This window comes from Streptomyces sp. NPDC101776, assembly GCF_044766845.1.
Lineage (GTDB): Bacteria > Actinomycetota > Actinomycetes > Streptomycetales > Streptomycetaceae > Streptomyces.
Map to the genome: position 1 here is coordinate 227,583 of NZ_JBIWMV010000010.1, position 113,216 is coordinate 340,798.

The following is a 113,216-nucleotide window of genomic DNA, read 5'->3' on the forward strand; positions in this document are numbered from 1 at the left end:
AGAACGCCGACGGTTTCGACCAGACCTTCTCCCCGGCCTACGACTACGACGGCGACGGCTGCTACGCCACGGCCGCCATCGGTCTGGACGGCACCATCAACCCCGGGCTCAAGCTCGGCGGCGACGTCAACGGGCACTGCCACGACATGGCCCAGCTGAACAACGCCAACACGTACTCCCGCACCAAGTGCAACAACGACTGGTGCGCGATCATGTACGCCAGCTACTTCGAGAAGGACCAGGTCACGCTGGGTCCGGCGGCGATCGGTCACACCCACGACTGGGAGCACGTCGTGGTGTGGGTCAAGGACAACACGGCCCAGTACGTGTCGGTGTCGCAGCACTCCGCGTACCAGGTGTCGGCGGCCTCGGGGGTGCGCTTCGACGGCACACACCCCAAGATCGTCTACCACAAGGACGGCATCGGCTCGCACGACTTCCGCTTCGCCAACACCAACGACGAGCCCGCCGAGAACGCCACCGGCAACTGGTTCTACCCGCGTCTGGTGGGCTGGAACGGCTACCCGGCCGGTCTCAAGGACAAGCTCCTGGCCGCGGACTTCGGCTCGGCGACACTGAAGATCCGGGACAGCGACTTCAACTACGCCCTGTCCATCGCGGAGCCGTCCGGCATCTCGTTCGACCCGAACGCGTGATGCCGGCCCGGCCTCTGAACCTTCGTCACGGGCGGGTCTCGTAGCGCGGTTTCGGGGTCGGGTGGATGTTCTGGTTGAGGTGGAAAACGTTGTCCGGGTCACGGTCCGCCTTGATGCGGGCCAGCCGGTCGTAGTTGCCCCGGTAGCTGGCCCGGACACGTTCCTGTCCCTCGTCCATCATCATGTTCACGTAGGCGCCGCCCGCCGAGTACGGGTGCAGGGCCTCCTGGTAGTCGACGGCCCACCTCTTGATGAGTCCGGCGTTGGCGGGGTCCCCGTCGACGCCGGCGAAGACGGACGCCCAGCGTGCGTCGCGATACGCCCACGGGGTCTCGTCGTCGCCGACGTCGTGGGCGGCGCCGTCGATCGGGTAGAGGTGCATCGTGGACTGCGGGGTGGGGACCTCGGCGCCGAACTTGGCGTGGAGTTCCACGGCCTCGTCGGGGATGTCGTTGACGAAGTCGGCGCGCCAGTACCACTGGTCGCCGGGCGGGTAGAGCCCGTCGAACATGCGCTGCATGTCCGGGTGTTGCATCGGTCCGGCCGCGTGCAGCAGCGGTGCGGGCAGCGCGTCGAGCAGGGGCGCCATCTCGCGTGCGGCGGCCTCGGTGTCGGCGCCGGTCCAGCACCACACCACGCCGGCCGTCTTGCGCAGCCGGATCTCCTCGGGGAACGGCGGGGCGGGCGGGACGCTGCCGTGGAGGAAGAAGGCGTTCAGTTCGCGGGGTGCGTTCGGCAGGAACTCCCGGTAGGCGGTCAGGACTTCGGCGCTGATCTCGACCGGCCAGAAGGTGGGTCCCGCGACGACCGTGCTGATCTCGTGCAGGCGAAACAGGAACGAGGTGACGACTCCGAAGTTGCCGCCGCCGCCCCGGACCGCCCAGAACAGGTCGCTGTTCTCGTCGGCGCTCGCCCGCACCCGGCTGCCGTCGGCGAGGACGAGGTCCGCCTCCAGCAGGTTGTCGATGGTCAGCCCGCACTTGCGGGTGAGGTGGCCGAGCCCGCCGCCGGTGGCGATGCCGCCGACTCCGGTGGTGGAGATGATGCCGCTGGGGGTGGCGAGGCCGTGCGCGTTGGTGGCGCGGTCCACCTCGCCCCAGACACAGCCGCCGCCGACCCGGACCGTACGGGCCTCGGGGTCCACCTGGATGTCCTTCAGCGGGGAGAGATCGGCGACCACTCCCCCGTCGACGGTGCCGAGTCCGGCCCCGTGGTGGCCCCCGCCGCGCACCGCGAGGGGCAGGTCGTGGGCGCGGGCGAAGGCGATCACGCGGGCCACGGCGTCCACGTCGGCGCAGCGCGCGATAAGCGCCGGCCGTTTGTCGATCATCGCGTTGTAGACGGCGCGGGCCTCCGGGTAGGCGGTGTCGTCCGGGCCGATCAACTCCCCGGTGAAGCCGATCAGTTCACGGCGAGCGGTCTGTGCGGGTGTGCTGGACATGCGGTCCCCGTTTCGTGGTGCGCTGGATGACCTGCTTGTTGTATTTCGCCCGGAACGGCACGGTCATCCGTGCGGGTCACCCAGCTCGGGGCCGTCGGGTACCTACGTTTCGCCGTCCGGGAGCAGCCCGAGCTCCGTGGCGCGGGCCGCGGCCTGCCGCCTGGTGGGTGCGTCCAGCTTCTCCAGTACGGCCCGTACGTGGTTGTCGACGGTCCGCACGGACACCACGAGCCGGTCGGCGATCTCCGGGTTGGTCAGACCGTCCACGAGCAGCCTTACGACCTGGAGTTGGCGTTCCGTGAGACCGGCCGGGTTGTGCCGGGTCGCCGCGTGCGGGCCGCGCGGGACGCGGCGGACGCCGAGGTCGCGCAGCTCGGCGCGGACCAGGTGGGCGAGCGGGTCGGCGCCGAGCGCGTCGAGCCGGGCGAGCGCGGCGAGTTTGTCGGCCGGGTCGGGGCTCTCCGCGAGCGCGGCGGCGTGTTCGTAGGGGCAACCCGCCCTCTCCCACAGGTCCGCGGCCCGCTTCCAGTCGCCGGCGGCCTGGAGCGCGTACGGATGATCGCTGTCGTCGACGGCCGCGGGGTGCCCGGACTTGCCGAGCCAGTAGCCGAGTTCGGCCCGGTACGGCCCGTAGTCCAGCCGCCCCGCCTGCGCGTGCACCGGCCCGGCCGCGGCGACCGCCGCCGCGTGGTCGCCGCGCAGCCAGGCCGCCTCCGCCCGTACGGCCGCCACCGGTCCGGTGCGCTGCAACTCCCCGGCCCGTACGGCGATCTCCCAGGCCTGGACGAGGAGTTCGTCGGCGCCCGGCCTGCCGCGCCGGACCCGTACCCGTGCCAGGACGGTCAGCGCGGGACAGCGTGCCGGTACGAAGTCGTGCATCCCGTACTCGGCGTGCCGCTCGGCGCCGTCCCAGTCGGCGGCGGCGAGCCGGCGCATGGCCTGCTCGACGTGCAGGTAGTTGAGGAACCCCAAGTGCTCGGCGCGGTCGGCGAGTTCCATGGCCGGGGGCAGATAGCGGTCGGCCTCGGCGTACCGGAGGTTGTCGAGGAGGGACCAGATGATGTTGGCGTAGGACCGGCAGGCGTGTTCGACCTCGCCCGCGGCGAGCGCCACGGCGAGGCTCTCCTCCAACTGCCGTCGCCCGTCCGGGTCTCCGCTGCGCCAGCGGGCGGCGCCCACGTTGTTGAGGGCGTGGGCGAGGATCGCGGCGTCGTCCGCGCGGCGGGCCAGGGCGATGGCGCGCTCGCCGTGCGCGACGGCCTCGGCGTACCGGTCGGACAGCATGCGCAGTTGGGCGGTGTTGCTGAGCGCGAGCGCCAACAGCCGGTCGTCACCGGCGTGTTCGAGGACGGCGATGGCTTCCCGTGCCGCGTCCTGGGCCTCCTCGGCGTGGCCCGCCCACCAGTGGATGCGGGACAGCCAGCGCAGGTCGGCGCCGAGCGCGAGGGTGTCGCCCAGCGAGCGGCGCAGGGCCACGGCGTCCCGTTGGGCGGCGACGGCCTCGACGGAGTCGGCGATGGTGTAGCACTCCACGGCGTAGCGTTCGAGCAGGTCGGCGAGTTCGGCGGGGGTGTAGCGGTGGCGTTGCCGCAGCACGAGCCGGAGATGGGCGGCGGCCTCGCGATGGGCGCCCGCCTCGGTGGCGTCCCGGGCCGCGCGGTGGCCGTAGCGGGCGATGGCGTCGTGGTCGCCTGCCTGCGCGGCGTGGTGGACGATACGGGCCGGGTCGGAGCCCGGCCGGGCCACGAGCGCGGTGAGGGCGTCCCGGTTGAGGTCGATACGGCGGGCCGCGGGCAGGAAGTCGGCGATGGCTCGGCGGATCAACTCGTGCCGGAACGCGACCCGTTCGGGGCTCACGGCGAGCAGTCCGCGCTGTTCGGCCGCGGCCAGCCCGGCGACGCCGTCCGGCAACAGCGCGTCGACCAGGGGCCGTTCGACGGCCGAGGGCAGGACGGCGAGCTGCTCCAGCGCGTCCACGCTCCGGCCGTCGAGTCCGCGCAGCCGGGCGAGCACCGCGTCGACGACGGTCGGCGGCACGCCCCCGGTGCCGCCGGCGGCCAGGACCTCGGTGACGAAGAAGGGATTGCCCGAGGTCACCTCGTAGACCTGTGCCGGGTCGAGCCGGCTGGCCGAACTGAGCGTGCGTACCGCGGACTTGGAGAGGCGGGCCAGCGGCAGCCGGTGCACGCGGTCGGCGCGGGACGCCTGGCCCAGCAGGTGGCGCAGCGGATGCTCACGGCTGAGTTCGTCGTCCCGGTAGGTGAGGACGAGTACGGCGGGGAGCTGTGCCATCCGCCGCACCAGGAAGCGTAGGGCGTCCAGTGAGGCCTCGTCGGCCCAGTGGACGTCCTCCACGACGAGTACCGTCGGACGCGGTATCCCGGCCAGTTCCTCCCGCAGTGCTTCGTAGACGCGCTGACGGTCGCCGCCCTCCACGACGGCGTGGGCGAGTTCGGCGCCGACGCTGCCGACGAGGTCACGGAACGGGCCGAGGGGGCGGCGGGTGGCGAGATCGTCGCACTGCCCGAGGAGGATGCGTGAGCGAGGGGGCAGCCGGTCCGGCATGGCCCTCACCAGGCTCGACTTGCCGATGCCGGCCTCGCCGAAGACGAGCGCCACGGATCCGGCCCCGTCCGCCGCCTCACGTGCGGCCGTTGCCAGTAGCGCCAATTGGGGCTCGCGCTCCAGGATCCCCCGATCCACGCCGTCGATTCTGCCATCCGCCGGGAGATCCCGTCCGGGTGTCGCGGGCCGGACCACCGACGGCCACCCGCAGCTCCCGCTGGACCGGACTGCCGAACTCGCCCGGGCTAACGGCCGGTTCGCGGGACCTGTTTCGCCACCCGCACCGGCTTGATCTGGTGTCTGCGGCGCGGCTTGGGGGCGTCGAGCATGCTGACGCCGTTGTAGTTGCGGCCGCGGATGTAGAACACGGGCGTGGCCACGAAGGTGACGAAGACGGCGACGACGCTGACGGAGAAGAGGAGCGGCAGCGACTGCCCCTCGGGGAGGGTCTTGCCGCCCTCGTGGACGGCGTAGGCGAACGCGGTGACGAAGGCGATCAGACACAGCGCCCCGACGACGCGCAGGATGGTCGCGAGCGTGCGCGTGGTGGACTGGTCGCGAACCTCGGCCAGCAGGGACGCCGAGCACTCGGTGCAGGTCAGCTCCACCGTGTGCTTGCCCGACGGGGGCCGCTTGACCACGTAGTGCGCGTCGGTCCAGGTGATCGTGCGCGTCTTCGGTGTCAGGAATCCGCCCGTGACCTTGTCACTGAGGATGTGCCGCACCGCGACCTCCGTGGTCCCCGTTGTGTTCATGGCTCCTCCGACATGCGCACCCTGACGATCATCACAAAGCTTGCACAGTGTGACCTGTGAGAACCGACCACTCAATGGTCCTGGTGATTTCTTTTCCTTCGCCTACAACTTCTCAACTCAGCCATGGCGTGCGGGACTTCTCTGGTCGCACCTCTTGACGCCTTTGGTGCAGACCTTTAGGTTCACCAGCCAACAGACCTCCCATGAATGCATTCCCCGCTCACATATGTGAACACCCGTGTTCACATCTCACCGCCCTCCAGCCGGCGGCGTCCACCCCCCACCCCAGGACGAAAGGGCCCTCGTCATGCAACGCCTCGCCCTGCGCTGCGCCCTCGCGCTCTCCCTCGGCCTCACCGCCGTCGGCACCCTCGGCGCCCCCTCCGCCTCGGCCGCGACCGGCACCATCACCGGCCTCGGCGGCAAGTGTCTCGACGTCGCCGGCGCCGGTTCCGCCGACGGCACGGCCGTACAGATCTACGACTGCAACGGCACCGCCGCCCAGCAGTGGACGGTCGGCACCGACGGGACCATCCGTGCCCTCGGCAAGTGCCTTGACATCACCGGCAATTCGACGGCCAACGGAGCCCAGCTCCAACTGTGGACCTGCGGTGGCGGCACCAACCAGAAGTGGACGGTCACCGCCGCGCGCGACATCGTCAACCCGACCGCGAACAAGTGCCTTGACGTCACGGGGAGTTCCTCGGCCAACGGCACCCGCACCCAGATCTGGACCTGCTCCGGCGCCACCAACCAGAAGTGGACCGCGCCCGCCGCCGGCGGCACGACCCCGCCCACGACCGCCCCGATGGCCGTCGCGCCGTACCTCTACAACGGCTGGGGCAACCCGCCCAGCCCCACGACTGTCATGAACGCAACCGGCGTGAAGTGGTTCACGCTCGCGTTCGTCCTGAGCAACGGCTACTGCAACCCGCAGTGGGACGGCGGCCGGGCGCTGACCGGCGGAGTCGACCAGTCGACCATCAACACCGTCCGCGCAGGCGGCGGCGACGTCGTCCCGTCCTTCGGCGGCTACAGCGGCAACAAGCTGGAGAGCTCCTGCTCCAGCGCGGGCGAACTGGCGGCGGCCTACCAGAAGGTCATCAGCGCCTACTCGCTGAAGGCCATCGACATCGACATCGAGGCCGACGCGTACAGCAACGGGACCGTGCAGCAGCGGACCGTGGACGCGCTGAAGACCGTCAAGGCCAACAACCCGGGCATCAAGGTGTACGTCACCATCGGCACCGGCCAGAGCGGTCCCGACACGAGTCTCATCAACCGGGCCGCCTCGTCCGGACTGACCGTGGACGCCTGGACGATCATGCCGTTCGACTTCGGCGGCGCGGGCCAGAACATGGGCACGCTCACCCAGCGGGCGGCCGAGGGCCTGAAGACCGCGCTGAAGAACGCGTACGGCTACAGCGACGACGCGGCCTACCGGGACATGGGCATCTCGTCGATGAACGGCATCACCGACAACAGCGAGACCGTCACCACAGCCGACTTCCAGACCATCCTGAGCTACGCGCAGGCGCACCACCTCGCGCGGCTGACGTTCTGGTCGGCCAACCGTGACCGGCCCTGCCCCGGCGCCTACCCGAACGACGACACCTGCTCGGGCGTGAGCCAGAGCAACTGGCAGTTCACCAGCATCTTCGCCCAGTACACCGGCTGACGTACGCCCCCCGCGACCTTCCTCCCCAACCCCCCATCACCACAGGAGAATCCGTGCTCAGACGGAAAAGACTGTCCGGCCGCCACGTCATACCGAGAGCGCTCACGGCCGTCGCGCTCGTGGCGACCACCGTGACCGGCATCGAGTTCGCCACGCAGGGCTCGGCGAGCGCGGCGGGCACGGCAGCCGCCGCGATACCGACCGGCTACACCACCGTGGTCAACAAGGGCAGCGGCAAGTGTGTCGACGCCCGCTCCGCCGCGAGTGCCGACGGCACCGCCGTCCAGCAGTACACGTGCAACGGAAGCACCGCGCAGAACTGGCAGTTGGTCGCCACCGACGGCGGCTACTTCCGCGTGAACAGCAACCTGAACGCCGCCTCGGCCTGGGACGTCACCGGCGTCTCGACCGCCGACTCCGCGCTCATCCAGCTGTGGACGTACTCCGGCGGCAACAACCAGCAGTGGCTGCCGGTCGTCGAGTCCGACGGCGCCTACCACTTCGTCAACCGCAACAGCGGCAAGTGCCTCGACGTGCCGAGCGCGTCGACCGCCGACAGCGTGCAGTTGGCGCAGTACACCTGCAACGGCACGGCCGCGCAGTCCTTCACCCTGGGCGGTGCCACGACGAACCCGCCCGGCACCCCGGACTTCGGTCCCAACGTGACGGTGTTCGACCCGTCGATGTCGGCGGCCGGCATCCAGTCCAAGCTGGACTCGGTCTTCTCCCAGCAGCAGACCAACCAGTTCGGTTCGGCCCGCCAGGCCCTGCTGTTCAAGCCGGGCACGTACAGCGCGAACGCCAACGTCGGCTTCTACACACAGGTCGCGGGTCTCGGCTTCTCGCCGGACGACGTGACGATCAACGGTTCCGTGCACGCGGAGGCCGACTGGTTCCAGGGCAACGCGACGCAGAACTTCTGGCGCGACGCCGAGAACCTGTCGGTCAACCCCACGGGTGGCACCGACCGTTGGGCCGTCTCGCAGGCCGCGCCGTACCGGCGCATGCATGTGCGCGGCAACCTGGCGTTGGACGACGGCGGTTGGTCCAGCGGCGGCTTCATCTCCGACACCAAGGTCGACGGCCAGATCCAGTCCGGGACCCAGCAGCAGTTCCTCACCAGGAACTCCACGATGGGCAGTTGGTCCGGCTCCAACTGGAACATGGTCTTCGTCGGCGACCAGGGCGCACCCGCCCAGTCCTTCCCGACGTACACCAACGTCGCCAGCTCCCCGACGATCCGCGAGAAGCCCTTCCTCTACGTCGACAGCGCGGGCGCCTACCAGGTGTTCGTGCCCGGACTTCAGTCCAACGCCGTCGGTACGACGTGGAGCGGGAAGACCCCGGCGGGCAAGTCCCTGCCGATCGACCAGTTCTACATCGTCAAGCCCGGCGCCACCGCGGCCGACATGAACACCGCGCTCGCGGCCGGCAAGAACCTGCTGGTCACCCCGGGCGTGTACCACCTCAACCAGACGATCAACATCACCCGCCCCGACACGGTCGTGCTGGGCATGGGCCTGGCCACCTTCGTGCCGGACGGCGGGATCACCGCGATCTCCACGGCCGACGTGGACGGCATCGAGCTGGCGGGTCTGCTGGTCGACGCGGGCACCACCAACTCCGCGACGCTGGTGCAGATCGGCCCGTCCGGTTCGACCGCCTCGCACGCCTCCGACCCGACGCAGTTGTCCGATGTCTTCGTCCGCATCGGCGGCGCCACCGTCGGCAAGGCCACCAACTCCGTGGTGATCAACAGCGCCAACACGATCATCGACCACACCTGGATCTGGCGGGCCGACCACGGCAACTCCGGCACGGTCGGCTGGACCACCAACACGGCGGACACCGGACTGATCGTCAACGCCGCCAACGTGACGGCGTACGGCCTGTTCGTCGAGCACTTCCAGAAGACCCAGGTCGTCTGGAACGGCAACGGCGGCAGAACGTACTTCTTCCAGAACGAGATGCCCTACGACCCGCCGAACCAGGCCTCGTGGATGAACGGCACCGGCAAGGGCTATCCCGCCTACAAGGTCGCCGCCTCGGTAACCACCCATGAGGCGTGGGGACTTGGCAGCTACTGCTACTTCAGCAGCAATTCGAGCGTGGTCGCCGATCGCGCCTTCGAGGTGCCGAGCGTGTCCGGGGTCAAGTTCCACGACATGGTGACCGTCTCACTGGGCGGGGTCGGCACGATCAGCCACATCATCAACAGCACCGGCGGACCGTCCAACTCCAGTAGCAACGTCGCCTACTTGACCAACTACCCGTAGACCGAGACCGCACGGAAAGGATCGATCACTCCATGAACTCCATCAGATCCGGTTCCACCCGCGCGCTCCTGCGGGTCCTCCTCCTGCTGGCGACGCTGCTCGGCGTCGCGGCCGTACCGCCCGCCGCCCAGGCGAGCACGGCGGCGACGCCGTTCAAGATCCTCGCGCTCTACAGCGGGACCTACGACGCGGCGCACATCGACTTCGACAAGGAGGCGAACGTCTGGTTCCCGCAGCAGGCGGCGGCCAACGGCTACACCTACACGGCCAGCACCAACTGGGACCTGCTCGCCAACGGCGGGGTCAACGCGTACCAAGTCGTCCTGTTCCTCGACGACCTGCCGCAGACCTCCGCCCAACGCACCGGTTTCGAGGCGTACATGAGGGGCGGCGGCGGCTTCATGGGCTTCCACGTCTCGGCCTTCACGACCGACGCGGCGAGCTGGTCCTGGTACCACAACACGTTCCTCGGCTCGGGGAACTTCGTGTCCAACACCTGGGGTCCGACCGCGGTGACCCTGAAGGTGGAGGACCACTCGATCCCGCCCACAGCGGCCCTGCCGGCCACGTTCACCTCGTCGGTCAGCGAGTGGTACAGCTGGTCCAACGATCTGCGGCAGAACCCGGACATCAAGATCCTGGCGTCGATCGAACCGAGCAGCTTCCCGGTCGGCACGGATCCCAACCAGTCCTGGTACAGCGGGTACTACCCGATCCTGTGGACCAACACGAAGTACAAGATGCTGTACGCGAACTTCGGCCACAACGCGATGAACTACACGACCAACACGCGGCTGTCGTCGACGTTCGCGAGCGCCACCCAGAACCAGTTCCTGCTGAACGGACTCAAGTGGCTCGGCGGGGGCGACACTTCGACGCCGCCGACGGACACCCCGATCTCCGAGACCTCCTGGTACTCCGTGCAGAACGGCGGCAACGGCACGTGTGTGGACGCCCGTTCGGCGGCCACCACCAACGGGACGGCGATCCAGCAGTACGCCTGCAACGGCACGACGGCGCAGCAGTACCAGTTCCGCTCCACCGACAGCGGGTACATGGAGATCACCGCGCGCGGCAACCCGGCGCAGGTCATCGACGTGACCGACCGCTCGACGGCGGACAACGCGCCGTTGCAGCTGTGGGCCTACTCCGGCGGCACGAACCAGCAGTGGCAGCCCGTGCGTGAGACCAGCGGGCGCTACCACTTCGCCGCCCGGCACAGCGGCAAGTGCCTGACCGCCGCCGCGGCGGCGACCAACAGTGTCCAGCTCACCCAACGGACCTGTGACGGCTCCGCCGCGCAGTCCTTCCAACTCACCGTGCAGTCCTGAGCCACCGCACGGCGGAACAAGGGCGCCTCCCACCGCACGGACGCGGTGGGAGGCGCCCTTGTTCCGCCCCGCGTTTTCATCACTAACGGATGACTGTTGTCAGCGATACCCAACCACTGTTATCGTCGATTACATGAACACGAGATCGCTGATAATCGAGGCGGCGGCGGAGCTGATCGCCCAGTCGCCCAGCGGCGACGTCTCGACACGGGCCGTGTGCGACGCGGCGGGTGTCCAACAGCCTGTGCTGTACCGGCTGTTCGGCGACAAGGACGGGCTGCTGGCCGCGACGGTCGACCACGTCTGGGACCAGTACCTGGAGACGAAGCGCGCCGCCGAGAAGTCGGCGGACCCGCTGCAGGACCTGCTCGCCGGGTGGGACAGCCATGTGGCGTTCGCGCTGGCGCATCCCAACGCCTACAAGTTGATGTTCGCCCCGGCGCTGCGCTCCACGCCGGAAGCGGCGCGGGAGGCGCTGCGCATCCTCCGCGCGGTCCTGGAGCGGCTCGCCGCGCAGGGCCGGATGCGGATCGCACCGGGGATCGCGGCACAGATGGTCATGACGGCCACCACCGGTGTGGCGCTGGCGCTGATCACCCGCCCCGAGCTGTACCCGGACGCCGTGCTGTCGACGCTGGTCCGGGACGCGATGGTCCAGGCGATCCTGCTCGACCCGGCGGCGGACACGACCGTCCACGACGCCCGCGCGGCGGCGGCCACCACGCTGCTCTCGTCCCTCGACGACCTCACCCCCGAACCGTTCACCCCCGCGGAGTCGGCCCTGCTCGGCCAGTGGCTCACGCAGATCCCCACCACACAGAAGGACTCTCACCATGACTGACACCGACACCCCCACCCGCGTCGCCCTGATCACCGGCGGTTCCGGCGGCATCGGTCGCGCTGTCGCCGAGCGGCTGGCCCAGGACGGCATCGCGGTCGGCGTGCACTACGCGGGCAACAAGGCCAGGGCCGACGAGACGGTCGCCGCGATCGTCGCGGCCGGCGGCAGGGCGATCCCGGTCGGCGGTGACGTCGCCGACGAGGAGGCGATGTCCGCCGCGTTCGACGCGGTCGAGGCGGAGTTCGGCGGCATCGACGTGGTCGTGAACACCGCCGGGATCATGGCCCTGTCCCCCATCGCCACCCTGGACCTCGACGACCTCGACCGTATGCACCGCACCAACATCCGCGGCACGTTCGTCGTCTCCCAGCAGGCGGCCCGCCGGGTGCGCGGCGGCGGCGCGATCATCAACTTCTCCACCACCGTCACCCGCACCAAGTTCCCGACGTACGGCGGCTACGTGGCGAGCAAGGCCGCGGTCGAGGCGATGACCCTCGTCCTGGCCCGCGAACTCCGCGGCAAGGACATCACCGTCAACGCCGTCGCCCCCGGCCCCACCGCGACTCCCCTGTTCCTGAACGGCAAGGACGGCACGACGATCGAGAACCTCGCCAAGGCCTCCCCCTTGGAACGCCTGGGCACCCCGGACGACATCGCCGAGTCGGTCGCCTTCCTGGCCGGCCCGGCCCGCTGGATCAACGGTCAAGTACTGTTCGCCAACGGCGGGTTGGCGTGACGGGGAGAAGAATCCAGAGATGACCTACGTTCTGCAGGCAGTGATCGCCGGAGACGACCTGCTCCGTTCCGCCGCACAGAAGGTGCCGGGCGCCCGAGTGGCCTCTCTCGGCCAGGGCCTGTCGCTGCTGCCGATGACGAGCGAGGTGCTCGACGCCGTCTCGGCCGGCGACACCGCTCGGTCCCTGGGGTTCTGGCGGCTGCCGGCCGGCTTCGAGCGCAGGCTCGCCGAGTGGTCCACCGCGGGACCGGTCGCCTATGTGGAGGCCGAGTACTTCGGTGGGGCCGGCGAGCAACGGGTCGTCGTCTGGGCCGACGGGGCACTCGCGTGGGGGCCGTCGGACCAGCGGGCGATGGGGATCAGCCCGATCTCGCAGGCCCTGCGCCGACTGGGCGCCACCAGCGGTCCGGGCCAGGACGAGTTCACCGCCGTGGGCCTGGACCGCCACCGGCACAACGACGACTGGATCCCCTCTTCCCCGTGACGGCCCACCCGCCCCAACTACCCCACCGCGTCCGCCACTTCCCGCCGGTACGACTCCCCGCCCCCGAACAGCTCCTCGGACACGGCCCGTACGGCGTTGACGACCAGCGGCGCGACCAACTCCAGCGGGGCGCGCCCGTCGCCGACGACCGAGATCGCGCCGATCGGGCCGTCCGGTCCGCGCAGCGCGAGGCCGACGCAGCCGAGGTCGGGGAAACACTCGCCCCGGTCGATCGCCAGCCCGTTGCGCCGGCGCACCGTGCTCAACTCCCGGTGCAGGAGGTCGAGTCGGCCGATGCTGTGCGAGGTGCGGCACTCCATCGACTGCTGGTACCGGGCGTCGATCTCCTCCGGGCTCAGCCAGGCGAGCATCGCCTTCCCCAGCCCGGTGCAGTGGGCGACCGCACGCCCGCCGACCCGCGACGGGATGTCGACCGCGGCCCGGCCGCCGACCTTGTCGAGGTAGTAGATCTCCGGGCCGTCGAGCACGGCGAGATGGACGACCATCTTCGTCCGGACGGCCAGGTCCAGGAGTTGGGGCGCGGCCGCCGCGCGCAGGGTGCTGTGCCCGATCTCCCGCCCGCCGAGACCGAGCGCACGCGGTCCCAGCGCGTACCCGGCGACCGTGTGGTGCAACCAGTCCAGGCGCACCAGTTGATCGAGGATCCGATGGGTGGTGGAACGCGGGAGGTGGGTCCGGCGGGACACCACTTCCAGGGTGAGATGTGTCTGGGGCCGCTCGAAGAGGTCCATGATCAGCGTGACGCGCTCCATCATCGACGGTGGCAGCGCATGCCGGTCGGCCTCGTATCGCGGTTCCAGGCGAAGGGCAGACGTCATCGTCAATGCCTCTCTGCTCAAACTGAAATCAATTCTAGTTCGGCGCCGTTCGTCAACGTATCAACGGCGTCGGACGCGGGCCAAGAGGCGTGCACGAGTTTATTGGTACGCCCGGTCTAATCAACGCGTCAAGAGCCGCTCCCCGGTGCGTGGTCCGGGGAGCGGCTCTGCGGAGAGGCGCGGTCAGCAGCCGCGCGTCAGGTCGAGCGCGATGTCCACGATCATGTCCTCCTGACCGCCGACCAGCCCGCGCCTGCCCACCTCCTGGAGGATGGTGCGCGCGTCCAGGCCGTACTGCGCGGCCGCCGTCTCGGCGTGCCGCAGGAAGCTGGAGTAGGCGCCCGCGTAGCCGAGGGTGAGGGTCTCCCGGTCGACGCGCACCGGCCGGTCCTGGAGCGGTCGTACCAGGTCGTCGGCGGCGTCCTGGAGCGCGAACAGATCGCAACCGTGCTTCCAGCCGAGGAGGTTGGCGACGGCGACGAACGGTTCGATCGGGCAGTTGCCCGCACCCGCGCCCTGTCCGGCGAGGGACGCGTCGACCCGGGTCACACCCTCCTCCACCGCCGTCACGGAGTTGGCGACCGACAGGGAGAGGTTCTCGTGCGCGTGGATGCCGATCTGGGTCTCCGGATCGAGCACGTCCCGGTAGGCGCGGATACGGTCGCGCACGCCGTCCATGGTCAGCCGGCCGCCGGAGTCCGTGACGTACACGCAGTGCGCGCCGTAGGACTCCATCAGCCGTGCCTGGCGGGCGAGTTCGGCGGGGTCGGTCATGTGGGCCATCATCAGGAACCCGGAGACGTCCATGCCGAGTTCGCGCGCGGTGGCGATGTGCTGCGCGGCCACGTCGGCCTCGGTGCAGTGGGTGGCGATCCGCACCGAGCGGACCCCGAGGGAGTACGCCTGCTTGAGTTCGGCGATGGTGCCGATGCCGGGCAGCAGCAGGGACGTCAGCGTCGCCCGGTGGATGGCGCCGGCCGCGGCCTCGATCCATTCCCAGTCGGTGTTGCTGCCGGGGCCGTAGTTGAGACTGCCGCCGGAGATGCCGTCGCCGTGGGCGACCTCGATGGCGTCCACGCCCGCCTGGTCCAGGGCCGCGCTGATCGCGGCCACCTTCGCGGGCGTGATCCGGTGTCGGATGGCGTGCATACCGTCCCGGAGGGTGACGTCCTGCACATAGAGCCTGGGGGTCACCGGGTCACCTCGCTGGAGAAGCGCTGGGCGATGCGCTCGGCGACCCGCAGGGCGGCCGAGGTCATGATGTCGAGGTTGCCCGCGTAGGCGGGCAAGTAGTGGGCGGCACCCTCGACTTCGAGGAACACGGACACCTTGGTGGTGACCTCGGAGGCGTCGCCGGTGAAGAGCGTGTGCACCGGATCGCCGGCCGGGATCGGCGTGAACTGCACCTGCTGCTTGAGCCGGTAGCCGGGCACGTACTCGGCGACCGCGTCGACCATGCCCTCCACGGAGGCCCGCACCTGCTCCTGGTCCGCGTCGCCGATCAGGCAGTACACGGTGTCCCGCATGATCAGCGGCGGCTCGGCAGGATTCAGCACGATGATCGCCTTGCCCCGCTGAGCGCCGCCCACCTTCTCGATCGCGGCGGAGGTGGTCTCGGTGAACTCGTCGATGTTGGCCCGGGTTCCGGGTCCGGCCGACTTCGAGGCGATCGACGCGACGATCTCGGCGTACGGCACCGGTGTGATCCGGCTGACCGCGTGCACGATCGGGATGGTGGCCTGGCCGCCGCAGGTGACCATGTTGAGGTTGTCGGCATCGCCCGCGAGGTGCTCGTCAAGGTTCACCGGCGGCACGACGTACGGTCCGATGGCGGCCGGGGTGAGGTCGACGAGCCGTTTGCCGTACGGGGCGAGGCGCTTGGCGTTCTCGACGTGCGCCTTCGCGGAAGTGGCGTCGAAGACGATCCCGATGTCGTCGAAGCCGTCCATCCGGATCAGCCCGTCCACGCCCTCGTGCGTGGTCGGCACCTTCAGGCGCGCGGCGCGGGCGAGGCCGTCCGAGTCCGGGTCGATGCCCACCATCGCGGCCATCTCCAGGGTCTCGGACAGCCGCAGCACCTTGATCATCAGGTCGGTCCCGATGTTGCCGGAACCGATGATGGCCACCTTGGTCTTCGTCATCCCTGTTCCTTCGAAGAGTCCGATGAGTCCGGTTCGTTGGCCGAGAACGTCGCGGTCACCGTGCCGAGGCCCGACATCTCGGCCCGTACGGTGACTCCCGGCGGGGTGGGGACGAGCGGACCCAGCGCTCCGGAGAGCACGACCTGACCGGCCCGCAGCGGGTCGCCGAACTCCCGGGCGGTGCGCGCCAGCCACAGCAGCGCGGCGAGGGGGTCGCCGAGGCAGGCCGTGCCGTCCCCCTCCGAGGCGAGCTTCCCGTCGGCGTAGAGCCGCATGGTCACGTCCCGGGGTTCGAACGCCTTCAACTCGACCCGCTCGGCGCCGAGTACGAACAACCCGCTGGACGCGTTGTCGGCGACGGTGTCGGTGATCGCGATGTCCCAGTCGGCGACCCGGCTGTCCACGATCTCCAGCGCGGCGACGGCGTACGCCACGGCGGACCGCACCCGCTCGATGTCCAGTTCGCCGTCGTCGAGGTCGGCGGCGAGGACGAACGCGATCTCCGCCTCGACCCTCGGTTGCAGCAGCCGTTCGCTCGGTACGGCCGGCAGTGCGCTGACGTCCATGTCGGCGAGGAGCACCCCGAAGTCGGGCCGGTCGACGCCGACTTGGCGCTGCACCGACTCGGAGGTCAGCCCGATCTTGCGGCCGACGACCCGTGCGCCGGCGGCGATCCGGTCGGCCACAATGCGTTGTTGGACGGCGTAGGCGAGGCTGATGTCGGTGGCGCCGAGCAAGTCCCGTACGGGGGCGCACGGTTGACGGTCACGGGCCGCGCGTGTCAGTCGTACGACCGCCTCGGCCACCCCCGCCGCACGGTCCGCCGCCGCCCTCGGTTCCCAAACGTCTGTCATTCGCATCCTCAACTCGTGATGGTCTCCAGCCTGGGCATCGGTGCCCGATCACGGTCACGCGCGTTCCGCTCACCGGGACTCGATCCGGGGCGGAATCGGGCCTGGACGAACCGTCTCGCTCAGCGAGATACCGGGGCGGAGCCGCGCAGTTGGCTCGATACCGTCGCCCGCACATTGCGAGAGGTTGTGGCGTTGAGCCGCGCTCGGCCGTCGAGAAGCGTCAGCACACCTGAGGAGGTCAGGATGACCAGCAACGAGGACGTCTACGACGTGATCGTGGTCGGGTCGGGCGGAGGACTGGTCGGTGCCTATCTGGCAGCGGCACGCGGCCTGCGGACGCTCGTCATCGAGAAGACCGACCGGGTCGGCGGTACGACCGCCTACTCCGGTTCCGGTCTGTGGTACCCCGGTTCCGCGCCCATGCGGCGGGCCGGTCTTGACGAGAGTGTCGAGGACGCGCGGACCTATCTGCGCGAGTCCGTCGACGACGAGTCGCGCGAGCCGCTCCAGGAGGCCTATCTGCGGGCCGGCGTGCAGCTGATCGACGAGTTGGAGCAGAACCCGTGGTTCCAGTCGTTCGTGCATCTCCCGGTGCCGGACTACTATCCGTCGGTCACCGGCTCGTCCCCCACCGGGCACACCGTGTTCCCGCCGCAGGTCACCGTCGCCGAACTCGGAGCACACGCCGAACTGGTCCGCGCCTGCCTGCCCACCCAGCGGTGGGGCCACGACGAGGGGCCGGTCCTCAGCGGTGGCCGCGCGTTGATCGGCAGGACGCTGGCGGCGTTCCTGGAGACGGGCCACGGCTCGCTCCGCCTCAACACCGCGTTGGAGGGCCTCGTTGTCGAGGACGGCAGGGTCGTCGGCGTGGAGGCCGTGAGCGACGGCGAACAGGTCACGTTCCGCGCCACGGGTGGCGTGATCCTCGCGGCCGGCGGCTTCGAGCGCAACCGCGACCTGCGCGCGAAGTACCAGCCGGTTCCGGAGCACGGCAGCGAGTGGACGCACGGCGCCCCGGGCAACACGGGCGACGCGCTCCAGGCCGGCATCGCGATCGGTGCCGCCACCGACCTGCTCGACGCGGCCTGGTTCACGCCAGGACTCGTGTGGCCGGACGGCCTGCCGCTCTTCCACACGGGCACCCGGGGCGGAATCTGGGTCAACGCGGCCGGCGAACGCTTCGTCAACGAGACCCGCCCCTACGACCAGGCGGGCCGCGAGATAGTCCACCTGCATGCCACCACCGGCGTCTCGCACATCCCCGCCCACTGGATCATCGACCAGCGCCAGCTCGACCGGGACAGCTTCGGCGGCCCCCACGACCAGCCGGTCCGGCCCGAGTGGTTCGAGTCCGGAGCACTCAAGAAGGCTGATTCCCTTGAGGAGTTGGCGAAGCTGATCGACGTACCCCTCGATGCCCTGCGCGCGACCGTCGAGGAGTTCAACGGCTACGCGCGGACCGGGGTCGACGAGAAGTTCCATCGTGGCGAGACGCCCTGGGACCAGATGGCTCAGTACGTCCTGGGCTTCCCCGCCCTGCCCGAACTGAACTACCCGGCACCGCCCGCCACGAACGAGTGGCCCAATCCGCTGCTGCCCCCGCTGGACACCCCGCCGTACTACGTCGCGACCATCCTCCCCGCCGACATCGGCACCAAGGGCGGCCTCAAGATCGACGAGCACGCCCGGGTGCTGCGCCCGGACGGACAGCCCATCGAGGGGCTGTACGCGTCCGGGAACACGGCCGGCGCGATGACGGGACGCGTGTACCCGGGCGCGGGGGCTCCCATCGGTTCGAGTGTCGCGTTCTCGTACCTCGCCGTGCTCGACATCGAGAGCGGCACGGACTGACCGGTCAGAGCCAGCGCCGGAACGGCTCCCGGAACACCACCACGTCCGGACGCCTTCGCCCCACCGCCTTCTCCGCGAGAGCCGTCGCGGAGAAGTGCGATGCGGCCACAGGCCAGGCGATGACCACCGCCGAGAGGGCGACCATGATCGGATACTCGGTGATGAGCTGGTCCGCGCTCCAGTACGTCAGCAGGGTGAAAGCCGACATGAAAGACGCGGGAAGCGAGAACACCCCCAGCACAAGGGCGACTCCCAGTGCTGTCTCCAGAAGGGGCATCGCGAATCCGAAGAAATGCGGCCGGCCCGCGAGCGCGAAATCCGCGAAACTCTTGAAGTAACCCGGAACCCTGCTGTTCGACTTGGCACTGTTCGCCACCAGCAGGATGTCCGCGGCCCCGAAATGCGCCCGGTATTTGAGCGTTCCTTCATGGAGCCACAGAACACCGAGGGTGACTCTGACCGCGCCGGCGAGGACCGCCGCGATCGGAGTCGGCCGCGAACGAGACGACTTCATGACAGTTTCGCGGCGCCGAATACCGCCTTCGCCTTGTCGCAGTGGATGACCACGGTGGTGTACCCGGCCGCGTCGACTCCACTGAGCGCGAACATCTGGGACGCCTTGTCGAACTTGACGGCACCGAGCTGCTTGCCCGCCGACACTGCGGCTTCGTCCGTGCCGTTCGTGAGGTAGACATGCAGGTCCGGACCCTCGTCGGACGTGAATCCGGAGAGCGTGACGTCCGAACCGCTCACCTGCGCGGAGCCGGTCACCTTCTTGCCGTTGAGCCCCGCGAACATTCCCGTCCTGTCGGCCGACTTCATCGCCGCCTTCGAGGCCGACATGGAGGGTGCCGCTTTCGCGCTGGAGTCGCTGTTGTCGGACCCACCACACGCCGTGAGCGTGAAGGAAAGGGCAACGAGAGCCACGCCGACGAACCCGATTTTCCGCATGCCGAACATCCTGTTCTTGATTCCGCTGGGAATCGGCGGCAAGAGGAACGGGCTGCCGCCGACGGGAACCAAGCTACCCACGGAATACGGGAAATGACGCCGTGGCCCGGGGGACGTAAGAATTGCTTCACATTTACGCGGCGCCCACGACGACCCCGGCGAGCTGCGACTACGGCGTGAGGAGCAGCCGTGCGGCCAGGCGCATGTTGGTCTCCGCCTCCGCCGTGGAGAGCTCCTCGGTGAGCAGGGCCACGAACAGCCCCCACCAGCCGTAGATGAGCAGGCGCGCCCTGCTGCGGTCGGTCGCCGAGGCCTCGCGGACGCCGCCGCAGAGGAGCCGCAGGATGGCCTGTCCCAGGGCGCTGTCGACGAGGTCCGTGCGGGCCGGGACGACACTCGTGTACTCGGTGAACGACGACAGTGCCACCGCCGAGGCGAGCAGGGGGCTGTCCAGCAGCTTCACGCTGAGCGTGATGAGCAGCTCCGCGATCTCGGCGGCGGCGTCCGTGCCCCCGTCGGCTACGCGCTCGCGACCGTCCTCGTGACCGCCGACGAACTGCTCGATGTGCCACTCCAGGACCGCCATGAACAGGTACGGCTTGGAGGGGAAGTAGCGGTACAGGGTGGCGATGGCGACGCCGGCCTCCTTGGCCACGTCGTGCATCTGCACGCTGGCCAGCCCCTCGCGGGCGCCGAGTTCGGAGGCGGCGCGGAGTATGCGGACCCGGCGGGCGGCCTGGCCGCTCGACATCGGGGCCGCCGGTTGCCGTCCCTCAGCGGGTCTCGCCACGTCGCCCCCCACGTCGTCCGGTGCTCCCGCCGACGCTCAGGACGCCTCGGGGCGGGTCAGGAAGGCCAGGACCGTGCTCTCCCAGGCCTCCTTCTGCTCGATCATGGCCCAGTGGCCGCAGTCGGGCAGCACATGCAGTTCCGCTTTGGGAATCGTACGCATCGGGATCAGCGCGCTCTCCAACGGTGTGACCCGGTCGTCGCGGCCCCAGGTCAGCAGCGTGGGCGCGGTGATCTTGTGGAGGGCGGCCCAGATGGGCTGGTCGGAGTGGGCCTGCGCGGCCTGCATGGCGGCCATGGCCTGCCGGCCGTAGATCCGCCGGGAGGCCTCCAGGGTCGCGGGCTCGGTGGCGGTCACCCACCGCTCCTCGATGAGTTGCTCGGTGAGGAGGGCCGGGTCGTGGACCATCGACCGGAGCCACTGGACGAGGTTCTCGCGGGTCGGGTTCTCGGCGAACTCGACCAGCAGGTTGAGGCCTTCGCTGGGGCCCGGCGAGAGGATGTTGCGGCCCACGCCGCCAATGGTGACGACCCGGCGGAACAAGTCCTTGTGGGCTACGGCGAGTCCGGCGGCCACGAAGCCGCCCATGGAGTTCCCGATGACGTCGACGCGCTCCAGGCCGAGGCCGTCGAGGAAACGCAGCACAGCCTTCGGGGCCGCCATCATCGGGTTCTCGTCGGTGGGGTCACTGACCCCGAACCCGGGGAATTCCAGGGCGAGACAGCGGAAGTGCTTCGCGAACACCGGGAGATTTCCCCGGTAGTTGCGCCAGCCGGTCACGCCGGGACCGGAACCGTGCAACAGGAGCAGGGGCGGCCCGTCGCCCACCTCGTGGTAGCGCAACGTGCCCTCATCGGTGTGCAGTTCGCGCAGGGTGTCCTCAGCGGTGAGTGTCATGGCGGTGCGTGGCCTCCGGTCGCGGGGTGACAGGCGACAGTCACCGTGTCACCGCGTCCCGACCGGGTGTCGCGCTCCTCCCGATCAGTGGGACGTGTACGGCTCCTGGTCCGGCCGCCTGATTAGCGTCGGACCGCAAGGACTTGACGACGGTGATGGGAGAACCCTGATGGGTGTGCGCTCACTCGGGTATGTCCGGCTGGAATCCAGTGACATCGAGAAATGGAAGGTGTTCGGGGCGGATTTCCTCGGCCTGATGCCAGTTGAGGGCGGCGACCCGGAATCCCTCTACTACCGGATGGACGACTATCCGGCCCGTATCGTCGTCTCCCCCGGTTCGCAGAGCGGGATGACCGCCCTGGGCTTCGAGGTCATCGACGAGCGGGAGCTGGCCCGCCTGGTCGCCGACGTCGAGAAGACCGGCATCAAGGTGACCGCCGGCACCGAGGACGAGGCCGCGGAACGCCGGGTCACCGGCTTCGTCAAGTTCAACGACCCGGGCGGCAACCCGGTCGAGCTGTTCTACGGCGCGATCCTCGACCACGTTCCGGTGCAGACTCCCCTGGTCTCGGGGTTCCTGACCGGTGACATGGGCTTCGGGCACGCCATCCTCTCCGCCGAGGACGCGCGCGGGACCTTCGACTTCTACGTGAACGTCCTCGGCTTCATCGAGCGCAACACGATGCGCTCGCCGGGCGGTACGACCTGGTTCATGGGCTGCAACCCCCGCCACCACACCCTGGGCGTCACTCCGGCGCCGGGTCCCGGGCGGCTACTGCACTTCATGGTCGAGGGCAAGACGCTGGACGACGTGGGGCGTGCCCTCGACCGGGCCGCGAAGCTGAACGTCCCGATGATGCACTCGCTGGGCAAGCACACCAACGACCGCATGGTGTCGTTCTATGTGTGGTCGCCGGAGAACTACGCCGTCGAGTTCGGCTGGGACGGCCTCAAGGTGCCGGAGCCGGTCCCCGTCTACGAGATCACCGACGGCGCCTTCTGGGGGCACCACTTCACCCCGCCGCCGCAGCCCGCCGGCTGACCCGAGCGGCACGACAGGAGCCCCACGGTCCACGGCCGTGGGGCTCCTCCGTGTCAGCGCTCGACGGTGATGGCCCGCTCCGGGCAGGCCAACTCCCCGTCCCTGGCGGCCTGTTCGTGTTCCGGCGGCACCTCGCCGTCGTAGGGCAGCGCATAGCCGTCGTCGTCGAGCCGGAACACCTCCGGCGCCGCCGCCGCACACCTCGCGTGCCCGGAGCACAGCGAGGAGTCGATCGTGATCTTCATGCACAACTCCGTTCTACGGCTTGTTCGTCGAGCCGGCGTCCACGGTGAACTGGAGACCGGTGACGTAGCGCGACTCGTCCGACGCGAGGAACAGGACGGCGTTCGACACATCGCGCGGCTCGACGTACGGGGCGAGGGGGTTCATCGCGGCGAGCGCGAACAGCGGTTCCCGCGCGGCGAGTTCCTCGATCGGGACGCCGACGGTGATCCCGGTGTCACTGACGCCGGTGGGGTGCACGGTGTTCACCCGGATACGGTGCTGGGCGAGTTCGTTGGACAGCGCCTTCATCAGGCCGACCACACCGTGCTTGCTGGCCGTGTAGTGGGCGTACGGCACATGGCCGCGGATGCCGGCGGCCGAACTGGTGATGATGACGGAGCCGCCCTGTCCGGCCTCGATCATCCAGGGGATCGCGGCCCGCACCGCGTTCCAGGGGCCCTTGAGGTTGACGTCCATGACGACGTCCCAGGCCTCCTCGGACAGTTCCCAGGCGGCGCCGATGCTCATCACACCCGCGTTCGCCACAAGCGTGTCGAGCCGCCCGAACTCCTCGCGCGCCGCGTCGACCGCGACCCGCATCTCGGCGACCGAGCGCACATCGGCCTGGACGGCGACACACCGGCGGCCGGTCGCCCGCACCAACTCCACGGTCTCTTCGAGCTGTTCCTTCGACGCCAGCGGATAGGGCAGCTCGTCGCTGATGTCGTGGCACACGTCGGTGACGACGACATCGGCTCCTTCCTCCGCCAACCGCACGGCGTGCGAACGCCCTTGACCACGGGCCGCGCCCGTCACGAGCGCGACCTTGCCCTCCACACGCCCCACGCCGACTCCCTTTCGTTCAGCGGACATTCAGATCCTCGGCGGCCTCGCGCAGGGCACGCAGCCGGGTGTCGAGGAGTTCGCGCTCGGCCTCGTCGCCCGCACCGAGTTCGGCGAGCCGGCGGGCGGTGAGGCCGATCTCCTCCTGGAGACGGCCGTACGCCTCGTCGCGGGTCAGCAGGTCGAGGTCGGTCCAGTCGGAGCGCTCGGACTCCGGGCGCCTGCTCATGCGGGGATGTTGTAGAGGCGGCGGGCGTTCAGCTCCACGATCTTGTGCACCTCGTCGTCCGGTACGTCGGCGAGCATCTCGGCCGCGTAGGCACGGCTCTTGGGCCAATAGGAGTCCGAGTGCGGGTAGTCGCACTCCCAGGTGATCTTGTCGACGCCGACGTGGTGGCGTACCTCCACACCGAACCGGTCGTCGATGAAGCAGCCGTGGAAGTGCTTGTGGAACAGCTCCGAGGGCCGCACGGTCTGGTTGACGTTCTGGTAGAAGCGGTGCCGCTCCCAGGTGCCGTCGGCGCGCTCCAGCAGATACGGGATCCAGCCGATCCCGCCCTCGGACAGGCCGATCTTCAGCCGCGGGTGGTTGTGGAGCACCGGGGAGAACAGCAGGTCGGCGGCCGCGTACATCGAGTTCGTGGCGAACAGGGTGATCGTCACCGCGAAGGGTGCCTCCGGGGCGGTCTTGGGGGCCGCGCCCGAGGTGCCGAAGTGCAGGCACAGCGGCATGTCGGTCTCCACGGCCGCCGTGAACACCGGGTCCCAGTGGTCGGTGTGGAACGACGGCAGGCCCAGCGGCACCGGGTTCTCCGGGAACGAGATCGCCTTGGCGCCCTTGGCCGCCGTACGCCGGATCTCGGCCGCGCAGGCGTCCACGTCCCACAGCGGCAGGATGACCAGCGGGATGAGGCGGCCGGGCGCGGTGGCGCACCACTCGTCGATCACGAAGTCGTTCCACGCCTGGACGCAGAGGAGGGCGAGTCGGCGGTCCTGGCCGTCCAGGAAGATCGTGCCCGCGAAGCGCGGGAACGACGGGAAGCACAGCGCGCCCCACACGCCGTCCAGGTCCATGTCGCGCAGCCGGGCCTTCGGGTCGTAACAGCCCGGGATCATCTCGTCGTAGCGGGTGGGTTCGAGGCCGAACTCCTCGGGCGACTTGCCCGCTACGGCGTTCAGGCCGATGTAGGGGTAGATGCGGCCCTCGTAGTTCCAGACCTCGGCCGGGGCCTGGCCCTCTCCGCGTGCCTGTTCCACGATCCGCGGCCCGACGTCGCGGTACTTCGCCGGCAGGCGGTCCGTCCACAGGCGCGGCGGCTCGATCAGGTGGTCGTCGGTCGACAGCAACTTCATCCACGGCTGCAATGGCATCGATGTGCTCCCTCGAATCTCATGGACTCTCTAGCACCGGCCGAATTGTGTGCACTGTTCGGGTCCCACTGAACGGAAACCGGTGAGCAGTCAGGGGACTTGACACCGATCATGGATCACGAACAGCCCCATCGGACAGTATTCAGGCTACTCTTTTATCTCCGGCGGAAGGAGCCCCACGATGGGCCGAGTACAGGACAAGGTCGTCTTCATCACCGGGGCCGCACGCGGACAGGGCCGCGCCCACGCGCTCCGGCTGGCCGCGGAGGGCGCCGACATCATCGCGGTCGACCTGTGCGAGGACATCGCCACCAACGCGTATGCGCTGGCCACCCAGGACGACCTGGACGAGACCGTGCGCCAGGTGGAGAAGCTCGGTCGGCGCATCGTGGCACGCAAGGCGGACGTGCGCGATCCGGCGGCGCTGAAGGCGGCCGTGGCCGATGGGGTGGCCGAGTTGGGACGACTCGACGCCGTGGTGGCGCAGGCCGGTATCGCCCCGCTCGGCCCCAAGCAGGGCGTCCAGGCCTTCATCGACGCGGTCACCGTCGACTTCAACGGTGTCGTGCACGCGGTCGAGGCAGCCCTGCCGCATCTGCCCGACGGCGCCTCGATCGTGGCGACCGGCTCCATCGCGGCCCTGACCCCGGCGACCGTCGACAGCCCGTCCAACGGCCCCGGCGGCCTCGGCTACTCCTTCGCGAAGCGCCAAGTGGCCGCGTTCGTGCACGACTTGGCGACGGTGCTGCTGTCGCGGCGGATCCGCATCAACGGCCTGCACCCCACCAACGTCAACACGGACATGCTCAACAGCGACATCATGTACCGCTCGTTTAGGCCCGACCTCGAGAACCCGACCCGTGAGGACGCGCTGGTCTCGTTCCCGGCGACGACCGGTATGGACATTCCCTATGTCGAGCCGGAGGACGTCGCCGACATGGTGCTCTTCCTGGTCTCCGACGAGTCCCGCTACGTCACCGGCATGCAGATGCGGGTGGACGCCGGCGGCTATGTCCGCAAGCGCCCCCAACTCCCCACGTTCTAGCAGTTGTTGCTACGAGGTCAGGTCCAGGACCACCTTGCCGGTGGTCCTGCGCTCGGCGACATCGGTCAGGGCGCTCGCGACCTCGCCGAGGGCATGGACGCGGGAGACCAGCGGGCGCATCCCGTCCCGGACCATCCCGGCGAGGGCGCGGTCGGCGGCGGCCACGGCGTCCGGGGAGTACTGCCGCACCGTGCGGATCTCGAAGCCCCGGACGACCAGGTCCTTGAGCAGTACCAGGTTCAGCGGGATGCGCGGGATCTTGCCGTCGGCGTACCCGACCGTGACGAACCGGCCGCCCCGCCGCAGCGCCCGCAGGGCGACCTCCGCGTGGTCGCCGCCCACCGGGTCGATCACCAGGTGGGCGCCCTCGCCGCCGGTCAACTCCCTTGTGCGGAGCTTGAGATCCTCGTGGACGTAGTCGACACCGGCCTCGGCGCCGAGCTTGCGGGCAACCGTCAGCCGCTCCTGGCTGGACGCGGCGGCGACCACCCGCAGACCGAGCCGGGCCGCGATGTCGACCGCCGCCGAGCCGACCCCGCCGGCGGCGCCGAGGACCACCACCCACTCCCCCGCGATGCCCTGTCCGACGGTGACGAGGGAGTGGTAGGCGGTGGCGTACGTGACGTGGAACGCGGCGGCGTGCACCATGTCGAGTCCCTCGGGCACCTGCCGCAGGCTCGCGACGGGCACCACGACCTGTTCGGCGAACGCGCCGGTGAGCACCGCCCCGGCGACGGGTGAGCCGACGGGCGGGCCGGACACGCCAGGCCCCAACTCGGCCACGACACCCGCGAATTCACTGCCCGGCGTGAACGGCAGTGGCGCGGGCACCTGGTAGCGGTTCGCCACGATCAGCACGTCCGGGAAGTTCACCGCCGCCGCGTGCACGCGGACCAGTACCTCGCCCGGTCCTGGCCGTAGGTCGTCGAGTTCGACGACCGAGAGGCCACCGGGCGGCCCGTACTCCGTGCAGTGTGCGGCCTTCATCGGGTCCTCTCCACGGTCGGCATCGCCGGGTCACGGGGCAGCCCCAGTACCTGCTCGGCGATGGTGTTGCGCTGGATCTCGGCCGTGCCCGCGCCGATCGACGAGGCACGCGTGCGCAGGAACCCCCATACCCAGCGCCCCCGTTGGACGGCGTGCGGGTCGCGTCGGTCGAGGATGCCGTAGGGTCCGAGCAGGTCGAGCGCGAACTCGTGCAGCTCCTGCTCGAAGGTCACGATGGACAGCCGTGCCGTCGAAGAAGCGGGCCCGGGCTCGCCCTTGGCCATGATGTCGGCGATGGTGCGCATGCCGGTGAGCCGCATGACGCGGACCCGGATCTCGAAGTCGGCGAGCCGGTCGCGGACGATCGGGTCGGCCGTGGCCCCGCGCTCGCGGGCAAGCTCGATCAACTCGTCCAACACCCGGCGGTACAGGGCGGCTTGGTTCATCGCCCCGGCCGCCCGCTCGTGCCCGAGGCTCGTCCGCACCAGCGGCCAGCCGCCGTTCTCCTCGCCGATGCGGTCGGCGACCGGTACGCGAACGTCGTCGAAGAAGATCTCGCAGAAGTGTGCGTCACCGGTCAGGTCGCGCAGTGGCCGAACGGTGACTCCGGGGGCATGCGCGTCGATCAGGAGGTAACTGATGCCGTCCTGGCGGGAGTCGGGCGGTCCGGTGCGGACGAGGGTGAAGACGATGTCGGCGATGTCGGCCGAACTGTTCCACACCTTCTGCCCGTTGACGACGTACTCCGCGCCCTCGCGCCGTGCCGTCGTGCGCAGCGCGGGGAGGTCCGAGCCCGCCTCCGGCTCGGAGTAGCCCTGGGCCCACACCATGTCGCCGCGCAGCATGGGGCGCAGATGGCGCTCCTTCTGCTCGGGCGTGCCGTACTTGATGAGGGTGGGGGCGGCGATGCCCAGTCCGGTGCCGAGGGGTCCGGGGACGCGGGCGCGCGCGTACTCCTCCTGGTAGCTGACCTGGCGTGCGAAGGACAGGTCCATGCCGCCGTACTCGCGCGGCCAACTCGGGCCTGCGTAGCCGGCGTCGAAGAGCGTGGCCAGCCATTTCTTCTGCCAACTGACGCGCTCGGCGGAGTCTTTGGGGCGGCGCCCAGGGTGCTGCTCCGTCAGGAAGGCCCGCAGGCGTGCACGGAACTGCTCGTCGGTCTCCTCGGTCTCGTCGGTCTGGTCGATGTCGCCGGTCTCGCCCGCCGTCATCGCGGGGCCATGCGGATGCCACCGTCGAGCCGGACGGTCTGGCCGTTGAGGTACGGGTTCTCCAGCATCTCCACGGCGAGGCGGGCGAAGTCGTCCGGGTCGCCGAGGCGCTTGGGGTGCGGGACGGAGGCGGCGAGGCCGTCGCGGATGTCGGCACGCAGGCGGCCGAGCATCGGGGTGTCCATGATGCCGGGGGCGATGGTGTTCACCCGGATCTGCCAACTGGCCAGGTCGCGGGCGGCGACGAGGGTGATGCCGTGGACTCCGGCCTTGGCCGCGGTGTAGGAGGTCTGCCCGATCTGGCCGTCGAACGCGGCGACCGACGCGGTGAGCACCACGGCCCCGCGGTCGCCGTCGACGATCTCGTTGCCGGCGAGGCGGGCGGCGGAGAGGCGCAGCACGTTGTAGGTGCCGATCAAGTTGACGCGTATGACCTCGGCGAAGGTGTCGAGTTCGCCGGGCTTGCGGTCGCGGTCGATGATCCGGGTACGGTCGCCGCCGCGTCCGGCGCAGTGCACCACGGCGCGCAGGGTGCCGAGTTGCTCCGCCGCGTCGAGGGCGGCGGTGACCTCGGTCGGGTCGGTGACGTCGGTGCGGACGAAGCGTGCGGCCTCGCCGAGGTCGGCGACCGCCTTGACGCCCTGTTCCTCGGAGATGTCGGCGAGGACGACACGTCCCCCGCGTTCGATGACGCGCCGCGCGGTGGCGAGGCCGAGCCCGGAGGCGCCGCCGGTGACGAGTGCCGCTGAACCGTCGATGTTCACACCCAACTCCTCATGGAATGCACGGTTTTGAAGGCGAGTACTTCAGGGTTCTAAAGGCCCAGGGACTTGCTGATGATGAGCTTCATGACCTCGCTGGTGCCGCCGTAGATACGGGTCACACGGGCGTCCGCGTACAGGCGGGCGATCGGGGATTCGAGGATGTAGCCGTAGCCGCCGTGCAGTTGGAGACAGCGGTCGACCACGCGCCCCTGCGTCTCGGTGCAGAACAGCTTGGTGCGTGCCGCGTCCACAGGGTCCAGTCCGCCCGCGACGAGCGCGGCGATCGCCGCGTCCAGCAAGGCCTGCGCGGCCGTCAACTCGGCGTCCAGGGCGGCGAGTTCGAACTTCGTGTTCTGGAACTGGGCCAGCGGTTTTCCGAACACGTTCCGGTCGCGGACGTAGGAGACGGTCAGGTCGATCGCCGTACGGGCCTGGGCGACCGCGCCGACCGCGATGGCCAGGCGTTCCTGGGCGAGGTTGCGGCCGAGGAGGGTGAACGCCGCGCCTTCCTCGCCGAGGAGGTTGGCGGCGGGCACGCGGACGTCGTCGAAGGCGAGTTCCACGGTGTCCTGGACGGCCAGGCCGATCTTCTCCAGCTTGCGCCCGACGGTGAAGCCGGGCATGTCCTTCTCCACCACCAGGAGGGAGAGACCGGCGCGCCGGTTGCCGGGGTCCACGGTGGTGCGGGCGACGACGATCACCAGGTCGGCGTGGTGGCCGCCGGTGATGAAGGTCTTGGCACCGTTGAGGACGAAGTGGTCGCCGGCGCGGACCGCCCTGGTCGTGATGCCGGCGAGGTCGGAGCCGGTCGCGGGCTCGCTCATCGCGATCGCGGTGTACAGCTCGCCGGAGGCCAACCCCGGTAGCCAGCGCGCCCGTTGCTCGGCATCGGCCAGGCCCGTGAAGTACGGGACGACGATGTCCAGATGGGTGCGCAGGCCGCCGAGTGTGACGCAGGCCCGCGCGCACTCCTCCTGGATCACGGCGTTGTAGCGGTAGTCGTCCTGGCCGCCCCCGCCGTACTCCTCCGGGATCGCCGTGCCGATGATGCCGAGCTTGCCCAGCGCGGTGAACAGGTCGCGGGGGACGAGTCCGGCGCGCCGCCAGTCCTCGTACGACGGGACCACCTCGCGGGCGATGAAGTCACGGACCAGCAGACGGAAGTCCTCATGGGTCTCTTCGAACAGGGTCCGGCGCATCGGATCTCCTTCGGCTCGACCTATTCAGTATACCTAATTAGCCTCGCCCGACACAGCCCGGTTCAGCAGAACGCCCCCATGAGCCCGAAGGCCGCACAGGGGCGTTGCCGGTTGGCTGTCAGGGAATCAGTGCCACCAGGGGATCAGCGCGTCCAGGTGGCGGCGCATCCGGTGCCGGGCCACCCCGGCGTCGCCCTCGACGATGGCGTCGAGAATCCGCTGGTGGACGTGCTGGACCTCGTCCGCCGCCGTGTCGCCGGGCAGCGGGCGGTCATGGCCCGAGGCGTGGCGGCGGAACAGCTCGGTGATGATCGACAGGAACAGCGACAGCACCGGGTTGTCGGAGAGCGCGGCCAGTTCGGTGTGGAAGAGGTCGGCCTTGCGCGGGTCGTCGGCGGGGCCCTCCGTGCTCCAGCGGACAGCCTTGCCGAGCCGTTCGGTCACCTCTTTGTCGCCTTCCGCGACTCGGGCGGTGACCCGGGCGACGATGCCGAGTTCGATGGCGTTGCGGACGATCCGCAGGTCGTCGGCGGTGACGCCCTGGTACTCCAGGAACAGCGCCATGGTGTCGATGCTGGCCTGCGGCTCGGGCTCGGTGACGATCAGTCCACCGCCGGGGCCGCGGCGCATCCGGGCGACCGAGTGGTACTCCAACAGCCGTACGGCTTCCCGCAGTACGGCCCGACTGATCGAGTAGCGGGCGAGCAGGTCGGCCTCCGAGCCGAGCACCAAGCCGGTCTGCCAGCCGCGCGCGGCGATGTCGTCGTGGATGCGGGCCGCGACCACCTCGGCGAGCTTGGCCCGCGGGCCCTCAACCAGTTCGGGCTCGACGACATTGCCCGCGATCCGCTGCCCGCGCCGCACCCGGTGCTTCTCGATCCAGCCGGCCACCGACTCCAGATGCGCGGTCAACTCCGTCTGGGCGCGGGCTCCGTCGTCGGCGATGACGGCATCGATGACGGCTTTGTGCGCACGGTGCGAGATGTCCTTGGCCGCGTGCATCTCGGCCTTGGAGATACGGCGGGAGGTGTGCGCGTAACGGGCGGTGAGCCGGGTGAGCACATCGACGAACAGGTGCAGTACCGGGTTGCCGGACAACCGGCCGAGCACGGGGTGGAGGGGGTCCTGCGAGTGGACGCCGGGTTCGTCCCAGTGGTCGAGTTCGGCGTCGAGCGTGGTCCGGAGGGTGTCGATGCCCTCCTCGGTGATGCGGTCGGCGGCCAGCCCGGCGGCGATCGGCTCCAGCAGGAGGCGGGCCTGGAGCAGGTCGGTGACGCTCGTGCCGACGTATTCGAGGTAGATCACCATGGCGCGGGTGGCCGGTCCGGCGTCGGGCGCGCAGACGATCAGGCCACCGTTCGGGCCGCGCCGCATCCTGGCCACCTGGTGGTGCTCGACGAGCCGCACCGCCTCACGGAGCACCGCACGGCTCACGCCGAGCCGCTCCCGCAGGTCCACCTCGGAGCCCAACGACTCGCCCACCGGCCAGCCTTGGCGGATCACGGTCGCCTCGATACGGCGGGCGGTCTGCGCGGCCAGCTTGCCGACCGGGACACCGGTCTCGCCGTCGGCGGGCTCGCGGTCGACGGCAGTCGCCATGGCCAACTCCTCTGGGGCGGATATTGCGGATCCCCAGTCTATTCGTCACCTGGGCCGGAGGCGTGCCGTTCGGGCACCTGGAACCAAGTTGAGGCCACTTTTTAGGGTCTCGGACTCTGGCAACCGGGTGATCTGCCCGGTTAGAGTAACCTCATTTCTGGGCCGCGGCACGAGAACAGGGAGCCGACAGCGATGCGACTGGAGTCCATGCCCGAGCTCGAAGCGTTCCGGAGGAAGGTGCGCGCCTTCGTCGCGGAGCACGCCCCGGGCATCAAGACCCATGCGGGAGTACGCGCACCGGAGCCGGAGTTGATGCCGGCGATCCGGGAGTGGACCGCCAAGCTGTACGAGGCGGGCTTCCTCGGGATCGACTGGCCGGCCGAGTACGGCGGCCGTCCCGACGCGCATCCGCTGGAGCCGTCCGTCGTGGCCGAGGAGATCGCCCGCGCCCGGACCTGGCAGCCGATCGGCGCCGCCTCGCTGGCCTCGGCCGCGCTGCTGGAGTTCGGCACCGACGAGCAGCGGGCGCGTTTTCTGCCCCGCATCCGCTCCTGCGAGGACGTGTGGTGCCAGCTCTTCAGCGAGCCCGAGGCGGGCAGCGACCTGGCGGCCCTGCGGACACGGGCGGTCCGCGAGGGCGAGGGCGACGACGCGGTGTTCGTCGTGGACGGTCAGAAGGTGTGGACGACCAACGGCCAGCACGCCGACATGGGTTACCTGCTCGCGCGTACCGACCGCGAGGCCCCGAAGCACAAGGGCATCACGGCGTTCGCCCTCGATCTGCGCAGCCCGGGCGTCGACATCCGCCCGCTGCGGGAGATCACCGGGACCACCGACTTCAACGAGGTGTTCCTGGACGGCGTCCGCATCCCGGCCGCGAACGTGATCGGCCGGGTGAACGACGGTTGGCGGGTGGCGATGAGCAGCCTCGGCCACGAACGTTCCGGTGTGGCAGCGCGCGGGGTCGAACTGGTCGCCGTACTCGACGACTTGCTGCGTCTCGCCGCCCGTACGACGGTGGCCGGCGGGCCCGCGCTCGACGACTCCGCGACCCGGCAGGCGATCGGCGAGTTGGCCACCCGGGTGCAGGTGAACGCCGCACTGATCGGTCTCGCGCAGTCACGCATGCTGCACGACACGGAAGGGCCCACCGACGCCCTGCTCGGCAAGATCTTCTTCAGCGAGCTGAATCACGACCTGGTCGACTTCGGCGTGGGCCTCCAGGGCACGGACGGGCTGCTGGTCGAGGGCGACGAGGACGCCGTGGCGGATGGCTGGTGGCAGGACGCGCATCTGTACTCGCGGGCGTACACGATCGCGGGCGGGGCGAACGAGGTGCTGCGGACGCAGGTGGCCGAGCGGGGGCTCGGGATGCCGCGGGAGCCTCGCTGATCCGCCCGGACGGGCAAATGGACCACTCGGTCAATATATGCCACACACATTTCGCCACCGGCCCCTTAAAGGTTTCCGGGAGATTGATTGTACCGATCGGTCGACGTATGGTTCCGTCAGGTGTGGGGCCGACGAGAGGACGACAGAACCATGACCGAGAGCGTGGCCGGAACCGACGTCTCCGAGGAACTGCCGGAGTACCCGTCGCCCCGATCGGGCCAGTGCCCGTTCGCGCCGCCGCCGGGTCTGCTGAAGCTGCACGACTCGGACAAGGCCCTCGTGCGGGCGAAGACCTGGGACGGTACGACCCCGTGGGTCGTCACGACCCACGCGGCCCAGCGGCAGTTGCTGACCGATCCCCGGCTCAGCGCGAATATCGGCGCGCCCGGATATCCGCACACGACCGAGGCGATGAAGGCGCACGCGGCAGATGTACGGCTGTCGATCAACAATACCGACGGGGCCGAACACGCCCGGTGGCGCCGGATGCTGACGAGTTCCTTCACCCGGCACCGGATGGAGAAGATCCGCCCGGAGATCCAGCGGATCACCGACGACCTGATCGACAGGATGCTGGCCGGTCCCCAGCCGGTCGACCTCAACCAGGTTCTGTCACTGCCCCTGCCGTCACTGATGATCTGCGCGCTCCTCGGGGTGCCGTACGACGACCACGAGTTCTTCCAGGAGCACGCGGGAGTCACCAACGCGCGGTTCAAGACCCCGGAGCGGGCGGCGGAGAGCACGGCGACCCTGGTCGCCTACATCTCCGAGCTCATCGAGGGCAAGATGGACGACCCCGGGGAGGACGTCCTCTCCGACCTCGCCACGCGCGTCAAGGCGGGCGACCTCTCCCTGAAGGAAGCCGCCCCCCTGGGGCACATCCTGCTCGTCGCCGGCCACGACACCAGCGCCAACATGATCACGCTGGGCACCGCACTGCTGCTCCAGCACCCGGACCAACTGGCGGACCTGCGCGAGCACTCCGACGATCCGAAGTACGTGGCGAGCACGACCGAGGAGCTGCTGCGCTACCTCACCATCCCGCATCTGCTGGCACGCAGGGCCGTCCTCGACGACATCGAGATCGACGGCGAGATCATCCGTGCGGGCGAGGGCGTCATCGCGTCGCTGCCGGCCGCCAACTGGGACCCGCAGGCGTTCCCCGACCCCGAGAAGCTCGACCTCACGCGCAGCGCGGCCCACCATCACGCGTTCGGCTGGGGCCCGCACCAGTGCGTGGGCCAGCAGCTCGCGCGCATCGAACTCCACGTCGTCTTCAGTACGTTGTTCCGCCGGATCCCGACGCTCCGACTCGCCGTCGACGTCTCGGAGTTGAAGTTCAAGGAGGACTCCCAGGCGTACGGCATCTACGAGTTGCCGGTCGCCTGGTGAATCCCTCGTAGGAGTGCAGGGGGCGTCCGGCAGGTCACGGGAGCAGTTCGATGATCGTGGCGTTGGCCGTGCCGCCCCCTTCGCACATCGTCTGGAGGCCGTAGCGCAGGTTGCGTTGGCGCATCCGGGCGAGCAGCCGGGTCATCAGGATGGCGCCGGAGCCGCCGAGCGGATGGCCGACCGCGATCGCTCCGCCGAGCGGGTTGAGCCGCTCGGGGTCGGCGCCGGTCTCGGCCAGCCAAGCCAACGGCACTGGTGCGAAGGCCTCGTTGACCTCGAAGGCGCCGATGTCCTCGATGGACAGGCCGGACCTGCGCAGCACCTTCTCCGTCGCCGGGATCGGACCCGTCAGCATCATGATCGGGTCCGCGCCGCTGACCGCGCCCGAGTGGTAGCGGGCGATCGGCTTGAGGCCCAACTCCCTCGCCCGTTCGGGAGTGGTGATGAGAAGCGCGGCGGCGCCGTCGGAGATCTGGGAGGCGTTTCCGGCGTGGATCACGCCGTCCTCCTTGAACGACGGCTTGAGTCCGGCGAGGGTGTCGACCGAAGTGCCGCGCCGCAGGCCCTCGTCGACGGTGAACTTGGTGCCGTCGACCTCGATGGGCACGATGTGGTCGTCGAAGATCCCCGAGTCGATCGCGGCGGCGGCCTTGGCGTGCGACTCGGAGGCGAACTCGTCGAGCCGGGTGCGGCTGAGGCCCCACCGCTCGGAGATCAGCTCGGCGCCGACGCCCTGGCTGAACTGGAAGCCGTCGTAGCGGGCCAGGACGGCGGGTCCGTACGGCTGGCCGGTGGTCCGGTGCGAGCCGAGCGGGACCCTGGTCATGGTCTCCACGCCGCCGGCCACGACCAGGTCGTACTGGCCCGCCATGACGGCGTGCGCGGCGGAGTCGACTGCCTGTTGGCTGGAGCCGCAGGCCCGGTTGATGGTCACGCCGGGCACATGTTCGGGCCAGCCCGCGGCGAGGGCGGCGAACCGGGCGATGTTGCTGGACTGGTCGCCGACCTGGGTCACGCAGCCCCACATCACGTCGTCGATGGTGCCGGGGTCCACGCCGGTGCGTTCCACCAGCGCGGTGAGCACATGTGCCGACAGATCGGCCGCGTGTACGGCGGCCAGGGAGCCGTTGCGCTTGCCGATGGGCGTGCGGACGGCGTCGACGATGACGGCCTCGGGCATGGCAGGGTCCTCTCGGTCGCTGAGGGAATCAGAGGGCATCGGTGGGGATCAGCGGGAATCAGTGGGGGAACTGGACGGCGGCGCCGCTGTCGACGAGTGCGTCGGCGTCGGCGATCTCCCAGTCCCGGAGCACGGCGCGGGTGTCCGCGCCTACGGGTGGCGCGGCCGGTCCCGGGCTCGACGGTGTTGCCGAGAATCGGGGTGCCGCGGCGGGTTGGACGACACCATCACGCGTGAACAGGCTCCCGCGCGCCGCCAGTTGAGGGTGTGCCGCCGCCTCGGTGAGGCCGAGGACGGGTGCGACGCAGGCGTCGGTGCCCTCGAACAGGGCCGCCCATTCGTCGCGGGTGTGTTCCGCGAAGCGTTCGGTCAGGCGGCGGCGCAACTCCGGCCAGGTCGAGCGGTCGTGCTGTAGCTCCGGGTCGATGTCGAGCTTGAGCAGCTCGATCAGGCGCCGGTAGAACTTGGCCTCCAGTGCGCCGACCGCCACATGCCGACGGTCCTTGGTCTCGTAGACGGCGTAGAAGGGCCAGCCGCCGTCGAGTTGGTTGGTGCCGCGCTCGTCGGTCCACACCCCGCGCCCGAGTTTGCCGAAGGTGCTGGCGAGGAGATGGGCCGTCCCGTCGACGATGGCCGCGTCGACGACCTGGCCAACTCCCGTGCGCCCGACGGCATGCAGGGCGGCCAGCACGCCGATCACGAGGTAGCAGCCGCCGCCCCCGAAGTCACCGACCAGGTTCAGCGGTATCTGCGGGGGGCCCGCCGCGTCTCCGATCGCGCCGAGCGCGCCGGTGAGGGCGATGTAGGTGAGGTCGTGTCCGGCGGCTGCGGCGAGGGGGCCGGTCTGGCCCCAGCCGGTCATCCGGCCGTAGACGAGCCGTGGGTTGCGGGCGAGGCACTCGTGCGGTCCGATGCCCAGGCGTTCGGTGACGCCCGGGCGGAAGCCCTCGATCAACACGTCCGCGCGCGCGGCGAGTTGGAGGAGGGCGGCGGGTCCGGCCGGGTGTTTCAGGTCGAGTACGACCGAGCGCTTCCCTCTGTTGAGCACGTCCCCGGCGCCGCCCGCGTCGGGCTCGTCCGCCCGCTCGGGCCGGTCCACCCGCACCACCTCCGCGCCGAGATCGGCGAGCAGCATGCCGGCGAACGGGCCCGGTCCGATGCCACCGAGCTCTACCACTCGGCAGCCGGACAGCGGTCCTGTGGTCGTAACAGTCACAACACCCTCCCTGGCAGCCTGAGTTGAGGATCCTGACGGGCCTACGACGCGGTCAGCGTCCCTTCCAGACCGGTGGCCGCTTCTCGGCGAAGGCGGCGGCGCCTTCCCGCGCGTCCTCGGACGAGAACACCGGCGACGCGATCTCGGCCTGTCGGGTCCAGCCCTCCTCCAGCGTCCACTCGGCGGCGGACTGCGCGATCTGCTTGGTCGCGGCGACGGCGAGGGGGCCGTTCGCCGCGATGGTCGTGGCGAGTTCCAGCGCGCCGGCGAGCGCGCCGCCCTCGTCCGTGAGCCGGTTGACCAGTCCGACCTCGGCCGCGCGTACGGCGGTGATGGGCTCGCCGGTCAGCAGCAGCTCCAACGCGATGGCGTACGGGATCCGCTGCGGCAGGCGCAGTGCCGCACCCGCCCGGGCGACCAGGGAGCGCGTCACCTCCGGTACCCCGACCCGTGCCGTGCGGGACGCCACGACAAGATCGCAGGCGAGCAGCAGCTCGAAGCCGCCGGCCAGCGCCCAGCCCTCGACCGCGGCGATCAGCGGTTTGCGCGGCGGGGTGATGGTGATCCCGCACAGACCCCGGCCCTCGATCGCGGGACTCTCGCCGCGCAGCCAGGCCTTGAGGTCCATCCCCGCCGAGAACGTGTCCCCCGCGCCGGTGAGTACACCGACCCGCAGCTCGTCCGACTCGTCCAACTCGTCTACGGCGGCGGCGACTCCGGCGGCCACGCCTGCGTCGAGCGCGTTCTTCTTCGCGGGACGGTTGATCGTGATGACCTGGACCGCGCCCCGGCGCTCCACCAGCACCTCGTCCGACATCCTGCCTCCTGATGCTCGTTCTCGATTGCCGATCACTTGACCGCGAACCGCTCCAGTCCGTGGGCGACCATGCCGTCCAGGTCCGGTGCGGGCGGCGAGGGAAGTCCGACGGCCCGCTCCCTGGTCGGCAGGAGCACAACTGCCCTGCCTGGGGTGGTGACTTCACCGCGCTGGTTCTCGCAGCGCACCTCGATGTGCACCTCGTTCCGGCCGTCGACCTGTTGCTTGTCGACGACCGTGCCGCGCACCCAGGTGGTGTCGCCGAGGTAGTTGAACTTGCGGTGTTCGCAGCGGAGTTTCCACAGCCAGCCGTCGTCGCCGATCCAGTCGGTGAGGAGGTGGCAGAGCCAGGTCTCGCGCATACCGCCGTAGTCGTAGGAGTTGGGCAGGCCCAGTTCCCGGGCCCGTTCGGGCTCCCAGTGCAGGCGTTGCACGGTGTCGGGGACGCCCAGGCGGTTGGGCGGGTAGAGGCCGGGAGCCTTGCGGCGTACGGCCGCCGCGATCCCGAAGGCGCCGGGCGGGGTGAGCTGCATGCCCCAGCCGAGGTGCCAGACGACCACGTCCGTGGTGGTCAGCGGACCTTTCACCCGGGGTTGCAGTTCCTCGCCGATCTCGACGTCCTCCCAGTGGCGGGGTTCGGCGCCGCGCCTGGTCTCGGCGGCGTACGCGGCGTCGATCTCCGCCAACTGCTCGGGCGGGTACGGCTGTTGTTCGAGTGCCTCCTTGGCCCGCTTCTTCGACGTGTGCCGCTCGGCGTTGATCCAGGTGCCGCGTCGCAGGGCGTGCATCTCGCCGCGCCCGTTGGCGTAGAGGTAGTCGCGGACGACGTGCGCGGTACGTCCGCCGAAGCTGCTCTGCTTGAGCTGGACGCCGACCTGGGTCTGCAACACCCGGCAGCGGTCGGCCAGTTGAAGGGGACGCCACCACTCGAACTCCATCACCGCCTGGTAGGAACCGAGCCCCGCGAAGGGGTCCCCCTTGAGCAGGGCCCTGGTCTCCGGGTCCGGTGTCGGGGCCGCGTCCTCCCCCATCGTGTAGAGGAAGGTGGGCGGTGCGACGAGCGAGCCCCAGCGGGTCTTCGCCGCGTACTCGGGGTCGCAGTAGAGCGGGTTGGCGTCGCCGTAGCCGTAGGCGAAGTGGCGTGAACCGTCCCACGTGACCTCGTAGTTGTGCGGGGGGTTGCGCTGCGGCTGGGGGACGCCCAGGCGGCGCCGGGAGCGTTCGACCGCCTCGTCCGTCAGCACGCCGAACCGCTCGGCCGCCTTCTCCTCGGTATCGCTCACCGGTCAACCTCCTTGCTGGACACCGCAGTTACTCCTTCGGGTGCTTACGCTTTGGTGTGCTCGGCGAGCCGGGCCCGGACGAGGTCGAGCAGTTCGACGCGGCTCACCTTGCTCGACGGGGTGCGGGGCAGTTCGTCGAGGACGACGATGTGGGCCGGCACCTCGTACGGGGTGAGGTGGGTACGGCACAGGGCGATGAGTTCGGACGCGTCCGGCGCGGGCTGCCCCGGCTCCAACTCGACCGCCGCGACCGGCACTTCACCGAGCCGCGGGTCCGACAGTCCGGCGACGGCGGCCTCGCGTACCGCCGGGTGGGTCTCCAGGACGCGTTTGACGGTCTCCGGCTGCACCTTGAAACCGCCCCGGATGATGGCGTCGTCGGCGCGGCCCTCGATCCACACGAACCGGTCGGCGTCGATCCGCGCGAGATCACTCGTCTTCACCCAGGTCCGGCCGCCGTGCGTGCTCTGCTCGGTGCGGACTTCGAGCCGACCGGTCCGGCCGACCGGCAGTTCGCCGCCGTCCTCGCCGGTCACCCTCAACTCGACGCCCGCGAAGGCCCGTCCGGCGCTGCCCGCCTTCCGCTGCCACCAGTGGTCGTGCAGTGCGAGGGTCCAGCCGGCGACGGCTCCGGCGAACTCGGTTGCGCCGTAGGTCATGAGGACGGGGATGCCGTATGTGCGGAAGAAGGCGTCGGCGAGTTCAGGCGGGCAGGGGGCCGTGCCGGAGGTGACCACCTGGAGGGTGGCGAGGCGTTCCTTCGGGACGCTCGCGTCGAGTACGGCGCGGATCGCGGCCGGGACGAGGCTCGCCGCGCGGAGCCGGTGGCGTTCGACCGCGCTCACCCAGGGGCCGACGGCGAATCTCGGCATGAGGAGCATGCGGCGGCCGGTGGCGAGGCAGGCCAACGCCCGCCACAGGCCGCCGATATGGACGAGCGGGGTGGCCACGAGGGACGCCGATTCCGACAGGAGCCGGTCGTCCTTCCGGGTCTGGCCGCCGGAGACGAGGGCCTGGTCGAGTTGGCCGATGCGCAGGTGGACGCGTTTCGGGGGGCCGGTGGTGCCGGAGGTGAGCATCTCCACGGCGATGCCCGGGCGGGTCGGTGCGTCGGCGGGTGCCGTGCCGCCCGCGGGTCGTAGCGACCCGTCGGTGTCCAGCTCAAGGGCCGCGCCGTGTGCGGTCACCGCGTCCAACACGCCGTCACGGGCAAGGACTTCGGCTCCGGACACGACGACGGGCGGTGCGCAGCGGGCGATGTCGGCGGCGAGCCGGGCGGCGGGCTGGAGCGGGCTGAGCATGACCAGACAGCGCCCGGAGGCGATCACGGCGGCGACGACGGCGACGTGTTCGGGGCGGTTCTCCAGGACGACCCCGACGCGGGCGCCGACGGGCAGGCCCAGCGCGTCGAGTGCCTCGCCCAGTCCCCGCGCGGTCCGCTGGACCTGCCCCCAGGTCCACCAGTTCCGGTCGTACTCGATCGCCTCGGCAGCCGTCGGCGCTTCGGCCAGCAGACGGGACAGGCGGTCGCGAATTCCCACGTGATCAGCCTTTCGACAGGACGTCGGTCTCAGATTCCGACCAGGTCGGCCAACCGGGTCCGGTGCGTCGCCGGGCCCCCGAACAACTGCTCCGACGACTTCGCGCGCTTCAGATACAGATGCGCGTCGTGCTCCCACGTGTAGCCGATGCCACCGTGGATCTGGATGTTCTCCTTGGCCGCGTGCGTGAAGGCGTCCGCGCAGCAGGCCGCGGCCAGCGCGGCGGACACCGGCAGTTCGGCGGACGGCGGCTCTTCGCGCGAGGCGTCGGCGGCCACGGCTGTCGCGTGGTAGGCCGCCGACCGGGCGCCCTCGATCTGCACCAGGAGGTCGGCGCACTTGTGCTTGACCGCCTGGAACGAGCCGATGGGGCGCCCGAATTGCACGCGTACCTTGGCGTACGCCACGGCCGCGTCGAGACAGGCCTGCGCCCCGCCGACCTGCTCGGCGGCGAGTGCCACCGCCACGAGGTCGAGCACGGTGCGCAGATACGGCGACGCGTCCCCGTCCGGGCCCACCCGTCGCGCGGGCGCGCCGTCGAGGTCGACGCGGGCCAGCCGCCGGGTCGGGTCGAGTGTCTCCAGCCGGGTCCGGGTCACTCCGGGGGCGTCACCGTCGACGGCGAAGAGCCCAAGTCCCGTGCCGGTACAGGCCGTTACGAGGATCAGGTCGGCGGTGTGGCCGTCGACGACGAACATCTTGGTGCCGGACACCGTTCCGTCGTTCGTGGCCGACGCCTCGATGTCCGCCAACTCCCATGAACCGCCTGCCTCGGCGAGCGCCAGCGTGGCCGTCAGCGAGCCGTCGGCGATCGCGGGCAGCCAACGCGCCTTCGCCGTCTCGTCGCCGGAGGCCGCGAGGGCCTGGCCGGCGAGGGCGACGGTCGCGAAGTACGGCGACGGCAGCAGTGCCCGTCCCATCTCCTCCAGTACGATCCCCAACTCGACGGGCCCGCCGCCGGACCCGCCGTACGCCTCCGGCAACGCGAGCCCGTGCAGGCCGAGTTGGTCGGCCATCTGCCGCCACAGCCGGGGATCGTGGCCTTCGTCGGAGTCCATCGCACGACGTACGGCGGCGCTCGGCGCCTTGTCGGTGAGGAACCGCCGTAGCGTCGTACGGAGTTCCTCCTGCTCCTCGGTGAACGTCAGTGCCACGTCGGTGCCTTGGAGCGGAGGTAGTCACCGAAGTCCGGCATGCGGGTGCGGTCGACGATCTCGATGCGTATGCCGTGCGGGTCGAAGTGGTAGGCGAAGATCGACGGGGAGCCGTCGACGATCGCGCAGGCCTCCAGCGGGAAGCCCGCCTCCTCCAGCCGTTTGGAGGTCGTGGGCAAGTCGTCGCAGAAGTAGCCGAGGTGATGGGTGGCCAGGCTCCCGGACGGGGTCCATGGCGTTCCCGGGATCTCCTGCACGAGTTCGAGGTGCGGGGCGTCCAGCGAGTAGGCGAAGCGCAGCGGAAGGACGCGCTCGCCGTCGGCCAGGCGCACGGTGAGGTCGTAGGCCTGGGTCTCGGTCCAGCGGTGACCCGCGATCCGGGTCAACCAGGCCTTTCCCGCCTCGACGTCCGGGACCACAATTCCCGTGTGGTACAGGTCTGTTGGGTGGAGAGGTGAGGTCATGGAGTCGCTCACCACTCCAGCCGGAGCTGCTTGATGCCGTACATGTTGCCGTGCTGTTCGAGGTCCTGGCCGGGCGTGATCCCGTAGTCGGGAATGCGCCGGTGCCATTCCTCGACGGCCACGTTGAGTTCGAGGCGGGCGAGGTGGGAGCCCAGGCAGCGGTGCGGGCCCGATCCGAACGCGATGTGGTTCGTCGCCTTGCGCCGCAGGTCCACTTCGAGGGGCCGGTCGAAGCGCTCGGGGTCGCGGTTGCTGACCGCGAGCGGGAGCATCACCATCTCCCCCGCACTGACCGGGCAGCCGCCGATCTCGACGTCCCGGGTCGCCTTGCGGGCGGGCACGACGAACGAGTAGACGCGGAGGATCTCCTCGACCGCAGTCGGGATCAGCGAGGGGTCGTCGACGACGGCCCTGCGCTGTTCCGGATGCGTGGCGAAGTGGTAGAGGGCCCAGCCGATGGAGATCGGGACCGTGTCGAAGCCGGCCTGGAACAGCAGGATGCAGAACGCGTGCATGTCCCGGTCGTTGATCGGCTCGTCGTCGATCGTCCAGGTCATGGCGCGGGACAGCAGGTCGTCGCGGGGTGCCTCGCGGCGCAGCGCGATCTGCTGCTCGAAGTAGTCCGACACGGCGTTCATCGCGCTCAACTGCCGTTCGCCGTGCGGGTCTTCGCCGTGGGACAGGTGCAGCAGGTCGTGGATCCAGTCGAGGAACTGCGGGAGATCCTCCTCGGGCAGTCCCATCAGACGCATGAAGATCAGGGTCGGGAAGCGGCGGGCGAACGTGTCGAGGACGTCGGCGGAGCCGCTGTCCTTCAGCCCGTCGATCAGTCCGGACGCGACCTCGCGGATCTCCGGTTCACGGGCGGCGACGGTCTTGGGCGAGAAGGCGCTGCCCAACAGGCGTCGCCACGCGGTGTGTTGGGGCGGGTCGAGCATCTCCGGGATCCACAGGAACCTGGGGTCCGGATCCAGCGCCGTCACGGACTGGTTGGAGAAGGTCCGCCAGTCCTGCAACGCCTCCTGCACGGCCGCGCCCTGGGTGACGACCCAGTACCCGCGTGCGATGGTGCTCCTGAATCCGGAGTGGGTGCGGGCGATCTCGTCCCAGCGTTCCTGGTGGCTGAGGACCGGTCCGCCGAGCCGGTTGTCGAAGTGGTAGGCGGGGACGCCCTGGTGGGTCCCGTCGGGTTCGAGTGTCGCGCTCATCACGGCTCCTTTCGTACGGCCTGCGCGTCGGGTACGGCGCTCATGTCGCCGCGCCGTCGATCTTCAGCGCGATCAGCTCCTCGTCGGAGAGGCCGAGTGAGCGCAGTACCTCGTCGGTGTGTTCCGCGAACAGCGGTGCCCGAGTGATGTCGGCCGGGGTCTCGTCGAACTGGACGGGGTTGGCGACGAGTTCACGGTTCACGCCGTCGGCGTCCACGACCTGGGCGATCATGCCGTTGGCACGCAGTGAGGGGTCCTGGCCGACCTCCCAGGCGTTCTGCACCGCCGACCACTGGCCCTCTCCTCGGGAGAGGATCTCGACCCACTCCTCGAAGGGGCGGGACGCGATGAGTTCGGCGACGATGTCGGCCGCCGGTGCCGCGTTGGCCATCAGCTTCTCGGTGCTGTCGAAGCGTTCGTCGGTGGCGAGTTCGCCGCGGCCGGCGTGCTTGCAGAACTCGGCCCAGTACCGGCCGGGTTGGAGCATCGACAGTTCGATCCACCGTCCGTCCGAGGTCAGATACGCCCCGATCAGCGGGTTGGTGCGCGAGCCGTGCCGGGGCTGGACGTTCACCGGCAGCGGGCCGCCGTTCATCAGCGCCATGTTGACCGTGAACTGGGTCGCCCACGCGCCCACGCCGATCAACGACACGTCCACCACGGACGGTTCGCCGGTCGTCGCACGGGAGTAGAGGGCGGCGGCGATACCGCCGGCGATCGTCATGCCGCCCATCGAGTCGCCGTAGGCACCGGCGGGCATCCGGATCATCCGGTCCGCGCCCGGCGGTGTGACACCGGCGGCGCTGCCGCCGCGCGCCCAGAAGGCCGTGCTGTCGTAGCCGCCCTTCGTGGCCTCGTCGCCGCGCGGGCCGAAGCCGCTGCCCCGTACGTAGATGATGTCCGGGTTGATCGCCCGGATGTCCTCGACGTCGATGCGCAGTTTGGCGCGCGCCCCGGGCAGGAAGTTCGTGAGAAACACGTCGCTGCCGCGGACCAGCTCCTCGAACGCCTTGCGGGCCGACGGCTTCTCCAGGGCGAGGCCGACGCTGCGTTTGCCCCGGTTGGGTCCCTCCACGATCGGGAAGAACGACGACCCCTCGCTGGTGGCGTCGTAACCGAGGACCCGGACCAACCCCCTCTGTCCGTCGCCGCGTTCGGCGTGCTCGATCTTGATCACATCGGCGCCCCAGTCGGCGAGCACGGCACCCGCCGCCGGGACGAAGGTGAACTGGGCTACTTCGAGAACGCGTACGCCCTCCATCGGCCTGCGCATCGACCAACTCCTCATACTCAATCTGCCGTCACGCACTCCGAGTATGGACCGAACCTCGCTAAAAAGTATACTGTTTTGCTGTCACCGACCGACCCGCACCTTCCGGAGGGCCGATGCTGGACTTCTCTGTCGAACCCGAATTCCAGGCCAAACTGGACTGGGCGGCGGCCTTCGTACGGGAGGAGGTCGAACCGCTCGACCTCCTGTTCCCGCACGGCGGCGACCCGTACGACACGCGCAACGAGAAGGCGCGCGCGATCCTCAAGCCGCTCCAGGACCAGGTCCGCGCCCAGGGTCTGTGGGCCTGCCATCTCGGCGCCGAACTCGGCGGAGCGGGCTACGGCCAGGTGAAGCTCGCCTATCTCAACGAGATCCTCGGCCGCTCCTACTGGGCCCCGACGGTCTTCGGCACCGCTGCCCCGGACACCGGAAACGCCGAGATCCTGGCCATGTTCGGCACCGAGGAGCAGAAGGCGCGCTACCTTCAGCCCCTCCTCGACGGCGACATCGTCTCCACCTTCTCGATGACGGAACCGCAGGCCGGAGCCGATCCCAAGGAGTTCGTGTGCCGGGCCCGGCGCGACGGGGACGAGTGGGTGATCGACGGCGAGAAGTGGTTCTCCTCCAACGCCCGGTACGCGGCCTTCCTCATCGTCATGGCCGTCACCGATCCCGAGGCCGCGCCGCACGCCCGTATGTCGATGTTCATCGTCCCGGCCGAGACCCCCGGCATCGAGATCAAGCGCAACGTCGGCACGATGGACGAGCGCGACTCCCTCGACGAGGGCATCCACGCCTATATCCGCTACGACCAGGTGCGGGTCCCGCTCGACGCCATGCTCGGCGGCCCCGGTGAGGGCTTCAAGGTCGCCCAGGCCCGGCTCGGCGGGGGCCGGGTGCATCACGCGATGCGTACCGTCGGCAAGTGCACGCGGGCCTTCGACATGATGTGCGAGCGTGCGGTGTCCCGGCGTACTCAGGGCACTCTTCTCGCCGAGAAGCAGGCCGTGCAGCAGTTCATCGCGGACTCCTGGGTGGAGCTCCAGCAGTTCCGGTTGCTGGTGCTGCACACCGCCTGGATCATCGACACCCAGCCGCACGGCGCGGCCCGGACCCAGATCGCGATGTGCAAGGTGCAGACCTCGAAGGTGCTGCACGACGTCATCCAGCGAGCCCTGCACGTCCACGGCTCGCTCGGCACCACCAATGAACTCCCGCTCGCCAAATGGTGGATGGCGGCACCGAACCTCGCGCTCGCCGACGGCCCCACCGAGGTGCACCGCACCACGATCGCCAAGCAGCTCCTGAAGAACCGCCGCCCGGCGGAGGGCCTGTTCCCCAGCGAGCACATCCCGCCGAAGCTGGAGGCCGCCCGCAAGCGGTACGCCCACGTCATCGAGGACGACAGCCTCACCGGCCGGGTCGACGCATGAGCGCCGAGCGCGACACCAAGTCCCTTGCTCCGGCCGACCTGTTCGACCTCTCCGGCAAGGTCGCGCTCGTCACCGGCGGCAGCCGCGGCCTGGGCCTCGCGATGGTGCGCGCCTTCGCGACAGCGGGCGCCGACATCGTCATCGCCAGCCGCAAACTCGCCGCGTGTCAGGCCGTGGCGGACGAGGTTCGTGACCTGGGTCGCCGGGCCCTGCCGGTCGCCGCGCACGTCGGGCACTGGGACGACCTGGCCCGGCTCGCCGACGCGGCCTACGAGGAGTTCGGGAAGGTCGACGTCCTCGTCAACAACGCCGGCATGTCCCCGTTGGCCCCCTCCTCCGCCGAGACGAGCGAGGAGTTGTTCGACAAGGTGATCGGCGTCAACTTCAAAGGCCCGTTCCGGCTCGCCTCGTTGATCGGGCAGCGGATGGCCGACTCGGGCACCGGGGGCTCGATCATCAACGTCTCGTCCTCCGGTGCTCTCATGCCCCAGCCCCGCTTCGGCCCGTACGCCGGTGCCAAGGCCGCACTCAACGCACTCACTACGGTCTTCGCCTTGGAGTACGGCCCGAAGGTGCGCGTCAACACGATCTCGGCCGGGCCGTTCCTCACCGACATCTCCAAGTCGTGGGCCGAGGAGAAGCGCGAGACGACGCGCAGCGCGATCGGGCGTCCGGGGCAGCCCGAGGAGATCGTCAGTACCGCGTTGTATCTGGCGAGCGACGCGTCGAGCTATACGACGGGGGCACTCATCAGGGTGGACGGCGGGCTGTACTGACCACCTACACCGCTGTGAATCCGCCGTCGACGGTGAGGGTGGCGCCGTGGATCTGGGACGCCTCGTCGCTCGCGAGGAACACGACGGCGGAGGCCACCTCGGCCGGAGTGCCGGCGCGGCCCGAGGGCATGCGCGCGATGATCGGGACCAGCCGCTCCTCCTTCGACGCCACCTTCTCGGTCGAAGTGGGGCCGGGAGCAACCGTGTTGACCCGGACGCCGTGCGGTCCGTACTCCGCGGCCCATGACGCGGTGAGCGAGTGCACGGCGGCTTTGGTCATGCTGTAGAGCGCCGAATGTCCCATGCCCCGCATGCCGTTGATGGATCCGAGGTTGACCACGGCGCCCTGGCCGCGCTCGACCATGGGCGGCACCAGCAGGCCGGTGAGCAGGAACACCGACCGCACGCTCACGGCCAGCGCCTCGTCGATGGTCTCCTGCGTGACCTCGGCGGTGGGGGTGGGCGAGAGCAGGAGTGCCGCGTTGTTGACGAGCACGTCGATGCGGCCGCCGGCCGCGGTGATCGCCTCGGTGGCGAAGCGGTCGATCACCTCGGCACCCGCGGACAGATCCGCCGTGACGAAAGTCGCCGCACCGCCGTCCTTCTCGATACGGGCCACCACCTCGGCGCCACGCCGCTCGTCGCGTCCGCTGACGACGACGAGGGCTCCCTCGGCGGCAAGGGCCACCGCGATGGCGACGCCGATCCCGTTGGTGGAACCGGTGACCAGGGCTTTCCGCCCGGCAAGACGCTTGGTCATGAGCTGTGCCTTCCGAATCCGACCCGCCGGAAGCTGATCCCACCGGCTGGGAACGGCAAAGCTGCCACTCAGAAAATGGACCCGCAAGTCCAGAAAGTGGCACAGTGAGGGCATGGCACCACGACTGACACCGAAGGGCGCCGCCACCCGGCAACGCATCGTCGAAGGAGCCGCGGCGGAGCTCCGCGCACGCGGCGTGACGGAGACGACCCTGGACGACATCCGCGCCCGTACGGCCAGCAGCAAGAGCCAGCTCTTCCACTACTTCCCGGGCGGCAAGGAGGAGCTGCTGCTCGCCGTGGCCCAGCACGAGGCGGACCGCGTCCTGTCCGACCAGCAGCCCCACCTCGGCGCGCTCACCTCGTGGCGGGCCTGGCACGACTGGCGGGACGCGGTCGTCGACCGCTATCGCCGGCAGGGGCAGCAGTGCCCGCTCAACGCGCTCATGTCCCAGCTGACCCCGGCCACACCCGGCGCGCAGGCCGTCACCCGGCAGCTCGTCGCCGCGTGGCAGGACAAGATCGCCGTCGGCATCCGGGCCATGCAGGACCAGCACGAGATTCCCGCCGACCTCGACGCCGACCGCACCGCGGCCGCCCTGCTGGCCGGTATCCAGGGTGGCGTCCTGATCATGATGTCCACCGGCTCGGTCGCCCACCTCGAAGCGGCCCTCGATCTGGGGATCCGTCAACTCCAGGCGCCGACCGCGTCTGTACCGACCCGCTGACCGGCCCGGAGCATCACGCCGCGCCCAGCAGCTCCATCGCCTCGTCCAGCAACACCGGCAGCGCGGGCAGCATCCGCTGATGCATGGCGTTCAACTGCCCTGATTTACGGCCCCGTTTGATCAACAGCGCGGTCGCGGCGGACTCCTTGTACTTGGTGAGCGCCTCGAACCACGGCAGGTCCCGCAGCGGTTCGCCGCGCAACTCCTCGTAGGCGTCGACCAGTTCGGCCTTGGCGGGCATGCCGGTGGGCTCGTCCGACACGGAGGCCGGATGGCGGGCCTCGTCGGTGAAGAAGGTCAGCCAGGTCATGTCGACGCGGGGATCGCCGAGCGACCAGATCTCCCAGTCGATGATGGCCGTGACCGCGCCGTCCGCGCACAGCGTGTTGCCGAGCCGGTAGTCGCCGTGGGTGAACACCGGTGTCATCGCGGCCGGTACGGTCGCGTGCAGCCGCTCGGCGACCACCTCGTAGCCGGTGCGCAGGTCGTCGGAGACGGTGCCGAACGCCCGGGTCCACCGGTCGATCTCCCCGGTGAGCGTCACCACGGGCTCGGCCGCGAGCGCCGTACGCGCCGGCGTCACCCGGTGCAGGGCGGCCAGCATGCGGGCCGCGTCCAGGGCACGACTCCGCACCTCCCCCGCGGCGAGTGTGCCGCGCGGCAGCAGCACCGGTTCGACACACTCCCCCGGCACCAACTCCATGGCCACGAAAGGCTGGACGGCCGGAGGCGCGCCCGCGTCGGAGAACAGCACCTTCGGTACGCGTACGCCGGGCTGTCCGGCCAGGGCGGCCATGAGCCGTGCCTGGCGCAGCACGTCCCGGTTGCGGACCGGGGGCAGGCCGGGCGGTGCCACCTTGAGGACGACACGTTCGTACCCGGCGGGGACACCCGACAGAGCGGCGACGTACGTCAGGCTCGACGTGCCGCCGGTGAGGGGTTCGACGCCGTCGACGGTGACGCCGGGTGTCCAGTCGCCGACGACGGCTGCCGTGCGGTCGGTCAACTCCCGTAGCAGCGCCGGGCTGTTGGTGGCGACGCTCATGGCTGCCCCTTCGTCCCGTTCTCGGGTGCGGTCAGTGCCGCCACGATGTCGCGGCGCACCAGTTTGCCGGTCACCGTGCGCGGGAGTTCGGTCCAGTACGTGATGCGGTCCGGGGTCTTCGAGCCCCGCAGGGTGCCGCGTACGGCCGCGCGCAGTGCCCCGGCGTCGACCTCCGCGCCGTCGCGGGGTACGACGACGGCCTCGATGCGCTGGCCCCACTCCTCGTCGGGGACGCCGACGACGACGGCGTCGAGCACGTCCGGGTGCCGCAGCAGAACATCCTCTATCTCGGCGGGGGCGATGTTCTCCGCGCCGCGGATGATCGTGTCGTCGGCCCTGCCCTCGATGTGGAGATAGCCGTCGGCGTCGAGGCGGCCCCGGTCGCGGGTGTGGAAGAAGCCCTCCTCATCGACGGCGGAGCCCTGTCCGGCGTACTCCCCCGAGACCTGCTCGCCGCGCACCCAGATCTGCCCGGTCTCCCCCGCGCCGAGAGGTTCCCCGGTGACGTCCCGGACCTCTATCTGGATGCCCGGCACCGGCAGTCCGGCCGAGCCGAGCCGGGCCCTTGTCGCCGGGTCCTCGCTCGCGATCGCCGCCCGGTGTTCGGCCGGGCCCAGCACCGAGACGGTGGACGAAGTCTCGGTCAGGCCATAGGCGTTGACGAAGTCCACCTCCGGCCAGGCGCGCAGTGCCGTCTCGATCACCCGCACCGGCATCCTGGCGCCCCCGTAGGCGAGCGACCGCATGGAGGGCACGGAACGGTCCAGCCCTGCCGTGTCCATGATCCGGGCGAGCATCGTCGGCACGACCATCGCGTGCGTGATCCGCTGCTCCCGGACGAGGCCGAGCCAGCTCTCCGGGGTGAACTGGTCGAGGGTGAGGGTGCGTCGCCCGGCATAGAGGTTCGTCAGCACATTGGAGACGGCGGCTATGTGGTAGGGCGGCACACTCATCAGCGCGGCTTCGGTGGGGTCCGCCGCGGCGAACTCCACTGTGCCGAGCACATACGACACCAGGTTGTGGTGGCGCAGGAGCACGCCCTTGGGGGCCGAGGTGGTTCCGCTGGTGTAGATCAGGACGGCGGGGGTGTCGGGCGCCGGTGCCGGTTCGGTGGCGGCGCCGGTGTTCGCGGTCGCCTCCGTGAGCCACTCGGCCGGGCTGCGGACCTGGAGCCCGGCCCGGCGCGGTGCCTCGTCCTGGCCGGGGGCGGCGATGGCCAGGGCGTGCGGGTGGTTCGCGAGGAGGGCGGCCAACTGCTCTTCGCCCAGGCGGTAGTTGACCGGAACCAGCGGCACCCCGGCGTGGGCCGCGGCGAACTGGGCGACGGCGAAGGCGGGTCCGTTCGTGGCCAGGTACACGATCGCGTCGGCGCCGGCCTTGGAGATCAACTCAGCTCCACCGGCGGCGAGTTCGCGCAGTCGTACGGGGGTGAGCCCGTCCTGTGCGCGGCCGATCACGACCCGGTCGCCGAAGCCCTCGGCCGCCATGTCCAGGATCATCGACACGTTCATCGGCGCACCACCCGCCTTCTCAGTCCGAGGCCGGTAGCGGCTTGGCGCTCTTCACCGGCAGGGGCACGCCGTTCACGGCGAGGGTGCCCTGTCCCTGTTTCGTGCAGAGGAGTTCGAGGCCGAGGTCCTCGTCGGCGTAGCGCTTGCCGAGCAGTGAACCGCCCATCCGGTCCGGGTCGGGGGTGCCGGTGACGGCACCCGGTGCGGTGCCCTCGATCATGGCGGCGCCGCCGCAGGTGATGTCCACCTCGCTGTCGGGGCTGCGGACGACGATCACCGCCGTGGTGTCCACCGTGCTGGCGAACATCTGTCCCACTCGTGGCCTCATCGCAGGTTCCTCCGCGGATCTTGTTCCCGTTCCGGGCGCTCAAAGACCAGAAAAAAGTATACTACTTACCTCGATCACGTCGAGATGAGGAACGGAGTCGACGGATGGAACTCAAGACCGTCCTGTTCGAGGTGACCGACCATGTCGCCACGATCACGCTGAACCGGCCGCAGGCCATGAACAGCTTCAACCAACAGATGCTGGACGACTTCTCCGCGATCTGGGACCGGGTCAAGACCGACGACGACGTGCACGTCATGGTGTTGCGCGGCTCGGGCGAGCGCGCCTTCAGCACCGGCATGGACGTCAAGGAGGGCATCGACCGGCAGCCCAATGTCTGGTCGCAGACCGATCCCGGGGAGTTCCTGTCGCCGAAGCTGAACCAGGTGTGGAAACCCCTGGTCTGCGCGGTGCACGGGATGGCCGCCGGTGGCGCGTTCTACTGGCTCAACGAGGCCGACATCCTGATCTGTTCGGACGACGCGACCTTCTTCGACCCGCACGTCAGCTACGGACTCACCGCGGCGCTCGAACCGATCGGGCTGGCCCGCCGCATCCCGCTCGGCGAGACCCTGCGGATCGCCCTGCTCGGCCTGGACGAGCGCCTTTCGGCGGCGCGCGCTCTTCAAATCGGCCTGGTCAGCGAGGTGTTGCCGGGTGACCGACTCTGGGACCGGGCGGACGAGATCGCGCGCATCATCGCCGCCAAACCGCCGGCCGCGATCCAGGGCACGGTCCGCGCGATCTGGGAGTCCCTGGACGCGACCCGCACCCAGGCCCTGCGTACCGGACTGTCGTACACCCAGATCGGCAACCCGATCGGAAAAGCGGAGGTGGACCGCTCGGCGGTACCCCGAGGACGGTGGACACTGCGTTGACACTCCCCTACCCTCCCTAAAACAGTATCCTTTTTTACGAGCTTCTACGGAGGGCTGGCTCTGATGCAGTTCGGCATGCCCTGGCCGGGCCGTGAGGTGGCGCACGAGGCCGAGGAGGCCGGTGCGGGTGCCTTCTGCGCCGGCGAGTTCGTCGACCATGACGCCTACCTCACCCTCGCCGAGATCGTCGCGAACTCCGAGCGCGCCCTGGCTGGGCCCGCCATCGCCTACGCCTTCGCCCGCACCCCGTACGCGCACGCCACCGCGCTGCGCCAACTCCATGCCCAGGCACCGGGACGGCTCTTCCTGGGTCTGGGCAGCGCCGCGTTCCGTATCAACCGCGACTGGCTCGACGTACCCGCCGACCGCCCGGTGGACCGGATCGCGGACACCGTCGGCGCCGTCCGCGCCTGGCTGCACGCGGAGAACGGCGAGAAGGTCCACTACTCCGGCGAGTTCCACTCGATCGACGCCGACGTCCGCGCGCCCGTGCTCGGCCGGCTCGACATCCCCGTCCTGCTCGCCGCGTTCAACACGCGGATGGCCGCGACGGCGGGCCGGGTCGCCGACGGCGTCATCGGGCACGGGCTGTTCACCCGCTCCTGGTGGACCGACGTCGTACGCCCGTCGGTGGAGCGCGGCACGGTCGCGGCGGGCCGCACCGAGCCGCCCCTGGAGCACGGCTGGGTCATCACGGCGGTGGACGACTCCGCTCCCGAACGTGCCGTGGCCGACGCCCGGCGCATGATCGCCTTCTATCTGACGGTGAAGACGTACGACCCGTTCGTCGCCCACCACGGCTGGGAGGGCCCGGTGGCAGAGCTCCGCAAGGCGTTCCGCACCGGGGACACCGACGCGATGGCCGCCGCCGTCACCGACGAGATGCTGACCGAGATCGCCGTGTGCGGGACGACGGCCGACGCGAAGGGCATGCTCGCCCGTCGCGCCGGTTCGCTGCCTCGTGACGTCGGCTATTTCGCACCGCCGAGCTTCCTGGTGAGCCATCGGCGCCGGGCCGCGTACGCCCGGGCCGCGCTCGCCCTGATCGGCGAACTGCCCACGCCGTGAGAGGAGAAGCGGCGGGCGGCACCCTCGGACCGCCCGCCGCTGTCGTCGCGTTCCAGTGCCCTGAAACGCCGTTTTGATGGTCAGGCGCTCTCGGTGACCGGGGCGAGTTTCCTGCTCTTGTCGAAGTGCACGACGTCGGCCAGGGTGCCGCCCAGGATGGCCGCGCGGTCCTCGTCGTTCACGCCCTCGAAGTTCTCGGCGATGCACTCGGCGCTGCTGCGGAAGGTGCCCTCCGCGTGCGGGTAGTCGTTGCCCCACATGACCGTCGAAAGACCGGTGATGTGGCGTGCCTTGACCGCCGTGGGGTCGTCCGCGAACTGCACATGGATCTGGCGCCGGACGTACTCGGTGGGCTTGAGCGGGTAGGGCCACTTGTCGTTGATCGCGAACAGCCGCCCCATGGAGGGCTGTTCGGTCGCCGGACGGTTGTCGTCCCAGAAGCCGAGCCACCAGTCGGGGTCCTGCCCGGTGCCCGTCTTCCAGGCCTTGTCCATGTAGCCCATGAAGGACACCAGCCAGCCGGCGGTGTACTCGATCAGGTTGAAGTGCAGGTCGGGGAAGCGCTCGCACACCCCGCCGCCGACGAGGCTGGCGATGATGCCCTGCGGGCCGGCCACACCGGCGCCGGCCGCGAAACCCATGGTCCGGCCCGCCACCATGTCGTCGGTCAGGTTGCCCTTGCCCATGTTCATGGACGTCATCAGACCCCGGACGGTCTGCGCCGTCCCGGAGACCTGCTCCTTGACCTTCACACCGCCGGTGGCCACGTGGATGAAGACCGGCAGGCCGTGCGCCTGGGCGGCGGCCCAGATCGGGTCGTACTCGCGGGCGTAGTACGGCAGCGGCGGGATCTCGGGGAGCAGGATCGCGCCGAGGCCGAGGCCCGCGATCCGCTCGATCTCGGCCACGGCAGCGGGGACGTCCGTGATCGGGATCGCGGCCGTGGGGCGCAGCCGGTCCTTGTAGGGGAGGTACCTCTCGACGAGGTAGTCGTTCCACACGCGCGCGTGGGCCATCGACAGCTCGTGGTCGTCCGTGAACAGGACGAACAGCGAGAGGTTGGGGAACATGACCGAGGCGTCGACGCCGTCGAAGTTCATGTCCCGGATGATGTGCTCGGGATCGCCGTCCGGAGTCTCCCCGCCGGTCTGGCGGTACTTGGAGATGGTCCAACCGTCGAAGCCGATGGTGTGGAGCTTCTTGAACTCCGTGTGACCACCCGGAACGATCGGCTCGTCCAGGGTGAACTCTTCTTCCCAGAGGGCGCGTTCGCGGAGCTCCTTGGGCAGGCGGGTCTTGAACAGATCGACCGGCTCGATGATGTGCGAATCGCCGGACACGACAAATTCCTTGAACACAGGCGGTACCTCTCTTCGAACTCCGTCGTTCGTAGCCAGAAGGCCGACCCCCAGATATCTGCGAAGTTAGCTGTACCGACCGGTCGAGTCAATAAAAGTCGCACACTCCTGACCCGTCCCTTGTAATTCAGTACACTCATCCCGGGACACACTTGATGAGGAGACGGCTCATGACGACGACGTACTCGTTCTCTTCTCGGCTCTACATCGACGGACGGCACACCGACGGCACGTCGGACGCGCGGATCGTCGTACGCAATCCGGCGACGGAACAGACCATCGCGGAGGTACCGGACTCCTCGCTCGCGGATGTACGGCGGGCGGTCGAGGCGGCGCGGCGGGCCTTCGACGAGGGGCCGTGGCCGCGGATGCGGCCCGCCGAGCGGGGCGCGGTCCTGCTGCACCTGGCGGAGGAGCTGGAGCGGCGGCTGCCTGAGCTGGTCGCCGTGAACATGGCCGAGGCGGGTTCGGTGCGCGCGCTGGCGGAGAGCCTGCAGACCCGGGTGCCGGTGGCCCATCTGCGGGACATGGCGGAGCGGGTGATTCCCGGCTTCGCGTGGGAGCGTCCGCTGGATCCGACGGTCGCGCCGGGCGTCGGCATCTTCCAAGGGGTGCTGCGCCGCGAGGCGTTCGGGGTGTGCGCGCTGATCTCGGCGTACAACTTCCCCTTCTTCCTCAGCATGATGAAGGTGATCCCGGCGCTCGCCGCGGGTTGCACCGTCGTACTCAAACCGGCGCCCCAGACCCCCCTCGACTCGCTGCTGCTGGGTGACTTCGCGGACGCGGCCGGGCTGCCGCCGGGGGTGCTGAACATCGTGACCGGCGACGTCGAGGCCGGCCGGGAGCTGACCACGCACCCGATGGTGGACCTCGTCAGCTTCACCGGGTCGGACACGGTGGGCCGCATGGTGTACGCCCAGGCAGCGGCCTCCATGAAGAAGGTCGTCCTGGAGCTGGGCGGCAAGTCGGCCAACATCGTGCGGGCCGACGGCGATCTCGTCGGCGCCGTGCGTTCCGCGCTGTCGGGGATGACCACCCATGCGGGACAGGGCTGTTCACTGCTGACCCGTACGCTCGTGCACGAGTCCGTCCACGACGAGTTCGTCGACCGGCTGAGCGCGGCTCTCGCCGGGGTCCGGGTGGGCGATCCCGCCGACGCGGCCACCACAATGGGGCCACTCATCAGCGAGGCGCAGCGGGCGAAGGTCGAGAAGCTGATCCGGGTCGGCGAGGAGGAGGGCGCGCGCATCGTCTGCGGCGGCAAGCGCCCGGCCGGTCTCGACAAGGGCTACTTCCTGGAGCCGACGCTCTTCGCCGCCGTGGACAACGCGATGACCGTCGCCCGGACGGAGTTCTTCGGGCCGGTCGGTGTCGTCATCCCGTTCCGCAGCGACGAGGAGGCGGTACACATCGCCAACGACAGCCAGTACGGTCTCGGCGGCGCGGTCTGGAGCGCGGACACGGTGGCCGCGTACGAGATGGCGACCCGGCTGCGGACCGGTGGTGTCACGATCAACGGTGGCAGTGCCGGGGTGAGCCCGCGGTCCGCGTTCGGCGGCTACAAGCAGAGCGGACTCGGCCGGGAGTGGGGCGAGTTCGGGCTCGACGAGTATCTGCAGACGAAGACGGTGAGCTGGGCGGCCCGCTGACCGGTGGGCCGCGCGTCAGACGGTGCGCACCGTCGCCGCGTCACACGGTGAGCACCATCGCCGATCCCATGCCGCCGCCCGCGCACATGGCCGCGACCGCCGTGCCCCCGCCACGGCGGCGCAGCTCGTGCGCGAGGGTGACGACCATGCGCGCGCCGGTGGCCGCGATCGGGTGCCCGAGGCTGCACCCGCTGCCGAAGGGGTTGACCCGCTCGGGGTCGAGGCCCAGTTCACGGGTGGTGGCGACGGCGACCGCGGCGAAGGCCTCGTTGACCTCGAACAGGTCGACGTCCTCGATCCGCAGTCCGGCCCGGTCAAGTGCCTTGCGGATGGCGGCGATCGGGGCCAGTCCGGTCTCGACGGGATCGACGCCGACGCTCGCCCAGGACCGTACGGTGGCGAGCGGGGTGAGCCCGTGCCGGGCGGCGATCTCGGAGGAGGCGACCACGACCGCGGCCGAACCGTCGTTCACCCCACTGGAGTTGCCCGCGGTGATGGAGTAGCCCTCGATGTCGGGGCGCAGCACCTTCAGTGCCGCGAGCTTCTCGATGCTGGTGTCGCGGCGCGGGTGTTCGTCGGTGTCGAACACGAGCTTGACCCCGTCGCGGTCGACGACCTCCACCGGGACGATCTCGTCGGCGAACCGTCCCTCGTCGATCGCCCGCACGGCCCGCCGGTGCGAGCGCAGCGACCAACTGTCCATCTCCGCACGGGAGATGCCGGTCAGCCGGGCCGTGTTCCAGCCGACGAGGGTCGCCATGTCGTCGTTGGGTGCCTCGCGGGTCGGGACGTGCGAGGGCGACCGCCAGCCGTCCTGCCAGTCGTCGGTGCCCGGAATCCGGCGCCGTTCCACTGGAGCGGTCGACGTGGACTGCGTCCCGCCGGCGACGACCGCGCGGTCCATGCCGGCGAGCACGCCAGCGGCGGCGGTCGCCACACTGGCCAGCCCCGAGGCGCAGTGCCGGTTGTGCGCGAGTCCCGGCACATGGGTCAGCCCCGCTTCGATCGCGGCGTAGCGGGCGATGTCCCCGCCTCCGGCCAGGGTCTCGCCGAGCACGACGTCGTCGATCAGGTCGAGCGGCAGCCCGGAGCGCCGCACCGCCTCGCGTACGACGACGGTGGCGAGGTCGAAGGCGCTGGTGTCCCGCAGCGTGCCCCGGCGAGCGGTACCGATCGCGGTGCGGCAGGCGGCGAGCAGAACGGCATCAGTCATGCAATTGATGATACTCAACTCTGCGATAAGGGCGGAAGAACGCCTTGAAGTGACCCTGGATCTCGACCAGCACCCGAAAAGAGGATACCTTCTTCACCGTATCGATCTGCTCTGGACCGGGTGGTGGCTGGTGAACTTCGAGCTCAGCGAGGAGCAGGCCATGCTGCGCGAGGCCTCGCGCGCCCTGCTGTCCGACCGGGCCCCGATCGCCCTCGTACGGGCGTCGATGGACCGCTCCGAGGACGTCGACCCCGAGCTGTGGCGGCTGACGTCCGACCTCGGCTGGCCCGGCCTGGCTCTGCCCGAGGAGTACGGCGGATCCGGCCAGGGACTGGTCGAACTAGCCCTGGTAGCCGAGGAGATCGGGCGCGCACTCGGCCGGGGCCCCTTCCTGCCGACAGCACTCGTCGGCCGTGCGATCGCCTACGGCGGTTCCGAGCGGCTGCGCTCCGAGGTGCTGCCCGCGCTCGCCGCCGGAGACGGCTGGGCGACCTGGGCGTTCGCCGAACCGCACTCCCCTTGGACGCTGGACGGAATCCACGCCTCCGCGCGCACCGACGGGGACGAGGTCGTCCTGGACGGGGTCAAGACCGTGGTGCAGGATGCGGGGGGCGCCAGCCGGCTGCTGGTCACCGCGCTCCACGACGGCGTACCGGCGTTCTTCCTCGTCGACCGCGCGGCGCCCGGAGTCACCGTCCGGCGGCAGCGCGTCCTGGATCCGACCCGCGCCTTCCACGAGGTCCGCCTGGCCGCCGTACGCGTCCCGCTCGACGCGCGGCTCGACGGTGGGCCGGCCGACATCCAGGCCCTGCTCGACGAGGCGTCCGTCCTGCGGTGCGCCGACGCGCTCGGTGTGATGGAGCGGATGCTGGAGCTGACCGTCGAACACACCAAGAGCCGGGTGCAGTTCGGGCGGCCGATCGGCGGTTTCCAGGCCGTCAAGCACGCCTGCGCGGACATGGCGCTGATCGTGCACGGCACCCGCGCCGCGACGTACTACGCGGCGATGGCCGCCGACGCGGGCGTCGACGACACCGCCCGGGCCGCCTGTGCCGCCGCCTCCTACGCCACGGCCGGCACCGGTGAAGTCGGCGCGCGCGCACTGCAGTTGCACGGTGGCATCGGCTTCACCTGGGAGCACGACCTGCACCTCCACCTGCGCCGGGCCAGGGCCGACCGGGTGCTGTACGGGGACACGGCCGTCCACCGGGACCGGCTCTGCACCCTCCTTCAGCGGTCGATCAAGTCCGCCTGAGCGAAAGGGAATCGACCGATGGAGATCAAGGGCAGGAAGGCCGTGGTGTTCGGCGGCGCCTCCGGAATGGGCCGGGCCAGCGCCGAGTTGCTCGCGGCGCGCGGTGCCGACGTCGTCGTACTCGACCGTCCCGCGTCGGCCGGTGCGGAGGTCGCCGCGGCGCTGGGCGGGCGGTTCGAGCCGGTGGACGTCACGGACTTCGAGGCGACGGAGAGTGCGCTGGCGGCGGCCGTCGAGTCGCTCGGCGGGCTGCATGTCTCGATCACGACTGCCGGTGGCGGTACGGCGAAACGGACGCTCGGCCGGGGCGGGCCGCACGACCTCGACACCTTCCGCCGCGTCCTCGACCTCAACGCCGTCGCGACCTTCAACATCAGCCGGCTCGTTGCCGCGCACATGAGCCGCAACGAGCCCGAGGAGCCCGACGGCGAACGCGGTGTCATCATCAACACCTCGTCGATCGCCGCCTTCGAGGGGCAGATCGGCCAGGTCGCCTACGGCGCCGCCAAGGCCGCCATCGCCGCGATGAGCCTCACCATGGCGCGGGACCTCGGTTCGCTCGGCATCCGGGTGCTGGCCATCGCGCCCAGCCTGTTCGACACGGGTGCCGTCGAGAAGATCCCGGACGAGGCGCGGGCGGTCCTGGTCAAGGACGCGGCGTTCCCCAAACGGCTCGGCCGCCCGGAGGAGTACGCCAAGCTCGCGCTCGCCATCGTGGACAACCCCATGTTGAACGGCCAGTGCCTGCGGCTCGACGCGGGACAGCGGTTCGGTCCCAAGTGACCGGTTCCGGGGGCCGGTTGAAGCCAGGACGACGACGGGAGCAGCCGTAATGCCGGAGCACGACGAGCACCAGGGCAAGGTCGCGTTCATCACCGGGGGCGGGCGCGGGTTCGGGAAGGCCTTCGGCGCCGCGTTGTCGGCGCGGGGCGCGCATGCCGTGCTCGCGGACATCGACGGGGACGCGGCGCGGGCCGCCGCCGCCGAACTCACCGCCGCGGGCGGCAGCGTGACGGGCGTGGCCTGTGACGTCGCCGACGAGAGCGCGGTCGAGGCGGTCATCGGCGAGGTCGTCGAACGACACGGTGGTCTCGACATCCTGGTCAACAACGCGGGCCTGCACGCCGCTTACAACCGACCGTTCACCGAACTCGGCCTCGCCAACGTGCGGCGCGTGCTCGACGTGAACGTCATGGGCGTCGTCATCTGCTCACTCGCCGCACAGCAGGCCATGCGGGGGCGCGCCGGTGCCGCCATCGTCAACATCTCCTCGTCGGCGGCCTACGCGAACCGCAGCATCTACGGCGTCTCCAAACTCGCCGTGCGCGGACTGACCGTGTCCTTCGCTCGCGAGTTCGCCGCCGACGGCATCCGCGTCAACGCGATCGCCCCGGGACTGATCTTCACGGACACCGTCCGCGCGGAGCTGTCCGAGGCCGAGGCGAAGCGGGTGTTGGGCGAGCAGATCCTCCAACGGGAGGGCGAGGAACGGGACATCGTCGAGGCGCTGTTGTATCTGGTCTCGTCGAAGGCGTCGTTCATCACGGGTGAGACGTTGCGGGTGACGGGCGGGTTCGCGCTCTCCGTCTAGAGTCACCGTCGGCGACACCGGCCGGCTTCAGGGTCGGATCGGGCTCTTCGCCGCGGGGAACATGCCCGGTCCGAAACCGCGGAACTCCGTGCGCGGGGGCAGGAGTTCGGCTCCCTGCGGCTGGGTGCGCATGCCGTCCAGCAGCAGGCGCAGGTAGCGCCGCCACAGGTCGGGCACCCCGGTCCGGTCGGCGATCGCCGCGACCATGAGCTGGATCATCGGAAGGTCCAGGGGCTCGACGTCGGCCCGCAGCGCGCCCTGTTCCTTGGCGCGGGCGATCAGCGGATCGACCAGGGGCCTGATCCGCCGGTCGACGAGGGCGTGTCGCTGGGCGGCCTTGCCGGTGCCGAGCATGACCTCGCGCAACCCCCGGTCGTGCGCCTGGAGTTCGCACACCTTCTCCAGGCTGGACGCCAGCCCGTGCCACGGGTCGGGGTCGGCGGCGGCTTCCCGGGCGGACGCCTCGACCTGGTCGATCATGTCCTCGAAGACCGCGTCGACCAGCTCTTCCTTGTTGGCGAAGTGCCGGTAGGCCGTCCCCACACCGAGCCCCGCGTGACGGGCGACGTCGTCGAGGGTCGCGGCGAGGCCCCGGTCGCGGAACACCTCGCGGGCGGCGACCATGAGACGGCGGCGATTCAGCTCGGCATCGCGCCGCAGTGGCGGCCTGCCGGGTTCAGCGGGCTCCGCCATGTCAGTCGTCCCGCCTTCCGGATGGTGTCGAACCGTCCGGCTCATCGTACTGCCGCGAGCTGCGCGCCCCTTGATCAGGTTCGGTCCCGGCGCGCACCCCCACCCCCAAACGGAGATTAGATCTCCGTTTCGTGTTACCGTGACGGAACGAAACGGAGATTAGATCTCCGTTTACCGATCCGACATCGGCGGGAGTCGCAGACATGCGCGAAGAGAAGGCACGGCAAGCTCGACGGAGGGGCAGCGCCGCCGTCACGGTCGCCATCGCAGCGGGGCTGGCCTTGACCGCCTGCTCCTCCGGCGGCAACAGCCCGTCCAGCGGAGCGTCCACCACCAGCGCCCGCGCCAAGACGGCCGCCTGCCCCACGGGCTCGGCCGCCGCCGGTGCCGGGACGCCCACCGCGATGCCGTCGGGCAACGCGGGAGGCGTCCCCATGGCCAAGACCATCAAGAAGTCGGACACCGGCACCAGCATCGTGATCGACCCCAAGGGTCCGCAGATCCAGTGCGCCACTTCGGGGATCACCACCACGCACGACATCACGTACTCCTCGCCGACCACCAACGGCAGGAAGAGCGATCTGAAGCTGGACATCCAGGTGCCCACATCCACATCGGGCAAGAAGCCGCTGGTCGTCTACCTGACCGGAGGCGGGTTCGTCATGGCCGACCGCACCGCCAACCTGAATCAGCGCACCTATGTCGCCGACCAGGGCTATGTCGTGGCCAGCCTCCAGTACCGCACTACCAAGGACGGCGCCACCTACAAGGACGCGGTCGCCGATGTGAAGTCCGCGATCCGGTACCTCCGGGCCAACGCGGACAAGTACTCCGTCGACGCCGACCAGGTCGCCGTGTGGGGCCAGTCCGCGGGCGGTTACCTGGCCGCGATGACCGGCGCGACCAATGGGGAGAAGTCCTTCGACGTCGGCGACAATCTGGACCAGAGCAGTCAAGTGCAGGGCGTGGTCGACGAGTTCGGCCCGGCCGATCTGTCCGAGCTCGCCGCCGACTACGACACGGCGGCACAGAAGGCCAACTACGCGGCGGGCAACAGCGCCGCCCAGTGGGTCTACGGCCCCGGCACCAAGAAGTCGGTCGCGGACCGCACCAGTGAGGTCGCGGCGGCCGACCCGGCGACACACATCAGTTCCAAGACGGCACCGTTCGTCCTCTTCCACGGCAGCGCCGACAACCTGGTCTCACCGAGCGAGACCCTTAACCTGCACACGGCACTGCGCGCCAAGGGGATCGAGAGCACCCGCTACGTCCTCGCCGGCGCGGGCCACGGCGACCTGTCGTTCACCGGCGACACCTCGGCCACGCTGCCCTGGTCCACGCAGGAGACGATGGGGCACATCGTCGACTTCCTGGGGCAGCACCTCAAGTAGGCGCGGCCTGCGGTCAGTTGGACCCGGCCCCGAATCCCGCCACGGTTCGTCACTCAATGTGCGGACGGGTGGGTACATCTGACACAGTGTCCCTTCATCCACACATCGGGGGCGTACCGTGTCCAATTCCGCATTTACACCGCCACCGAGGAAGCGCGACTGGAGACTCCTCGGCGCGGTCGCCGCGGGCGTCCTCGTCATCGGCGGCAGCGCAGCCGCCTGCCGCACCGACACCGGCACCGCCGGCGGCGGAAGTACGACGACCACGACCGCAGGCGCGAGCAGCAACGCCAAGACCGGTGGCGAGGCCAAGACCGTCCCCGAATTCGTCGGCATGGGCCTCCAATCCGCCCAGGACGCCGCCCAGAAGCAGGGTTTCCACAGCCTCACCTCCCACGACTCGCTCGGCCGCGAACGCCATCAGATCCTCGACCGGGACTGGAAGGTCTGCTCCCAGAACGTGAAGGCCGGCACCACCACGTCCACGGACACCCGACTCGACTTCGGCGCGGTGAAACTCGACGAGACCTGCCCGGCGAAGGACCAGTCGGCACCCGCGCAAGCGGCCGATAAAATGCCGGACTTCAAGGGAAAGTCGGTGAACACGGCGCGCGACGCACTCGCCTCCAGTACATCGATCACGGTCAAGGACGCGTCCGGGAAAGGCCGTTACGTGCTGGTGGAGTCGAACTGGCAGGTGTGCGCGCAGAAACCACCGGCCGGGACGACGCTGAGCGGACAGCCGGTGGAGTTCTCCGTGGTGAAGTTCGGGGAGTCCTGCCCGTAACTCCCGTTACGGCAGGTGCCGTTCAGGCCTCCTCGTCATGCCCCGCGGCCCGGACGCCGTAGTCGGCAAGGCCGTACGGCGAGGGCGGTGGTGGCGTCGGCGATGGCCTCTTGCTTGCGGGCAAAGACGGTGGCCTCGGAGACGCGTGCCCCGCGGGCGATCTCGGGGACCCGCACGGCGTCGGACCCGATCACGAGGGCGAGCGGTACCTCATCGCTCCCCGCGGCAACACCGAGTGGCCGTAACCAGCGTGCCGCGAGGAACGACTTTCGTCAACTTCCCGATCCCGCCGACCGTCCCACGTTCCGCGTCGTCGGCTCTCCCGGGCCGGGTTGATGGTGTGCGGCCAGTTCTCCAGCGGTAGCGGGCGGGGTCGGCCCGCGACCTCCCTGCCCAGCGAGAACACGAACGACAGCCCGGGCGCTATGCGGTGTCGCGGAGTCGCTCCCGCAGCAGCGCAGCGCCGGATTCGGCGAGCCAGTCCGTGAGCGTGCGCAGTCCGGGATGGATGACGCGCAGCGCCTCGATGTCGGCGTGCCAGCGTGATCCGGCTGCCCAGCGATCGCGGGCCTGTGCGATCTCGGGGTTCAGCGCGGCGGCCTCGGCGCTGGTGATCTGCTCGTAGCGCACCGTGACTCCGGTGGCCGCGCTGATCGCGGCGACCGCCTCGGTCGGGGTGGGGGCGTCCCCGGCCAGTTCCAGAGTCCGCCCCGCGAAGCGGTCCGGCTGGTCGAAGGCGAGCGCGGCGAACTCGGCGATGTCCTCCACCGCGATGATCTGGGCAGGTTCGTCCGGCGGGAAGACGTGCCGGTGCACGCCGCCGGCGATGCCGTCGAGGCCGATGGGCGCGGAACCGAGGTAGTTCGACATGAACCGCACCGGGCGCAGCACGGTCACCGACCGGATCCGCTCACGCAGATAGTCCTCGATGCGCTTCTTTGCTTCGGAGCCACCGGGGCGACCCGGCGTGGATGCCACGCCCGTGAACACGACGTGCTCGACGCCTACGGCGGCCGCGGCATCGGTCAGTGCCCGGCCTCGGGCGAACTCCCGCTCCATGTCGGGCCCGGCCGGTCCGAAGGCCGCGGGCGGCACGGCGAACAGCGCCGTTGCACCCTTCAGCGCCGCGGGCAGGCTCGACGGGTCGTCGAAGTCGCCACGGGCGAGCTCGGCCCCGGCGTTTCCAAGTGCCTTGGCAGCGGGAGCCGTTGTGTCCCGTACGAGTACGCGCACCGGTCTGCCGGCCGCCAGGAGCCGGCGTGCGGTGGCGCCGCCCTGCCGGCCGGTCGCACCGGTCACGACGACCAAGCGGTCAGTGGTCATGTTGTCCTCCACCCCGGGATTGTCGGTGGGCACGGTGGGGTTCGGCCCGGGGTCGATGTGGAATGCTGCACCCGGTTGAGTCAGACGGACAAGGGATTACGTGACATGACCGCACCTCCCCGTGACGTCGGTCGGGCCGATGCCCGCCGCAACCGTACGAAGGTGCTCGCCGCCGCCTCGCGGGCGTTCGACGAACAGGGCCTGGACGTCTCGCTCGGCTCGATCGCACAGCAGGCGGGAGTCGGCGCCGGCACGGTCTACCGGCACTTCCCCAGCAAGGAAATCCTGCTGGAGGCCGTACTTGTCCAGCAGATCGACAACAGGGTGGAGGCCGCTCGGCGATGGGCTGCCCGGACCGACCCTGTCACCGCGTTCTTCGGCTTCCTCCTGGAGGTGGTCGTCGCATCCCACGGGCGCAAGCGCGCCTGCGACGCCTTGACGACGGAGACGAGCTGGCCGCGCCCCGGCCTGGCCGCCTCGGCGCGACGGTTCCGCCAGGCACTCGACGAACTGCTCCGCGCGGCCCAGCGGGCCGGCGGGGTCCGCGCCGACGTCAGTGCGGACGATGTCGCCGCGCTCACCGTCGGGTGCGCGACGATATGGGCCGCACACCGCGACCGGAACGGCGGCTCCCGCATGGTGCGGCTGGCACTGGAGAGCCTGCGGAGTCCCGTGTCCGTCACGGAAGGGCAGGTTTTTCGTGACGGACATGGCGCTCTTCGCTCCGCGCCGCTGTGCGAGGAGTGCGGGACCCAGCTGGAGTCCCGGACCACCGGCCGCCCGGCCCGCTACTGCGGAGCAACGTGCCGACAGCGAGCACGTCGCCGCCGCCTCGGACAGGCAACGGCTTCCTGATGCAGGGCAGTGACTACAGGCTGGTACGCGTTCGATAGAGCCGTACGGCCAGCGGTGCGAAGACGGCGATCAACGCGAGCGAGTAGACGGTCGTCGCGAGGACGGGATGCTGCAGGGGCCAGGCGTGCACCTCACTCGCCGGATTCGGATTCCCGAACAGTTCCCTGATGGCGGCGGAGAGTGAGCTGAGCGGATTCCAGTTCGCCACCAACCGCAGCCAGGACGGCATGCCCGAGGTGGGGACGAACGCACTCGACACGAAGGTGAGGCCGAGCATCAGCAGGACGCCGAACTGCTGCACTCCCTCGGCGCTGCGGAACACCATGCCGAGACAGGCCATGCCCCAGTTGAGGGCGTAGGCGAACAGCAGGACGAGGACGAAGGCCTCCGCGGCATGTCCGGCATCGGTGTGGATGCGCCAGCCGATCGCCAGTCCGGTCACGGCGAGGACGATCACCGCGATGACGGTGGTGAGCAGGTCCGCCAGGCTCTGCCCGGCCAGAACGCCGGCCCGGGACATCGGGAGGGACCGGAAACGGTCGATGATCCCGTTCGCCATGTCGTGGTTGACGGCGCTCGCGGTACCGGTCGACGCCGACGTCATGGTCATCGCGAACATGCCCGGAATCAGGTAGTCGTGGTAACTCACGCCGTTCGGCAGCGCGATGGCTCCGCCCACCACGTAGGCGAAGAGCAGGGTGAACACCACGGGTGTGAGTGTCACGTCGATCAGCGACTCCGGCTCGCTCAGCGTCCGGGCCAGGTTCCGGCGGGTCAGCACCAGCGTGTCGTTGATCAGTCTGCGGAACCGGCCGACCGAACCGAGTCCCGAGTCGAGGTCGGGGGCGGCGGTCAGGGTGGTCATGTGGTGGTCTCCAAACGGCATGGGGAAGATGGGGTGCGGAGGGGGAAGAGGTGTGGAGGGCGCCTTCAACCGGCCGTGGCCACGACGTCGTTGTCGTCCACCGCCCGGCTCTCGACCGTCACGTGACCGGTCAGCGCGAGGAACACGTCGTCGAGGGAGGGCCGTCGGACGGAGCAGTCGTCCAGGCTGACGCCCTGCGCGATCAGCGCCTCGACCACCTCGGTGGCCAGCCGGGGCCGCGCGGTCACGGGCACCCTCACATGGCGCGTCGCCGAGTCCGTGGTGGCGGGTCCGGTGCCGAAGCCGTCCAGGATCAGGGCCGCCGTGTCGAGATCGTCGCCGGGTGAGACCGCGATCTCCAACTGGGCCCCGCCCAGAACGGACTTGAGTTGGCTCGGGGTGCCCTTGGCGATGGTCTCGCCCCGGTCGATCACCACGATCTGGCCGGCCAGTTGATCGGCCTCCTCCAGATACTGGGTGGTGAGGAAGATGGTCGCTCCGCCGGCCACCAGTTCGCGGATGACCTCCCACATCACGTTCCGGCTGCGTGGGTCGAGTCCGGTCGTGGGCTCGTCGAGGAAGAGGATGCGCGGGCGTGACACCAGGCTGGCGGCGAGGTCGAGACGGCGGCGCATACCGCCGGAGTAACCCTTCACCGGCCGCCCGGCAGCCGCCAAGAGGTCGAACTCGTCCAGCAGTTCCTCGGCCCGCTCGTGCGCCGCCCGGCGGCGCAGTCCGGCCAGCCGACCGATCATGACGAGGTTGTCGCGGCCGCCCTGGAACTCGTCCAGCGCCGCGTACTGGCCCGTCAGGCCGACGGTCCGGCGGACGGCGGCGGGATCCCCGCGTACGTCGTGACCACCCACCCGCACTTCCCCGCCGTCGGGTTTGAGGAGTGTCGTGAGCACCCGGACGGTCGTGGTCTTGCCTGCGCCGTTGGGCCCGAGGACCCCGACGACCGTGCCGGCCGGAACCTCCAGGTCGACGCCCTTGAGGGCTTCGTGATCGCCGAAACGTTTGACGAGGCCTTTGACGCTGATGGCGATGTCGTTTCGCACAGAGACAGCCACGGACTTCTCCTCACCGGACAAGGGACTGGGCCGAGTGACCGACCGACGGTCCGGGCGACCGGATCCGGCCCCCGACTTGCTACTGTGCAGGTGAAAAACCGGGCTCACCGTAAAGCATTTCCTGGACGCCTCACTGAGCCCTTACTTGCCAAACGCTAGGGCGTGCACTTGCCGATCGTCAAGGAGAGTTCTGTCGTCATGGCCAGTCGGACAACGAATGACCAGGTCAGCAAGAGGGAATCCGGTTCCGGCGGTACCCGCGACCGGCTCCTCTCCGTGGCCATAGAGCTGTTCACCACGCAGGGATACGGCGGGACGTCCCTGCGCGAGATCGCCGAGCGCCTGAGCGTGAGCAAGGCGGCGATCTACTACCACTTCCGCACCAAGGAGGACATCGCGCGGGTCATCGTGGAGCAGATCATGGAGGTGAACGGCGGCATCGCGGACCGTCTCACCGTGGCGGGCAAGGACACGGGGGCGTGGCAGCGCGCGTTCGACCAGATCATCGAGATCGCCCTGACGAACCGCCGGCTGTTCATGGTCTGGGACCGCAACGACGACGCCTTCCAGAAGCTGTTCGCCGACGACCCGGTCCTCGGGCCACGGATCGAGGCCCAGGGCGCGCCCCTCGCCGCACTGTTCGCCGACCCGTCCCTGCCCCCCGCCGACCGGATCCGGCTCGGCTGCGCCTTCGGCGCCATGATGGGACCACTGGTGATGTACACGTCCTTCTACGAGGACCTGAACACGGACCTGCTGCGGGAACACATCCGCACCGCGGTCGCCACTCTGCTGCGGGACTGACAGCCGTTTCCACGGCGGCGGAAGCGCGGCGGGCCGGACGGGCACAGCGGCGCCGGGACGCCCGGCGCCGCTGTGCCCGGCGGACAATCGTCCCCAACACCTCATGGCGAAGGGGTGGGGGGGGGGGGGGGGGGGCGGGGCCCCCCCCCCCCCCCGGGGGGGGGGGGGGGGGCGCCCCCCCCCCCCCCCCCCCCCCCCGCTCAAGATCTTCATCGATCGTGCAGACCTGACCCGGGCCCGAAGATCACGATCTACGGCTGGAGTGCTACGTGCTCGCCAGTTCGGCTGGTTCCACCGCCGTCGCTGCGGCCTCTTCCTCTTCTGATTTCACGGCGCGCAACAGCACGATCGGTGTGGCGATTTTCCAGATGAAGTACACCACCGTGGGAAGGACGTTCGCGAGGAGCCCGTTCCAGGCGAAGGGGCCGGTCTTGGTGAGGAAGACAAAGGCACCCGGGATCAGCAGAACTCCGAGGACCAGGTTGAGATATCCGAACCAGCGCGGGAACACCGGCTTGGCCCGGTCGTCGACGAGTGCCGCGTAGCCGATCGACCAGACCTGGAGGACGAATATGCAGGCGTTGCCGACCAGCATGAGCCAGTAGATGTCCGACATCGCGTAGAGCACGTCGGGCGAATGGCTCTCCGGTCGATAGGCCGCCGCCGCGAGTATCGCGATCGGGAAGAAGAAGCCGATCGGTGCGACGACGCCGGTAAGGAGCTGGATCATGGACAGCAGACCCCACCCGCCCTCGATACGGCGCATCTGCATGCTGGTGACCACCACGAAGGGGTACTCGAACGGCACGACGAGGACCATGATCGCGGCGCAGGCGAGGATGCCCGTCTGATGGTCGGTGAGGAATTTCACGACGCCCTGGGCGTTCTCCGTCGGGTCCATCGGCGTGATGAGATGGCCGACGGAGAAAGCGACGGCGAATCCCAGCAACAGTACAAATCCGCACCAGGCAGAGATGCGTTCCAGTCTGAAATGCAGGTCTTGTCGCATCAGCGGATCTCCTTTGATCTCGCGATCGAGCGGCTCATTGTGTTCTTTGCGCTCTCGCCAGATGTTCTTGGTTCTCTTACCAGCCGACGAGGCTGTCCAGCAGCAGGTTCGTACTCGACAGATAGTCGCCGTAGCCGCCGCGGAAGAAGAGCAAGGGGGTCTTCATCGACTCGACGCGGAGTGTGCGGACCCGTCCGACGACCAGTTGGTGGTCGCCGAGTTCGACGATTTTCTCGACGGAGCAGTCGACCCAGGCGACGACTCCGTCCAGGACGGGATTGCCGAGCGGGGAATCCTGCCAGTCGGCGCCCGCGAAGCGGTTCGGGCCGCCGGCCATCCGCCGGGAGAGGCGTTCCTGGTTGCCCGCGAGCGCGTTGGCGCAGAACCGCCCGGCCTTCCGGATCGTCCGCAGGGTGTTGGAGGAACCGTCCACCAGGAAGGACACCAGGGGCGGTTCCAGGGACACGGACATGAAGGTTCCGACGATCATGCCCTGGGGTTGCCGGTCGCTGTCCGTCGTGGTGATGGCGACCACGCTCGTGGGGAAGTGCCCCAGCACCTCACGGAAGTAGCGCCCCTCGATGGCGTCCGTCACGGCCCCTCCTTGTTCTCGCACGTTCTCTACGGCCCGTCAGATCAGGACGCGCATCGCCTCGGGCAGCTCAAGTCCCATCTGCGCAAGGGCGTTGGCGTGGTACGCGGATCCGGGGACATGGATCATGTGCTGGAGTCCCACGTGCGCGTCCCGCCAGAACCGCTGCATCGGGTTGTCTCGCCGGATCGCGTTGCCGCCGGACCGTACGAAGATCTCGTCCAGCGCGGAGACGGCACGCCAGGCGCAACGGACCTGGTTGCGGCGGACGTTGGACCGGTCCTCGATGCTGACGGGCTTCCCGGCCTCGACCTGGTCGTACAACCGGCTGATGCCGTCGATCAGTTGGACCCGGGATGCGGCGATCTCCGCCGCGGCCTCCCCGGCGGCGTACAACACATAGGGGTCGTCGCGTACTTGGACCCCGGTCACGGCGACGCGGTCGCGCTGCTGGGAGAGGTGGAGGTCGAGCGCGCCCTCGCAGATGCCGATGACGGCGGCGGTGATGCCGAGGGGGAACATGGAGCTGAAGGGCAACTTGTAGAGGGTGTCGGTGAGTCCGACCGCCTCGGCGGCGCTGCCCTCCTGGACCGTCTCCTGCTTGATGGTGCGGTAGGTGGGGATGAACGCCTTGTCTACGACGACGTCCTTGCTGCCGGTACCCGCCAGGCCGACGACGTCCCAAGTGCCGTCGATGATCTCGTAGTCGGAGCGCGGCAGCACGACGTGGAGTACGGAGATCGGGCCGGCCGGCCTGCCCTTGCCGTCGCCGACCAGCGCGCCGAGGAAGTCCCAGTCGCAGTGGTCGCTGCCGGAGGAGAAGGGCCAGCGTCCGCTGAGGACGTATCCGCCCTCCACCGGGTCGGCGATGCCGTTGGGCATGTACGGCGAGGCGATCCAGGTGTCCGGGTTCTCGTCCCACACCTCGTGCGCGAGCCGGGGGTCCAACTGGGCCAGTTCCCAAGGGTGTACGCCGACGACTCCGCTCACCCATCCGGCGGCCCCGTCGTGCCGTGCTACGGCCATCACCGCTTCCGCGAAGTCCCGGGGGTGGGCGCTGTAGCCGCCGAACTCCTTGGGCTGGAGGAGCCGGATCACGCCTGCCGAGCGGAGCAGTTCGACCGTGCGGTCGCTCAACTTGCCGAGTTTCTCGTTCTCTTCGGCGAGCGCGGCCAGTTCGGGCCCGAGATCCTCGACACGGTTGACCACTTCGTGCGTCACGCCGCACACCTCCTGCTGCCTGATACCTCGCAAGTGCCGCACACGCGCGGCGGGATGATCCCAGTGTCATTTCCTGGACCGAGCGTTTGCTGGCCGGTTTCCGCTGACCGGGACTTAAGGATCAGCGGGTGATACGAGGTCGCAGCGCCATGCTGGAGCGGCCCTTGAGAGCGGACAGCCAGACACCGGCCCCGTAGGCGAGGTCGTCGAGGCGGCGCGCGACGCCGTAGCGGACCGGGTCGAGATGGGCCCGGTCGCGCCGGTACTCAAGAGCGATGTCGGCCAGCGCGGCCAGTGCGGCGGCCCTGCGTACCCGGCGGGACGCCACACAGCCGACGACCGTGAGAGGCCACCAGTGCCGGTTGAGCAGGGCCGACGTCTGGGCCACGGCGGCCAACGCCCCGTTGGCCGTGAGCCGCGCGGCGAGCCGGTGCGGGTGCCCGGTGCCGTCGAGTTTGCGGCCGATTCGGAAGGTGACGCCCACAAGGACGGCCCCGGCGACGGGGACCGACCAACGCCGCTGGGCGAGCAGGGCGGTGACGAACGCGGCGCTCCAGGGGGCGAACATGGCCGGGGCGATGAATCGCGGATGGCGTGCGGCGAGAGGCTGCGCGCCGGTGCCGTAGACGGCCTTGCGGAGCAGCCAGTCGCCGGCCCGCGCGCGGTGTTCGTGGGCTGCCTCGGCGGCCGGTTCGTAGCGCACGCGTCGGCCCTGTTCGATCAGGCGCCAGCACAGGTCGACGTCCTCGCCGACCCGCATCCGTTCGTCGAAGCCGTCCTTCAGCGCGTCCACCCGTGCCACGACGCAGGCCGTGGACGCCCAGGAAACGGGGCTGCCGGGGCGGACTCCGGCCGAGTGGGCGCCCAGGTCGAGGGAGGAGCGGGCGTTCTCGTAGCGTTCGATCCAGGTCGGGGCGGCGGAGGGCAGCCCGGTGATACGGGGTACGGCCATGGCGACGGCGGGGTCGGCGAAGTGCCGGAGGAGGGTGGGCACGGTGTCGGGGGGCAGCACGATGTCGGAGTCGGCGAACACGACGAAGGGGGTGGTGACGAGCCGCAGTCCGACGTTGCGCGCGGCGGCCGGACCCACGTTCGTCGTCAACGGAACCAGCGTGGCGCCGTGTTCGGCGGCTACGGCGGCGACGGCCCTCGGGTGCCGTGACGCGTCGTCGACCACGATCACGGGGTGATCCTCGCCAACACTGCTGAGCAGCCGGGCCAGTTGACGTGGGCGGTCGCGAACCGGCACGACGACCGTGCAGCGGGGATCGGTCGGCAGAGGCAGCGAGGCTACGACGGGATTGACCATCCCGAGGTCGAGGAGCCGGTCCGCGAGCAGCGCGCTCGCCGCGCCCCGCACCCGCAACATCCGCCCGCTGAGCAGCCGCCTGGCCCGTGGGGTCAATCGGATCAGGCGCGTTGGGAAACCGCCGACGAGGGCCCGGCCGCCGTCCACCACCCGGGTGTGCCGGTCGAGTTGGACCAGGAAGCCGACGGGCAGCGTCACGGCCGCACGACCTGGTGGGGCGACTTCCCCGGGACCGGTTCGGCGAGGCGGCCCCGGGCGTCCACGGTCCAGGCGGCGATCCGGCGGACGGCTGCCGACACCATCATGTCCATCGCCTTGCGTCCCTCCGCAGCCGAGGCGCCGGTCGGGTCGCCGAGGATGCCGGAGGGGGAGACCGCGCGGACCCCGTGGGCCATCAGGTCCGGGAGGAGGACGGCGAGCGGCCGGGTGTCACCGACGACCGCCGCCTCCAAGTGCACGTGGTTTGGGGCGAGATGGAGCATCACCGAGGTCTCGGTACGACCGGCGTGCGCGTCGCCTCCCGGAACGGCGCAGCCGGTCCAGGCCACGTCATGGCCTTCGGTGCGCAGCAGACGCAGGGCGGCGTCGAGGGTGGCGGTGTTGCCGCCGTGGCCGTTGACGAGGACGATCCGCCCGGCCCACAGGGACAGCGAGCGTACGGCCTCCACCAGCACCACGCGCAGCGCTTCGTGGCCGATCGAGACGGTGCCGGGGAAACCCGCGTGCTCGCCGCTGGCACCGTAGCGGAGCGTCGGCGCAACCAGCGCCCCGGGCACGGCAGTTGCCGTTCGACGCGCGACGGCCTCGGCGATGACGCTGTCCGTGTCGAGCGGCAGGTGCGGGCCGTGCTGTTCGGTGGACCCGATCGGCAGCAGGACCAGCGCGTCGGACGGCACGAACGGCCAGGCGGTGTGGGCGAGTTCGGTCGCCGGGCCCCCGACCATGCTCAGGCGGCCGGGGCGTCGCGGCCCAGAACGAGGGGGAAGCCCGGCGGGATGACCAGGTCGTCCGGCGTCAACTCGTGGACGGAGGAGTGCCCGAGGCCCAGGACCGCCGAGTCGAGTCCGCTGCGCAGGATGTCCAGGACGTTCTCCACACCCGCTTGCCCGTTCGCGGCCAGGCCCCAGAGGTAGGCACGGCCGATCAGCACGGCGCGGGCGCCCAGGGCGAGGGCCTTGGCCACGTCTCCGCCCCGCCGCACACCGCCGTCGAGGAGGACTTCGATCTGCGCGCCGACCGCGTCCGCTATGGCGGGGAGCACGCGGATGGTGGCGGGGGTGGTGTCGAGGTTGTTGCCCCCGTGGTTGGAGACGGACAGGGCGGACACTCCGGCGTCGACGGCCCGCTTGGCGTCGTCCACGCGGGTGACTCCCTTGAGCAGGAAGGGCCCGCCCCACTCCTTGCGCAACCACGCCACGTCCTCCCAGGTCGGGGGTGTGGTCTGCATCCACTCGCCGTAGGCGCCGAAGAAGGTGGGGGACTCGCCGCCCGGGGGCCGCAGGTTGGGGACCGAAAGGTCGGGCAGGCGGCGGGACTTGGCGAACCGGAGCAGCCAGCCGGGGTGGGGCAGCACGTCGGGCGCGAACTTCAGCATCGTCTTCAGATCGAGCTTGTCCGGGATGGAGGGACTCCCCCAGTCCCGGCCGTGGGAGAAGGACCAGTCGAGGGTGACGATGAGCGCCTTGGCACCGGCCGCCCTGGCCCGGTCCATACGCTGCACCATCGTGGCGCGCGTGCCGCTCCAGTAGAGCTGGTAGAAGAGGTTCGGCTGCACGGCGGCGACTTCCTCAACCGGCTTGCTGGCGAAGGAACTCAGGCCCATCACGACGTCCCTGTTCGCCGCCGCCCGGGCCACGGCCACCTCGCCCTCGGGGTCCACGGCCTGCACACCGGTCGGCGAGATGAGCACGGGGAGGGAGGTGGGTACTCCGAGCACGGTCGTGGACAGGTCGCGCTCCGCGTGGTGGCCGACGACCCTGGGTGCGAAGCCCAGTTGGGCGAACGCGGCCGTGTTGTCGTCGATCGTACGACCGCGCTCCGAGCCCGCGACGAGCGCGCCGTAGACCGTGCTCGGCAGCCGTCTCTTCGCGCGGCGCTGTGCTTCGGCGACCGTCTCGAACCAGGGGTTCCTGCCCATGACGTGTTCTCTTCTCTCGCGGTCTAGGTGAGGCGCAGCCCGGCCAGCGGGTCCTCGGCGCAGTCGGTGACCGGGGGCCGTTCCAGGTCCCGGCGCCGGGTGAGGACGAGGTCCACGGGCCGTCGCCGGGAGTGGTCGGCGGACGGCTTGGGCAGGTCTCCAACGCCCTTGGGACGCTTGGCCAGTTGCTGTTCGCCGTAGCCCTGCACGCACTCGGGGTCGGGGCCGTCCAACGGCAGTCCGGTGAAGAACTTGGCGGCCATGCAGCCGCCCTTGCAGGTGTCGTAGAAGGCGCAGGACGCACAGGCTCCGCCGTGCTGCGGGGCGCGCAGCCGCGTGAACAGCTCCGAGCCGCGCCATACGTCGGTGAAGCCGCCGGGTGTGCGCACGTTGCCGGCGAGGAACTCCTCGTGGATGGCGAACGGGCAGGCGTAGACGTCGCCGACCGGGTCGATCAGGCAGACGACGCGTCCGGCGCCGCAGAGGTTGAGGCCGGGGAGTGCCTCGCCGTAGGCGGAGAGATGGAAGAAGGAGTCGCCGGTCAGCACGTTCTCGCCGTGGGCCAACAGCCATTCGTACAGCTCGCGTTGCTGGGCGGCGGTCGGGTGGAGGTCGTCCCAGACGTCGGCGCCGCGCCCGGAGGGACGCAGCCGGGTCAGGCGGAGTTGGGCGCCGTAGCGGTCGGCGAGGGCCTTGAACTCGTCGAGTTGGGGGATGTTGTGGCGGGTGCAGACCACGGACACCTTGAAGTTGCGCATGCCTGCGGCGGCGAGGTTCTCCAGTGCCCGCAGCGCGGTCGCGTACGAACCGGCGCCGCGTACCGCGTCGTTGACGTCCGGGGTCGCTCCGTCGAGGGAGATCTGGACGTCGACGTAGTCGTTGGCGGCGAGGCGGCGGGCGGCCTCGGGGGTGATGCGGACGCCGTTGGTGGAGAACTTCACGCCGACGTGGTGGGCGGTGGCGTAGTCGAGGAGTTCCCAGAAGTCGGCGCGGACGGTGGGCTCGCCGCCGCCGATGTTGACGTAGAAAACCTGCATGGCCTCCAACTCGTCGATGACGGCCTTGGCTTCGGCGGTGGACAGCTCGCGCGGGTCGCGGCGTCCGGAGCTGGAGAGGCAGTGGGTGCAGGCCAGGTTGCAGGCGTAGGTCAGCTCCCAGGTGAGGCAGATCGGCGCGTCGAGTCCGGATTCGAAGAGGTCGACCAGCCGGGTCGGTTCGGCGGTGGCGGTCATGGGGTCCTTCCGACGAGCATCGACGACTCGGCGAGGGCGGCCAACGCCCTTCCGTAGCGCGGCAGTTCGGCCTCCTCGACACCGGCCGCCAGACACGCGGCGCGGGCCGTCGGGGCGTCCGCGAGGGACTCGACGACGGCGAGGAGTCTGCGGTCCTTGAGGAACGTCAGCCTGCGGGTGCCGAAGTGGTAGAGCAGCGCGCCGAACGGTTCGGGGCGTACCGAGACTTGGGGATGCAGCCCGAGGGCGCGGTCGAGGGTCGGCGCGGTCGTGCGGGCGGGCCTAGTAGACACCGCACATGCCGTCGATGGAGATCTCCTCGATGAGGTCGTCGGCCTCGATCAACTGCTGTTCCGTGACGGGCTCTTCGGCCTGGTTCTCGTTGGCCGGGACGGTCGGTACGGACTGGAGTTCGTTCATGCGACTCTCCCTGAGCATCCGGCTGGGCATCCGGGCGGCTGCGCGGTCGACAGTAATGGCACCCGGTGCCGAAAGTGAAGAGGGAGACGCCATGATTCTTTCGACCGGTCGGTCTACGACAGCGCCGGGGCCCGGTTGAGCCGCCCGGACGTCATCGTCGTGGGCGCGGGCGGCAGCGGCGCCCCGCTGGCCGCACGACTGAGCGAGGACTCCGACCGCAGCGTGCTGGTGCTGGAGGCGGGTTCCGTGCCGAGCCAACACCCTTTTTTCGCACGGGAGTTGATGGATGCTCGACTCGTCCCGGGTGCACAGCCCGGGCATCCCGCCGTCCAGCCGTACGCGGTCCACCTCACACCGCGGCGGCCCTATACCGTCGTACGGGGGCGTGTTCTCGGCGGGTCGACGACCGTCAACGGCGGCTACTTCGTACGGGCTCGGCGCGAGGACTTCGAGCGGTGGTCAGTGGCGGGAGGCGCTGCCTGGTCGTACGACCGGGTGCTTCCACTGCTGCGCTCTCTGGAGACCGATCTCGACTACGGCGAGAACGAGTTGCACGGTTCCGGGGGACCGATGCGCATCCGGCGCACGGACCTGCGGCATCCTGCCGCCGTGGCATTCCGGTCGGCCGCCCACGAGTCGGGCTTTCCCCAGGAGCCCGACAAGAACGCCCAGGGCACGCCCGGGTTCGGACCCGTGCCGTCCAACTCGGTGGACGGGATACGTGTCAACACCGGTGCCGGCTATCTCCTGGAGGCGCTCGGACGCCCCAACCTCACGGTGGAGGGCGGGAGTTCGGTGCGGCGGGTCGTCATCGAGCACGGACGCGTGACCGGCGTCGTCGTCGAGCGCGACGGGCGGCGTACGACGCTGGAGTGCGGCGAAGTCGTGCTGTGTGGCGGGGCGTTCGGTTCCGCCCATCTCCTGCACCTGTCGGGCATCGGACCGAGCGACGAATTGAAGCGCCTGGGCATTGCCGTTGTCGTCGACTCCCCTGCCGTGGGAGCCCGGTTCGGTGACCATCCGCAACTGGTCCTGGAGTGGCGGCCACGGCGGCACCTTCCCGAACCTGTCGGCTCCTGGCTCGGTGGGTGCCTCCATCTGTCCTCGTCGGACGGCCGCCACCGGGGCGGCGATCTGGAGATCCTCCAGTCGCTGGTCCCCATGGCGGGTCTGGTCGGTGGAACGGTGAGCGTGCCCGGCGCGCCGCTCGCGTTCCTGGCGTCGGTGCAGTCACCCCGGCTCAGCGGCCGACTGCGCACGCGTTCCGCCGACGCCGCTGCTCCCCCGAGTGTCGAGTACGGCTATCTGGAGACCGGCGAGGACCGGCGACGCCTGCGCGAAGTCGCCCGCGTCACGGCCGCGTTGGTCGCCACCGACGCGTTCGCGGAAGTCTCCCTCGGGCTGGTGGAGCCGGGGCCGGAGGTGCTGGCGGACGACCGGCTGCTCGATCGCTGGACAGCGGCGCGGCTCGGTACTTCGCACCACACGTGCGGCACGGTTCCGATGGGACCCGCCGACGATCCGGGGGCGGCAGTCGACCAGTACGGGCGTGTGCACGGTGTCGTCGGGCTGCGTGTCGCGGACACCTCGATTCTGCCGACCGCGCCGTTGCGCGGTCCGGCGGCCACCGCCGTGCTCGTCGGCGAGCTTGTCGCCGACGCGATGCGCCGCGACCTCCCGTAACGTCCCTCAGGGAAGGGCCGGGCCGTCGAAGCCGGCCGCGAGTTGGCGTAGGCCCAGGTCCAACAGGCCGCCGAGGCTTGCCTGTTCGTCCGTCAGCCAGTGTTCGTAGGCGGCGATGCACGCGGCCAGGACGGTGTGGCCGATCAGCCGGGGCAGCAGCTCCGAGGACGCCCGGCCGGTGCGCTGCGCGGCGAACTCCGTGACGAGGGTGCGCCACGAGGCGTAGCGCACGGTCGAGTCGGCCTGAAGGGTGGGGACCCGCAGGATGAGCGCCATGCGCTGACGGTGCCAGGGCACGGCCGCCGGGTCGAAGTGGTTGAACTCGACGACCGCGCCGCGCAGCGCGTCCATCATCGGGGCGGCGGGGTCGGCCGCCGTCAACAGGCCGTCCAGCTTGACCAGTTCGGCTTCGAAGTCGCCCCACACCAGGTCGTTCTTGGAGGCGAAGTAGCGGAAGAAGGTACGGCGGCCGATGCCTGCCGCGCCGGCGATGTCGTCGACGGTCGTCCGGTCGAAGCCCTGCCGTGCGAACAGCTCGAAGCCCACCCGCTCCAACGCGGCCCGCGAGGTCGCGGGCGGTCGGCCCGTTCTGGTCTGCCGCTGTCCTTGCTCATCGTTCGCACCGTCCACAGCGCACATCATGCACAGGTGCGGGGTTCGACGTGGTCGCGCACCATGTGCAGCACCGCGCCCGCCACCGTGTGCATCCGGCGCTTGCGGAGGTCCAGGACGGGCGTCGTGACCGAAATGCCGTGCGCTGCGAGGAGGTTCATCAGGGCCCAGATGAGGTCGGGGCGCCCCGTCACCGGGAGTTCCTGGCCGTCCGGGGTGATGACCGTGGCCGCGGTGACGCCCGCGAGGAGGCTGCTTCGGGCCCAGTCGACGTCGTAGGAGATGCCGTTCGGGCTGACGGCGAGGACGACCTCCTTGGTGCGGTGGAGGGCTGTCAGGTAGTCCATCGGGACCGTCAGTCGGCGGGAGGCGTCGAACGGGGGTGTGCCGTCGACAGGTCGGATGCGCAGGACGGTGTCGAGGACGGGGCCGTGGTCCTGGAAGGTGGTTCTGGCGCGCATCTCCAGGAAGCGGGCCCGTACCAGAACTCCACCCCGCCGCGACCATCGTCGGCCGACCGAGCCGAACGCCCCCTGTTCGCCCGGGAGTTGGTCCGCGAGTCGGCGGGCCTCCTCGCCCGGCTCGCTCACCGGTGCCTGGTCCTCGGGACGGTCGGCCAGGGCGGCGTAGCGTGCCGCCGTGTGCGGGTCCAGGTGGCGGAGGTCGAGCGTGTCTCCGGTCAGGGGGATACCTCCGGCCTCCCGCGAGATCCGCATCTGCCGGAGCTGGCGGTCAACTCGCCGGGTGACATCGCTTGTTCGGCCTTCGAGGTCGATCACCCGCCAGGTTCTCGTACCGGCGAGCAGGGCGCTGCTCGGCCACTGCGGGGTGATCCTTCGCTGTGCCCCGGGGCGTTCCGGGCCCACGAGTACCGCCAGGCGGCCCGCCGTGATCGCCGAGAGGCACAAGGACGGCACCCGGCACTCGCCCGTCACCTCGAAGCCCTCGATCCCCTCGCCGTCGTGCACTCGCATCCTCAGCCTCATCAGCGGTGTGAACTCGTCGGGCGTGTAGTTGCCCCCGTGGGTGGTGAAGGTCGACTCGCCGTCGGGGCTGTAGTGGACGAGTGACGCCTCCAGTACGTCCGCGCGGACCAACTGTGCCTGCGGGTGGCCCTGTTCGGACTTCGGCGCCCACATCACGAAGGTGTCGTCCCGGTACGGATGGCTCGCCTTCTTCACCCGGTCCCTGCGCGTGATCCGGGGATAGCTCTGCCGCGTGGCGGTGATCGCCGTGACGGGGATCATGGCCGTACAGACGAGTCCGAGGGCGAACACGAGTGCCGGCCAGTCCCAACCGGGATGGTCGGGCAAGGCGTAGTACCCGACGAGGAGGAAGACCGGGGCCCCCGAGAGGCAGACCGCGGCGAACAGCAGATGGCCGATGAACACACCGGTGTGACTGCGCATCGCTCTCTTCTCCCTTCATGTGCTCATAGTCGGACTTCATGTGCTCAGAGCCGGACACGGAACCGACCGCCGGCCGGGTCCACCTCGGCCGCGAGCCCGCGGCCCACCCGAAGGCCGGGATGGTGCCCGCGTCTCCAGGTCGCCTCGAAGGTCCGCAGCCCCGGCCCGCTGACGCGCAGACCGACCTCGACGCCGGATTCCTCTCCGTTCCAGTCGAAGTCGGTCAGGTCGGTGATCTCGGCGGTCGCCGGGATTCCGACGGCGTCGAGCCGCCGGTTGTGGCCTCTCTCCGCATCCGTGTGGAACCAGAGGCCCAGGCCCACGGGAACGAGGACCACCGTGAACACGACGCCGATGAGCATGAGTTCGGCGCCGGCCAGAACGGCGAAGGCCAGCATGACCGGGCCGGACAGGACCATCACCGCGGAACTGAAGTACAGGACCGCGGCATCCCACGCGCCGACCCGCTCTGTCAGTGACATCTGCGGCGACTCGGGACTGGTTCCGTCCCGTTCCCCGTCGTCGGCCATGTCAGGGGGCCACGCCGCCCCCGGCGTACAGGTAGTTCCCTGGCTGCGCCGGGTCGGCCACCAGCAGGACCTGGTCGCCGCTGCGGGGTATCCGCAGCTTGGAGACGATGGTCCGCAGGGGGATCCGCTCGGCGCTCCCGGTGGGCTGGACGACCAGGTCGACGACCGGGTCGTGGTTGATCAGCTGGCCGGTGTCCGCGATCGACACGACCACGGCGGTCGTGGTCGGCGCTCCCGCGGCGAGCAACTGCTGTACTCCGAGGCCCGAGTTGTACGCGCCCATCGACTGCTGGACCCTGGCGTAGTCCTCGTTGCCGAGGAACGCGCGGGTCGCCCGGCCGTAGAAACCCTTGCCGCTGGTCACCTGGCCCGCGATCTCGGCGGCCTTCTCCTCGCGGCTCTTGCGACGCCCGAAGATTCCCATGTCGGCTTCTCCTTCTGGTCGGGCCGGATGCCCGTGTTTCCCGCTGTCCCTGTGGACGCTAGGCGGCCCCGGTCGCCTACCGATCCCAGGTTCGCCCGCCCGATCTCGGACGACGTAGGCTCCTGACATGCCGCTTCCCAGCCAGCCGACCGGCGAGCGCCGACCGCGCGCCATGGTGATCGACGGTGCGTGGCGTGCGCTGGGGCCGGGGCTGGAATCGCTGAGCGGCCCCGGTGGCGCCCCGCTGACCCGGACGGTCAAGCTGATCGTGCTGCCGTTGATCGTCCGGCCTGGCCTGCATCCAGAACTCGCGGTGGACTTCCTCGCCCCGGAGCCGGCCGCGCGGCTCGACGCGCTGATACGGGAGTCCGGTACGCGGCTGGTCGCGACGGCACAGTGGTTCACGCTGCTCAAGCGGACCCGCCGGGCGCTGGGCGTGGTGGCGGGCAATCCGCAGGATCTGTACTTCCAGCGGTGCTTCGAACTGGCCGCCGAGCACGGTGAACCCGCCGACGGTGCGGGCGCGTTGGCCCGGGCGGTCGTCGAGGACGTCGCGGACGCGGACGGCGGCCGTACGGTCGACGCGCTGAAGCGATATCTGGCGGATGTCACCCAACAGGCCAGACTGGAGCGGGAGTTGGCCGTCAGGTGGGAGGGGCGTCGGCCGGTCCCGGCCGTCGATACGGCCGCTGCGGTCGCGTTGGCGGGTGAGGTGCTGGAGGCCTGCGGCGGGGCGGCGGGGCCGAGGAACTCACCGTCGTACCTGGCCATGGTCGAGGCCGGACACGGCGACCTGCTCGGCCGGGCCCTGTGGGCGCACGCGAGCGGGGTCTGGGGGCGGGACGAACTGCCGGCCCATCTCGGGCTGACCGAACGGCAGTTGCCGCCACGGCCACACGTCGGCCGGGGTGCCTCGACGGCCACCCTGCCCGCGCCCCTGGACCGCACGCTCTTCGAGCGGCTCTTCGTCGTGCTCCAGTCGTCGGCCCGCCGCGAGGAACTGCCCACGGTGCCGGAGCTCGTCGGGCGGGAGGTCGGCCGCAGTTGCGCTCCGCTCGGTCTGCACGACGAGAGCCTGCGCGTCACTGTCGTCCTCGGCGGCCGACTCGCGGTCGGCCTCGACCCGTTGGGCATCGAGGAGCCCGCGCCGGGCCGCACCTCGGCTCACCGAGCCGTCAACAGCCGTTGGCGCAGAGAGGCTTCGGTCCTGCGCGCCCGCCGGATGACCGTCTCGCCGCGCCCCGACCCGGACGGCGGAGTGCTGGACGCCCTCGCCCGGGATCTCCGTACGCCCTGGACCGCCTACATGCGGCGGCTGTGGGTGCGGTTGCACGGGCGGGACGTCCGCGGCGCGCCGCTCACGGACGCCTCGTCTGCCTGGGCCGTGCTCGACGGGGTCGCCCGCTCGGTGATGATGGACCACCGGGCCCGGGTTCGGTCGGCACTGCGGACGTTGTCGGCAGCGGCGGCACCAACTGCCGTGGATGAAGCCGAAGTCGCCGAGTCGAGGAGTGCGTGATGGCGCGGCCCTCTGCCGATGTCCATGTCGTGCGTGACGACGACGGCACGATCCGCGTCACCGCCGGTCCTGGCGCCTGTTCCGACTTCACACGTGCGGTTCTCGACGTCGCCGGAGCGGTGCTGGCCTGGCCGGTGCTCGCGGCGCCCGGGCTACCCACGGCGGAGATCCATGACGTGGAGCGGGCGCAGCAGTGGCTGTGGGCGGTCTACGGCGAGCGCACCGCCGCTGCCGTGCAGGCCTGTGCGGCAGGTGAGTTGGCCGATGTGCGGGTTCCCTCGGACCTGACCGACCTCGCGGCTGTCGCCGCCCGGCTCGGTTTTGGACACTGGGCGGCACGGTGGTGGCCGGCGTCGCATCTCGATGGGATACCGGCGCTCGAACCGGACGTGCTCGGGCTGGAGTTGGCCGCGCTCACGCACGAGTGCCAGCAGCTCTTCGACGACGAGGGTGATCAACCCGACGACTGCGCGGCCGAGTTGATCGAGGACCACCGGGCCGCCCTCGACCCGCTGATCCGCTGGTGGCAGGCCACTCCGCCGTCGACAGCAACGGCACGCCGACTGGAGCGTGTTCTGCGGTCCGTCGACGACGCGGCGGACGGCGCCGGGTTGGACGGGCAAGAGCTGCGGGGCCTTCGGTCGGCTATGACCCGGCCCCGTGCGGACACCACTCCGGTCGATCCCGCCGCGCTGTTCGCACGGCACGGTGACTACGCCCTTGCCGCAGGTGATCCGCTCGTCGCGGGTGGCCGGCTGATCGCGCGGGGCGCGGGGACCAACGACTGGCGCCGCTATCCGCCCGGCTTTGTCGACGCCTCCGAGACCGCCGTGTCCTGGACCGCCCGCGCGCTCGGCGCGCGCCGGCGGATCGAGGTCGAGGTCGTCGCGCACACCTCGGCGCCCGTCGCCGGTGCGCTGCTCGTCGCGGAGGTCGGGGTCGACGCCGGCCGCCCGAGCCGGGTACCGCTCGCCCGGCGGGACGACGTGTGGAGCGGGCGGGCGGACCTGGATCTGCCGGCCGCCGGGGAGGCGCGGTCGCGGATCGAGATCGGTGTGCTGCTGCCCGGCTTTGATCCGGGGCCGGGTCCTGATGGGGGTGCCGACCGCGACGCGATCCGCGCGCTGGTCCGACGGCGGCTCGCGACAGCCGCACAGCCTGACACCACCAACTCGGGTCCGCACGAGGGGACTTCGGGGCCGTTCCTAGCTGAGACAGCCGCCGCCACCATCGATGAGGACTACTGACCGATGCCGAACGAGAACGGTGCGGTGGCGCAGCTCTACGGGGAGCCCTTCGACAGCGGTCTGGCCCGGGCCGAGGAGTATCAGCTCGGTGCCGATCTCGGTGCGTCGGTCGCCGTCTACGAGGAGTTGCTCGCCCTGGCCGAGTCCATCGAGGACTCGCCCGATGTCCGGTTCCTGCGCGCGCATCTGCTGGCGAACATCGCGAGTGTCCGGCTCGTCGCCACCGATCCGGCCGGGGCGGAGGACGCCAACACGCGGTCCCGCGCGCTGCTCGACGGCATCGCGGCGGAGCCGATGGGGCCGCAGGGCCGGCAACTGTGGCTGGAGATGCTGCTGCGGACGCTGATCACCGACGCCGACCTGCTGCGCAGGACCGGACGTCTGGACGAGGCGCTGGCCCGGCTCGACGAGGCGGCGGTCCGGCTGCCGGAGTTCGACGACCCGGACGGGCTGCGCACCTCCGAACTCGGCCTGAATCGCGTGCACTTGCTGATGGAACGGGGTGAGTGGGGAGCAGCCGAGCAACAGGCGTCGGCGCTGCTGGCCACCACTCCGGAGACGGCGGTGGAGACCGTCCCCCGGCTGTTGGTCGCCCTCGGTCTGATCTGCTCATCGACCGGGCGGTTCGAGGCGGCCGAGGATTTCTTCGCCCGTGCGGAGGACCACTTCCGGGCGTCGGGGGACGCCGGTGAGCAGCAGGTGCTGCTCGCGCACCGGGCGTATGCCGCGCTGCACCGGGGTGAACTCGACCTGGCGGAGCGGTTGTTCGCCGAGGCGTCCGCGTTCTTCGAGGGGCAGCGGCGGTTCGGGGACCTCGCGGTCTGTGAGCAGGCGCGTGCCTTTCTCGCCGGCCGGCGCGGCGACACCATCGGCGCGGAGGAGCTGTTGGCGGCGAGCCTGGTCCGGTTCGAGCGGCTCGGCGCCTCGATCGCCGCCGCCGACACCATGCTGCTGGGCGCCCAACACGCCTATGAGCGGGGCGACATCGACGAGATGAAGCGGCTGGCCCAGACAGCCCGGGACGTGTATCAGGAGCGGGAGGTGTACGAGCGGTGCGCGCAGGTCGACCTCATGCTCGCGCGCACCCTTGAGGACAATCTGAACCGTACGGACCACGGCGATCGCGAGTCGGAGTCGATCGGCAACGCGCTCTCCCTCGCCCTGCCCGCCGCGCTGGCCCTGGAGGCGGCACGCTACGACTTCGCGACCGCCCACGCGCGCAGCCAGTGGCTCGAACTGGCCGACGAGGCAATGCAGTTGGTGTTCCGCCTGGCGATCCGGAGGCAGGACCAGGGCCTGCTCTTCGAACTGGCGGAACACCGGTGCGCGGGCGCCTCGTTGGCACTGGACCGTACACCGCCCTCGGAGCCGGTCGAGGACCCCACGTCGGTGTTCCCGAATGCGGCCATGAAGGTCATGGACGCGTACGACCGCGTCGAGGGCGCGATGGCGCTCGGCGGGGTCGCGGCGGAGGCCGCCGCCTCGGTCGGACTGCGGGTCGCGCCGCCGCCGAAGGTGCGGATGTCGGCGCAGTCGGGGCCGGGCCGTGTCGCGCTCCAGGAGTACATCGCGGCGGCCGAGTTCCGGTATCACCGGCGGATCGCGCACGAGGACGCGGTGCCGTTCTGGATCACCGACGACCTGACGAGCCGCCCCGTCGTGCAGGTCCGACTGGTCGATGCCGGCGACCTGTTCATGACCTGGACGTGGGCGGGCGGGGCCCGGGGGTTCGGCACCGGTCACGGTCCCGGTGCCGAAGTCGACGCGGCAGTAAGGGTATTGGCCGACGCGCTGCCGGGGACGGGTGACGGGGCTGAGGGCACGCGGCGGGCGTTCGACTCGGGCGCGCTGGCCTCGTACGACAGTGAGCGCGGCCTCGCGCGTCTGCTGGCCGAGGCGCTGTGGCCGGAGCAACTCACCGCGCAGATACGGCAGGTGGCGGAGCGGGCGGGCCGTCCGCTGATCCGGATCCAGCCGTCGCCCCGGGTCGCCCAGGTGCCCTGGGAACTGCTCGCGGTCGACGACGGGACCGACGTACGTCTCATCGACCTGGCGGATGTGGTGACCACGGCGCCTGCGTCACTGCGGCCACGCGATCCGGCGCCCGCAACGACACGGAGCACCGGCACGGACCCGGTCGTCCTCGTCCTCGACCCGCGTGTCCCCGGTTTCCGCGCCGATTCCGCGCTCGGTTCGGTCCTGGGACCGCCCGGCTCCGACCCGGAGTTGGTGTCGCTGGTCCGGCGCCGCATGGACGCGGGCGCCGTCGTCCCGTCCGTCGCGACGCCGGCGGAGGCCTTCCGCCGCACGGACCTGGACCGGGACTGGCTGAGCGGTGTGCTGCGCAAGGGTGCCCGCAGGCTGCTGTACGTCGGGCATGTGAGCGGTGCGCCGGTCGAGGGCGGGCAGAGCGAGGACGGCACCCTGCACCTGTGCTGCGCCGCGGGGGCCACCGGCCTCGCCGAGCCGCTCCGCACCCACCGGCCGCTGTCCGCCAAGGACCTCCTGCTGGGCTCGCTGCCGCTGCGCGCGGACGGTGAGCCGGGCGGCCGGATCTGGCCCGCGCCACGCCGGGTCGCCCTCATCGGCTGCGAGAGCGGCGGCGATCTGCGGTTCGCCGAGTCGTTCGGCCTGGCGACGGCGATGCTGTACAACGGCGCCGAGCTGGTCACCGCGACCCGCTGGGTCCTGCCGACCAGCTTCGCCTTCCACCGGCTGGCTCAACTCCCCGATTCCGTACGCCCGTTGACGGAGGCGATCATCGCCGTCGACACGGCTCACGAGGACGACGACCCCGTGCGCGGCCTCGGCGGCTGGCAGCGCGAGCAGCTCGACCGCTGGCGCGCGGACGGCCGTATCGAGCACTCGCCGCTGCTGTGGGCGGCGATGACGTGCATCGTCGTGTGACCCGGATCGACGTGGGGCGCGGATCGTCCTGTGCCGCAGATCGTCCTGTGCCGCGGATTCTTCTACGGCCGGTCAGAGCCGGACGATGACCAGGGCAGTGTCGTCGGTGGCGCCCCCGTGCGGGAGGAGTTCGAGGAGTACGGCGTCCGCGAGGACCTCGGGGTCGATGTTCCGGTGACGGACCAGGGAGTCGGCGAGACGCGCCAGGCCCTTGTCGATGTCCTCGCGGCGGCGTTCGATCAGGCCGTCGGTGTAGAGGACGAGGGTGGAGCCCGGGGAGAACGCGGTGGTGGCCTGCGGCCTGGATATCGGGTCGGGGCGGGCGTCGAGCGGCGGGTCGGTGGCCCGGTCCAGGAACTCCACGCGGCCGTCGGGGTGGACCAGGGCGGGCGGTGGGTGTCCGGCGCTGCTGTAGGTGATGGTGTGCCGGTCGAAGTCGACGAACGTCGTGACCACGGTGGCGGATTCGGCGCCGTCGACCACGTTGGCGTAGCGGCCCAGGACGTCCAGGGCCTGGGCGGGGCCGTCGGCGACCCGGGAGGTGGCGCTCAGGGCGCTGCGCAGTTGGCCCATGACACCGGCGGCGGCCAGGCCGTGCCCGACGACGTCCCCGACGGAGACGCCGATGCGGTCGCCGCCGACCAGGCCGACCACGTCGTACCAGTCGCCGCAGACGTTCAGGGAGCCGACCGCGGGCCGGTAGCGCACGGCGACCTGGTGGCTCGCGCCCTGGCGGCGGGTGGGGAGCATCGCCTCCTGGAGGGCGAGGGCGACCTCGCGTTCGCGGGCGTGGGCGCCGCGCAGGCGCTCGTTGACCTCCTGGAGTTCGCGGGCGCGGGTGTACAGCTCGGCCTCCAGTACCCGGGTGCGGCTGCCGCCCGGGCCGCCCCGGGCCCGGATCAGTTCGGTGACCTCCTCGACCCGGTGGACGATGAGCACCACCTTGCCGCCCGGGTCGAGGACGGGGGCGTTGACCGGGCTCCAGTAGCGCTGCTCCCACTCGCCGGGGCACTGGGTCGACTCGACGTCGTAGCGCTGGAGGGCCATGGCGTCGCGCTCACCCGTGGTGGTGACGCGGCGCAGGGAGGTCTCCAGGTTGCGCATGCCGGTGGCGACGGGGTCGTTCGGGTTGTCGGGGAAGACGTCGAACAGGAACCGGCCGACGACCTGCTCACGGGTGCGGCCGGACATGCGGAGGTACTCCTCGTTGACGTCCGCGTACACCAGGGCGGGGGTGAGCAGGGCCACCATGCCGGGCAGCCCCTGGAACACCGCCGCGTAATCGATCTCCGCGTCCGTCATGGCCCTGCCACCAATCGCCGCTATCACACCATTTTCCCACGATATAAGCAGACCGGCCGAGCCTCGGGAGGCGCTTTGTACCCACTCGGTCACTCAGCGACACACAGTGGATAGGGTGCCCCGGTGACAACGCCCTCCTCCCCCACCCGACTGATCGTGCTGCGCGGCAACAGCGCCTCCGGAAAGAGCTCGGTGGCCACCGGTCTGCGGGAGCGGTACGGCCGGGGTATCGCCCTGGTCCGCCAGGATGCCATCCGGCGCGAGGTGCTGCGCGAGCGGGACATTCCAGGCGGCGCGAACATCGGCCTGATCGACCTGACCGTCCGGCACGCTCTGGCGCACGGCTTCCACACCGTGCTGGAAGGCCTCCTGTACGTATCCCACTACGGCGAGATGCTGGCGGGTCTGCTCGCCGACCATCCGGGCCGCACGCACTGCTACTACCTCGACGTACCGTTCGAGGAGACCCTGGCCCGGCATGCCACGAAGCCCATCGCGGACGAGGTGACGGAGCATCAACTCCGTGACTGGTATCGGCCGTTGGATGTGCTGCCCGGTGATGTCGAGACGGTGGTGCCGGCGACGAGTCCGCTGGAGGTGACGGTCGAGCGGGTACTGCGCGAGTCCGGCCTGGCCGACGCCGTTCGATCTACGGTTGGTTGACCGGTCGGTCGTACGCTGTTCCCGTGATCGAAGGCGAGAGTCCGGGGCAGGCGGCGGCCAGGTTCACCGGGTGCGCGGTGACCGCCGAACGTCCGTTGTCCGGGGCGGTCACCGAAGTGGCCCTCCACGGTGGGCAGTCGGTGGTGGTAATCAAGCGCGACGAGGCGCCGGGCGCGGTACGGGCCGAGGCGGCGGGGCTGCGCTGGCTGGCGGATGCCGGGACGGTACGGGTGCCGACGGTACGGGGCCAGGACGGGAACTGGCTGATCACCGACCACGTCCCAACCGGCCCACCGAGTGCGCGAGCGGCCGTCAGTTTTGGCCGCGACCTGGCCGCCCTGCACGCCTCCGGCGCACCCGCGTTCGGCGCACCACCGCCCGGCGGTCCGACGGACGCGTACATCGGGCTCGCCCCGATGCGCAACGCGCCCGCCGCCGACTGGCCCAACTGGTATGCCGGGCAACGGGTGTTGCCCTACCTCCGCCGCGCGGTCGACGCGGGCACGCTGGGAGCCGACGAAGGCAGGACGGTGGAGCGGGTCTGCGAGCGGCTGCCCGAACTGGCCGGCCCCGCCGAGCCGCCCGCGCGGCTGCACGGTGATCTGTGGGACGGCAACGTGCTGTGGGGTACCGACGGACACGTCCGGCTGATCGACCCGGCCGCACACGGCGGCCACCGGGAGACCGACCTGGCGATGCTGCACCTCTTCGGCTGCCCGCACCTGCCCGAGATCCTGGACGGCTATCAGGAGGCCGCCCCGCTCGCCCCCGGCTGGACCGACCGGATCGGCCTGCACCAGTTGTTTCCGCTGCTGGTGCACGTGGTGCTGTTCGGCCGGGGTTACGCGGAGCGGGCGCTGTCGGCGGCGCGGGCGGCGCTGGGCGGGTGACACCGGGCGGGGGCGCCGGTCACGGGGGCCAGGCCGGACGCTGCCCGCGCACGCAGTGCGGGTCGGCACGGCTGCGGCGAGCGAACCATCTCAACCGCGCGGGCCCACTGGCCGAACGGCACCAGCCAGGGCACCCGCCACGGAGACCAGGCCAGACGATGCCGGGGCGCGAAGTGCTGTTCGGCGCGGCCGTCTCCACCGCACGGGCGGCCCCGGCCGCATCACACCGGCCGGGGCCGCCCCTCGCGAAGGTCCGGTCAGACGTGCGGGCGGCGGCCACGCTCCTGGTGCGGGAACTTCTGGTCCGCGCCCGGGAGCGTGGGCTTCGGGAGTGTTGCCACTTCCTCCTGGGCCTTCTCCAGCTGCTCCGCCGTGTCGTGGGGCAGGCGGGGCGAGCGCGGGCGGGCGTCGCGGAAGCGGAACGCGGTGGTGAAGTCGCCGAAGGTCTCACGGCGCCAGTCGGTGACGTTCGGTTCCTCGACGCCGGTGAACCGCTCCAGGAATTGGAGCGCCGAGGTGTGGTCGAAGGCCTCGGAGGCTACCCAACCGCCCACGGTCCAGGGCGAGATGATGATCGCGGGGACGCGGAAGCCACCGCCGATAGGCAGGCCCTGGATGAACTCGTCCTTCGTGCCGGCGCGCGGCGTCGGCGGGACGACGTGGTCGAACAGGCCGTCGTTCTCGTCGTAGTTGAGGATGAACGCGGTCTTGCGCCACACCTTCGGGTTCGAGGCGATCGCCTCGATCTTCGACGCGACGTAGTCGGCGCCGGCGGCCGGTAGGTAGTCCGGGTGCTCCGACTGATAGCTCGTGGGGCAGATCCACGACACCGTCGGCAGCCGGTCGTTGCGCGCGTCGTCCTCGAACGTGCCGTGCGGCTGCGGACGTACACCCCGCTCGTACAGGTCGGAGCCGGGCTGCGCGTTCTTGAACGAGGCGAACTGCTCCAGCATGTTGGTGCCGTAGTCGTCCTCCTCCTGGTACACCTTCCAGCTCACGCCGGCGTTCTGGAGGCGTTCCGCGTACGTCGTCCAGCGGTACGGCGTCGGCGCGACGTTGCTGATGATCGGGCCGCCCTGGGTGCCGCCGGGGTCGATCGAACCGGTCATCCACATCAGCCGGTTGGGCCAGGTCGGCCCGAACACCGAGCAGAAGTAGTTGTCGCAGATGGTGAAGGTCTCGGCGAGCGCGAACTGGAACGGGATGTCCTCGCGCGTGTAATAGCCCATCACATAGGGGCCGTTGACGCCGTCGGCCGCGCGGTGGGCCGGCAGCCACTGGTCCATCTTGCCGTTGTTCCAGGCCTGGTGCTGCACCGACCAGGCGTGGCTGGTGGACGGGATGGCCTGCGCGCTGGAGGTGTGGGTGTCGAGGTGGAACGGGAGGAGGTAGCCCTTCGGATTCACCGCGTCCGGCTGGTAGAAGACGCTGCGCCCGGTGTCGAGTTTGCGTGCGTGCGGATCGGCGAATCCGCGAACACCGGACAGGGTGCCGAAGTAGTGGTCGAACGACCGGTTCTCCTGCATCAGCATGACGACGTGTTCGATGTCCCGCAGCGAACCGTTCTTCGGCGGCTCGGCGGCGACGGCTTTCTGGACGCTCGGCGGGAGGAGGGAGAATGCCGCGGCGCCGCCCAGCGCGCCCGCGGCGGAACCCAGGAGTCTACGACGTGTCAACTCGGCCATGATTGCCCCTTCTTGAAGAGCTTCGAGGGATCTCGTGGACCAGACCTCGGATCACTCTCCGCCTTGCTCGGCAAGGGGTGTCAGGGGCGTGCGGTGAATTTGCGGCCAACGTGCGGAAAGGGGTTGGCCAAGCCGTGACCGGCAACATCCGGGCGTTGCCGAGGTGTTGCCAACCCTTGGGGGACAACTGGTCGGCTCATGATCTGACCCGGCGTGGCAACATCGGCCGCCGTACTTGTTTCCCGTTTGCGAAGTTAACCAGGAAGAGGCCGAGCAGGAAAAAGCTAACCGGGAACCGGGCCTCTGGGGCGCAGCCGGGCGGCGATCGCGGCCACGTCGTCCTCCGCCTCCTGGACGTGGAGGCGGAGCACGATGTCGTCGAGGAGGCGGGAGACGCCCTGGCCGGGGTGCAGACGCAGTCGGGCCAGGCGGGCGAGGGAGACGTCGATGTCCTCGCCGCGGCGCTCGATCAGCCCGTCCGTGAACATGACCAGGGTGTCCTCGGGGGTGAGGGTGAGCGTGGTCATCTCGTGGTCGGCGAAGCCCGTGCCGAGGGGCGGTCCGACGGGGACGGGGGTCAGTTCGCCGACGCCGTCGCGGTGGAAGACCGCGGGTGGCAGATGGCCGGCGCTGGCGAACGCGGCCGTGCCCCGGTCCGGGTCGAGGAGGGCGAGCAGACAGGTCGCGGGGCGGCGGTTGTGCTCCTCGGACATGGCCGTGTCCATCTGGCGCAGGATGCGGTGGGGCGGCAGATCGGTGGAGGCGACGTAGCGCAGCATCGAGCGGTAGGCGTTCATGTCGACCGCCGCGTCCAGGCCGTGCCCCATGACGTCGCCGATGACGAGGAGAGTGCGGCCGTAGTGCAGTCGTACGGCCTCGAACCAGTCGCCGCCGACGAGGGTGCCGCTGCCCGCGGGCAGGTAGCGGGTGGCCATCTCGACGTTGGGGTGGGGGCGGCTGGGTTCGGTGAGCAGGACCTGTTGCAGGTTGAGCGCGGTGGTGCGCAGCCGGTGGTGTTCGACGGCGTGGTGCAGATGGGCCGCGGTGAGCCGGGCCGCGTAGTGAGAGACCGCCATCGTGGTCTTTGCTGGTCAGCGGGGCTGGTGTGATGTCTCGTAGGGGTGCTCGTGCTGGTTGAGGTGGAGATCGGTAGCACGTGATCATCCGTCACGGGTGGTCTCTGGCCTTCTCGTACGGGGGACTTCGGCTGCCGCTAGGTTCTGCGGCGGGAGGGATGTTCATGACGGACGTGCTGACCTGGACGGTCGAGCGACGGGTTGAGCTGGCGGAACGTGCCGAACTGCTGCGCAAGGAGCTGGCCGGGATCGATGCCGAGGTGGCCCGGCTGGAGGCCGCCGAGGTGGTGATCGGGCCCGGTGCGGGTGGGATGCGGCTGGTGCCGGACCGGACGGAGGGGATGGGGGCGGAGGTCCTTACGCCGGAGTATCAGCGGATCATGGCGATCGTGGCCGGCGCGGGCGGCCCGGTGATGGCCAAGGACGTCGCGATCGCCCTGGGCCGTGAGACCACACCGGGCAAGGTCGAGCCGGTCCGCGGTCAGCTGCGCAAACTCTCCGACCGGGGCTGGCTGGCCCGGACCGGATCCGGCCGCTACCTGCCGAGCTGACCGGCGAGGACTGCCGCGGAGCGGCCGATTCCCGCCGTAACACGAAAGCCCCCGGCGGGAGTTGGTGAGTGTGTGAAGACAAACCAGTCCGCCGAGGGCTCTCACGACGTTGTCTACCAGGTCCGCCTCCCGCGGTCGAAACGGACCATCGACCTCGTCGCCGGTCTCATACGTCGCCGTCGTCACCAGGTGCGTTCCCGCTGGCGCAAGGCCGACCCCGGCACCCAGGCGATCATCGTGCTCGCCGTGCTCCGCCATGACCAGCGTCTTTCCGATATGGCCGGCGGCAACGACGTGTCCGCCTCCACCATCCGCCGCTGGGTCCAGGAAGTGATCGAACTCCTCGCCGCCCGCTCCCCGCGTCTGGACCGCGCGCTGAAGAAGATCGCCCGCTCGGGCGGGGTCGTGGTGCTGCTGGACGGAACCCTCATCCGCACCCGGCGCCGCACCGGGAGGGACAACCGGAAGAACTACAGCGGTAAGAGCAAGGCTCACGGCCTGCTGTTTCTCGCGCTTACCGATGAGAAGGGCAACCTGGTCTGGATATCCGCGGCCAGGCCCGGCGGCTCCAGCGAGATCACCGCCTCCCGCCACAACAGGATCACCCGGCATCTGCGGGAGGCCGGGCTCGGGGCCCTGGCCGACCTCGGTTTCGTCGGTCTGGACGACAGGCCCGACGACGACCCAGTGATCATCACCGGCCGCAAAGCAACCCGCAACCACCGCCTCACCGCCACAGAGAAGGAGGCAAACCGCCTGGTCAGCCGCGAACGCGCCGCGAACGAACACGGCTTCGCCAACCTCAAGACCTGGCAGATCCTGACCAAGCTCCGCATGAACGCCCGCCACGCGACCACCCTCCTGCGGGCCCTGCTCGTCCTGGCGACCACCGAAGTCCAGCGGTGACGGACGACCACGCGTCAACGATCACGCTCCCGATCAGCACGAGCACCCCACCCGAACATCACACCAGCCCCGCTGACCAGCGGGGACCACGATGGCGGTTCCTCAGTGCACGGCGGCCTCGTCGTCGCCGAAGGGCCGTCCGGCGCGGATCGCGAGCAGCGCGCCGTAGGCCTTGCCCCAGGCGGTCAGCGGCACCGAGAGGGCGGCCAGGACGCCGTGGTCGTTCGTGGTGAAGGACGTGGTGATCGGGTGGCCCGCGTCCAGGGCGCGGACCATGACGTCCTCACGGGGCGCGGTGCGCAGGCTGTCCAGCAGTTCCTTGCGGCCCACGGCCGCCATCGGGTGCAGCATGCCGTGCGGCGCCGGGCGCGCCTCGTCCTGCGCGAACAGGTCCACGGCCGCGGCGTCGCACAGCCCGTCGTCGACGAGGAATCGCGCGCACTCCGCCGCCGTCCTGCGCTCGTCGAGCGTCGACCCGATGGCGGAGACCGCCCGTCGCGCGAGCGCGAACCGATCCGCCGAGCCCTTCTCCGACCCACTGACCCCGTCGTCGCCGTCCACCACGGCCCCTTTCTGCCGCCCCCATCCCAACACCCGCGCGGGCGTTCGGACGGTAGCGACCCGTGGGCGCTGCCATCGGGTCGGGGGCGGGTGTCGGTCACCCGGGGTCGAAACTCCGTGGCCGGCCTCCGGATGCCACGGATATCGTCCACTACGACCCCTTGATCCCCGCCGTGATCCCCGCCGTGATCCTCGGCTTGACCACCGACTTCATCACCGACGCAGAGAGCGATTCCGATGACGAACCGGCCACCGACGACCATCCTCTGGCGCCCCACCGGCCCCGTGGAGCTGGACCTGGTCCGTGCACTCGACATGCACGCCTGGCCGCCCCGGCTGCCCGAGCAGCCGATCTTCTACCCCGTCCTCAACGAGGACTACGCGATCAAGATCGCCCGAGACTGGAACGTCAAGCACGACGGCGCCGGCTTCGTCACGCGGTTCGAGGTGGAGTCGGAGTTCCTGACCCGGTATCCCGTCCAGCAGGCGGGCGGCCGGACGATTCTGGAGCTGTGGGTGCCGGCCGAGGAACTGGACGAGTTCAACGCCCACATCGTCGGCGAGATCCGGGTGGTGCACGAGTTCCGGTGAGTCTTCGGGGCAAGAGCGTCCCCTCACCTCACCCCACGCCCTCCGCGTCGCGAAAGTCTTTCGTAACCGAGGAATTTCCCGTGCTTGTCCTGGGTGTGAATTCCGTGTCAGTGTCCCGGCCAGCAGGCAGGCGACCCGCGGTGGGACATCCGAAAGCCTTTCGGTCCGGTAGCCGTTTTCGCCTCTGTCCTGCGCACCTACGGCATGCCGAAAGAAGAGAGGCACACCATGCGGGGAATCCCGGTCACCGGACATCTCGGAAGCCCGAGAATTCGACGCGCCGTCGCGGTCGCGGTCACCCTGGCCGCGGCCGCGGGCCTGGCCGCCTGCGGGTCCTCGGGTCCGTCCACCACCTCGTCGTCGAAGGGCCTGACGATGTGGGCACTGAACGACCAGACGATCCTCAAGCAGTCGGTCGACGCGTACAACAAGGACCACCCCGACGCGAAGATCACCCTGCGGCTGTTCGCCAACGACGACTACAAGCAGAAGCTGCGCGTGGCGTTCGGCGCGAACCAGGCCCCGGACCTCTTCTTCAGCTGGGGCGGCGGCGCCCTGAACGACTACGTCAAGGCCGGCAAGGTCGACGTCCTGAACGCCTCGGACGTGAACTCCGACCGGTACACCGACAGCGTGATGCAGAGCGCGACCTTCGACAACAAGGTCTACGGCGTCCCCGTCAACGGCCTCGCCCCGGTCGTCCTCTACTACAACAAGAAGGTGCTGTCCGACGCGGGCGTCCAGCCCCCGAAGACGTACGACGACCTGCTCGCGGCCGTGAAGAAACTCAAGGGCAAGGGCGTCACACCGCTGTCCCTCGCGGCGAACTCCAAGTGGCCGACCCTGATGTACCTGGAGTACCTGCTGGACCGCACCGGCGGCTCCCGCGTGTTCAGCAACATCGCCTCCGGTGACGCCGCCGCGTGGAAGGACCCGTCGGTCACCAAGGCCAACCAGAAGCTCCAGGACCTGGCGAAGGCCGGCGCCTTCGGCGACAACGCCTCCTCCGTCAGCTACGACCAGGGCGCCTCGACCGCGCTGCTCTACACGGGCAAGGCCGCGATGGAGGTGATGGGCACCTGGGAGTACGCCAACATCGCCAAGGCCGCGCCCGACTTCCTGAAGAAGGGCGAGCTGGGCTACACCGCGTTCCCGGCCCTGACCGGCGGCGCCGGCAGCCCGGCGAACATCGTCGGCAACCCGTCGAACTTCCTGTCGCTGAACAAGTCGACCAAGCACAGGTCGGAGGCGCTGACGTACCTGAAGGACTACATCCTGAACGGCTCCCAGGTCGACGCCTATCTCGCCTCGGGCAGTGTGCCGCCGGTCAAGGGCCTGGACTCCAAGCTCGCCGCGGTGAAGTCCTCGTCCGACAAGGCGTGGCTGACGTTCGTCTACGACCTGGTGGACAAGGCCCCGAGCTTCCAGCTCTCGTGGGACCAGGCACTGCCGTCCGACCAGGCCGACCCGCTGCTGACCAACACCGACAAGTCGTTCCTGCGCCAGATCGCGCCCGCGGACTTCGGGACGAACATGAGCAAGGCGGGGTCGTGACCATCACCACCACCCCGACGCGCCGGAGAGGAGGGAGCGGCCTCCTCATGGCCGCCCCGGCCCTGCTCCTCTTCGGTCTGTTCGGTCTCGTCCCCCTGGTCGGCGTGGCAGCGCTCAGCGTCGCCCGCTGGGACGGCCTGGGCTCCATCACCTGGGCGGGCGCCACCAACTGGACGTCCGTCCTCACCGACAGCGCCACCTGGCAGTCGTTGTGGCTCACCGTCAAGGTGATGCTGGTCAGTTGGCTGGTGCAGACGCCCATCGCCCTGGCGCTCGGCCTGTTCCAGGCGCCCCGGGGCCGGCTGCGCGCGCTGTTCGCCGTGCTGTTCTTCCTGCCGCTGCTGCTGTCCGCGGTGGCGATCGGCCTGACCTGGCAGGCGCTGCTCGACCCGTCCTTCGGCATCGGCTCCACCCCCGGTCTGCACTGGCTGGCCAAGCCCCTGCTCGGCTCGCCCGAACTCGCCCTGTACACGGTGATCTTCGTGATCGCCTGGCAGTTCGTGCCGTTCCACGCCCTGCTCTACCAGGCGGGGATACGGCAGATCCCGACCGCCCTGTACGAGGCCGCCGCGCTCGACGGCGCCGGACCCGTGACCCGCTTCCTGCACATCACGCTGCCGCAGTTGAAGTACACGCTGGTCACGTCGAGCACGCTGATGCTGGTCGGCTCGCTCACCTACTTCGACCTGATCTTCGTCCTGTCGGGCGGCACCGGCGGCCCCGGCACCGCCACCCGCGTCCTTCCCCTCTCCATGTACATCACTGGTTTCCAGGCCCACGACATGGGCCGGGCCAGCGCGGTGGCCACGCTCCTCGTGGTCTTCGGCCTCGGCCTGTCGCTGCTGACCACCCGCCTGTCCGGCTTCACCCGGATGGACAGCCAGCAGGAGGGCATGTGAGCACCACCGTGACCAAGTCCCGCGCCACCACCGGACGGGAGACCGTCCCCAGCCACCGGGCGGTGCCGCCCCGGCCTGTCCGGCGCAACCCCGTACCGGGCTTCCTCCGCCGCATCCTCACCAGCGGCGCCACGCTCATCTGGACGGCGATCGTCGTCGTCCCCGTCTACTGGCTGGTCGTCACCAGCCTCCGCAGCCAGTCCGACTTCACCTCCGACAGCCCCCTCGCACTGCCCAGCCATCCGACGCTGGACAGCTACCGGACCGTCCTGGACGGCGACTTCACCACCTACCTCCTCAACAGCGTCGTCGTCACCGCGGGCACGGTGGTCATCGCCGTCGCCGTCGCCCTGATGGCCGCGTTCTCGATCGTCCGCAACGCCGGCAGCCGCTTCTCCCGGGTGTCGTTCCGCCTGTTCCTGCTGGGCCTGGCGATCCCGCTCCAGGCCGTGATCATCCCGGTGTACCTGCTGATCATCCGCATGCACCTCTACGACAGCCTGCTCGCGATCGTGCTGCCCTCGGCGGCGTTCGCGTTGCCGATCACCGTGATGATCCTGGTCAGTTTCCTGCGGGACGTGCCCCGTTCGCTGTTCGAGGCGATGATCGTCGACGGCGCCGGCGACTGGCGCATGCTCTGGTCGCTCGCGGCGCCGCTGGCCCGCCCGGCGCTGATGACGGTCGCCGTCTACGACGGCCTCCAGGTCTGGAACGGCTTCCTCTTCCCCCTCATCCTCACCCAGAGCGGCGACAAGGCCGTCCTGCCCCTGGCACTGACCCTGTTCCGCGGCCAGTTCGGCATCAACGTCCCGGCCACGATGGCCGCGGTGGTGCTCTCCACCCTGCCGATGCTGGCCCTGTTCATCCTGGCCCGCCGTCAGCTCGTCGCCGGTCTCACCGCCGGTTTCTCCAAGTAGCCCCCACTACCGGGCAGTTCACCCCGTTACGAAGGCCGGGCCAGGCGCCCGGCCCCGTCGGCGTGCCCGCGCAACACCGAGGAGTCGTGAATGACGACCACCATGCCCGAGAACGGCGGCCTCCCCCAGGAGGAGAGCGACCGCCCCTGGACCGACCCCGCCCTGCCGACCGCCGAACGCGTCGAGGCACTGCTCGCCCGGCTCACCCTGCCGGAGAAGGTCGCGCAGTTGAGCAGCACCTGGGAGGACATCGAGGCCGACGGCCCCGAAGTGGCCCCGGGCAGCAACCACTTCGGCCGCGTCGGCGACCTCGACGAGACCGCCCGGCACGGCCTGGGCCAGCTCACCCGGCCCTACGGCACCCTGCCCCGGCCCGCGTTGGAACACGCCCGCCTGCTGGCACAGCACCAACGGCAGGTGGTGGCGCAGAGCAGATTCGACATCCCCGCCATGGCCCACGACGAGTGCCTGACCGGCTTCACCGCGTACGGCGCCACCATCTATCCCACCTCGCTCGCGATGGCGGCCACCTTCGACCCCGCGCTGATCCGCAGGGTGGGCGAGGCCATCGGCTCCGACATGGCCGAGGCGGGAGTCCACCAGGGCCTCTCCCCCGTCGTCGACGTCATCCGTGACTACCGCTGGGGTCGCTGCGAGGAGACCTACGGCGAAGACCCTTACCTGGTGGGCGAGTTGGCCGACGCGTATGTCACAGGGCTGCAGAGCGCGGGGGTGTACGCGACCCTCAAGCACTTCGCCGCGTACTCGGCCTCGATGGGCGGCCGCAACCACGCCCCCGTGCACACCGGCCGCCGCGAACTCTTCGACGTGATCCTCCCGCCGTTTGAACGCCTCGTCGCCTCGGGCGTGCGGTCCGTCATGAACTCGTACGCCGAGATAGACGGCGAGGCGCCCGCAGCGAGCCGCTGGCTGCTGACCGAAGTCCTGCGCGACACCTGGGGTTTCGAAGGAACCGTCGTCTCCGACTACTGGTCCCTGCCCTTCCTGGTCAACGCCCACCGGGTGGCCGCCGACCTGCCCCACGCGGGCGCGCTCGCCCTGCATGCCGGGATGGACGTAGAACTGCCCGATCAGCGCGGCTTCGGCGACGCGCTCGTGCACGCAGTCGAACGGGGCCTGGTGGACGAGGAGTTGGTCGATCGGGCTGTACGCCGGGTTCTGCTCCAGAAGGCGGACCTCGGACTGCTCGACGCCGACTGGGACCCGCGCCCGCCCGCCCTGCGCGCCGGAGAACTGGACCTGGACAAGCCGGAGAGCCGCCAACTCGCCCTCGCGGTAGCCCAGTCGAGCGCCGTGCTGCTGTCGAACGACGGGATCCTGCCGCTCCCCTCGACCGGGCGCATCGCGCTGATCGGCCCGTGCGCGGACGACGTACGCACCATGTTCGGCTGCTACAGCTTCCCCAACCACGTCCTCGCCGAGCGCGACGACCTTGGCAACGGTGTCGAGGCGGTCTCCCTGCGCGACGCGCTGACGGCCGAACTGCCTGGCGTGGAGTGGGAGTTCACGCAGGGCTGCCCGATCCGCGAGACGGACCGCTCCGGTATCGCGAACGCGGTGGCGGCGTCCGCCGGGGCCGACCTCACCGTGCTGGTCGTCGGTGACAAGGCCGGCATGTTCGGGATCGGCACCTCGGGCGAGGGCTGTGACGTGGAGGACCTGCGGCTGCCGGGCGTACAAGAAGAGCTGGTCGAGGCCGTGTTGGCGACCGGGCGGCCGGTCGTCCTGATCGTGAGCAGCGGTCGGCCCTACGCAGTGGGCCGGTTCGCGTCCACCGCCGGTGCCATGGTGCAGGTCTTCCTGCCTGGCGAGGAGGGCGGTCGCGCTGTGGCCCAACTCCTGGCAGGGAAGGCGAACTTCACCGGCAAGCTGCCCGTGCAGATTCCGACCACGCCCGGCGGCCAGCCCTACACCTATCTGCACGCGCCGCTCGGCGACCGGCAGAGCTGGCTCTCCAACCTCGATCCGACCCCGGCGTTCCCCTTCGGACACGGGCTGTCGTACACGACCTTCGAGATCGACGGGCTCGGTGCGGACCGTGAACTGGTGCCGGTGGACAGTGAGTTCACGGTGAGCGCGCGGGTGCGGAACACGGGGGCGGTCGCGGGTGCCGAGACGGTGCAGTTGTACGCGATCGATCCGGTCGCGCAGGTGACCCGGCCGGTGCGGTCCCTGCTCGGGTTCGCCAAAGTGGCTCTCGAACCGGGAGAGCGGGCGATGGTCCGTTTCCATGTCCACTCCGACCGGCTGGCGTTCACCGGTCTGGCGGGGCGGCGCATCGTCGAGCCCGGCGAGATCCAGCTCCGGATCGGCGTCTCCAGCCTGGACACCCCCGTCCGGGAGACGGTCCAACTCGTCGGCGAGGAGCGGGACGCGACGGTTCTGCGGCAGCACGGGGTACCGGTGAGCGTCGAGCGGGAGTAGGCCGGACGGACACACACAAGAGGACGGCGCGACCGTGAACCACGGTGGCGCCGTCCTCCGTTGCGCGTCTAGGCGCGGCTCCATTGCTGGTTCGCGGCGCCCAGTCCGGTCCACAGCTCCACCTTCGAGCCGTTGGCCGTCCCCCAGTTGGTCACGTCGATGACCAGGCCGTTGGCCCGGTTGACGATCGTGCCGTCCACGCGGAACGCCCACTTCTGGCTGGACTTTCCGTTGCAGGCCCACAGGATGAGCGTGGTGCCGGCGGTGGTGCCGTCTCCGTTCGCGGCAAGGCAGTTGCCGTTGACGCGGAGTTCGCCGGCCGTGGTCTGCGTGATGGTCTGGTTGGCGTTGCCCGAGCAGTCGTAGAGCTGGACCTGGACGCCTGTCGCACCGTTCGGGACGTCGAGGCAGCGGCCGGAGTTCGTGCCCTTCAGGGTGAAGGTGGCGGCCGTGGGGAGCGGGTCCTGGACGAGTTGCCAGTCCTGCGAGCCGTCGGTGGTCGCGGCGGCGACGGTGACGGAGCCGCCGGCTGTCGAACCGGTCATGTAGAGGCCGGTGTTGAGGACGGAGCGGAGCTTGTAGTAGCCGCTGGTCGACGAGGCGACCTGGGTCCACTGTTTGTCGGTGGCTCCGTCGTCGACCCACTGGGCCAGCTTCTGCCCGGCTGTCGCGGTGCCGGTCCAGATGGCGACCGAGCGGCCCCCGGCCTTGTTGAGCAGCGTGATGTTGCCGCCCTTGGCGGTGAGGTGCCAACGCTGAGTGTTGTCGGTGGAGTTGGCGGCGCTCAGGATCAGGTCCGGAGTGTTCCCGGTGAGGTTGGCGTCCTGTGTCTTGCCGGAGGCGGGGCTGAGCACCTGGCCGGTGAGCCGGTTGACGAGGCTGTAGTAGGCGCCGTCGGAGCGGCCGAGGTCGACCTCGGCGTACTTCACGGGGCCGACACTGGTGCCGCTCCAGGATGCCTGGAGGACGAGGACCCGTCCGGTGCCGTCGACGTACTGGAGCATGCGGCTGTACCCGGACGCGATCGACGTCTTGTACTCCTTCCAGGTCCCGGTGCTGAGCCCGGACTCGTTGACCCAGACGTCGCCGCTGCCCGCCGCGTTGTAGACGATCCGGCCGTCCGGCATCGGGAGGAGGACCGGGCTGCCGCCGGTGGACAGGGTGGCCCCGCCGGAGGGCACGGGCAGGGAGGTGATCGCGGCGTCCGTGGCCGAGAAGAACTTCGTCGGGTCGTCGGAGATCCGGTAGCGGACGTTCGTACCGCCGCCCCAGTACTCGTATGTCAGGAGCCACTTGCCGTCGGTCGTCGGGGCGATGGTGGTCATGCCCGGGCGGCCGCCGCCGATCTCCGTCTTGCCGCTGCCCATGCTCACCGTGGAGCCGGGGACGTCAACGACCGGTGAACTCCAGGCAGTTGAGCTGGAGCCGTCCCAGGTGCGGTGGAGGAGGACCTGGCCGCCGGAGTCCGTCGCCGTGGCGTTGTCCGGGTCGAGGGTCGGTGCGCCCGTGGTGGTGTTGTAGCCGGTGTAGTCGTCCTCGTCCGAGTAGTAGGCGATGAGCCGGCCGTTGTGGGCGAGGAGATGGGGTTCCCAGACGGGGTCGACCTGGGCGAAGGTGTTCGCCGTCGAGACCCTGCCGACGCTGCCCGCGCTGCCGCCCTGCCAGCCGCCGGCGGCGATGATGTTCTGGATGGTCCAGGTCGCGCCGTCGTCGGTGCTGGAGTAGAGGGCCAGCGCCACGTCCTTGCGGTCGCCGTCACTGGTTGGCGTCCAGCTGGAGTTGGCGGCCTTCTGCTCCTGGTAGTAGTAGTCGTCGCCGGAGACGATGCTCGCCAGCAGCAGTGTGCCCGCGCTCAGACTTCCGACGTTCTGCGGCAGGACGTAGAGATACGGGTTGGTCCAATTGCTCGTGTATTCGGCGTACTTGGAGTCGCTGGAGAGATAGGCGGGGGCCTTGACGTCGGCCAGTTTCGCCCAGGTCGTGCCGGAGTCGTCACTCTTGTATATGGGAAGTGTCTGGCCGACCGGAGCGGTCTGGTCGTTCTCGAAGGTGGCCACGATCCGGCCGTCCGCCAACTGGGCCGACTTCGGGTAGAGAACACACGGGCTCTTGCTGCACGCGGCGGTATTCGTCGCCGTATACAGATTTGCGGGACTCGGCTGATAGGCCGACGCGGTCGTCGCGGAGGCGATGGCGAATGCCACGCCCATGCCGAAGGCGGTCGCCGCAGCGAAAGCCTTTCGCGCCCAAGATCTGGTCAACGGCGTTCCTTTCACCGGGGAAGGCGCGCACCACGTTCCACGGGTTCCGGAGTTTCCGGAGGTCCCAGGGGGATGGAATGGGGGGTGCGGAGCAGGAGGCCAGTATTCGTAAGCGACACCGCGATGTCACCGGCACGTGTCGAAAGTGTTTCGCAGGATTGCGAGTTACGCGGTATTGACGTGGGTGGCGGGACGGCGCACGGAAGTCGACGTCCGCAGCACGAGTTCCGTGGCCAGCTCGATGCGCGGGGACACCGGCGCCCTGCCCTGGGCGAGTTCCAGAAGTACGCGGGTGGCCTCGCGCCCCAGCTCCTCGAAGGGCTGGCGTACCGCGCTGAGCGGAGGGCAGGCCATCGCCGCGACGAGGGTGTCGTCGAAGGACATGACCGCCAGGTCGTCCGGTACGGCGAGCCCGTGCTGCCGGGCGGCCTCCAGGACGCCGAGCGCCTGTGCGTCGCTGGCCGCGAAGACGGCCGTGGGCGGGTCGTCGGCCCGCAGGATCTGGCCGGCGGTGGCGAGCGCCTCGGCGTAGTCGAAGTCGGTGGAGCGGACGATCGCCGGATCGTAGGCGATCCCGGCCTCCTCCAGCGCGGCCCGGTAGCCGTGCACGCGTGCCGCGCCGGCCAGGGAGTGGGAGCGGCCCGCGACCATGCCGATCCGGGTGTGCCCGAGCCCCAGCAGGTGCTGTACGGCGTCGCGGGCGCCGCTCCAGTTCGTCACGCCGATGCTGGGGATGTCCTCGGAGGGCGCGCTGAGCGGGTCGATCAGCACCACCGGGAGCCGTTGCTCGACGATGCGGCGCTGGTCCTCCTCGGAGAGCATCGAGATCACGATGACGATCCCGGCGGCGCCGAGCGCGACGCACTGCTCCAGCCAGCCGGAGATCGAGCGCCGGCTCGTCGTGCCGGTGACGACGTCGATCCCGAGCGCGCCGGCCGCGTCCACGATGCCGCGGACCACCTCCAGTGTGTACGGCCCGGACAGGTCACGGAACACCGCGATGATCTGCCGGGGTGTCGCGGGGTCCCGCTCCCAGGGCCGTACGAAGCCGTGCCGGGCGAGGAGTTCCTCGACCCGCTCGCGGGTCCGGGCGCCGACGTCCCGGCGCCGGTGCACCACTTTGGACACTGTGCTGAGCGAGACACCCGCCTCCGTGGCGATGCTCGTCAGGAGGCCGTACTGGGCCTCCAGTTGTCCCTTGCCGCGACCTGTCACCCGATGCCCGTTCCGTTCGCCGAACACCGATGCGCCGGACCGCATCGCGTACCTGGCCAGTAACTTTGCCGCAACGTAACGGGGCGCGGGCCGCGGAGGCAAGACCGGTGCACGACCGAGGCGGCGGGGCCGCCCGGTGCTCATCCCGCCCGGATCGCCGTCCCCGCCGCGGCGGTCGTCCGACGGACGCTCTGGGTGATCCGTACGAAGGAGCGGATCAGTGGGGTGGTGTCATCGGCTCGCCAGGCGATCACGAACCTGCTCGGTGGCATATCGGTCAGCGGCACCACCGTCAGCCCCTCGGGCAGGGTGTGCCCGAGGGGCATCAGGCCCACGGTGCCGTTCCACAGGACGGACTGGAGGCACTCGTGAGCCGTCCGTACGACGGGCCCGTCACGGCGGCGGTCGGTGTCGTCCGCCGCGCGCGTCCAGTAGGCCTGCCAGACCGGGTCCGTGCCGTCCGGGAAGCGGAACCAGCGGCGCTCGGCGAGGTCGGCCAGGCGCAGGCCGTCGCGGTGGGCGAGGGGGTCGTCCGTGCGCAGGACCACGCCGACGGGGTCCGAGCGCAGGGTCCGGGTGGCGATGCCGGTGTCGTCGAAGGGGGCCCTGGTCAGCGCCACGTCGACGAGTCCGGCACGTAGTCCGGCGGTCGGATCGGTCAGGTCCGACTCGCGGATGACGATGCGGACGGCGGGGTGGTGCTCCCGGTGAACGGCGGCGAGCCGGGTGCCGAACTCCTCGGCGCTGTCCGCGAGGGTGCCCACCGTCAGGGTGACCGGTCCGGCCAGGTCACTCACCCGGGCCCGCACCCGGTCGGCCTGCGCCAGCAGGGCACGCGCCTCCTCGTGGAGCAGGACGCCGGCCGGGGTCAGGGCCACCCCGGTGGGCGAGCGGAGCAGGAGAACGCAGCCCAGCTCGGTCTCCAGTTGCCTGATCGCGCGGCTCAGCGGCGGCTGGGTCATCCGCAGGCGCGCGGCGGCCCGGCCGAAGTGGAGTTCCTCGGCGACCGCCACGAAGTAGCGCAGCGTGCGTAGCTCCATGACCGGCGATGATACCGACGCGGTATCGGGTGTACAGGATCGGTCTTGGACGCGGAACGGGGTCCGGCGGTGGAGTGGGGGCCGGACGAGAACGTCGCACTGCTGAGGAGTCGCCATGGCCGACCGTGTGTTGCCGGACCCCGTCGTGCACATCGCCGAAGTGCGGGAACTGGGCCGGGACTTGGTGGTCGTACCGGACCGGCGGGTGCCCTTGGTGCCCAACATCGGTGTCATCGGCGGGCGCGACGCGGTGCTCGTCGTGGAGACGGGGCTGGGGATCCAAAACGCCGCGAGAGTACTGGAGTTCGCGTCCGAGTACGCCAGGGGACGCAGGCTGTATCTGACGACGACCCACTTCCACCCGGAGCACGCGTTCGGGGCGCAGGTCTTCGCGGGCGAGGCGACATTCCTCGTGAACCGTGCGCAGGCCGAGGACCTGAGGGTGAAGGGGGCGGGCTATCTCGACATGTTCCGGGGGCTCGGCGAGCCGGTCGCCCGGCAGCTCGAAGGGGTCGTACTGCCGGAGCCCGACCTCGTGTACGACGAGGCGTACGACCTCGAACTGGGCGGCCGGGTCGTGGAGTTGAGGGCCACCGGGCGGGCGCACAGCAGGGGCGACCAGGTTGTGCGGGTGCCGGACGCGGACGTGCTGTTCACGGGGGACCTGGTGGAGGCGGGGCAGTTCGCCATCTTCCCGTGGTTCCCGCCGTACGACACAGATGTCTCGGGCACGCGCTGGCTCGCGGTCATGGAGCGGCTCGCGGGCGAGGGGGCGCGGGTCGTGGTGCCGGGCCACGGGGCCGTCGGCGGGCCGGAGTTGCTCGCGGACGTCCGCGACTATCTCCGGCTGCTGCGGGACGAGACGTGGGTGCGGCGCGACTCGGCGATGAGCGAGGAGACGATCGTCGAGGAGGTCGGGGCGCTCATGATCGAGCGGCATCCGGAGTGGGCGGAGCGGGACTGGATCGAGAAGGGCGTCGGCTGTCTGTGCGCCGAACACCCGGCGTGAGCGGGCGAGTTACGACGCGGACGTCACGAAGCCGTCCCTGGCCCGGTCGAAGACGGGGCGGTAGGTGTCCCACTTGACATCCGGGGCCGAGAGGTAGATGTCGTACTCGCGGTCGCCCTCCCGGCCGAAGCCGAGGTCGATGGCGCGGAACACCCGGACCCGGCCCTGGAAGGTGAACTCCCAGATGGCGGCGGGCTGTTGACGCAAGGTGGTCTGCTGCATACGGAGTCTGCGGTACGTGGGGTAGTTGACCTTGGTGTTGGCCTCGATGTCCGCGAAGTGCGTGCTGGGGTTGGGTCCCGCGGGGTCGACGACGCCGATGGTGAGCCCGGCCAGGCCCGTCCCGTCGGTATAGGTGACGCTCTCCGCCGACCGCTTGCCGGCCTTCCAGCCGTCCGGCACCGGGAAGGAGACGCCGAGTTGCCGGTCCCGTACGAGGTGATAGCCCGCCGGGACGGGTGACGCGGAGGCCGTGGTCGTGGGCGTGGACGGGCTCGCCGCGTGCCCGGGTGCGGACATCGATGTCGTGTGCAGCACGAACGCCGTGGTGGCCACGGCCGCGGCCACCGCGACGGCGATCCCTCCGAGGAGCAGCCCCTTGCGGCCCCGCCGCCGCCCACGACCGAAGTCTGCCGCAGGCTTCGGCTCCACGGTGGTCAACTCGGCGGTGGCCGGGCGCAGTTCGGCCGTCGGCTCGCCCCACCACGCGGTCTGCAGGGCCCGTTCCGTCTGTTCCGCCGTCGGCCGTTCGCCGGGTTCCTTGCTCAGGAGCGCCTCGACGATCGGCTCCAGCGGTCCGGCCTGCTTCATGGGTTCCAGCGGGTCCACGGCGATGGCGTACGCGGTCTCCATCGCGGTGGCCCGGCGGAACGGCGGGCGTCCCTCGACGGCCTGGTAGAGCGTGGCGCCCAGGGCCCACAGGTCGGAGGCGGTGCCGGTAGCGCGCCCGCGGATCCGCTCCGGGGCCATGTAGTGGATGGAGCCGACCATCTCGCCGGTCTTGGTCAGGGTCGACGTCCCGTCCGTCATGGCGATGCCGAAGTCGGTGAGGACGATGCGGTCGCCGGCGCCGAGCAGGACGTTGCCGGGCTTGACGTCGCGGTGCAGGACACCGGCGGCGTGGGCCGCGCGCAGGGCGGCGACCATGTCCAGGCCGAACCGGGCCGCCTCCTGGTACGGGAGGGTACGGCCGTCCTCGATGAGTTCGGCGAGTGTGGGGCCCGGGACGTACTCCATGACGATGCAGGGGCGCCCCTCGTCGTCGACGACGTCGTGGACGACGATCACGTTCGGGTGCGCGATGCGGGCGGCGCTGCGGGCCTCGCGGCGGGTGCGTTCGTAGAGGGTGGCGAGTTCGTCGGCGGAGAGTTCCGGCCGGTCGTGCAGCCGCTTGACCGCGACCTGACGGCCGAGCACCTCGTCGTCCGCCCGCCAGACGGTGCCCATGCCGCCCCGGCCGATCCGCTCGGTGAGCCGGTAGCGCCCGGCGATGCGACGCCCTTCGTCCGACACGGTATCCTCCGCCGGTTCTGTCCCTGTTCGATTTGCCTGGTCACCATAACCAGCTCTTGTTCCGGATTCGTATGGGGAGGATCACGGCCCGGCTCTGCTCTGGAGGGTGGAGAGGGTCTAGTACCCCGGTACTAGTCACGCCGGCCGTTTTCACTTCCCCGGTGCCGCGGACACGAGGAAAGCCGCTCATAGCGTCGAGGGGTGGGTCACGCAGGCCCTCCACTTTCCATAGAACCTGGTGGGAGTACCCCATGGCCACCTTCCTCTACCGGCTGGGCCGGTTCTCGTTCCGGCGCCGAAGGCTCGTCCTGATGCTGTGGATCGCCGCGCTGGCGGTCGTCGGCATCGGTGCCATGAACGTCACGACGAGCACCTCCGACAGCTTCAGCCTCCCCGGCACCCAGTCGCAGAAGGCGATCGACCTGCTGGAGAAGGAGTTCCCGCAGGCATCGGCCTCGGGCGCCACCGCCCGCGTGGTGTTCGAGGCACCGGACGGGCGCACGCTCGCATCCGGCGCCGACAAGGCCGAGGTCCGGTCGCTGATCGCCGACCTGAAGAAGGCGCCCCAGGTCGCGAACGTCAGCGACCCGTACCAGAGCGGTCTGATCAGCAAGTCCGGCACCATCACCTACGCCCAGGTCACCTACAAGGTCGCCCAGCCCGACGTCACCGACGCGGCGCGCGACGCGCTGCACTCCGTGGCCGACCGGGGCGAGAAGGCCGGCCTCGCGGTCAGCCTGGGCGGCAACGCCGTACAGGAGAAGGCGGGTGGCGGCGCGACCGAGTTGATCGGTCTGCTGATCGCGGCCGTGGCGCTCGTCATCACGTTCGGGTCGCTGCTCGCGGCCGGGCTGCCGCTGCTGACGGCGATCTTCGGGGTCGGGACGGCGGTCGCCGCCATCACCGTCGCGAGCGCGTTCTTCGACCTCAGCTCGGCCGCCTCCACGCTGGCGCTGATGCTGGGCCTGGCGGTGGCCATCGACTACGCCCTGTTCATCGTCTCCCGGTACCGCAGCGAGATCCGGGACGGCCATGAACCGGAGGAGGCGGCGGGCCGCGCGCTGGGCACCGCCGGTTCCGCGGTGGTGTTCGCGGGTCTGACCGTCGTCATCGCGCTGGCCGGTCTGAGCATCATCGGCATCGGCATGCTGACCACCATGGGTCTGGGCGCCGCCTTCGCGGTCGTCGTCGCCGTGCTGATCGCACTGACCCTGCTGCCCGCGGTGCTCGGCTTCGCCGGGATGCGGATCATGGGCAGCCGGTTCACCAACCGCCGGATGCGCGCGGTCCAGGAGCGCGGCGAGGGCGAGACGACGGGCGTGCGCTGGGCCCGGTTCGTGACCCGCAACCCGCTGAAGATGCTGGTCGTCTCGGTCGTCGGACTCGGTGTCCTGGCCATCCCCACGCTGTCGATGCGCCTGGCCCTGCCCGACGACAGCATGTCCTCGCCGGGCACCAGCGAGCGCATCGCCTACGACACGATCACCAAGGGTTTCGGCGACGGCTACAACGGTCCGCTGACCGTGGTCGTCGACGGCCGGGACGGCAACGGCGCCAAGACCGCCGCGCAGGACGCGGTGACCCAGCTCGGCAAGATGTCCGACGTCGCCGCCGTACGCCCCGCGGTGTTCAACCAGAGCGGCGACGTGGCCCTGATCTCCGTCGTACCGAAGAGTTCGCCGAGCAGCAAGGCCACCGTCGACCTGGTCTCCGAGATCCGCGACCGGGGCCCGGCGCTGAAGTCCGACACCGGCGCGGAGCTGATGGTGACCGGCACGACCGCGCTGAACATCGACGTGTCCAACAAGCTCAGCGGCGCCCTGATCCCCTACCTGGGTGTGGTCGTCGGTCTCGCCCTGGTCCTGCTGCTGCTCGTCTTCCGCTCGATCCTGGTCCCGCTCAAGGCCGCCCTCGGCTTCCTGCTCAGCGTGCTCGCCACGCTCGGTGTCGTGGTCGCGGTGTTCCAGTGGGGCTGGCTGGCGGACCTGTTCGGCGTCGACCAGACCTCGCCGATCGTGAGCGTCCTGCCGATCTTCATGATCGGCGTGGTGTTCGGACTCGCCATGGACTACGAAGTGTTCCTGGTGACCCGCATGCGCGAGGAGTACGTCCACGGGGCCGATCCCACGGAGGCCGTGATCGCCGGCTTCCGGTACAGCGCCCGGGTGGTCACGGCCGCCGCGGTCATCATGATCTCCGTGTTCGCCGGGTTCCTGCTGGACGACGTGGCGCTCATCAAGTCGATCGGCCTGGGCCTCGCCTCCGCCGTCCTCTTCGACGCCTTCGTCGTCCGGATGACCCTCGTGCCCGCGGTCATGGCCCTGCTCGGCCGCCGCGCCTGGGCGCTGCCCGGCTGGCTGGACCGGGTGCTCCCCAACGTCGACGTCGAAGGTGAACGCCTGCGCCACCTGCTGGCCGAGACCCCGGACGAGTCGGGCAGCGGGGAGCACGCGCCCGTGTCGTCCGGCGCCACCGGCCGGAGCTGAGGCGGCCGCCGTACGATCCACACCAGGGCGCGGACCACGGCCGTACGGCTCCCGCCCCTGTCGACCACACCGTCCCCGCCCGCCGGTCCCCTTCCCCCCGGGACCGACGGGCGGCTCGCCCGCACCATGGAGGGTGTTCCGTGACAGCACCGCCGACGACGGATCGGCCGCTCAAGCCCGAGAACCTGATGGGACGGACTCGGCTGGGCGACTCCGAGTACCGCTCGGTCGTCCGGCTGCTCACCTGGCTGGGTCGGGTGCGGGCGGCCGACCTGGCGCATCCGCGGGTCAGACGGTGGGGGGTGCCCGCGTTCTACGCCCTCGGCGGCATCCCGGCACTGATGCGCGCGGCCGACGACTCCGGCCCCGCGTTCGTGCTGATGCTGGCGGTCACGGTGGGGTACACCGTGCCGTTGCTGTGGCGGAGACAGCGGCCCGTGCTGGTCTTCGCCTTCTTGGTCGTCCTTTCCGAGCTGTGCCTGTTCCTCGCGGTGGACTCGGGATCGAGCGCCACCCAGTTGGTGGCGCTGCTCAACCTGGGGCGCTTCGGGGCTCCCGGCCAACTGGCCGTCGGCGTCGTGTACAACCTCGGGCAGACGTTCGTGTCGATCGCCTTCTTCAACGGGCTCAAGGAATCGAACCAGACGGCCAGTACCCCGGTGCTGGCGTTCCTGGCCGTGGTCGCCATCCTGTCGATGGCCGCGCTGGGGCTGGCCGGAAAACTGGTGAACGCCTACATCGAGGCGCTCCAGGAGCATGCCGTACAACTGGAGTTGGAGCGCGACCAGCGCGCCCGGCTGGCCGCGGCCGGCGAACGCGCCCGGGTGGCACGGGAGATGCACGACATCCTCGGCCACACCCTCGCCGTGATCGTCGGGCTCGCGGGCGGTGCCGCCGGGCTCGCCGAGGCCAAGCCGAAGCGGGGCGCGGACACGCTGCGGATCATCGCGGAGAGCGGGCGCGGCGCGCTGGCCGAACTGCGCAGGCTGCTCGCCGTCATCCACGACGACGAGCCCGGCGACACTCCGCTCGCGCCCCAGCCCGGCCTGGCCGATCTCGGCGCCCTGATGAAGCGGGTCCGGTCCGCGGGCCGTGCCGCCACTCTGCGTCTGGAGGGCCAACTCACCGGTCTTCCCGAGGGAGTTCAGCTCGCCGTCTACCGCATCGTGCAGGAGGCCCTCACCAACACGCTCAAGCACGCGGCACCGGACACGACCGTCGAGGTCACGGTCACGGCCGACGCGGAGGCCGTGCACATCACCGTCGAGGACACCGGCCCGCGGCAGACAGCCGGCACCGATGAGCTGGGCAAGGGTCTGGTCGGCATGCGCGAGCGGGCCGCGCTCTACGGCGGACAGGTCGCCGCGGGCCCCAACTCCCGTGGCGGCTGGACCGTCCGCGCCCTCCTCCACCTCACCTCGACCGCCCCCGACCTGATGGAGAAGCACCCGGCATGACCACCGTCCTCATCGTCGACGACCAGGCCCTGCAACGCCTCGGCTTCAGCATGCTCATCGAGCAGTATCCCGATCTGAGCACCGTCGGCGAGGCCACGCACGGCGTCGAGGCGGTCCGGCTGGCGGCCGAACTGCGCCCCGACGTCGTCCTGATGGACGTCCGTATGCCCGGCATGGACGGCATCGAGGCCACCCGCCGGATCGTGCGGTCGGGCGGGCGCTCCCGCGTCCTGGTCCTGACCACCTTCGACCTCGACGAGTACGCGTACGCCGCGCTGCGCGCCGGGGCCAGCGGCTTCCTCCTCAAGGACGCGCTGCCCGAGGAACTCGTCGCGGGCATCCGGGCGGTGGCGGCGGGGGACGCCGTCATCTCCCCCGGCCTGACCCGCAAACTCATCGACGCCTTCGCCGACCGGATGCCCGGCCGCACCCCCGAACAGGACCGCCGCCTCGACGCCCTGACCGACCGGGAGCGCGAGGTGCTCACCGTCATGGCGGCCGGCTGGAGCAACACCGAGATCGCCGAACGCCTGTGCCTCGCCGAGTCCACCGTGAAGTCCCACGTCAGCCGCATCCTCGCCAAGGTCGGCGCGCGGGACCGGGTCCAGGCGGTGATCTTCGCGTACGACGCCGGGTTGGTGCGGCCGGCCTGAGTTCCTGGTCCTAGGCGCTCGGCGCGGTCACGAACCCGTCGATCAGCGCGGTGAGTCGGGCCGGTTTCTCCACGGGCAGTTCATGCCCGGCGTCGACGATCCGCACGACGGCGTCCGGGTAGGCGTCGGCCATCCGCAGCATCTGCGAGAGCGGCAACTGGATGTCGTGGTAGCCGTGCGCGATGAGCGTCGGCGCGGTGATCTCGTGGACGCGGTCGAGGACGTCGAAGGCACGCGTCGCGCCGTAGCAGGTCATGACGACCTCGCGGGGCGTGGCCGCGGAGGCGTCGATGTACACGCGGATCTTCTCCTTCGGACAGCCGGGGGCGAAGGCGCGTTGAATGTTGATGGCGACGAACAGCTTGAACGGCAGCAACGTGGACACCGCCAGCAGCAGGCCGCGCGACCGGCTGTACGTCATGCGGCTGATCGAGGGGACCGCGCGACCGTGGACCGCTTCCCCCGTACACATCGCGTGCGCGTTCCCTCCGACCGATCGCGGAACGGTCACGGGATGACGGGCGGCATCTCGGTACGTCACGAAGACCGCCGATTCTGCTGGGCGCGCGGGACGCGGAGGTTATCCGTTGCTCCAGGTTTCGTGGGTGGCGACTGCCTCCGTCAGCTGGTCCTGGTAGGCAGAAGGGTCGGTACGCGCCAGCCTCCGCAGGATCTCGATCGCCTCCGACGAGGCACGCAGCGCTTCCACCCGCTTCCGCTTGACCCGACCGGCCATGCGCAGCCGGGCGAAGGCCATCAGTTCCATCGCGAGATCGGGCTCGAACCTGCCGGGGTGGGCCTCGGCGAGTCCGCGCTGGATCTCGACGGCTTCGGCCGAGGCTTCGAGCCCCTGTCGAATCCGGGCCCGCGTCGACTGCGGCACCGACGTCAGCGATCCATCCATGGGCCACAGGAGAAGAGCGCTCAACTGCCTTAAACTCAGGGCGAGTTCGCTGGTGACAAGTCCCGGCCGGGTCTGCTCGATCCGCCGGTAGCCGCTGACGGCGTCAGAGGTGACGGCGTACGCCTCGCGTTGGCGGCCCTCGATGGACAGCCGTAGGCCATAGGTGCGCAGCAGGGCGGCGCGGCCGGCCTCGTGGTTCGGTGTCTGTGCTTGCGGCCCGGTCGCACGGTGGTAGATGGTGACAGCTTCCTCGTAGGCCCCCAAGGCTTGTCCGCCCCGCCCGATCCTGCCCAGCTGTGTGCCATAACCCCTCAGCGCGTCGGCGAGTTCCGCCTCGGTCTCGGCACCGGGAAAGTCCTGGGCCAGTTCCCGGCGCACACGGACCGCCTCCGCAGCCAGCTCCACCGCCCGGTGCTGCTCACCTGCTTCTGACAGTGCCGTGCTGAGGTTGAGGAGACCGGTCGCGTATTCGGAAGCGGGGAAGGATTTGCTCCTGGCCCTTATTTTCTCGTAGAGCGCCATGGCTTCCTCGGAAACACGAAGGAAGTACTGCGGCTGCCCGGCGTGATGCAGGTGAAAGGCCAGGTTGATCAAAGCTCCGGCCAGCAGCGGTTCGAAGATTTCGGGTGCCCCGTCGGCCAGCCGCCGGTAGATCTCCGCGGCCTCCTCGGAGGCTTCGTGCGCCTCCCGCATCAGCCCCAGGTCCACCAGTACAA

The 113,216-nt window shown here is 70.2% G+C and carries 104 protein-coding genes and 2 pseudogenes (2 of these 106 cut by a window edge); 43 read left to right on the forward strand and 63 right to left on the reverse strand.

From position 1 onward, the window contains the following. Positions 1-656, forward strand: the 3' portion of a protein-coding gene (locus ACIRRY_RS29125; RefSeq protein WP_403978021.1) for an NPP1 family protein. 160 nt of this gene lie to the left of the window's left edge; the window shows 656 of its 816 coding nt (coding positions 161-816); its start codon lies off the left edge, out of view; its stop codon occupies positions 654-656. A 25-nt stretch (positions 657-681) separates the two neighbouring features. On the opposite strand, the gene ACIRRY_RS29130 is transcribed toward ACIRRY_RS29125, so the two are convergent. The 3 genes from ACIRRY_RS29130 to ACIRRY_RS29140 form a co-directional block, all read right to left on the reverse strand. Next, positions 682-2,097, reverse strand: coding sequence for an FAD-binding oxidoreductase (locus ACIRRY_RS29130; protein WP_403978023.1), 1,416 nt, complete (start codon positions 2,095-2,097; stop codon positions 682-684). Between the two features lie 102 nt (positions 2,098-2,199). After that, entirely contained in the window at positions 2,200-4,800 is a 2,601-nt protein-coding gene (locus ACIRRY_RS29135) for an ATP-binding protein (protein WP_403978026.1), read from the reverse strand. A gap of 107 nt (positions 4,801-4,907) precedes the next feature. Then, positions 4,908-5,417: a hypothetical protein gene (locus tag ACIRRY_RS29140; RefSeq protein ID WP_403978028.1), complete on the reverse strand. Its 510-nt coding sequence runs from the start codon at positions 5,415-5,417 to the stop codon at positions 4,908-4,910. Between the two features lie 307 nt (positions 5,418-5,724). On the opposite strand from ACIRRY_RS29140, the gene ACIRRY_RS29145 reads away from it, so the two are divergent. The 6 genes from ACIRRY_RS29145 to ACIRRY_RS29170 all read left to right on the forward strand — a co-directional run bounded on the left by ACIRRY_RS29145 (position 5,725) and on the right by ACIRRY_RS29170 (position 12,763). After that, entirely contained in the window at positions 5,725-7,095 is a 1,371-nt protein-coding gene (locus ACIRRY_RS29145) for a ricin-type beta-trefoil lectin domain protein (RefSeq protein WP_403978031.1), read from the forward strand. A 53-nt stretch (positions 7,096-7,148) separates the two neighbouring features. Continuing rightward, positions 7,149-9,371: an RICIN domain-containing protein gene (locus ACIRRY_RS29150; protein WP_403978033.1), complete on the forward strand. Its 2,223-nt coding sequence runs from the start codon at positions 7,149-7,151 to the stop codon at positions 9,369-9,371. Between the two features lie 32 nt (positions 9,372-9,403). Continuing rightward, positions 9,404-10,702, forward strand: a complete 1,299-nt coding sequence (locus ACIRRY_RS29155) for a ThuA domain-containing protein (protein WP_403978035.1) — start codon at positions 9,404-9,406, stop codon at positions 10,700-10,702. A 133-nt stretch (positions 10,703-10,835) separates the two neighbouring features. Further along, a complete protein-coding gene (locus ACIRRY_RS29160) occupies positions 10,836-11,543 on the forward strand; it encodes a TetR/AcrR family transcriptional regulator (protein WP_403978039.1) in 708 nt (235 codons plus the stop codon). After that, positions 11,536-12,279: an SDR family oxidoreductase gene (locus ACIRRY_RS29165; protein WP_403978042.1), complete on the forward strand. Its 744-nt coding sequence runs from the start codon at positions 11,536-11,538 to the stop codon at positions 12,277-12,279. The genes ACIRRY_RS29160 and ACIRRY_RS29165 overlap by 8 nt, the downstream gene beginning before the upstream one ends. 19 nt (positions 12,280-12,298) lie before the next feature. Continuing rightward, a complete protein-coding gene (locus ACIRRY_RS29170) occupies positions 12,299-12,763 on the forward strand; it encodes a hypothetical protein (protein WP_403978045.1) in 465 nt (154 codons plus the stop codon). 17 nt (positions 12,764-12,780) lie between these two features. Here the strand turns inward: ACIRRY_RS29170 and ACIRRY_RS29175 are convergent, their stop codons facing one another. The 4 genes from ACIRRY_RS29175 to ACIRRY_RS29190 form a co-directional block, all read right to left on the reverse strand. Beyond that, entirely contained in the window at positions 12,781-13,539 is a 759-nt protein-coding gene (locus tag ACIRRY_RS29175; RefSeq protein ID WP_403978367.1) for an IclR family transcriptional regulator, read from the reverse strand. A gap of 246 nt (positions 13,540-13,785) precedes the next feature. Next, positions 13,786-14,796, reverse strand: a complete 1,011-nt coding sequence (gene dmpG / locus ACIRRY_RS29180; protein WP_403978048.1) for a 4-hydroxy-2-oxovalerate aldolase — start codon at positions 14,794-14,796, stop codon at positions 13,786-13,788. Next, the gene (locus ACIRRY_RS29185; protein WP_403978051.1) at positions 14,793-15,743 is read right to left on the reverse strand and encodes an acetaldehyde dehydrogenase (acetylating); all 951 of its coding nucleotides are present in this window, start codon (positions 15,741-15,743) and stop codon (positions 14,793-14,795) included. Before ACIRRY_RS29185 ends, dmpG begins: the two co-directional genes overlap by 4 nt. Then, positions 15,740-16,597 (reverse strand): 2-keto-4-pentenoate hydratase, encoded by an 858-nt coding sequence (locus ACIRRY_RS29190; protein ID WP_403978053.1) that lies wholly within the window; start codon positions 16,595-16,597, stop codon positions 15,740-15,742. The genes ACIRRY_RS29185 and ACIRRY_RS29190 overlap by 4 nt, the downstream gene beginning before the upstream one ends. A 243-nt stretch (positions 16,598-16,840) precedes the next feature. On the opposite strand from ACIRRY_RS29190, the gene ACIRRY_RS29195 reads away from it, so the two are divergent. Beyond that, on the forward strand, positions 16,841-18,448 hold the full coding sequence (locus tag ACIRRY_RS29195) for an FAD-dependent oxidoreductase (RefSeq protein WP_403978055.1): 1,608 nt from the start codon (positions 16,841-16,843) through the stop codon (positions 18,446-18,448). 4 nt (positions 18,449-18,452) lie between these two features. Here the strand turns inward: ACIRRY_RS29195 and ACIRRY_RS29200 are convergent, their stop codons facing one another. Then, on the reverse strand, positions 18,453-18,962 hold the full coding sequence (locus ACIRRY_RS29200) for a hypothetical protein (protein ID WP_403978057.1): 510 nt from the start codon (positions 18,960-18,962) through the stop codon (positions 18,453-18,455). After that, positions 18,959-19,246 carry a DM13 domain-containing protein gene (locus ACIRRY_RS29205; protein ID WP_403978059.1) on the reverse strand — a complete coding sequence of 96 codons (288 nt, stop codon included), beginning with the start codon at positions 19,244-19,246 and terminating at the stop codon, positions 18,959-18,961. The genes ACIRRY_RS29200 and ACIRRY_RS29205 overlap by 4 nt, the downstream gene beginning before the upstream one ends. Here ACIRRY_RS29205 and ACIRRY_RS29210 point away from each other — a divergent pair. After that, the gene (locus ACIRRY_RS29210) at positions 19,230-19,496 is read left to right on the forward strand and encodes a hypothetical protein (RefSeq protein WP_403978061.1); all 267 of its coding nucleotides are present in this window, start codon (positions 19,230-19,232) and stop codon (positions 19,494-19,496) included. The genes ACIRRY_RS29205 and ACIRRY_RS29210 overlap by 17 nt on opposite strands. A 72-nt stretch (positions 19,497-19,568) precedes the next feature. Here ACIRRY_RS29210 and ACIRRY_RS29215 read toward each other — a convergent pair whose 3' ends face one another. Together ACIRRY_RS29215 and ACIRRY_RS29220 are read right to left on the reverse strand one after the other, a co-directional pair. After that, a complete protein-coding gene (locus tag ACIRRY_RS29215; protein ID WP_403978064.1) occupies positions 19,569-20,189 on the reverse strand; it encodes a TetR/AcrR family transcriptional regulator in 621 nt (206 codons plus the stop codon). Positions 20,190-20,225: 36 nt separating this feature from the next. Next, the gene (locus ACIRRY_RS29220) at positions 20,226-21,086 is read right to left on the reverse strand and encodes an alpha/beta fold hydrolase (RefSeq protein WP_403978067.1); all 861 of its coding nucleotides are present in this window, start codon (positions 21,084-21,086) and stop codon (positions 20,226-20,228) included. 169 nt (positions 21,087-21,255) lie between these two features. Between ACIRRY_RS29220 and ACIRRY_RS29225 the strand changes: the two genes are divergently transcribed. Then, positions 21,256-22,128 (forward strand): VOC family protein, encoded by an 873-nt coding sequence (locus ACIRRY_RS29225; RefSeq protein WP_200709255.1) that lies wholly within the window; start codon positions 21,256-21,258, stop codon positions 22,126-22,128. 53 nt (positions 22,129-22,181) lie between these two features. On the opposite strand, the gene ACIRRY_RS29230 is transcribed toward ACIRRY_RS29225, so the two are convergent. The 4 genes from ACIRRY_RS29230 to ACIRRY_RS29245 are packed head-to-tail and all read right to left on the reverse strand — an operon-like array spanning position 22,182 to position 24,567. After that, positions 22,182-22,373, reverse strand: a complete 192-nt coding sequence (locus tag ACIRRY_RS29230; protein ID WP_403978071.1) for a ferredoxin — start codon at positions 22,371-22,373, stop codon at positions 22,182-22,184. A gap of 13 nt (positions 22,374-22,386) precedes the next feature. Continuing rightward, positions 22,387-23,199 (reverse strand): mycofactocin-coupled SDR family oxidoreductase, encoded by an 813-nt coding sequence (locus ACIRRY_RS29235; RefSeq protein ID WP_403978073.1) that lies wholly within the window; start codon positions 23,197-23,199, stop codon positions 22,387-22,389. Between the two features lie 16 nt (positions 23,200-23,215). Next, positions 23,216-23,425, reverse strand: a complete 210-nt coding sequence (locus ACIRRY_RS29240) for a hypothetical protein (protein ID WP_365302523.1) — start codon at positions 23,423-23,425, stop codon at positions 23,216-23,218. Further along, positions 23,422-24,567, reverse strand: a complete 1,146-nt coding sequence (locus ACIRRY_RS29245; protein WP_403978076.1) for an amidohydrolase family protein — start codon at positions 24,565-24,567, stop codon at positions 23,422-23,424. Before ACIRRY_RS29245 ends, ACIRRY_RS29240 begins: the two co-directional genes overlap by 4 nt. Positions 24,568-24,748: 181 nt before the next feature. On the opposite strand from ACIRRY_RS29245, the gene ACIRRY_RS29250 reads away from it, so the two are divergent. Beyond that, positions 24,749-25,612: a mycofactocin-coupled SDR family oxidoreductase gene (locus tag ACIRRY_RS29250; protein WP_403978079.1), complete on the forward strand. Its 864-nt coding sequence runs from the start codon at positions 24,749-24,751 to the stop codon at positions 25,610-25,612. Positions 25,613-25,621: 9 nt separating this feature from the next. Here the strand turns inward: ACIRRY_RS29250 and ACIRRY_RS29255 are convergent, their stop codons facing one another. The 5 genes from ACIRRY_RS29255 to ACIRRY_RS29275 all read right to left on the reverse strand — a co-directional run bounded on the left by ACIRRY_RS29255 (position 25,622) and on the right by ACIRRY_RS29275 (position 31,372). Then, a complete protein-coding gene (locus ACIRRY_RS29255; protein WP_403978082.1) occupies positions 25,622-26,599 on the reverse strand; it encodes an NADPH:quinone oxidoreductase family protein in 978 nt (325 codons plus the stop codon). Further along, positions 26,596-27,810, reverse strand: coding sequence for an acyl-CoA dehydrogenase family protein (locus tag ACIRRY_RS29260; protein ID WP_403978085.1), 1,215 nt, complete (start codon positions 27,808-27,810; stop codon positions 26,596-26,598). The genes ACIRRY_RS29255 and ACIRRY_RS29260 overlap by 4 nt, the downstream gene beginning before the upstream one ends. Beyond that, positions 27,807-28,574: an SDR family NAD(P)-dependent oxidoreductase gene (locus ACIRRY_RS29265; protein WP_403978088.1), complete on the reverse strand. Its 768-nt coding sequence runs from the start codon at positions 28,572-28,574 to the stop codon at positions 27,807-27,809. Before ACIRRY_RS29265 ends, ACIRRY_RS29260 begins: the two co-directional genes overlap by 4 nt. A 50-nt stretch (positions 28,575-28,624) precedes the next feature. Further along, positions 28,625-29,773, reverse strand: coding sequence for an acyl-CoA dehydrogenase family protein (locus tag ACIRRY_RS29270; protein ID WP_403978091.1), 1,149 nt, complete (start codon positions 29,771-29,773; stop codon positions 28,625-28,627). Between the two features lie 126 nt (positions 29,774-29,899). Further along, complete coding sequence (locus ACIRRY_RS29275) at positions 29,900-31,372, reverse strand: FadR/GntR family transcriptional regulator (protein WP_403978094.1); 1,473 nt, start codon at positions 31,370-31,372, stop codon at positions 29,900-29,902. Between the two features lie 207 nt (positions 31,373-31,579). Here ACIRRY_RS29275 and ACIRRY_RS29280 point away from each other — a divergent pair, with 207 nt between their 5' ends. Both ACIRRY_RS29280 and ACIRRY_RS29285 read left to right on the forward strand, forming a co-directional pair. Beyond that, on the forward strand, positions 31,580-32,764 hold the full coding sequence (locus ACIRRY_RS29280; RefSeq protein ID WP_403978097.1) for an acyl-CoA dehydrogenase family protein: 1,185 nt from the start codon (positions 31,580-31,582) through the stop codon (positions 32,762-32,764). A gap of 150 nt (positions 32,765-32,914) precedes the next feature. Continuing rightward, positions 32,915-34,156 (forward strand): cytochrome P450, encoded by a 1,242-nt coding sequence (locus ACIRRY_RS29285; protein ID WP_403978100.1) that lies wholly within the window; start codon positions 32,915-32,917, stop codon positions 34,154-34,156. Positions 34,157-34,190: 34 nt separating this feature from the next. Here the strand turns inward: ACIRRY_RS29285 and ACIRRY_RS29290 are convergent, their stop codons facing one another. The 9 genes from ACIRRY_RS29290 to ACIRRY_RS29330 are packed head-to-tail and all read right to left on the reverse strand — an operon-like array spanning position 34,191 to position 44,292. Beyond that, positions 34,191-35,336 (reverse strand): thiolase family protein, encoded by a 1,146-nt coding sequence (locus tag ACIRRY_RS29290; protein WP_403978103.1) that lies wholly within the window; start codon positions 35,334-35,336, stop codon positions 34,191-34,193. A 58-nt stretch (positions 35,337-35,394) separates the two neighbouring features. Further along, the gene (locus ACIRRY_RS29295) at positions 35,395-36,552 is read right to left on the reverse strand and encodes a CaiB/BaiF CoA transferase family protein (protein WP_403978106.1); all 1,158 of its coding nucleotides are present in this window, start codon (positions 36,550-36,552) and stop codon (positions 35,395-35,397) included. A 52-nt stretch (positions 36,553-36,604) separates the two neighbouring features. Further along, positions 36,605-37,369, reverse strand: coding sequence for a crotonase/enoyl-CoA hydratase family protein (locus ACIRRY_RS29300; RefSeq protein WP_403978108.1), 765 nt, complete (start codon positions 37,367-37,369; stop codon positions 36,605-36,607). A 32-nt stretch (positions 37,370-37,401) separates the two neighbouring features. Then, complete coding sequence (locus ACIRRY_RS29305; RefSeq protein ID WP_403978111.1) at positions 37,402-38,652, reverse strand: MaoC family dehydratase N-terminal domain-containing protein; 1,251 nt, start codon at positions 38,650-38,652, stop codon at positions 37,402-37,404. A 44-nt stretch (positions 38,653-38,696) separates the two neighbouring features. Beyond that, positions 38,697-40,193, reverse strand: coding sequence for a class I adenylate-forming enzyme family protein (locus tag ACIRRY_RS29310; RefSeq protein WP_403978114.1), 1,497 nt, complete (start codon positions 40,191-40,193; stop codon positions 38,697-38,699). A 29-nt stretch (positions 40,194-40,222) separates the two neighbouring features. Further along, positions 40,223-41,347, reverse strand: a complete 1,125-nt coding sequence (locus ACIRRY_RS29315; protein WP_403978117.1) for an acyl-CoA dehydrogenase family protein — start codon at positions 41,345-41,347, stop codon at positions 40,223-40,225. Continuing rightward, positions 41,338-41,811 carry a VOC family protein gene (locus tag ACIRRY_RS29320; RefSeq protein ID WP_403978120.1) on the reverse strand — a complete coding sequence of 158 codons (474 nt, stop codon included), beginning with the start codon at positions 41,809-41,811 and terminating at the stop codon, positions 41,338-41,340. Before ACIRRY_RS29320 ends, ACIRRY_RS29315 begins: the two co-directional genes overlap by 10 nt. A gap of 8 nt (positions 41,812-41,819) precedes the next feature. Next, positions 41,820-43,019: a cytochrome P450 gene (locus ACIRRY_RS29325; RefSeq protein ID WP_403978123.1), complete on the reverse strand. Its 1,200-nt coding sequence runs from the start codon at positions 43,017-43,019 to the stop codon at positions 41,820-41,822. A gap of 40 nt (positions 43,020-43,059) precedes the next feature. After that, positions 43,060-44,292: a CaiB/BaiF CoA transferase family protein gene (locus ACIRRY_RS29330; RefSeq protein ID WP_403978126.1), complete on the reverse strand. Its 1,233-nt coding sequence runs from the start codon at positions 44,290-44,292 to the stop codon at positions 43,060-43,062. A 113-nt stretch (positions 44,293-44,405) separates the two neighbouring features. On the opposite strand from ACIRRY_RS29330, the gene ACIRRY_RS29335 reads away from it, so the two are divergent. Next, entirely contained in the window at positions 44,406-45,725 is a 1,320-nt protein-coding gene (locus ACIRRY_RS29335; protein WP_403978129.1) for an acyl-CoA dehydrogenase family protein, read from the forward strand. Further along, the gene (locus ACIRRY_RS29340; RefSeq protein WP_403978132.1) at positions 45,722-46,501 is read left to right on the forward strand and encodes an SDR family NAD(P)-dependent oxidoreductase; all 780 of its coding nucleotides are present in this window, start codon (positions 45,722-45,724) and stop codon (positions 46,499-46,501) included. Before ACIRRY_RS29335 ends, ACIRRY_RS29340 begins: the two co-directional genes overlap by 4 nt. Positions 46,502-46,505: 4 nt before the next feature. On the opposite strand, the gene ACIRRY_RS29345 is transcribed toward ACIRRY_RS29340, so the two are convergent. After that, entirely contained in the window at positions 46,506-47,261 is a 756-nt protein-coding gene (locus ACIRRY_RS29345) for an SDR family NAD(P)-dependent oxidoreductase (protein WP_403978134.1), read from the reverse strand. Between the two features lie 112 nt (positions 47,262-47,373). Between ACIRRY_RS29345 and ACIRRY_RS29350 the strand changes: the two genes are divergently transcribed. Further along, on the forward strand, positions 47,374-47,988 hold the full coding sequence (locus ACIRRY_RS29350; RefSeq protein WP_403978137.1) for a TetR/AcrR family transcriptional regulator: 615 nt from the start codon (positions 47,374-47,376) through the stop codon (positions 47,986-47,988). A gap of 13 nt (positions 47,989-48,001) precedes the next feature. On the opposite strand, the gene ACIRRY_RS29355 is transcribed toward ACIRRY_RS29350, so the two are convergent. The 3 genes from ACIRRY_RS29355 to ACIRRY_RS29365 are packed head-to-tail and all read right to left on the reverse strand — an operon-like array spanning position 48,002 to position 50,872. Continuing rightward, positions 48,002-49,033: a phosphotransferase family protein gene (locus ACIRRY_RS29355; RefSeq protein ID WP_403978139.1), complete on the reverse strand. Its 1,032-nt coding sequence runs from the start codon at positions 49,031-49,033 to the stop codon at positions 48,002-48,004. Then, positions 49,030-50,544 carry a class I adenylate-forming enzyme family protein gene (locus ACIRRY_RS29360; protein WP_403978141.1) on the reverse strand — a complete coding sequence of 505 codons (1,515 nt, stop codon included), beginning with the start codon at positions 50,542-50,544 and terminating at the stop codon, positions 49,030-49,032. The genes ACIRRY_RS29355 and ACIRRY_RS29360 overlap by 4 nt, the downstream gene beginning before the upstream one ends. A gap of 19 nt (positions 50,545-50,563) precedes the next feature. After that, on the reverse strand, positions 50,564-50,872 hold the full coding sequence (locus ACIRRY_RS29365) for a hypothetical protein (protein ID WP_403978143.1): 309 nt from the start codon (positions 50,870-50,872) through the stop codon (positions 50,564-50,566). A gap of 104 nt (positions 50,873-50,976) precedes the next feature. Here ACIRRY_RS29365 and ACIRRY_RS29370 point away from each other — a divergent pair, with 104 nt between their 5' ends. Beyond that, complete coding sequence (locus ACIRRY_RS29370; RefSeq protein WP_403978146.1) at positions 50,977-51,750, forward strand: enoyl-CoA hydratase/isomerase family protein; 774 nt, start codon at positions 50,977-50,979, stop codon at positions 51,748-51,750. 63 nt (positions 51,751-51,813) lie between these two features. Further along, the gene (locus ACIRRY_RS29375) at positions 51,814-52,818 is read left to right on the forward strand and encodes an LLM class flavin-dependent oxidoreductase (RefSeq protein ID WP_403978149.1); all 1,005 of its coding nucleotides are present in this window, start codon (positions 51,814-51,816) and stop codon (positions 52,816-52,818) included. Between the two features lie 80 nt (positions 52,819-52,898). Here ACIRRY_RS29375 and ACIRRY_RS29380 read toward each other — a convergent pair whose 3' ends face one another. Further along, complete coding sequence (locus tag ACIRRY_RS29380) at positions 52,899-54,158, reverse strand: amidohydrolase family protein (protein WP_403978152.1); 1,260 nt, start codon at positions 54,156-54,158, stop codon at positions 52,899-52,901. 188 nt (positions 54,159-54,346) lie between these two features. Here ACIRRY_RS29380 and ACIRRY_RS29385 point away from each other — a divergent pair, with 188 nt between their 5' ends. Further along, positions 54,347-55,825, forward strand: a complete 1,479-nt coding sequence (locus ACIRRY_RS29385) for an aldehyde dehydrogenase family protein (protein WP_403978155.1) — start codon at positions 54,347-54,349, stop codon at positions 55,823-55,825. 40 nt (positions 55,826-55,865) lie between these two features. Here the strand turns inward: ACIRRY_RS29385 and ACIRRY_RS29390 are convergent, their stop codons facing one another. Next, on the reverse strand, positions 55,866-57,038 hold the full coding sequence (locus ACIRRY_RS29390; protein ID WP_403978158.1) for a thiolase family protein: 1,173 nt from the start codon (positions 57,036-57,038) through the stop codon (positions 55,866-55,868). A gap of 130 nt (positions 57,039-57,168) precedes the next feature. Between ACIRRY_RS29390 and ACIRRY_RS29395 the strand changes: the two genes are divergently transcribed. The 3 genes from ACIRRY_RS29395 to ACIRRY_RS29405 are packed head-to-tail and all read left to right on the forward strand — an operon-like array spanning position 57,169 to position 59,884. Beyond that, positions 57,169-58,293: an acyl-CoA dehydrogenase family protein gene (locus ACIRRY_RS29395; protein ID WP_403978161.1), complete on the forward strand. Its 1,125-nt coding sequence runs from the start codon at positions 57,169-57,171 to the stop codon at positions 58,291-58,293. 18 nt (positions 58,294-58,311) lie between these two features. Next, a complete protein-coding gene (locus ACIRRY_RS29400) occupies positions 58,312-59,076 on the forward strand; it encodes an SDR family NAD(P)-dependent oxidoreductase (RefSeq protein WP_403978164.1) in 765 nt (254 codons plus the stop codon). 49 nt (positions 59,077-59,125) lie between these two features. Next, positions 59,126-59,884: an SDR family NAD(P)-dependent oxidoreductase gene (locus ACIRRY_RS29405; RefSeq protein ID WP_403978167.1), complete on the forward strand. Its 759-nt coding sequence runs from the start codon at positions 59,126-59,128 to the stop codon at positions 59,882-59,884. Positions 59,885-59,911: 27 nt separating this feature from the next. Here the strand turns inward: ACIRRY_RS29405 and ACIRRY_RS29410 are convergent, their stop codons facing one another. Then, complete coding sequence (locus tag ACIRRY_RS29410; protein WP_403978170.1) at positions 59,912-60,577, reverse strand: TetR/AcrR family transcriptional regulator; 666 nt, start codon at positions 60,575-60,577, stop codon at positions 59,912-59,914. 203 nt (positions 60,578-60,780) lie between these two features. On the opposite strand from ACIRRY_RS29410, the gene ACIRRY_RS29415 reads away from it, so the two are divergent. Both ACIRRY_RS29415 and ACIRRY_RS29420 read left to right on the forward strand, forming a co-directional pair. Then, positions 60,781-61,968, forward strand: a complete 1,188-nt coding sequence (locus tag ACIRRY_RS29415; RefSeq protein ID WP_403978173.1) for a prolyl oligopeptidase family serine peptidase — start codon at positions 60,781-60,783, stop codon at positions 61,966-61,968. 118 nt (positions 61,969-62,086) lie between these two features. Further along, the gene (locus ACIRRY_RS29420) at positions 62,087-62,755 is read left to right on the forward strand and encodes a PASTA domain-containing protein (RefSeq protein WP_403978176.1); all 669 of its coding nucleotides are present in this window, start codon (positions 62,087-62,089) and stop codon (positions 62,753-62,755) included. Positions 62,756-62,790: 35 nt separating this feature from the next. On the opposite strand, the gene ACIRRY_RS29425 is transcribed toward ACIRRY_RS29420, so the two are convergent. Both ACIRRY_RS29425 and ACIRRY_RS29430 read right to left on the reverse strand, forming a co-directional pair. Beyond that, a complete protein-coding gene (locus ACIRRY_RS29425; protein ID WP_403978178.1) occupies positions 62,791-62,949 on the reverse strand; it encodes a hypothetical protein in 159 nt (52 codons plus the stop codon). Between the two features lie 229 nt (positions 62,950-63,178). After that, entirely contained in the window at positions 63,179-64,078 is a 900-nt protein-coding gene (locus tag ACIRRY_RS29430) for an NmrA/HSCARG family protein (protein ID WP_403978181.1), read from the reverse strand. Positions 64,079-64,183: 105 nt separating this feature from the next. Between ACIRRY_RS29430 and ACIRRY_RS29435 the strand changes: the two genes are divergently transcribed. Beyond that, entirely contained in the window at positions 64,184-64,933 is a 750-nt protein-coding gene (locus ACIRRY_RS29435) for a TetR/AcrR family transcriptional regulator (RefSeq protein WP_403978183.1), read from the forward strand. A 13-nt stretch (positions 64,934-64,946) separates the two neighbouring features. On the opposite strand, the gene ACIRRY_RS29440 is transcribed toward ACIRRY_RS29435, so the two are convergent. Further along, entirely contained in the window at positions 64,947-65,798 is an 852-nt protein-coding gene (locus tag ACIRRY_RS29440) for an ABC transporter permease (RefSeq protein ID WP_403978185.1), read from the reverse strand. A 65-nt stretch (positions 65,799-65,863) separates the two neighbouring features. After that, entirely contained in the window at positions 65,864-66,868 is a 1,005-nt protein-coding gene (locus tag ACIRRY_RS29445; protein ID WP_403978188.1) for an ATP-binding cassette domain-containing protein, read from the reverse strand. Positions 66,869-67,066: 198 nt separating this feature from the next. Between ACIRRY_RS29445 and ACIRRY_RS29450 the strand changes: the two genes are divergently transcribed. After that, positions 67,067-67,672 carry a TetR/AcrR family transcriptional regulator gene (locus ACIRRY_RS29450; RefSeq protein WP_403978191.1) on the forward strand — a complete coding sequence of 202 codons (606 nt, stop codon included), beginning with the start codon at positions 67,067-67,069 and terminating at the stop codon, positions 67,670-67,672. 265 nt (positions 67,673-67,937) lie between these two features. Here the strand turns inward: ACIRRY_RS29450 and ACIRRY_RS29455 are convergent, their stop codons facing one another. The 9 genes from ACIRRY_RS29455 to mftA form a co-directional block, all read right to left on the reverse strand. Then, the gene (locus ACIRRY_RS29455; RefSeq protein ID WP_403978194.1) at positions 67,938-68,681 is read right to left on the reverse strand and encodes a hypothetical protein; all 744 of its coding nucleotides are present in this window, start codon (positions 68,679-68,681) and stop codon (positions 67,938-67,940) included. A gap of 76 nt (positions 68,682-68,757) precedes the next feature. Further along, positions 68,758-69,276: a flavin reductase family protein gene (locus ACIRRY_RS29460; protein ID WP_403978197.1), complete on the reverse strand. Its 519-nt coding sequence runs from the start codon at positions 69,274-69,276 to the stop codon at positions 68,758-68,760. A gap of 36 nt (positions 69,277-69,312) precedes the next feature. Beyond that, the gene (locus ACIRRY_RS29465) at positions 69,313-70,494 is read right to left on the reverse strand and encodes a hydroxylase (RefSeq protein WP_403978200.1); all 1,182 of its coding nucleotides are present in this window, start codon (positions 70,492-70,494) and stop codon (positions 69,313-69,315) included. Positions 70,495-70,615: 121 nt separating this feature from the next. Next, positions 70,616-72,001 (reverse strand): mycofactocin biosynthesis glycosyltransferase MftF, encoded by a 1,386-nt coding sequence (gene mftF / locus ACIRRY_RS29470; RefSeq protein ID WP_403978203.1) that lies wholly within the window; start codon positions 71,999-72,001, stop codon positions 70,616-70,618. Then, positions 71,998-72,747 (reverse strand): mycofactocin biosynthesis peptidyl-dipeptidase MftE, encoded by a 750-nt coding sequence (gene mftE / locus ACIRRY_RS29475; protein WP_403978206.1) that lies wholly within the window; start codon positions 72,745-72,747, stop codon positions 71,998-72,000. Before mftE ends, mftF begins: the two co-directional genes overlap by 4 nt. A gap of 2 nt (positions 72,748-72,749) precedes the next feature. After that, positions 72,750-73,940 (reverse strand): pre-mycofactocin synthase MftD, encoded by a 1,191-nt coding sequence (mftD, locus tag ACIRRY_RS29480; RefSeq protein WP_403978209.1) that lies wholly within the window; start codon positions 73,938-73,940, stop codon positions 72,750-72,752. Positions 73,941-73,963: 23 nt separating this feature from the next. Then, complete coding sequence (mftC, locus tag ACIRRY_RS29485; RefSeq protein WP_403978212.1) at positions 73,964-75,172, reverse strand: mycofactocin radical SAM maturase; 1,209 nt, start codon at positions 75,170-75,172, stop codon at positions 73,964-73,966. Continuing rightward, positions 75,169-75,465, reverse strand: a complete 297-nt coding sequence (mftB, locus tag ACIRRY_RS29490; RefSeq protein WP_403978215.1) for a mycofactocin biosynthesis chaperone MftB — start codon at positions 75,463-75,465, stop codon at positions 75,169-75,171. The genes mftC and mftB overlap by 4 nt, the downstream gene beginning before the upstream one ends. Beyond that, positions 75,455-75,592, reverse strand: a complete 138-nt coding sequence (mftA, locus tag ACIRRY_RS29495; RefSeq protein WP_200677138.1) for a mycofactocin precursor MftA — start codon at positions 75,590-75,592, stop codon at positions 75,455-75,457. Before mftA ends, mftB begins: the two co-directional genes overlap by 11 nt. A gap of 135 nt (positions 75,593-75,727) precedes the next feature. On the opposite strand from mftA, the gene mftG reads away from it, so the two are divergent. Then, complete coding sequence (gene mftG, locus ACIRRY_RS29500) at positions 75,728-77,275, forward strand: mycofactocin system GMC family oxidoreductase MftG (protein WP_403978217.1); 1,548 nt, start codon at positions 75,728-75,730, stop codon at positions 77,273-77,275. 6 nt (positions 77,276-77,281) lie between these two features. On the opposite strand, the gene mftR is transcribed toward mftG, so the two are convergent. Genes mftR through ACIRRY_RS29520 form a run of 4 tightly spaced genes read right to left on the reverse strand, consistent with a single transcriptional unit; the run spans position 77,282 to position 80,250 of the window. Next, a complete protein-coding gene (gene mftR / locus ACIRRY_RS29505; RefSeq protein ID WP_403978220.1) occupies positions 77,282-77,905 on the reverse strand; it encodes a mycofactocin system transcriptional regulator in 624 nt (207 codons plus the stop codon). A gap of 8 nt (positions 77,906-77,913) precedes the next feature. Further along, entirely contained in the window at positions 77,914-79,296 is a 1,383-nt protein-coding gene (locus ACIRRY_RS29510) for a hypothetical protein (RefSeq protein ID WP_403978222.1), read from the reverse strand. Positions 79,297-79,340: 44 nt separating this feature from the next. Then, positions 79,341-79,826, reverse strand: coding sequence for a hypothetical protein (locus tag ACIRRY_RS29515; protein WP_403978224.1), 486 nt, complete (start codon positions 79,824-79,826; stop codon positions 79,341-79,343). Position 79,827: 1 nt separating this feature from the next. Continuing rightward, complete coding sequence (locus ACIRRY_RS29520; protein ID WP_403978226.1) at positions 79,828-80,250, reverse strand: hypothetical protein; 423 nt, start codon at positions 80,248-80,250, stop codon at positions 79,828-79,830. Positions 80,251-80,377: 127 nt separating this feature from the next. On the opposite strand from ACIRRY_RS29520, the gene ACIRRY_RS29525 reads away from it, so the two are divergent. Genes ACIRRY_RS29525 through ACIRRY_RS29535 form a run of 3 tightly spaced genes read left to right on the forward strand, consistent with a single transcriptional unit; the run spans position 80,378 to position 85,923 of the window. Beyond that, positions 80,378-81,769 carry a hypothetical protein gene (locus ACIRRY_RS29525; RefSeq protein ID WP_403978228.1) on the forward strand — a complete coding sequence of 464 codons (1,392 nt, stop codon included), beginning with the start codon at positions 80,378-80,380 and terminating at the stop codon, positions 81,767-81,769. Continuing rightward, positions 81,769-83,016, forward strand: a complete 1,248-nt coding sequence (locus ACIRRY_RS29530; RefSeq protein ID WP_403978230.1) for a hypothetical protein — start codon at positions 81,769-81,771, stop codon at positions 83,014-83,016. Before ACIRRY_RS29525 ends, ACIRRY_RS29530 begins: the two co-directional genes overlap by 1 nt. Before the next feature lie 3 nt (positions 83,017-83,019). Next, entirely contained in the window at positions 83,020-85,923 is a 2,904-nt protein-coding gene (locus ACIRRY_RS29535; RefSeq protein ID WP_403978232.1) for a CHAT domain-containing protein, read from the forward strand. Positions 85,924-85,995: 72 nt separating this feature from the next. On the opposite strand, the gene ACIRRY_RS29540 is transcribed toward ACIRRY_RS29535, so the two are convergent. Further along, on the reverse strand, positions 85,996-87,225 hold the full coding sequence (locus ACIRRY_RS29540) for a PP2C family protein-serine/threonine phosphatase (protein ID WP_403978235.1): 1,230 nt from the start codon (positions 87,223-87,225) through the stop codon (positions 85,996-85,998). A 123-nt stretch (positions 87,226-87,348) separates the two neighbouring features. On the opposite strand from ACIRRY_RS29540, the gene ACIRRY_RS29545 reads away from it, so the two are divergent. Further along, on the forward strand, positions 87,349-87,888 hold the full coding sequence (locus ACIRRY_RS29545; RefSeq protein WP_403978237.1) for an AAA family ATPase: 540 nt from the start codon (positions 87,349-87,351) through the stop codon (positions 87,886-87,888). 23 nt (positions 87,889-87,911) lie between these two features. Continuing rightward, positions 87,912-88,778, forward strand: coding sequence for a fructosamine kinase family protein (locus ACIRRY_RS29550; protein ID WP_403978240.1), 867 nt, complete (start codon positions 87,912-87,914; stop codon positions 88,776-88,778). A 257-nt stretch (positions 88,779-89,035) separates the two neighbouring features. On the opposite strand, the gene ACIRRY_RS29555 is transcribed toward ACIRRY_RS29550, so the two are convergent. Continuing rightward, the gene (locus ACIRRY_RS29555; RefSeq protein WP_403978243.1) at positions 89,036-90,463 is read right to left on the reverse strand and encodes an alkaline phosphatase family protein; all 1,428 of its coding nucleotides are present in this window, start codon (positions 90,461-90,463) and stop codon (positions 89,036-89,038) included. Positions 90,464-90,747: 284 nt separating this feature from the next. Continuing rightward, positions 90,748-91,536 (reverse strand): annotated as a pseudogene (locus tag ACIRRY_RS29560) (PP2C family protein-serine/threonine phosphatase); the annotation flags it as partial. A 167-nt stretch (positions 91,537-91,703) separates the two neighbouring features. Between ACIRRY_RS29560 and ACIRRY_RS29565 the strand changes: the two are divergent. Together ACIRRY_RS29565 and ACIRRY_RS29570 are read left to right on the forward strand one after the other, a co-directional pair. Then, positions 91,704-92,090 (forward strand): hypothetical protein, encoded by a 387-nt coding sequence (locus ACIRRY_RS29565; RefSeq protein ID WP_403978246.1) that lies wholly within the window; start codon positions 91,704-91,706, stop codon positions 92,088-92,090. Between the two features lie 72 nt (positions 92,091-92,162). After that, positions 92,163-92,996: a transposase family protein gene (locus ACIRRY_RS29570; protein WP_403978248.1), complete on the forward strand. Its 834-nt coding sequence runs from the start codon at positions 92,163-92,165 to the stop codon at positions 92,994-92,996. Between the two features lie 102 nt (positions 92,997-93,098). Here the strand turns inward: ACIRRY_RS29570 and ACIRRY_RS29575 are convergent, their stop codons facing one another. Next, positions 93,099-93,557, reverse strand: a complete 459-nt coding sequence (locus tag ACIRRY_RS29575; RefSeq protein ID WP_403978251.1) for a GAF domain-containing protein — start codon at positions 93,555-93,557, stop codon at positions 93,099-93,101. 237 nt (positions 93,558-93,794) lie between these two features. On the opposite strand from ACIRRY_RS29575, the gene ACIRRY_RS29580 reads away from it, so the two are divergent. From ACIRRY_RS29580 to ACIRRY_RS29600, 5 genes are all read left to right on the forward strand, one after another. After that, positions 93,795-94,148: a hypothetical protein gene (locus tag ACIRRY_RS29580; protein WP_403978253.1), complete on the forward strand. Its 354-nt coding sequence runs from the start codon at positions 93,795-93,797 to the stop codon at positions 94,146-94,148. 228 nt (positions 94,149-94,376) lie between these two features. Next, positions 94,377-95,702, forward strand: coding sequence for an extracellular solute-binding protein (locus ACIRRY_RS29585; RefSeq protein WP_403978255.1), 1,326 nt, complete (start codon positions 94,377-94,379; stop codon positions 95,700-95,702). Between the two features lie 47 nt (positions 95,703-95,749). Beyond that, positions 95,750-96,601, forward strand: coding sequence for a carbohydrate ABC transporter permease (locus tag ACIRRY_RS29590; protein ID WP_403978370.1), 852 nt, complete (start codon positions 95,750-95,752; stop codon positions 96,599-96,601). Further along, positions 96,598-97,518: a carbohydrate ABC transporter permease gene (locus ACIRRY_RS29595; protein ID WP_403978257.1), complete on the forward strand. Its 921-nt coding sequence runs from the start codon at positions 96,598-96,600 to the stop codon at positions 97,516-97,518. Before ACIRRY_RS29590 ends, ACIRRY_RS29595 begins: the two co-directional genes overlap by 4 nt. 90 nt (positions 97,519-97,608) lie before the next feature. Continuing rightward, positions 97,609-99,963 carry a glycoside hydrolase family 3 N-terminal domain-containing protein gene (locus ACIRRY_RS29600; protein WP_403978260.1) on the forward strand — a complete coding sequence of 785 codons (2,355 nt, stop codon included), beginning with the start codon at positions 97,609-97,611 and terminating at the stop codon, positions 99,961-99,963. Positions 99,964-100,031: 68 nt separating this feature from the next. Here ACIRRY_RS29600 and ACIRRY_RS29605 read toward each other — a convergent pair whose 3' ends face one another. The 3 genes from ACIRRY_RS29605 to ACIRRY_RS29615 all read right to left on the reverse strand — a co-directional run bounded on the left by ACIRRY_RS29605 (position 100,032) and on the right by ACIRRY_RS29615 (position 104,479). Continuing rightward, complete coding sequence (locus ACIRRY_RS29605) at positions 100,032-102,173, reverse strand: RICIN domain-containing protein (protein ID WP_403978373.1); 2,142 nt, start codon at positions 102,171-102,173, stop codon at positions 100,032-100,034. 216 nt (positions 102,174-102,389) lie between these two features. Continuing rightward, complete coding sequence (locus tag ACIRRY_RS29610) at positions 102,390-103,484, reverse strand: substrate-binding domain-containing protein (protein WP_403978263.1); 1,095 nt, start codon at positions 103,482-103,484, stop codon at positions 102,390-102,392. A 95-nt stretch (positions 103,485-103,579) separates the two neighbouring features. After that, complete coding sequence (locus tag ACIRRY_RS29615) at positions 103,580-104,479, reverse strand: LysR family transcriptional regulator (RefSeq protein WP_403978266.1); 900 nt, start codon at positions 104,477-104,479, stop codon at positions 103,580-103,582. 115 nt (positions 104,480-104,594) lie between these two features. Between ACIRRY_RS29615 and ACIRRY_RS29620 the strand changes: the two genes are divergently transcribed. Next, positions 104,595-105,488, forward strand: a complete 894-nt coding sequence (locus tag ACIRRY_RS29620) for an MBL fold metallo-hydrolase (protein WP_403978268.1) — start codon at positions 104,595-104,597, stop codon at positions 105,486-105,488. A gap of 9 nt (positions 105,489-105,497) precedes the next feature. On the opposite strand, the gene ACIRRY_RS29625 is transcribed toward ACIRRY_RS29620, so the two are convergent. After that, on the reverse strand, positions 105,498-107,000 hold the full coding sequence (locus ACIRRY_RS29625) for a serine/threonine-protein kinase (RefSeq protein ID WP_403978270.1): 1,503 nt from the start codon (positions 106,998-107,000) through the stop codon (positions 105,498-105,500). A gap of 251 nt (positions 107,001-107,251) precedes the next feature. On the opposite strand from ACIRRY_RS29625, the gene ACIRRY_RS29630 reads away from it, so the two are divergent. From ACIRRY_RS29630 to ACIRRY_RS29640, 3 genes are all read left to right on the forward strand, one after another. Beyond that, complete coding sequence (locus ACIRRY_RS29630; protein WP_403978273.1) at positions 107,252-109,486, forward strand: MMPL family transporter; 2,235 nt, start codon at positions 107,252-107,254, stop codon at positions 109,484-109,486. Positions 109,487-109,626: 140 nt separating this feature from the next. Beyond that, a complete protein-coding gene (locus tag ACIRRY_RS29635) occupies positions 109,627-110,943 on the forward strand; it encodes a sensor histidine kinase (RefSeq protein ID WP_403978275.1) in 1,317 nt (438 codons plus the stop codon). After that, complete coding sequence (locus tag ACIRRY_RS29640; protein ID WP_403978278.1) at positions 110,940-111,596, forward strand: response regulator; 657 nt, start codon at positions 110,940-110,942, stop codon at positions 111,594-111,596. The genes ACIRRY_RS29635 and ACIRRY_RS29640 overlap by 4 nt, the downstream gene beginning before the upstream one ends. A 10-nt stretch (positions 111,597-111,606) precedes the next feature. On the opposite strand, the pseudogene ACIRRY_RS29645 reads toward ACIRRY_RS29640, so the two are convergent. Both ACIRRY_RS29645 and ACIRRY_RS29650 read right to left on the reverse strand, forming a co-directional pair. Further along, positions 111,607-112,035 (reverse strand): annotated as a pseudogene (locus ACIRRY_RS29645) (alpha/beta fold hydrolase); the annotation flags it as partial. A gap of 141 nt (positions 112,036-112,176) precedes the next feature. After that, on the reverse strand, positions 112,177-113,216 hold the 3' end of the coding sequence (locus tag ACIRRY_RS29650; protein WP_403978281.1) for a tetratricopeptide repeat protein. It continues 2,347 nt past the right edge of the window; the window shows 1,040 of its 3,387 coding nt (coding positions 2,348-3,387); its start codon lies beyond the right edge, outside the window; it ends in the stop codon at positions 112,177-112,179.

Bases quoted from the DNA above. Each gene is read 5' to 3' on its own strand.
- ACIRRY_RS29325 (WP_403978123.1), bottom strand. From the start codon at position 43,019: ATGAGCGCGACACTCGAACCCGACGGGACCCACCAGGGCGTCCCCGCC.
- ACIRRY_RS29590 (WP_403978370.1), top strand. From the start codon at position 95,750: ATGGCCGCCCCGGCCCTGCTCCTCTTCGGTCTGTTCGGTCTCGTCCCC.
- ACIRRY_RS29250 (WP_403978079.1), top strand. From the start codon at position 24,749: ATGGGCCGAGTACAGGACAAGGTCGTCTTCATCACCGGGGCCGCACGC.
- ACIRRY_RS29155 (WP_403978035.1), top strand. From the start codon at position 9,404: ATGAACTCCATCAGATCCGGTTCCACCCGCGCGCTCCTGCGGGTCCTC.
- ACIRRY_RS29630 (WP_403978273.1), top strand. From the start codon at position 107,252: ATGGCCACCTTCCTCTACCGGCTGGGCCGGTTCTCGTTCCGGCGCCGA.
- ACIRRY_RS29605 (WP_403978373.1), bottom strand. From the start codon at position 102,173: ATGGGCGTGGCATTCGCCATCGCCTCCGCGACGACCGCGTCGGCCTAT.
- ACIRRY_RS29205 (WP_403978059.1), bottom strand. From the start codon at position 19,246: ATGTTCGCGGGGCTCAACGGCAAGAAGGTGACCGGCTCCGCGCAGGTG.
- ACIRRY_RS29375 (WP_403978149.1), top strand. From the start codon at position 51,814: ATGCAGTTCGGCATGCCCTGGCCGGGCCGTGAGGTGGCGCACGAGGCC.
- ACIRRY_RS29200 (WP_403978057.1), bottom strand. From the start codon at position 18,962: ATGAAGTCGTCTCGTTCGCGGCCGACTCCGATCGCGGCGGTCCTCGCC.
- ACIRRY_RS29370 (WP_403978146.1), top strand. From the start codon at position 50,977: ATGGAACTCAAGACCGTCCTGTTCGAGGTGACCGACCATGTCGCCACG.
- ACIRRY_RS29415 (WP_403978173.1), top strand. From the start codon at position 60,781: ATGCGCGAAGAGAAGGCACGGCAAGCTCGACGGAGGGGCAGCGCCGCC.
- ACIRRY_RS29165 (WP_403978042.1), top strand. From the start codon at position 11,536: ATGACTGACACCGACACCCCCACCCGCGTCGCCCTGATCACCGGCGGT.
- ACIRRY_RS29390 (WP_403978158.1), bottom strand. From the start codon at position 57,038: ATGACTGATGCCGTTCTGCTCGCCGCCTGCCGCACCGCGATCGGTACC.
- ACIRRY_RS29620 (WP_403978268.1), top strand. From the start codon at position 104,595: ATGGCCGACCGTGTGTTGCCGGACCCCGTCGTGCACATCGCCGAAGTG.
- ACIRRY_RS29260 (WP_403978085.1), bottom strand. From the start codon at position 27,810: ATGACGGCGGGCGAGACCGGCGACATCGACCAGACCGACGAGACCGAG.
- ACIRRY_RS29430 (WP_403978181.1), bottom strand. From the start codon at position 64,078: ATGACCACTGACCGCTTGGTCGTCGTGACCGGTGCGACCGGCCGGCAG.
- ACIRRY_RS29515 (WP_403978224.1), bottom strand. From the start codon at position 79,826: ATGGCCGACGACGGGGAACGGGACGGAACCAGTCCCGAGTCGCCGCAG.
- ACIRRY_RS29130 (WP_403978023.1), bottom strand. From the start codon at position 2,097: ATGTCCAGCACACCCGCACAGACCGCTCGCCGTGAACTGATCGGCTTC.
- ACIRRY_RS29455 (WP_403978194.1), bottom strand. From the start codon at position 68,681: ATGCGACAAGACCTGCATTTCAGACTGGAACGCATCTCTGCCTGGTGC.
- ACIRRY_RS29525 (WP_403978228.1), top strand. From the start codon at position 80,378: ATGCCGCTTCCCAGCCAGCCGACCGGCGAGCGCCGACCGCGCGCCATG.
- ACIRRY_RS29530 (WP_403978230.1), top strand. From the start codon at position 81,769: ATGGCGCGGCCCTCTGCCGATGTCCATGTCGTGCGTGACGACGACGGC.
- ACIRRY_RS29255 (WP_403978082.1), bottom strand. From the start codon at position 26,599: ATGAAGGCCGCACACTGCACGGAGTACGGGCCGCCCGGTGGCCTCTCG.
- ACIRRY_RS29405 (WP_403978167.1), top strand. From the start codon at position 59,126: ATGCCGGAGCACGACGAGCACCAGGGCAAGGTCGCGTTCATCACCGGG.
- ACIRRY_RS29540 (WP_403978235.1), bottom strand. From the start codon at position 87,225: ATGACGGACGCGGAGATCGATTACGCGGCGGTGTTCCAGGGGCTGCCC.
- ACIRRY_RS29175 (WP_403978367.1), bottom strand. From the start codon at position 13,539: ATGATGGAGCGCGTCACGCTGATCATGGACCTCTTCGAGCGGCCCCAG.
- ACIRRY_RS29160 (WP_403978039.1), top strand. From the start codon at position 10,836: ATGAACACGAGATCGCTGATAATCGAGGCGGCGGCGGAGCTGATCGCC.
- ACIRRY_RS29220 (WP_403978067.1), bottom strand. From the start codon at position 21,086: ATGACACTCACCGCTGAGGACACCCTGCGCGAACTGCACACCGATGAG.
- ACIRRY_RS29300 (WP_403978108.1), bottom strand. From the start codon at position 37,369: ATGTCGGACGAGGTGCTGGTGGAGCGCCGGGGCGCGGTCCAGGTCATC.
- ACIRRY_RS29520 (WP_403978226.1), bottom strand. From the start codon at position 80,250: ATGGGAATCTTCGGGCGTCGCAAGAGCCGCGAGGAGAAGGCCGCCGAG.
- ACIRRY_RS29440 (WP_403978185.1), bottom strand. From the start codon at position 65,798: ATGACCACCCTGACCGCCGCCCCCGACCTCGACTCGGGACTCGGTTCG.
- ACIRRY_RS29435 (WP_403978183.1), top strand. From the start codon at position 64,184: ATGACCGCACCTCCCCGTGACGTCGGTCGGGCCGATGCCCGCCGCAAC.
- ACIRRY_RS29345 (WP_403978134.1), bottom strand. From the start codon at position 47,261: ATGACCAAGCGTCTTGCCGGGCGGAAAGCCCTGGTCACCGGTTCCACC.
- ACIRRY_RS29280 (WP_403978097.1), top strand. From the start codon at position 31,580: ATGCCCGAGCTCGAAGCGTTCCGGAGGAAGGTGCGCGCCTTCGTCGCG.
- mftC (WP_403978212.1), bottom strand. From the start codon at position 75,172: ATGACCGCCACCGCCGAACCGACCCGGCTGGTCGACCTCTTCGAATCC.
- ACIRRY_RS29230 (WP_403978071.1), bottom strand. From the start codon at position 22,373: ATGAAGATCACGATCGACTCCTCGCTGTGCTCCGGGCACGCGAGGTGT.
- ACIRRY_RS29140 (WP_403978028.1), bottom strand. From the start codon at position 5,417: ATGAACACAACGGGGACCACGGAGGTCGCGGTGCGGCACATCCTCAGT.
- ACIRRY_RS29195 (WP_403978055.1), top strand. From the start codon at position 16,841: ATGACCAGCAACGAGGACGTCTACGACGTGATCGTGGTCGGGTCGGGC.
- ACIRRY_RS29585 (WP_403978255.1), top strand. From the start codon at position 94,377: ATGCGGGGAATCCCGGTCACCGGACATCTCGGAAGCCCGAGAATTCGA.
- ACIRRY_RS29240 (WP_365302523.1), bottom strand. From the start codon at position 23,425: ATGAGCAGGCGCCCGGAGTCCGAGCGCTCCGACTGGACCGACCTCGAC.
- mftE (WP_403978206.1), bottom strand. From the start codon at position 72,747: ATGGTCGGGGGCCCGGCGACCGAACTCGCCCACACCGCCTGGCCGTTC.
- ACIRRY_RS29535 (WP_403978232.1), top strand. From the start codon at position 83,020: ATGCCGAACGAGAACGGTGCGGTGGCGCAGCTCTACGGGGAGCCCTTC.
- ACIRRY_RS29600 (WP_403978260.1), top strand. From the start codon at position 97,609: ATGACGACCACCATGCCCGAGAACGGCGGCCTCCCCCAGGAGGAGAGC.
- ACIRRY_RS29555 (WP_403978243.1), bottom strand. From the start codon at position 90,463: ATGGCCGAGTTGACACGTCGTAGACTCCTGGGTTCCGCCGCGGGCGCG.
- ACIRRY_RS29565 (WP_403978246.1), top strand. From the start codon at position 91,704: ATGACGGACGTGCTGACCTGGACGGTCGAGCGACGGGTTGAGCTGGCG.
- ACIRRY_RS29245 (WP_403978076.1), bottom strand. From the start codon at position 24,567: ATGCCATTGCAGCCGTGGATGAAGTTGCTGTCGACCGACGACCACCTG.
- ACIRRY_RS29185 (WP_403978051.1), bottom strand. From the start codon at position 15,743: ATGACGAAGACCAAGGTGGCCATCATCGGTTCCGGCAACATCGGGACC.
- ACIRRY_RS29400 (WP_403978164.1), top strand. From the start codon at position 58,312: ATGGAGATCAAGGGCAGGAAGGCCGTGGTGTTCGGCGGCGCCTCCGGA.
- ACIRRY_RS29350 (WP_403978137.1), top strand. From the start codon at position 47,374: ATGGCACCACGACTGACACCGAAGGGCGCCGCCACCCGGCAACGCATC.
- ACIRRY_RS29640 (WP_403978278.1), top strand. From the start codon at position 110,940: ATGACCACCGTCCTCATCGTCGACGACCAGGCCCTGCAACGCCTCGGC.
- ACIRRY_RS29275 (WP_403978094.1), bottom strand. From the start codon at position 31,372: ATGGCGACTGCCGTCGACCGCGAGCCCGCCGACGGCGAGACCGGTGTC.
- ACIRRY_RS29450 (WP_403978191.1), top strand. From the start codon at position 67,067: ATGGCCAGTCGGACAACGAATGACCAGGTCAGCAAGAGGGAATCCGGT.
- ACIRRY_RS29580 (WP_403978253.1), top strand. From the start codon at position 93,795: ATGACGAACCGGCCACCGACGACCATCCTCTGGCGCCCCACCGGCCCC.
- ACIRRY_RS29190 (WP_403978053.1), bottom strand. From the start codon at position 16,597: ATGACAGACGTTTGGGAACCGAGGGCGGCGGCGGACCGTGCGGCGGGG.
- ACIRRY_RS29410 (WP_403978170.1), bottom strand. From the start codon at position 60,577: ATGGCGGAGCCCGCTGAACCCGGCAGGCCGCCACTGCGGCGCGATGCC.
- ACIRRY_RS29335 (WP_403978129.1), top strand. From the start codon at position 44,406: ATGCTGGACTTCTCTGTCGAACCCGAATTCCAGGCCAAACTGGACTGG.
- ACIRRY_RS29285 (WP_403978100.1), top strand. From the start codon at position 32,915: ATGACCGAGAGCGTGGCCGGAACCGACGTCTCCGAGGAACTGCCGGAG.
- ACIRRY_RS29360 (WP_403978141.1), bottom strand. From the start codon at position 50,544: ATGAACGTGTCGATGATCCTGGACATGGCGGCCGAGGGCTTCGGCGAC.
- ACIRRY_RS29340 (WP_403978132.1), top strand. From the start codon at position 45,722: ATGAGCGCCGAGCGCGACACCAAGTCCCTTGCTCCGGCCGACCTGTTC.
- ACIRRY_RS29290 (WP_403978103.1), bottom strand. From the start codon at position 35,336: ATGCCCGAGGCCGTCATCGTCGACGCCGTCCGCACGCCCATCGGCAAG.
- mftA (WP_200677138.1), bottom strand. From the start codon at position 75,592: ATGAACGAACTCCAGTCCGTACCGACCGTCCCGGCCAACGAGAACCAG.
- ACIRRY_RS29270 (WP_403978091.1), bottom strand. From the start codon at position 29,773: ATGCGCCGGACCCTGTTCGAAGAGACCCATGAGGACTTCCGTCTGCTG.
- ACIRRY_RS29170 (WP_403978045.1), top strand. From the start codon at position 12,299: ATGACCTACGTTCTGCAGGCAGTGATCGCCGGAGACGACCTGCTCCGT.
- ACIRRY_RS29320 (WP_403978120.1), bottom strand. From the start codon at position 41,811: ATGACCTCACCTCTCCACCCAACAGACCTGTACCACACGGGAATTGTG.
- ACIRRY_RS29330 (WP_403978126.1), bottom strand. From the start codon at position 44,292: ATGCGCAGGCCGATGGAGGGCGTACGCGTTCTCGAAGTAGCCCAGTTC.
- ACIRRY_RS29615 (WP_403978266.1), bottom strand. From the start codon at position 104,479: ATGGAGCTACGCACGCTGCGCTACTTCGTGGCGGTCGCCGAGGAACTC.
- ACIRRY_RS29385 (WP_403978155.1), top strand. From the start codon at position 54,347: ATGACGACGACGTACTCGTTCTCTTCTCGGCTCTACATCGACGGACGG.
- ACIRRY_RS29365 (WP_403978143.1), bottom strand. From the start codon at position 50,872: ATGAGGCCACGAGTGGGACAGATGTTCGCCAGCACGGTGGACACCACG.
- ACIRRY_RS29145 (WP_403978031.1), top strand. From the start codon at position 5,725: ATGCAACGCCTCGCCCTGCGCTGCGCCCTCGCGCTCTCCCTCGGCCTC.
- ACIRRY_RS29610 (WP_403978263.1), bottom strand. From the start codon at position 103,484: ATGCGGTCCGGCGCATCGGTGTTCGGCGAACGGAACGGGCATCGGGTG.
- ACIRRY_RS29355 (WP_403978139.1), bottom strand. From the start codon at position 49,033: ATGAGCGTCGCCACCAACAGCCCGGCGCTGCTACGGGAGTTGACCGAC.
- mftD (WP_403978209.1), bottom strand. From the start codon at position 73,940: ATGGGCAGGAACCCCTGGTTCGAGACGGTCGCCGAAGCACAGCGCCGC.
- ACIRRY_RS29510 (WP_403978222.1), bottom strand. From the start codon at position 79,296: ATGCGCAGTCACACCGGTGTGTTCATCGGCCATCTGCTGTTCGCCGCG.
- ACIRRY_RS29225 (WP_200709255.1), top strand. From the start codon at position 21,256: ATGGGTGTGCGCTCACTCGGGTATGTCCGGCTGGAATCCAGTGACATC.